Annotated in this window: 100 protein-coding genes and 2 tRNA genes; 50 read left to right on the top strand and 52 right to left on the bottom strand. The window is 54.6% G+C overall.

Annotation, left to right across the window (positions count from 1 at the left end; translation table 11 throughout):
- From WBP50_RS07910 to WBP50_RS07890, 5 genes are all read left to right on the top strand, one after another.
- On the top strand, positions 1 to 425 hold a 425-nt coding region (locus WBP50_RS07910; protein ID WP_423933102.1), incomplete at its 5' end, for a helix-turn-helix domain-containing protein.
- Positions 426 to 651: 226 nt separating this feature from the next.
- Positions 652 to 1,353 (top strand): hypothetical protein, encoded by a 702-nt coding sequence (locus WBP50_RS07905; RefSeq protein ID WP_423933101.1) that lies wholly within the window; start codon positions 652 to 654, stop codon positions 1,351 to 1,353.
- Positions 1,354 to 1,399: 46 nt separating this feature from the next.
- Entirely contained in the window at positions 1,400 to 2,071 is a 672-nt protein-coding gene (locus WBP50_RS07900; protein ID WP_423933098.1) for a hypothetical protein, read from the top strand.
- Complete coding sequence (locus WBP50_RS07895) at positions 2,037 to 2,291, top strand: P27 family phage terminase small subunit (RefSeq protein ID WP_423933097.1); 255 nt, start codon at positions 2,037 to 2,039, stop codon at positions 2,289 to 2,291. Before WBP50_RS07900 ends, WBP50_RS07895 begins: the two co-directional genes overlap by 35 nt.
- Before the next feature lie 8 nt (positions 2,292 to 2,299).
- Positions 2,300 to 2,725 (top strand): hypothetical protein, encoded by a 426-nt coding sequence (locus WBP50_RS07890; protein WP_423933095.1) that lies wholly within the window; start codon positions 2,300 to 2,302, stop codon positions 2,723 to 2,725.
- Between the two features lie 87 nt (positions 2,726 to 2,812).
- Here the strand turns inward: WBP50_RS07890 and WBP50_RS07885 are convergent, their stop codons facing one another.
- The 9 genes from WBP50_RS07885 to WBP50_RS07845 form a co-directional block, all read right to left on the bottom strand.
- Positions 2,813 to 3,127: a DUF4156 domain-containing protein gene (locus tag WBP50_RS07885; RefSeq protein WP_423933092.1), complete on the bottom strand. Its 315-nt coding sequence runs from the start codon at positions 3,125 to 3,127 to the stop codon at positions 2,813 to 2,815.
- A 25-nt stretch (positions 3,128 to 3,152) separates the two neighbouring features.
- Positions 3,153 to 4,463, bottom strand: coding sequence for a tyrosine-type recombinase/integrase (locus WBP50_RS07880; RefSeq protein WP_423933090.1), 1,311 nt, complete (start codon positions 4,461 to 4,463; stop codon positions 3,153 to 3,155).
- A gap of 175 nt (positions 4,464 to 4,638) precedes the next feature.
- A tRNA-Ala gene (locus WBP50_RS07875) sits at positions 4,639 to 4,711 on the bottom strand.
- 130 nt (positions 4,712 to 4,841) lie between these two features.
- The gene (atpH, locus tag WBP50_RS07870) at positions 4,842 to 5,387 is read right to left on the bottom strand and encodes an ATP synthase F1 subunit delta (RefSeq protein ID WP_423933087.1); all 546 of its coding nucleotides are present in this window, start codon (positions 5,385 to 5,387) and stop codon (positions 4,842 to 4,844) included.
- A gap of 14 nt (positions 5,388 to 5,401) precedes the next feature.
- Positions 5,402 to 5,929: a F0F1 ATP synthase subunit B gene (locus WBP50_RS07865; protein ID WP_423933085.1), complete on the bottom strand. Its 528-nt coding sequence runs from the start codon at positions 5,927 to 5,929 to the stop codon at positions 5,402 to 5,404.
- A gap of 111 nt (positions 5,930 to 6,040) precedes the next feature.
- Complete coding sequence (gene atpE / locus WBP50_RS07860; protein ID WP_423933083.1) at positions 6,041 to 6,262, bottom strand: ATP synthase F0 subunit C; 222 nt, start codon at positions 6,260 to 6,262, stop codon at positions 6,041 to 6,043.
- A 117-nt stretch (positions 6,263 to 6,379) separates the two neighbouring features.
- Positions 6,380 to 7,414: a F0F1 ATP synthase subunit A gene (locus WBP50_RS07855; protein ID WP_423933082.1), complete on the bottom strand. Its 1,035-nt coding sequence runs from the start codon at positions 7,412 to 7,414 to the stop codon at positions 6,380 to 6,382.
- Complete coding sequence (locus tag WBP50_RS07850) at positions 7,411 to 7,797, bottom strand: hypothetical protein (RefSeq protein WP_423933080.1); 387 nt, start codon at positions 7,795 to 7,797, stop codon at positions 7,411 to 7,413. The genes WBP50_RS07855 and WBP50_RS07850 overlap by 4 nt, the downstream gene beginning before the upstream one ends.
- Before the next feature lie 38 nt (positions 7,798 to 7,835).
- Positions 7,836 to 8,090: an AtpZ/AtpI family protein gene (locus WBP50_RS07845; RefSeq protein ID WP_423933079.1), complete on the bottom strand. Its 255-nt coding sequence runs from the start codon at positions 8,088 to 8,090 to the stop codon at positions 7,836 to 7,838.
- 173 nt (positions 8,091 to 8,263) lie between these two features.
- Between WBP50_RS07845 and pgeF the strand changes: the two genes are divergently transcribed.
- Positions 8,264 to 9,019, top strand: a complete 756-nt coding sequence (pgeF, locus tag WBP50_RS07840) for a peptidoglycan editing factor PgeF (RefSeq protein WP_423933076.1) — start codon at positions 8,264 to 8,266, stop codon at positions 9,017 to 9,019.
- On the opposite strand, the gene WBP50_RS07835 is transcribed toward pgeF, so the two are convergent.
- Positions 9,006 to 9,218 (bottom strand): hypothetical protein, encoded by a 213-nt coding sequence (locus WBP50_RS07835; RefSeq protein ID WP_423933073.1) that lies wholly within the window; start codon positions 9,216 to 9,218, stop codon positions 9,006 to 9,008. The genes pgeF and WBP50_RS07835 overlap by 14 nt on opposite strands.
- Positions 9,219 to 9,409: 191 nt before the next feature.
- On the opposite strand from WBP50_RS07835, the gene bchU reads away from it, so the two are divergent.
- The gene (gene bchU, locus WBP50_RS07830; RefSeq protein ID WP_423933071.1) at positions 9,410 to 10,429 is read left to right on the top strand and encodes a bacteriochlorophyllide d C-20 methyltransferase BchU; all 1,020 of its coding nucleotides are present in this window, start codon (positions 9,410 to 9,412) and stop codon (positions 10,427 to 10,429) included.
- A 110-nt stretch (positions 10,430 to 10,539) separates the two neighbouring features.
- Here the strand turns inward: bchU and WBP50_RS07825 are convergent, their stop codons facing one another.
- From WBP50_RS07825 to mraZ, 15 genes are all read right to left on the bottom strand, one after another.
- A complete protein-coding gene (locus WBP50_RS07825; RefSeq protein ID WP_423933070.1) occupies positions 10,540 to 11,826 on the bottom strand; it encodes an acetyl-CoA hydrolase/transferase family protein in 1,287 nt (428 codons plus the stop codon).
- A 42-nt stretch (positions 11,827 to 11,868) separates the two neighbouring features.
- A complete protein-coding gene (gene ftsZ / locus WBP50_RS07820; protein WP_423933069.1) occupies positions 11,869 to 13,164 on the bottom strand; it encodes a cell division protein FtsZ in 1,296 nt (431 codons plus the stop codon).
- A gap of 44 nt (positions 13,165 to 13,208) precedes the next feature.
- Complete coding sequence (ftsA, locus tag WBP50_RS07815) at positions 13,209 to 14,528, bottom strand: cell division protein FtsA (RefSeq protein ID WP_423933068.1); 1,320 nt, start codon at positions 14,526 to 14,528, stop codon at positions 13,209 to 13,211.
- A 23-nt stretch (positions 14,529 to 14,551) separates the two neighbouring features.
- Entirely contained in the window at positions 14,552 to 15,418 is an 867-nt protein-coding gene (locus tag WBP50_RS07810; RefSeq protein WP_423933066.1) for a cell division protein FtsQ/DivIB, read from the bottom strand.
- A 93-nt stretch (positions 15,419 to 15,511) separates the two neighbouring features.
- Positions 15,512 to 16,900 (bottom strand): UDP-N-acetylmuramate--L-alanine ligase, encoded by a 1,389-nt coding sequence (gene murC, locus WBP50_RS07805; RefSeq protein WP_423933065.1) that lies wholly within the window; start codon positions 16,898 to 16,900, stop codon positions 15,512 to 15,514.
- 11 nt (positions 16,901 to 16,911) lie between these two features.
- Positions 16,912 to 18,006, bottom strand: a complete 1,095-nt coding sequence (gene murG / locus WBP50_RS07800; protein WP_423933063.1) for an undecaprenyldiphospho-muramoylpentapeptide beta-N-acetylglucosaminyltransferase — start codon at positions 18,004 to 18,006, stop codon at positions 16,912 to 16,914.
- Entirely contained in the window at positions 18,003 to 19,208 is a 1,206-nt protein-coding gene (locus WBP50_RS07795) for an FtsW/RodA/SpoVE family cell cycle protein (protein ID WP_423933061.1), read from the bottom strand. The genes murG and WBP50_RS07795 overlap by 4 nt, the downstream gene beginning before the upstream one ends.
- Positions 19,205 to 20,599 carry a UDP-N-acetylmuramoyl-L-alanine--D-glutamate ligase gene (gene murD, locus WBP50_RS07790; RefSeq protein ID WP_423933058.1) on the bottom strand — a complete coding sequence of 465 codons (1,395 nt, stop codon included), beginning with the start codon at positions 20,597 to 20,599 and terminating at the stop codon, positions 19,205 to 19,207. The genes WBP50_RS07795 and murD overlap by 4 nt, the downstream gene beginning before the upstream one ends.
- A 12-nt stretch (positions 20,600 to 20,611) precedes the next feature.
- Positions 20,612 to 21,718: a phospho-N-acetylmuramoyl-pentapeptide-transferase gene (mraY, locus tag WBP50_RS07785; protein WP_423933056.1), complete on the bottom strand. Its 1,107-nt coding sequence runs from the start codon at positions 21,716 to 21,718 to the stop codon at positions 20,612 to 20,614.
- Between the two features lie 11 nt (positions 21,719 to 21,729).
- Positions 21,730 to 23,160: a UDP-N-acetylmuramoyl-tripeptide--D-alanyl-D-alanine ligase gene (locus WBP50_RS07780; protein WP_423933055.1), complete on the bottom strand. Its 1,431-nt coding sequence runs from the start codon at positions 23,158 to 23,160 to the stop codon at positions 21,730 to 21,732.
- Complete coding sequence (locus WBP50_RS07775; protein ID WP_423933053.1) at positions 23,157 to 24,719, bottom strand: UDP-N-acetylmuramoyl-L-alanyl-D-glutamate--2,6-diaminopimelate ligase; 1,563 nt, start codon at positions 24,717 to 24,719, stop codon at positions 23,157 to 23,159. Before WBP50_RS07775 ends, WBP50_RS07780 begins: the two co-directional genes overlap by 4 nt.
- Positions 24,716 to 26,737, bottom strand: a complete 2,022-nt coding sequence (locus tag WBP50_RS07770) for a penicillin-binding protein (protein WP_423933052.1) — start codon at positions 26,735 to 26,737, stop codon at positions 24,716 to 24,718. The genes WBP50_RS07775 and WBP50_RS07770 overlap by 4 nt, the downstream gene beginning before the upstream one ends.
- Before the next feature lie 31 nt (positions 26,738 to 26,768).
- Positions 26,769 to 27,263 carry a hypothetical protein gene (locus WBP50_RS07765; RefSeq protein WP_423933051.1) on the bottom strand — a complete coding sequence of 165 codons (495 nt, stop codon included), beginning with the start codon at positions 27,261 to 27,263 and terminating at the stop codon, positions 26,769 to 26,771.
- Positions 27,250 to 28,239, bottom strand: a complete 990-nt coding sequence (gene rsmH / locus WBP50_RS07760; RefSeq protein ID WP_423933116.1) for a 16S rRNA (cytosine(1402)-N(4))-methyltransferase RsmH — start codon at positions 28,237 to 28,239, stop codon at positions 27,250 to 27,252. Before rsmH ends, WBP50_RS07765 begins: the two co-directional genes overlap by 14 nt.
- Positions 28,240 to 28,247: 8 nt before the next feature.
- Complete coding sequence (gene mraZ / locus WBP50_RS07755; protein WP_423933114.1) at positions 28,248 to 28,745, bottom strand: division/cell wall cluster transcriptional repressor MraZ; 498 nt, start codon at positions 28,743 to 28,745, stop codon at positions 28,248 to 28,250.
- A 244-nt stretch (positions 28,746 to 28,989) separates the two neighbouring features.
- Here mraZ and WBP50_RS07750 point away from each other — a divergent pair, with 244 nt between their 5' ends.
- From WBP50_RS07750 to WBP50_RS07725, 6 genes are all read left to right on the top strand, one after another.
- Positions 28,990 to 29,481, top strand: a complete 492-nt coding sequence (locus tag WBP50_RS07750; protein WP_423933050.1) for an NYN domain-containing protein — start codon at positions 28,990 to 28,992, stop codon at positions 29,479 to 29,481.
- 88 nt (positions 29,482 to 29,569) lie between these two features.
- On the top strand, positions 29,570 to 29,893 hold the full coding sequence (locus tag WBP50_RS07745; RefSeq protein ID WP_423933047.1) for a chorismate mutase: 324 nt from the start codon (positions 29,570 to 29,572) through the stop codon (positions 29,891 to 29,893).
- A 17-nt stretch (positions 29,894 to 29,910) separates the two neighbouring features.
- Positions 29,911 to 30,918, top strand: coding sequence for an endolytic transglycosylase MltG (gene mltG, locus WBP50_RS07740; protein ID WP_423933046.1), 1,008 nt, complete (start codon positions 29,911 to 29,913; stop codon positions 30,916 to 30,918).
- 100 nt (positions 30,919 to 31,018) lie between these two features.
- Positions 31,019 to 32,212 (top strand): phosphoglycerate kinase, encoded by a 1,194-nt coding sequence (locus tag WBP50_RS07735; RefSeq protein ID WP_423933044.1) that lies wholly within the window; start codon positions 31,019 to 31,021, stop codon positions 32,210 to 32,212.
- A gap of 89 nt (positions 32,213 to 32,301) precedes the next feature.
- Positions 32,302 to 33,150: a rhomboid family intramembrane serine protease gene (locus WBP50_RS07730; RefSeq protein WP_423933042.1), complete on the top strand. Its 849-nt coding sequence runs from the start codon at positions 32,302 to 32,304 to the stop codon at positions 33,148 to 33,150.
- Positions 33,151 to 33,152: 2 nt separating this feature from the next.
- The gene (locus WBP50_RS07725; protein ID WP_423933039.1) at positions 33,153 to 33,605 is read left to right on the top strand and encodes a YkvA family protein; all 453 of its coding nucleotides are present in this window, start codon (positions 33,153 to 33,155) and stop codon (positions 33,603 to 33,605) included.
- On the opposite strand, the gene rlmD is transcribed toward WBP50_RS07725, so the two are convergent.
- From rlmD to rpmH, 7 genes are all read right to left on the bottom strand, one after another.
- Positions 33,596 to 35,020: a 23S rRNA (uracil(1939)-C(5))-methyltransferase RlmD gene (gene rlmD / locus WBP50_RS07720; protein ID WP_423933038.1), complete on the bottom strand. Its 1,425-nt coding sequence runs from the start codon at positions 35,018 to 35,020 to the stop codon at positions 33,596 to 33,598. The genes WBP50_RS07725 and rlmD overlap by 10 nt on opposite strands.
- Positions 35,021 to 35,047: 27 nt before the next feature.
- Complete coding sequence (locus WBP50_RS07715) at positions 35,048 to 35,962, bottom strand: ROK family protein (protein WP_423933035.1); 915 nt, start codon at positions 35,960 to 35,962, stop codon at positions 35,048 to 35,050.
- On the bottom strand, positions 35,959 to 36,561 hold the full coding sequence (locus WBP50_RS07710) for a phosphatase PAP2 family protein (RefSeq protein ID WP_423933034.1): 603 nt from the start codon (positions 36,559 to 36,561) through the stop codon (positions 35,959 to 35,961). Before WBP50_RS07710 ends, WBP50_RS07715 begins: the two co-directional genes overlap by 4 nt.
- A 6-nt stretch (positions 36,562 to 36,567) precedes the next feature.
- Positions 36,568 to 38,328 carry a membrane protein insertase YidC gene (gene yidC, locus WBP50_RS07705; RefSeq protein WP_423933033.1) on the bottom strand — a complete coding sequence of 587 codons (1,761 nt, stop codon included), beginning with the start codon at positions 38,326 to 38,328 and terminating at the stop codon, positions 36,568 to 36,570.
- Positions 38,321 to 38,605 (bottom strand): membrane protein insertion efficiency factor YidD, encoded by a 285-nt coding sequence (gene yidD, locus WBP50_RS07700; RefSeq protein WP_423933111.1) that lies wholly within the window; start codon positions 38,603 to 38,605, stop codon positions 38,321 to 38,323. The genes yidC and yidD overlap by 8 nt, the downstream gene beginning before the upstream one ends.
- Before the next feature lie 75 nt (positions 38,606 to 38,680).
- On the bottom strand, positions 38,681 to 39,088 hold the full coding sequence (locus tag WBP50_RS07695; protein ID WP_423933108.1) for a ribonuclease P protein component: 408 nt from the start codon (positions 39,086 to 39,088) through the stop codon (positions 38,681 to 38,683).
- A gap of 68 nt (positions 39,089 to 39,156) precedes the next feature.
- Positions 39,157 to 39,318, bottom strand: a complete 162-nt coding sequence (gene rpmH, locus WBP50_RS07690) for a 50S ribosomal protein L34 (RefSeq protein WP_423933031.1) — start codon at positions 39,316 to 39,318, stop codon at positions 39,157 to 39,159.
- 442 nt (positions 39,319 to 39,760) lie between these two features.
- Between rpmH and dnaA the strand changes: the two genes are divergently transcribed.
- The 4 genes from dnaA to WBP50_RS07670 all read left to right on the top strand — a co-directional run bounded on the left by dnaA (position 39,761) and on the right by WBP50_RS07670 (position 44,065).
- The gene (gene dnaA / locus WBP50_RS07685; RefSeq protein WP_423933029.1) at positions 39,761 to 41,236 is read left to right on the top strand and encodes a chromosomal replication initiator protein DnaA; all 1,476 of its coding nucleotides are present in this window, start codon (positions 39,761 to 39,763) and stop codon (positions 41,234 to 41,236) included.
- Between the two features lie 291 nt (positions 41,237 to 41,527).
- Complete coding sequence (gene dnaN, locus WBP50_RS07680; RefSeq protein WP_423933105.1) at positions 41,528 to 42,652, top strand: DNA polymerase III subunit beta; 1,125 nt, start codon at positions 41,528 to 41,530, stop codon at positions 42,650 to 42,652.
- Positions 42,653 to 42,668: 16 nt separating this feature from the next.
- A complete protein-coding gene (gene recF, locus WBP50_RS07675) occupies positions 42,669 to 43,760 on the top strand; it encodes a DNA replication/repair protein RecF (protein ID WP_423933027.1) in 1,092 nt (363 codons plus the stop codon).
- Positions 43,757 to 44,065, top strand: a complete 309-nt coding sequence (locus tag WBP50_RS07670; protein WP_423933025.1) for a DUF721 domain-containing protein — start codon at positions 43,757 to 43,759, stop codon at positions 44,063 to 44,065. The genes recF and WBP50_RS07670 overlap by 4 nt, the downstream gene beginning before the upstream one ends.
- A 42-nt stretch (positions 44,066 to 44,107) precedes the next feature.
- On the opposite strand, the gene WBP50_RS07665 is transcribed toward WBP50_RS07670, so the two are convergent.
- The 3 genes from WBP50_RS07665 to mnmG form a co-directional block, all read right to left on the bottom strand.
- Positions 44,108 to 45,331: an FprA family A-type flavoprotein gene (locus tag WBP50_RS07665; protein WP_423933023.1), complete on the bottom strand. Its 1,224-nt coding sequence runs from the start codon at positions 45,329 to 45,331 to the stop codon at positions 44,108 to 44,110.
- Positions 45,332 to 45,427: 96 nt separating this feature from the next.
- Positions 45,428 to 47,818, bottom strand: a complete 2,391-nt coding sequence (locus tag WBP50_RS07660; protein ID WP_423933021.1) for a DNA polymerase domain-containing protein — start codon at positions 47,816 to 47,818, stop codon at positions 45,428 to 45,430.
- Positions 47,819 to 47,880: 62 nt separating this feature from the next.
- Positions 47,881 to 49,746, bottom strand: a complete 1,866-nt coding sequence (gene mnmG / locus WBP50_RS07655) for a tRNA uridine-5-carboxymethylaminomethyl(34) synthesis enzyme MnmG (RefSeq protein ID WP_423933020.1) — start codon at positions 49,744 to 49,746, stop codon at positions 47,881 to 47,883.
- Positions 49,747 to 50,187: 441 nt separating this feature from the next.
- Between mnmG and WBP50_RS07650 the strand changes: the two genes are divergently transcribed.
- From WBP50_RS07650 to WBP50_RS07620, 7 genes are all read left to right on the top strand, one after another.
- Positions 50,188 to 50,625: a thiosulfate oxidation carrier protein SoxY gene (locus WBP50_RS07650; RefSeq protein ID WP_423933018.1), complete on the top strand. Its 438-nt coding sequence runs from the start codon at positions 50,188 to 50,190 to the stop codon at positions 50,623 to 50,625.
- A gap of 31 nt (positions 50,626 to 50,656) precedes the next feature.
- Positions 50,657 to 50,953, top strand: a complete 297-nt coding sequence (gene soxZ / locus WBP50_RS07645; protein ID WP_423933017.1) for a thiosulfate oxidation carrier complex protein SoxZ — start codon at positions 50,657 to 50,659, stop codon at positions 50,951 to 50,953.
- A gap of 81 nt (positions 50,954 to 51,034) precedes the next feature.
- Positions 51,035 to 51,391, top strand: coding sequence for a c-type cytochrome (locus WBP50_RS07640; RefSeq protein WP_423933015.1), 357 nt, complete (start codon positions 51,035 to 51,037; stop codon positions 51,389 to 51,391).
- Positions 51,392 to 51,406: 15 nt separating this feature from the next.
- Complete coding sequence (locus WBP50_RS07635; RefSeq protein ID WP_423933014.1) at positions 51,407 to 52,699, top strand: FCSD flavin-binding domain-containing protein; 1,293 nt, start codon at positions 51,407 to 51,409, stop codon at positions 52,697 to 52,699.
- Between the two features lie 166 nt (positions 52,700 to 52,865).
- A complete protein-coding gene (secD, locus tag WBP50_RS07630; protein WP_423933012.1) occupies positions 52,866 to 54,710 on the top strand; it encodes a protein translocase subunit SecD in 1,845 nt (614 codons plus the stop codon).
- Between the two features lie 21 nt (positions 54,711 to 54,731).
- Positions 54,732 to 55,667: a protein translocase subunit SecF gene (secF, locus tag WBP50_RS07625; protein ID WP_423933010.1), complete on the top strand. Its 936-nt coding sequence runs from the start codon at positions 54,732 to 54,734 to the stop codon at positions 55,665 to 55,667.
- Between the two features lie 47 nt (positions 55,668 to 55,714).
- Entirely contained in the window at positions 55,715 to 57,040 is a 1,326-nt protein-coding gene (locus tag WBP50_RS07620; protein ID WP_423933008.1) for a peptidylprolyl isomerase, read from the top strand.
- On the opposite strand, the gene gyrB is transcribed toward WBP50_RS07620, so the two are convergent.
- The 3 genes from gyrB to WBP50_RS07605 all read right to left on the bottom strand — a co-directional run bounded on the left by gyrB (position 57,029) and on the right by WBP50_RS07605 (position 60,067).
- On the bottom strand, positions 57,029 to 58,960 hold the full coding sequence (gene gyrB, locus WBP50_RS07615) for a DNA topoisomerase (ATP-hydrolyzing) subunit B (RefSeq protein ID WP_423933007.1): 1,932 nt from the start codon (positions 58,958 to 58,960) through the stop codon (positions 57,029 to 57,031). The two genes, WBP50_RS07620 and gyrB, sit on opposite strands and share 12 nt — an antisense overlap.
- Before the next feature lie 87 nt (positions 58,961 to 59,047).
- Entirely contained in the window at positions 59,048 to 59,437 is a 390-nt protein-coding gene (locus WBP50_RS07610; protein WP_423933006.1) for a YraN family protein, read from the bottom strand.
- 12 nt (positions 59,438 to 59,449) lie between these two features.
- Positions 59,450 to 60,067: a ribonuclease HII gene (locus WBP50_RS07605; protein ID WP_423933003.1), complete on the bottom strand. Its 618-nt coding sequence runs from the start codon at positions 60,065 to 60,067 to the stop codon at positions 59,450 to 59,452.
- Positions 60,068 to 60,505: 438 nt separating this feature from the next.
- Between WBP50_RS07605 and WBP50_RS07600 the strand changes: the two genes are divergently transcribed.
- The 3 genes from WBP50_RS07600 to WBP50_RS07590 all read left to right on the top strand — a co-directional run bounded on the left by WBP50_RS07600 (position 60,506) and on the right by WBP50_RS07590 (position 64,920).
- Positions 60,506 to 62,206 carry an Rne/Rng family ribonuclease gene (locus WBP50_RS07600; protein ID WP_423933001.1) on the top strand — a complete coding sequence of 567 codons (1,701 nt, stop codon included), beginning with the start codon at positions 60,506 to 60,508 and terminating at the stop codon, positions 62,204 to 62,206.
- An 18-nt stretch (positions 62,207 to 62,224) separates the two neighbouring features.
- The gene (locus tag WBP50_RS07595; RefSeq protein WP_423932999.1) at positions 62,225 to 63,091 is read left to right on the top strand and encodes a 2,3,4,5-tetrahydropyridine-2,6-dicarboxylate N-succinyltransferase; all 867 of its coding nucleotides are present in this window, start codon (positions 62,225 to 62,227) and stop codon (positions 63,089 to 63,091) included.
- A gap of 131 nt (positions 63,092 to 63,222) precedes the next feature.
- On the top strand, positions 63,223 to 64,920 hold the full coding sequence (locus WBP50_RS07590) for a S41 family peptidase (RefSeq protein ID WP_423932996.1): 1,698 nt from the start codon (positions 63,223 to 63,225) through the stop codon (positions 64,918 to 64,920).
- Here WBP50_RS07590 and WBP50_RS07585 read toward each other — a convergent pair.
- The 8 genes from WBP50_RS07585 to WBP50_RS07550 form a co-directional block, all read right to left on the bottom strand.
- Positions 64,900 to 65,613 carry a DUF3593 domain-containing protein gene (locus WBP50_RS07585; RefSeq protein WP_423932994.1) on the bottom strand — a complete coding sequence of 238 codons (714 nt, stop codon included), beginning with the start codon at positions 65,611 to 65,613 and terminating at the stop codon, positions 64,900 to 64,902. The genes WBP50_RS07590 and WBP50_RS07585 overlap by 21 nt on opposite strands.
- Before the next feature lie 52 nt (positions 65,614 to 65,665).
- Entirely contained in the window at positions 65,666 to 66,808 is a 1,143-nt protein-coding gene (locus WBP50_RS07580) for a geranylgeranyl diphosphate reductase (protein WP_423932992.1), read from the bottom strand.
- Positions 66,809 to 66,840: 32 nt separating this feature from the next.
- Complete coding sequence (locus WBP50_RS07575; protein WP_423932990.1) at positions 66,841 to 68,310, bottom strand: glycine--tRNA ligase; 1,470 nt, start codon at positions 68,308 to 68,310, stop codon at positions 66,841 to 66,843.
- Positions 68,311 to 68,508: 198 nt separating this feature from the next.
- Positions 68,509 to 68,814 (bottom strand): ATP-dependent Clp protease adaptor ClpS, encoded by a 306-nt coding sequence (locus WBP50_RS07570; RefSeq protein ID WP_423932987.1) that lies wholly within the window; start codon positions 68,812 to 68,814, stop codon positions 68,509 to 68,511.
- Positions 68,815 to 68,830: 16 nt separating this feature from the next.
- Positions 68,831 to 69,778 (bottom strand): S66 peptidase family protein, encoded by a 948-nt coding sequence (locus WBP50_RS07565; protein ID WP_423932984.1) that lies wholly within the window; start codon positions 69,776 to 69,778, stop codon positions 68,831 to 68,833.
- A gap of 60 nt (positions 69,779 to 69,838) precedes the next feature.
- A complete protein-coding gene (gene atpC, locus WBP50_RS07560) occupies positions 69,839 to 70,105 on the bottom strand; it encodes an ATP synthase F1 subunit epsilon (protein ID WP_423932983.1) in 267 nt (88 codons plus the stop codon).
- A 16-nt stretch (positions 70,106 to 70,121) separates the two neighbouring features.
- Entirely contained in the window at positions 70,122 to 71,510 is a 1,389-nt protein-coding gene (gene atpD, locus WBP50_RS07555) for a F0F1 ATP synthase subunit beta (protein ID WP_423932981.1), read from the bottom strand.
- Between the two features lie 121 nt (positions 71,511 to 71,631).
- Positions 71,632 to 71,704 (bottom strand) — tRNA-Thr (locus WBP50_RS07550).
- Between the two features lie 161 nt (positions 71,705 to 71,865).
- Here WBP50_RS07550 and WBP50_RS07545 point away from each other — a divergent pair.
- The 4 genes from WBP50_RS07545 to WBP50_RS07530 all read left to right on the top strand — a co-directional run bounded on the left by WBP50_RS07545 (position 71,866) and on the right by WBP50_RS07530 (position 76,491).
- Positions 71,866 to 72,417: a TlpA family protein disulfide reductase gene (locus tag WBP50_RS07545; protein ID WP_423932980.1), complete on the top strand. Its 552-nt coding sequence runs from the start codon at positions 71,866 to 71,868 to the stop codon at positions 72,415 to 72,417.
- Positions 72,418 to 72,560: 143 nt separating this feature from the next.
- Positions 72,561 to 74,426 carry a phosphoenolpyruvate carboxykinase (GTP) gene (locus tag WBP50_RS07540; protein WP_423932977.1) on the top strand — a complete coding sequence of 622 codons (1,866 nt, stop codon included), beginning with the start codon at positions 72,561 to 72,563 and terminating at the stop codon, positions 74,424 to 74,426.
- A gap of 364 nt (positions 74,427 to 74,790) precedes the next feature.
- Positions 74,791 to 76,218, top strand: coding sequence for an OmpP1/FadL family transporter (locus tag WBP50_RS07535; RefSeq protein ID WP_423932975.1), 1,428 nt, complete (start codon positions 74,791 to 74,793; stop codon positions 76,216 to 76,218).
- A gap of 66 nt (positions 76,219 to 76,284) precedes the next feature.
- Positions 76,285 to 76,491, top strand: coding sequence for a DUF6485 family protein (locus WBP50_RS07530; RefSeq protein ID WP_423932972.1), 207 nt, complete (start codon positions 76,285 to 76,287; stop codon positions 76,489 to 76,491).
- Between the two features lie 39 nt (positions 76,492 to 76,530).
- Here the strand turns inward: WBP50_RS07530 and WBP50_RS07525 are convergent, their stop codons facing one another.
- Entirely contained in the window at positions 76,531 to 76,743 is a 213-nt protein-coding gene (locus WBP50_RS07525) for a dodecin (RefSeq protein WP_423933103.1), read from the bottom strand.
- Positions 76,744 to 77,407: 664 nt separating this feature from the next.
- Here WBP50_RS07525 and WBP50_RS07520 point away from each other — a divergent pair.
- The 15 genes from WBP50_RS07520 to WBP50_RS07450 all read left to right on the top strand — a co-directional run bounded on the left by WBP50_RS07520 (position 77,408) and on the right by WBP50_RS07450 (position 93,251).
- Entirely contained in the window at positions 77,408 to 78,961 is a 1,554-nt protein-coding gene (locus WBP50_RS07520) for a 4Fe-4S dicluster domain-containing protein (protein ID WP_423932970.1), read from the top strand.
- Between the two features lie 19 nt (positions 78,962 to 78,980).
- On the top strand, positions 78,981 to 81,842 hold the full coding sequence (locus WBP50_RS07515) for a molybdopterin-dependent oxidoreductase (protein ID WP_423932967.1): 2,862 nt from the start codon (positions 78,981 to 78,983) through the stop codon (positions 81,840 to 81,842).
- A 99-nt stretch (positions 81,843 to 81,941) separates the two neighbouring features.
- Positions 81,942 to 82,904 (top strand): sulfite exporter TauE/SafE family protein, encoded by a 963-nt coding sequence (locus tag WBP50_RS07510; protein ID WP_423932965.1) that lies wholly within the window; start codon positions 81,942 to 81,944, stop codon positions 82,902 to 82,904.
- Positions 82,901 to 83,320 (top strand): DUF1634 domain-containing protein, encoded by a 420-nt coding sequence (locus WBP50_RS07505; RefSeq protein ID WP_423932963.1) that lies wholly within the window; start codon positions 82,901 to 82,903, stop codon positions 83,318 to 83,320. Before WBP50_RS07510 ends, WBP50_RS07505 begins: the two co-directional genes overlap by 4 nt.
- A gap of 163 nt (positions 83,321 to 83,483) precedes the next feature.
- Complete coding sequence (locus WBP50_RS07500) at positions 83,484 to 83,720, top strand: sulfurtransferase TusA family protein (RefSeq protein WP_423932962.1); 237 nt, start codon at positions 83,484 to 83,486, stop codon at positions 83,718 to 83,720.
- A gap of 16 nt (positions 83,721 to 83,736) precedes the next feature.
- Complete coding sequence (gene dsrE2, locus WBP50_RS07495; RefSeq protein ID WP_423932960.1) at positions 83,737 to 84,246, top strand: sulfur carrier protein DsrE2; 510 nt, start codon at positions 83,737 to 83,739, stop codon at positions 84,244 to 84,246.
- A gap of 97 nt (positions 84,247 to 84,343) precedes the next feature.
- Positions 84,344 to 85,114 (top strand): AAA family ATPase, encoded by a 771-nt coding sequence (locus WBP50_RS07490; RefSeq protein ID WP_423932957.1) that lies wholly within the window; start codon positions 84,344 to 84,346, stop codon positions 85,112 to 85,114.
- 421 nt (positions 85,115 to 85,535) lie between these two features.
- Positions 85,536 to 86,771 carry an ABC transporter substrate-binding protein gene (locus WBP50_RS07485; protein ID WP_423932956.1) on the top strand — a complete coding sequence of 412 codons (1,236 nt, stop codon included), beginning with the start codon at positions 85,536 to 85,538 and terminating at the stop codon, positions 86,769 to 86,771.
- Between the two features lie 150 nt (positions 86,772 to 86,921).
- Positions 86,922 to 87,722, top strand: a complete 801-nt coding sequence (locus tag WBP50_RS07480) for an ABC transporter permease (protein WP_423932953.1) — start codon at positions 86,922 to 86,924, stop codon at positions 87,720 to 87,722.
- Between the two features lie 17 nt (positions 87,723 to 87,739).
- On the top strand, positions 87,740 to 88,552 hold the full coding sequence (locus WBP50_RS07475) for an ABC transporter ATP-binding protein (protein WP_423932951.1): 813 nt from the start codon (positions 87,740 to 87,742) through the stop codon (positions 88,550 to 88,552).
- A gap of 32 nt (positions 88,553 to 88,584) precedes the next feature.
- Positions 88,585 to 89,394 (top strand): ABC transporter ATP-binding protein, encoded by an 810-nt coding sequence (locus WBP50_RS07470; protein WP_423932949.1) that lies wholly within the window; start codon positions 88,585 to 88,587, stop codon positions 89,392 to 89,394.
- A 22-nt stretch (positions 89,395 to 89,416) separates the two neighbouring features.
- Positions 89,417 to 90,163: a c-type cytochrome gene (locus tag WBP50_RS07465; protein WP_423932947.1), complete on the top strand. Its 747-nt coding sequence runs from the start codon at positions 89,417 to 89,419 to the stop codon at positions 90,161 to 90,163.
- Positions 90,164 to 90,219: 56 nt separating this feature from the next.
- A complete protein-coding gene (locus tag WBP50_RS07460; RefSeq protein WP_423932944.1) occupies positions 90,220 to 92,337 on the top strand; it encodes a carbon monoxide dehydrogenase in 2,118 nt (705 codons plus the stop codon).
- Between the two features lie 81 nt (positions 92,338 to 92,418).
- Complete coding sequence (locus WBP50_RS07455) at positions 92,419 to 92,610, top strand: hypothetical protein (protein WP_423932942.1); 192 nt, start codon at positions 92,419 to 92,421, stop codon at positions 92,608 to 92,610.
- Positions 92,610 to 93,251, top strand: coding sequence for a class I SAM-dependent methyltransferase (locus tag WBP50_RS07450; protein ID WP_423932940.1), 642 nt, complete (start codon positions 92,610 to 92,612; stop codon positions 93,249 to 93,251). Before WBP50_RS07455 ends, WBP50_RS07450 begins: the two co-directional genes overlap by 1 nt.
- Positions 93,252 to 93,632: 381 nt before the next feature.
- Here the strand turns inward: WBP50_RS07450 and WBP50_RS07445 are convergent, their stop codons facing one another.
- Positions 93,633 to 94,178, bottom strand: coding sequence for a hypothetical protein (locus WBP50_RS07445; protein WP_423932938.1), 546 nt, complete (start codon positions 94,176 to 94,178; stop codon positions 93,633 to 93,635).
- Positions 94,179 to 94,286: 108 nt separating this feature from the next.
- Entirely contained in the window at positions 94,287 to 95,084 is a 798-nt protein-coding gene (locus WBP50_RS07440; RefSeq protein ID WP_423932936.1) for a class I SAM-dependent methyltransferase, read from the bottom strand.
- Between the two features lie 333 nt (positions 95,085 to 95,417).
- Between WBP50_RS07440 and WBP50_RS07435 the strand changes: the two genes are divergently transcribed.
- Complete coding sequence (locus WBP50_RS07435) at positions 95,418 to 95,903, top strand: DUF4405 domain-containing protein (protein WP_423932934.1); 486 nt, start codon at positions 95,418 to 95,420, stop codon at positions 95,901 to 95,903.
- A 108-nt stretch (positions 95,904 to 96,011) separates the two neighbouring features.
- Here WBP50_RS07435 and WBP50_RS07430 read toward each other — a convergent pair whose 3' ends face one another.
- Genes WBP50_RS07430 through WBP50_RS07420 form a run of 3 tightly spaced genes read right to left on the bottom strand, consistent with a single transcriptional unit; the run spans position 96,012 to position 97,051 of the window.
- On the bottom strand, positions 96,012 to 96,284 hold the full coding sequence (locus tag WBP50_RS07430) for a hypothetical protein (RefSeq protein ID WP_423932932.1): 273 nt from the start codon (positions 96,282 to 96,284) through the stop codon (positions 96,012 to 96,014).
- Between the two features lie 60 nt (positions 96,285 to 96,344).
- A complete protein-coding gene (locus tag WBP50_RS07425) occupies positions 96,345 to 96,563 on the bottom strand; it encodes a hypothetical protein (RefSeq protein ID WP_423932930.1) in 219 nt (72 codons plus the stop codon).
- Between the two features lie 14 nt (positions 96,564 to 96,577).
- Entirely contained in the window at positions 96,578 to 97,051 is a 474-nt protein-coding gene (locus tag WBP50_RS07420; RefSeq protein ID WP_423932929.1) for a hypothetical protein, read from the bottom strand.
- A 281-nt stretch (positions 97,052 to 97,332) separates the two neighbouring features.
- Between WBP50_RS07420 and WBP50_RS07415 the strand changes: the two genes are divergently transcribed.
- The 3 genes from WBP50_RS07415 to WBP50_RS07405 all read left to right on the top strand — a co-directional run.
- Positions 97,333 to 97,695, top strand: a complete 363-nt coding sequence (locus WBP50_RS07415; protein WP_423932927.1) for a hypothetical protein — start codon at positions 97,333 to 97,335, stop codon at positions 97,693 to 97,695.
- A gap of 2 nt (positions 97,696 to 97,697) precedes the next feature.
- Entirely contained in the window at positions 97,698 to 99,224 is a 1,527-nt protein-coding gene (locus WBP50_RS07410; protein ID WP_423932925.1) for a DNA cytosine methyltransferase, read from the top strand.
- Between the two features lie 190 nt (positions 99,225 to 99,414).
- Positions 99,415 to 99,874 (top strand): ATP-binding protein (locus tag WBP50_RS07405; protein WP_423932922.1); only part of this gene is annotated, 460 nt, incomplete at its 3' end.

Here is a 99,874-nt window from a genome sequence, read left to right as displayed (position 1 = left end):
GGCATGATTCGTGTTTATCTTGCTTCTGGACTATTTATTTTGTCGTCTTGTATCATATTACAACAACCTGTAACATTTTCCAAATAATTGAAACAATAAAAATGGACGATGCTGAAAAAATTATAGGGAGGATGTGCCTGATTGCCGGAGTTAAGTCGTTGCCGGAATTGGCGAAAGCGTGGGAAATATCACAAAGCAAGCTGTACTATTGGCAGGAAAAAAATATCGTGAAGCTGGAGGATGTTTCCGAAAAATTGGAAGGTATAAACCTGAATTGGTTGATGCGCGGAGCTGGGCCTATGTATTCGGAGGCTGAAAATGTGCTTAGGGAAGCATCACCGCCGGGATATGAGCCGGATAATATCGCCACGGAAATCGGGCGCCTTGTAATCCGCATCTACAAGTTATTGACCGGGAAAAAATAACCTTCATTTCCCCCAAATCAAGAAAAAGAAAAAGCCCGGCAGTTAGCCGGGCCTTGCATCGAATTGCTGAAGTCGGGAAAACGATCAGCACTCACCAATAAAAAACTTTCTCCTGATTATTTCCTGAAAATGTTTGGAAAATAAAAACCAATTCCGTAAATTAATCTTAGAGGGTAAGGGAAAAGCCCTCCACTCAACGCTAAAAACCACAAACCAGGAGACCGCAATGACACAGGAAATAAAAAAATCGGCAAAACTTTCAAGGGAAGAACGTGCAGCGATTACCCTGCAGGACAACTGGCGCAAAACCGAATTGCGCACATCTCAGTCATCATGGGCTGGCGGATATAACAGTTTCGCCGTCAAGTACAAAAAAGACACAAGCCGGCCAGCGATTATCGCTGAAGCGGCAAAAGTGTGGAGCTCAAACGGAAAATGGAGCGGCAATAACATGCGAGTGGCGCTTTCGGTTCCCTCGCACTACTGGACGACAAAAGTGATCGGCGGAATTTTAACTATTGCTCCTCGCACCAGGTTCGATGAACGCGAATACAAAGCCTTCTGGGTTGAGCAAGGTCGCGGTTTTTCCGTGAAGCTCATCGAGGGCTTTGTCATAAGAGGACACCATATTGCCGGTAACGACATGGAAAAAGCCCGTACAAAAGTCGCAAAAATCAGATCAGATGCAGCCAGACTCTTGCTCAAAAAACGCCACAGCCTTGTCGAGGCCGGGCAAAAATGGGTAACTATAGACGACTCGCTGAAAGCCGGAAATTGCCGCGTAGGCACTGACGCCTTCGTAAAAAAACTTGAAAAAAAGCTCAACGCCCAAGGCCCTATCGGAGCTGTTCGTGGCGATATAATCATCGCATTACAGGACGACTATTACACCCGCAGAGCCATAGCTGTCGCGGAGCACAGCAGATAACCACCAAACCCCGCCCCTCTCCGGAGGGGCAAACCATATTGCAACCATGGCAACAAGCCCAAAAGCTTTCACCAAAAGCAACACCGACAAAAAACTACGGGTCTGCAAAAAAGGCACCGCAGCCCAAGCCATCGGCACAATCAAAAAAAATACCGACACATTCTGCCTCACATACGGGCAGTTCAGCCTGATCGACGCACTACTCGCAATCCTCGACCAAACTGGCCCCGCACACGTCGCAGTCAGCACCTGGACGGCCGCACACGCCGACCTAACGCGCTCCGCAATGTCGCTCGAAACCGGCGAATTCCTCTCCTTCCGGATGATCGTCGACCGGAGCTTCGAAACCCGGCAGCCCGACTACCACCAGCACATGATCCGGCTGTTCGGAGCCGAAAGCATCCGCGCAATCAACACCCACGCAAAATTCCTCATTGTCCGAAACGACAACTGGAACATCGTCGTCAGGACCTCCATGAACCTCAACGGAAACCCCCGCCTCGAAAATATCGAGGTCAGCGACAACGCCGAATTTGCAGACTTTTTCCAGAAAATCGTTGACGGCGTCTTCTCCGAAGTCAACCCCGGAGAAAAAAAAGAAGACGTCCCCGAACTTCCCGGAATCCAGGAAACCATCAATTTCCCGCTAATCTCAGCCAAAACAATAAAAAGAGAGGCCTTAAATGAAGCGAGCTACACCCACACCATCGACAACTGATCTGGTGCGCGAGCAAGTCCGCATGCGCACACCAGAAACCATTATCGAAGCAATCGCCACGATAATCGACCGTCGCAATGAATGCAAGCGGCGGATCGACACCGAAGGCATTGTCGTCCGCGACATGAAAGGCTCCGTAATCGCCCACCCGGCAATCAAAATCGAGCAGGACTCAATAAAAATGCTTGACGACCTCATGGCAAAACACAAAAAAGCATAAGCACCACCATGGCAAAAACACAAAAAACCCTCGGCCCCCGCGTCGAAGAAAAAACCGCCGACTGGCTCAACCGAACCTTCGGCAGCACCAACGCCGGCGCGGAATACATCCTCGCCGCCATCCCGGCGCTCTACGCCCGGACCATGAGCGATATAAAAAAGCGATTTTCAGCCTCAGAACTCTATCTCATCATCGACGTCCATAACGGGATGATGCTCAGCCCCGGATTGGCTGGCCAGCACATCATCCCCAGCTGCATCGACAGCATGGAGCTCGACGGAACAGGGGAAAAATGGGGCGTAGGAAGGCGCTTCAGCGACAAACTTGTAAAACTCTCCCTTTTCGAGCGCGCCTGCCTCGAAATCTGGGCCGCCGCATTCTGGGAGCAGCACGACCAGCCCGAAGCTCTCAGCCTCGAAACCTACGTCGCATAACAAAAAAAAGCCGGGGAACCTCTCAGCTCCCCGGCTCATCCTCAACGCTAATCAAGGAGCGCGACAACCGCACAGATCAAATATAAGCTACTTTTTCCGGTAAACCTCAGCCGTAACCGTCACGCCTGACACGTTATTTCCGGCTTCCGAGACAATATATGCCGTATCGCCGCCCATCTCAGCAGCCTTATTTCGCAGTTTGGTATACGCCCGCTCACTGCTGTTCACAACTCCCGCCATTCCGCCTGCCATTGCGCCCTGGTGGACTGTACCGATATACTCCATACCACGCACGACTTCAGGATTATTCGTCACCCGGACGGCCGATCCTGTAGCTGTCAAGCTTGCAGCGCATCCGCTGAACACCAGCATCGCGCCGACTATCAATAATCTTGCTTTCATCGCTTTCCTCCTTTGTTGTTGATCCTCAAGAAATTCCAGTCATTTCCCATTGCGAAGCGGCAACTTCTTTACCGGCAAGCTTCTCCAGATAGTCGGCCCACGCCTGCATCATGCGGGTTCGTTCGTCGAGGTGCTTGGTGCGGTTGTAGGCTGAGCCGAGACGGTCGGGAACGGCGTGCCCGAGCTGCGCCTCGATGGCATCCGGGGAGAACCCCAAGGTTTCATGCAGCATAGTTCTGGCCGTGGCACGGAACCCGTGGCCGGTTACGGTTTCAGGCCCCCATCCCATCGTCCGGAGAGCATTGTTTACCGTATTTCCGCTCATAACCCTCGACGCCGTTCTCCCTGGGAAAACGTATCGACCCGATCCGGTGAACCGGTGCAGCAGGGTGAGCACGCCTACTGTCTGCCGGGCCAGCGGTACGGTATGAACCTGGCCTTTTCGTCGGGCTTTCTCCTTCAGGGTAAACTTCATTTGCTCGATCGGGATCTGCCAAACGGCCGCGCCGAGGTCGATATCCTGCCACATGGCATGCCGGAGTTCTCCGGGCCGCACAAAAAGCAGTGGAGCCAGCTGCAGGGCGCAGCGGACGATAAAGGATCCGGTATACCGATCGATATCTACCAGCAGGCGCGCCAGCGTCTCGGAGTCCAGAATTGCCGCCATGCTTTTAACCTGCGGCTGCTTCAGGACACGGGAAAGTCCGGAAACGGGATTATTCACCACCCCGGGCGTGTCGGAAATGATGGCGAAGGTAAACACCTGACTGATGATCGTTTTGATCCTGTGGGCGCTTTCGTATGCCTGGCGCGCCTCCACAAGCCGCAGGGCGCCGAGAACGTCCTTTGTGGTGATTTCCGATATCCGCATCTGGCCGAGCACCGGCAGGATATCGCGGTTCATCCTTGAGCGGACCGTCCTGGCATGGCCTTCCGTCCACTCCGTCGATGCCACGTCAAGCCACTGGCGCGCGACCTTTTCGAACGTGTTCTCATCGATCTGCCGGGCAACGGCAACCGCACGAGCTTCGCGCCTGCGTTCCGAACTCGGGTTTATGCCCTGGGCAAGCAGTGCACGAGCATCCGCACGTTTTGCGCGGGCTGCTTCCAGGCTGACAGCCGGATAGGCCCCAAGCGACAGAAGTCCGGTTTTCCCGCTATGGCGAAACTTGAACCTCCACAGCTTTGAAGCCGGCAGAGGCTTGCCCTGCGGCGTGAACTTCAGGGGCGGAACGAACAGAAAAAGCCCGTCGCCGTCGAACAGCGTGATGGCTTTCTCGCCGGCCTTCGCCGTCTCTATTTTCCGCGCCGAAAGCGGCGGCACCTTCTTGGGCATGGGTATATCCTGAAACTCGATTTACTGCAAAAATCGAAATGTCACTATAAAATATACCAAAACCCTCCGCACTTTACAATACCTTAACGCACCTCTTCGCACTCCAAAACAAAAGAAGCCCCTTAAAAATAAGGAGCTTATGACCCGTAAAGATACTTATAGGACGTCTATTTTGTGGAGCTTAGGGGAGTCGAACCCCTGACCTTCTCATTGCGAACGAGACGCTCTACCAACTGAGCTAAAGCCCCTTTCCGGCAGCATGAGATGAAACTCACCGCTGCTGAAGGGAATATCAAAAAAAAATACGGACAAAAAAATAGCCTGCAGTGCATACAGGCTATTTTCCATTTATTGGTGCAGTCACACTTTCCGGAGGACTTACAGTTTGCCCGCCAGGAGTGATTTCTTCATCATCAGAAGCTGATGGCTTACACTGCCGTCTACAATAGTGTCTCCGATCTTTACCGTAACGCCTCCGAGCAGGTTTTCCTGAAGCGACATTTTCGCCCGGACTTTTTTGCCGGTATAGGACGCCAGCTTGTTGACCAGATCTTTTGCCTGTTCGTCGCTCAGCTTGACGGCGCTTTTGACGTCGACGTTGATGACCCCGTTGCGCTCGTCAAGCAGCTTGTGAAACTCGTTGACGATCTCGGGAATCTGACCGGCTCTTTTCTTGTGAGCAAGCAGCTTGAGAAAAATCATCACTTTGTCGCCGACGCTTTCGCTGAAAACCGCCTCGAGAATATGGGTTTTCTTGTCGCCGTTGATCAGTGGGCTTCGGAGGGCATGAGCCAGATCACGGGAGTGATCGAGTGTTTCCTTTATGGAGTTGAGCGCCTCGGCTGCCTCATCAAGAAACTGACCCTCTTCTGCTGCGGAAAGGAGCGCTGATGCATACCGCCTGCTTGCAATTACACTTGACATTTCGTGCGGAATTTTCAGTTACGTTTTGAGGAAAGATCCTGAATCATGCTGTCAACAATTTTTTTCTGCGTATCGGCATCGAGGCTGGATTTGATGATTTTCTCCGCGCCCATGACCGCAAGATCGGCGACCTCGTTTCTCAGGACATCGAGAGCACGATGCTTCTCCTGCTCGATCTCCTCTTTGGCTGCCGCAATCATCTTTTTGGCTTCCTCCTGAGCTTTCTCAGTCATTTCGGAACGAAGCTTTTCTCCGTATTCCTTGCCTTCACGAATGATCCGCTCGGATTCCGCATCGGCTTTGGCCAGCGTCTCCCGATTTTTGCGAAGTATCGATTCAGCTTCATCCTTTGCGCTGTGCGCCCGGTCGATAGCAGACTGAATTCCTTTTTCCCTCTCTTCCAGGGCAGTGATAATGGGTCCCCATGCAAGCTTTTTCAGAATAAGCAGGACGATGACGAAGGTTACCGCAGTCCAGAAAATAAGTCCCGGGTTAGGGCTTAAAAGACCGCCGCTGAGAAGTATGATTCCCGACGTAAGCATGAACACTGTTCCTTTAACGGGTTGAATTAAATATCCGATTGCGGCCAGCCCGTTAAGAAGCAGCCGCAATCGGGATATGTTCTGATTAAAGCCTAAGACATTAAGTCCTGATTACTTGAGAGCAAGCAGAACACAGATAACCTCACCGAACAGAGCAACACCTTCGATAAGCGCTGCTGCGATAATCATTGTTGTACGGATATCTGAAGTTGCTTCAGGCTGACGGGCAGTACCCTCGGCAGCTGAAGCGGCAATGTTACCGATACCAAGACCGGCACCGATGACAGCAAGACCTGCGCCGAGACCGGCACCTAAGAATCCCAAACCTTCCATCTTGTAATTACCTCCGTTTATTTGTTGTATGTTTTGCAAGTAAATTATGAGCAGTGTAAAAACTTTATTACGAGCCGGAGCATACCCTGCGAACAGTACGCCCGACGACGTTACCGGTCAGTGATGCGCAACTTCGGCCTCGTGCTCGTCATGCCCCTCGTGAGCCGTGGCAAGACCGATGAACAGTGCTGAAAGCATGGTAAAAATGAACGCCTGAAGAAATGCGACAAAGATTTCCAGCAGGTAAATGAATATAGAAAACGGAACCGATACGGCAACAGCCACAATATAGCTTTTCAGGATGAAGCTGATGAAAATGAGGCTGAGGATGACGATATGGCCTGCTGTCATGTTTGCGAACAGTCGGACGGTAAGCGCAAACGGCTTGGTGAAGAGCCCGATGATTTCGATGGGTATCATGATAATCCAGAGCGACCAGTGGGTCCCTGCGGTAAGATGGGCTGCGTAGCCCTTTATGCCGTGGGCCTTGAGTGAGGCCACCTGGGTAATAAAGAAGGTGAATACCGCGAGCGTGAGCGTTACGTTGACATTGCCTGTCGCCGTAGCGCCGTAAGGCACCAGACCGAGAACGTTACAGAGCAGGATGAAGAAAAATACGGTAAGCAGATACGGCAGATGTTTTTCGTAGCCGGGGCCGATGTTCGACTTCGCAACATCGAGACGGATGAAATCAACCAGCGCTTCCATCGCATTGGCCAGCCCTTTCGGTGCATCCTTAGGGGTCATCTTTGCATACCGGCTTCCGACGGCACCGAAGACGATCAGAACTATGGCGGCCGCCAGCCACATCATGACGACATGCTTGGTGATCGAGATATCAAAACCTCCGACAACGATTTTCGGCAGCTCAACCTCTCCGAAAGGCTCGAAAGCAAAAACGTTGCTGTCGAGGATATGATGCATGATCACATCTCCGGGCTTTTCACTGTGTCCGGACTCGGCGCCTGGAGCGGCGGCGGCTTCGGCATGCGCACCGGAAGCTTCAGCGGTCACTGTCGCACTGTCGTGCGCAACGGCACCGGCATCTTCGGGCGTGGCTGAAGCGGGTGCACCTGCGCTCAGGATGAGCGGCACGGCAAGTGCAAGAACTTTAAGAAACGCTTTGGTCTGTTTAACGATTACCGGTTTCATGCAACGTTCTTTTTCTGTTTGTTTTTCTTTTGATAGCCGAGAATTTCAACAATGACATAGATGCAGTAAAAAGCAAAAAACGAAAGCACAAAATCATAGACCGCAACAAAATCCCTCGCTATGATCAGTGCAACCAGAGCCATGAGCAGGAGAAGCCGAAGTGCCAGTCCACCGAAAACGACCTTGGTGAATACTATCGATTCCCTGTCAAACGCATACTCGAAAAGCATATAACCGGCAAGGGCATTGACAACGACCATGATCCAGGCAAGAAAGACCGCATGCAGATCAATGCTCCCCGGAGCGATGCCCCAGTAGATAACCGCCCATAAAATGACGGACAAGATACATAACTTTATAAGAAAATCAAATAATGGTTTCATCCTCTTCTATCACTTCATTGGTTTTAAAAAATTACCCTCTACTCCTTTTTTTTCCGGTTCGCTATCCGAAGCGTTTTCATGAGAACGAGCACCATGCCGACCATCCCCATAAGGACCCCGGCAAGCAGCAGCAGGGGAGAGGTTCCCAGCTTTTCATCGGCCCAGTATCCGGCAAGCACAAAAATGACGAAACTTGCGGCAATCTGAACCCCCAGACCCATATATTCGGAGAGCGCCCTGAGCGATCGTCCCAGGGAGTCCTGGATGCGCTCATCCTCCGGCAGTTGTTTCATAGCCACCTCTTTCCGTTATGTTCTCACATGCAAAAACGCACTGAAGCGGTTCAGGAAAAAACGCTTCCCGTAAGTCCTCCTTCAGGAAAAGCTGTATTTTGCCTTTAGCCGGAAGCCGACGGACACCACGAACATAATAACGCTTTATCGACATTCCTGAAAAATAACCGGATATGCAACCCGAATACATCGTTCCCGGAATATTCAGCGGCATCGACGACCTCGTCGCCCTGCAGACGACAAGAAGGGGGGGCCTCAGCCCTGCCCCTTTCGAAAGCCTCAATCTCGGCAGAAACACCGGAGACAGCACGGAGAATGTACGGGCAAACACCGATGTGCTCTGCAGGGCAGTGCAGATTGCGCCCGAACGGATCGTCTGTTCCGATCAGGTCCACGGCACCAGCGTGCTTCACGCCAGGCAACCCGGCTTCTACCCCGGTTACGACGCACTCGTCACCGCAAACAGCAATATCTTCCTCTGCATTTTCACCGCCGACTGCTACCCGGTACTGCTCTTCGATCCGGAAAACCTGGCGGTGGCGGCTGTCCATGCCGGCTGGAAAGGCACTGCGGGAGGAATTGTCGCGAAAACCATCGACCTCATGCAGCTGCAGTTCCATTCAAATCCAGGAGATCTCCTTGCCTGGATAGGCACCGGAATTTCACAGCCCGCCTACGAGGTAGATATGTCCGTAGCCGAACAATTCCCTTCCGCTCACCGGATGCCGTCAGACCCGGAGAAAAAAAAGGCGCTTCTCGATCTCTGCGGAGCCAACAGAACCCAGCTGCTCGATGCAGGAGTGCCTGCCCGGCAGATAGAATCATCGCCCTTCTGCGCCGCAGGCGACAGTGATCTGTTTTATTCTTACCGCCGCGATGCCGGCCGGACAGGGCGCATGGGCAGCATTATCGGCCTCAGGCCCCGCTGACGGATATCGGATCGAGAGCGATCAGCACCGTTCCGATTTTTTTCTCGAGTTCGCGCACGAGGGAAAGCTCCTGTTCGGAGAGGTTTCCGGCAATAACGTCGTAACGGGAAAAAGAGAGCAGCGTTTTGCCCAGCTCAGCTTCAAGCTTGCGTACTTCCGCGATCTGGGCATCCGTGAGTTTTGAAAGACTTGAAAGCATCCGAAGCCTCCTTTGTTTACGGTAACAGCAGGGCCTTGCCTGAAACACATCACCTTTCAATTATAACATAATGAGATGATTCCTTTCAGTTGTTTCGTAAGCCTATTTGGGGTAAATTAAAGTTTAAGGTAAAATAATACCTGCCTTTCCGTGCCTATCAATTTCTTAAACTCTTTAGCCTCACCTGTACCATGAACGACAATGAGTTACTGAAGCAAAACCACAGGGCAAACGAACTTATTTTCAAAGGTCTTGTGGAATTCGGCTGTTTCAAGGCAGCTCTTGAACTCGACCTCTTTACGCAACTAGGCGATGAGGCAAAAGATACCGGGACTCTTGCCGCTGCTACAGGCGCCGTTCCTCCGAGGCTGGGCATGCTGCTCGAAGCTCTCCGCCAGATGGGCGTGACAAATGAGGAAAACGGCAAATGGAGCCTCACGGAGTTCGCCCGGGCCATGTTTGTTCCCGATGCGGCTCTGCCGAACATGTATATGATTCCTGTGGCAAAAGCGATGGCCCACCTCTCGGACAACTTCTATCTGAAACTGGCCGATGCGATCAAGGGTCAGCTCAACTTCAAGGGCGAAGTGCCCTACCCGCCGGTAACCCGCGAAGACAACTGGTATTTCGAAGAGATCCACCGCAGCAACGCCCACTTCGCCATCAAGCTGCTGCTTGAAGAGGCCGATCTGTCGGGAGCAAAAACCCTGGTCGATGTAGGCGGCGGTATCGGAGACATTTCCGCTGCACTGCTGAAAAAATTCACCCAGCTGCAGTCGACGATTCTCAACCTGCCGGGCGCCATTGATCTGGTCAATGAAAATGCTGCCGAAAAAGGTGTAGAAGGCCGCCTCAGAGGCTCCGCCGTCGATATCTACAAGGATGCCTATCCGGAGGCCGATGCGGTCATGTTCTGCAGGATCCTCTATTCGGCCAACGAGCAGCTGACCGACATGATGTGCAGAAAAGCCTATGCGGCACTTCCTGCCGGCGGCAAACTGCTTATTCTCGACATGATTATCGACGACCAGGAAAACCCGAACTTCGATTATCTGAGCCACTACATCCTCGGTGCGGGCATGCCGTTCTCCGTTCTCGGCTTCAAACCTCAGGACGCCTACAGGGAGATCCTTGAAAACATCGGCTTCAGCGGCGTAAAAATCGTCAGAAGGTACGACCACCTGTTCTGCGAAGCGGTAAAGCCTGCCTGAAGAACCACCGGCCGGAGGCAATAGTGAAAAAGGCGTCGCCCTCTCCCGAGTGCGACGCCTTTTCTGTTTTCCGGTTCCGGAAGGCCCCCTTCAACGGCGGCAGGAATCTTTCAGCAGAGGCTTTTCGGACCGTAAAGATCCCGCGCACTGCGGCATATATCCTCGCGGAAATCCGGATGCGCGATACTTGCCAGCGCTTCCGCCCTCTGGCGAAGATTCTTCCCGTGGAGGTTGACAATGCCGAACTCGGTCACCACATAGTGTACGTGCGCCCTCGTGGTGACGACTCCGGCCCCCGGCTTGAGATGCGCGACAATCCGGGAACTGCCGTTTCTGGTGGTCGAAGGAATTGCGATAATCGGCTTTCCCCCTTCCGAAAGAGCCGCGCCCCTGATAAAATCCATCTGTCCGCCAACCCCTGAAAAGTACTTGTGCCCGATAGAGTCGGCGCAGACCTGCCCGCTCATGTCGATTTCGATGGCGCTGTTGATAGCCGTCACCTTGGGATTCTTGCGGATTTCCCTGGTATCGTTGACAAAGTCGGAAGGCAGCATCTCCACAAGAGGATTGTCATCGACAAAATCGAACAGACGGCGTGTACCCACAAGAAAGCTGGCTACGACAATCTCCTTGTGCGTTCGCTTTTCCTTTCCGGTAATGACCCCTTTTTCTATGAGATCGACAACGCCGTCCGAGAACATTTCGGTATGAATTCCAAGATCGCGGTGGGAACCCAGAGCGGCAAGCGTCGCATCAGGAATAGCGCCTATACCCATCTGAAGGGTTGCCCCGTCCTCCACAATGGAGGCCACATTGCGCCCGATGCACTGCTCGACGACCGTCAGCTCGTGCCTCGGCGTTTCGGGAAGCGGGTCGTCGACAGCGACCATGGCGTGGATCTTGCTGACATGCAGCATCCCCTCTCCATGCGTCCGCGGCATGGCGGGATTGACCTGGGCTATGACCTGACGGGCAGTATGAACCGCGGCAAGCGAAGCGTCGACGGAAACGCCGAGCGAACAGTAACCGTGCCGGTCGGGAGGAGAGACATGAACCAGGGCAACATCGAGGGGAAGAATCCGGTTATGAAACATCGAAGGGACGTCACTGAGGAAAATCGGCATGGCATCGCCGAGCCCCTCCTGCACGGCATGACGCACATTTTTTCCCACGAAAAAGGCATTGAGCCTGAAACTTTCCTGATACTCCTCTCTTGCGTAAATGGCATCGCCCTCGGTGTGAAGGCTCACGATCTCGACGGCCCTCAACTCATCTGCCCGCGCCACCATGGCCTCTATAAGCCGCTGCGGGGTTGCAGCAGCCGTATGAAGAAAAACCCTGTCTCCTGAACGTATAATTGCAACCGCATCTTCCGCTGAAAGCATCCGACAACCCATCTTGCTCCTTTTTTTAATAATGTAATACGGGCCTGATGAACCTCAGGACCCGTTGTTTTTGCGGCGCAGATAGGCTGGCAGATCGGAAAGCCCTTTCTGAATCTGATCCTCCGCTTCATCCGTCACGCCCTGGGCATGGTTGCCGCTCTCCGCATCAGGCGCCTGGCGGTTTTTAATGCCGATCTCAAGAGGATCATGTATGGAAATCTGGCGTCGGATGTAGGTGGGAATTCTCATATCCTCCTCCTGCCGGTCAGGAAGCCCTGTGACAACTGAACGAAGCGCCGGGGAAAGCGGCCCCTGGCGAGGGTCCCTGATTCTCGATACCGGGGGCTGGCCCTTTCCGGGGTCCCCGGCTCCGATGGCATCCTTGCGTTTGAACCCGGTGACAATGACCGTCACCCGTATCTCACCCGAAATCTGGGGCTCATCGACATAACCGTTGATGATTTTCGCTTCACTGCCGACCTGCTCCTCGATGTAGTTCATGGCGTCGGTCATATCCCGCATGGTGACTTCCCCGGTAATATTGACCAGCACCCCTTTGGCACCCCTTACCGAAACCCCGTCGAGCAGCGGGCTGTTGAGCGCATCGGAAGCGGCCTTCAGGGCCCTCCGCTCGCCGGCGGCAGCCGCAGAACCCATGACGGCGTCTCCGGCCCCCGACATGATGCTCTTGACATCGGCAAAATCCACATTGACGTGACCGTGACGGGTAATGATATCGGCAATCCCCTTCGCCGCCCGGTAGAGCACGTCGTTGGCCATATTGAAGGCTTCCGTCGCGCTTACCCCCTCTTCGGCAATACTGAGAATGGTTTCGTTTTCGACGACAATAAGGGTATCGATGAATTTGCGAAGCTCGTTGATTCCACCATCGGCGATGCGCGCCTTGACCTGCCCCTCGAAATTGAACGGTCTGGTCACGACGCCAATGGTGAGAATGCCCATGTTCCTTGCGATGGATGCGATAACCGGAGCGGCTCCCGTTCCCGTGCCTTTTCCCATGCCGGCGGCAATGAAGACCAGATCGGCGCCCTTCAGCTGGGCGGCAATGATGTCCCGGTCGTCTTCGGCGGCCTGGCGCCCTTTCGAAGGATCGGCGCCCGCCCCGAGCCCGTTGGTGGCTTTCTTGCCGATCTGCACCCGTATCGGCGCCTGTGAATTCAGGAGCGCCTGCCTGTCGGTATTGAAAACGATATATTCAGCCCCGCTGATCTTGCGGTCGATCATGTTGTTCACGGCATTGCCGCCGCAACCGCCAACACCGACAATCCTGATGGTAACCCCTTTCCCCTGATCGCTGTCGAAGAGTCCCGGATCCAGTTCAAATGCCATTGTTTTCTTCCCAAAAGTTTAATCCGGCGCCAGAATGGGCGCCATTACAATTGTTCCCAGAATTTTTTCAACCGGTCGACGATCTTGTTTCCTTCAGGAGTGACGGGAGCCTTGCCTTTTTCAGCAGGCTTTTCCTTTTCGCGCGGCAGCTCGCCCTCAAGCGATACCGCGGGCTCCATGACGATAGGGGTGATCTGCCGCTCCTCGAACATGCTGTTCTGCAGTGAGTGCGCCACAAGTCCCATGACGGTGGCATACATGGGATTGTTTACCGACCCCTTGATGCCGCCGGAAACCCCTTCGGGGTAACCGATTCGGACGTCGAGCCCGAGGACGTCCCGGGCAAGATCCTCGGTGCCGGGCAGCAGCGCCCCCCCTCCGGTTATGATGGCTCCCGCATTCAGATACTCGTAATAGCCCGAGCGCTTGATCGAATCCCGGACCAGTTCGAAGATCTCCATCATGCGGGCCTCAATAATCATGGTCAGGGAGCTTTTCGGAAACGACTTCTGCGGACGGCCTTCAATGCCGGGAATCAGAATGGTCTCATCGTCTCCAAGCATTTTGCTGCAGGCATATCCATGCCTTATCTTCAGCTCCTCGGCAACTTCATGCAGCGCCTTTACTCCGTGCGCGACATCCTGTGTGACATCGTTGGCGGCAACCTTGATGACCTCCGAATAGCGTATGGCCCCGTCGATGTAGATCGCCACCTCCGTGGTTCCCCCTCCGATATCGACAACGACCACACCGCTCTTCTTCTCGCTCTCCTTCATGACGGCTATGCCGGAGGCGACCGGTTCGAAGGTAAGGGCGCTTGCCTCAAGACCGGCTTTTTCGATGCACTGCTTGATATTCCTGATTTTGGTGCGGAGGCCGACTACGATATAGGCGCTGCCGGTCATGGTTGTTCCCGCCATTCCTATCGGATCGAGCACGCCGTCCTGGTCGTCGACAATGAACTCCTGGGGAATGACGTGGATGATCTCCTGGTCGATATCCAGATACTTGATGTTTGTCTTGGCCTTGTCGAGAAAACGCCGGACATCGGACTCGTTTACAATGCCCGTCTGATTAACGCTGATTTCGGACTTGCTGTGAATGCAGTTGACATGAGCGCCCGAAATACCTACGTTGACCCCTTTTATACGGATCGACGACTCCCGTTCGGCATCGGCCACGGCCGTCTTGATGGCATCGACCGTCTTGTTGATATTGACGACCGTGGCCCTCTGCAGCCCGTCGGAGTTTGAACGGCCTTTACCGAGAACGTTGAGTTTTCCGATCTCGTCCTTTTCGGCGACTACAACACAAACCTTGGTTGTACCGATATCGAGCCCTACTGCTATATTCCTTGTGAGCATTGTCAATTAAACTTGCATGATTATCACAGGGGAGCTTCCTGCTGAACTTCAGGAGATACAGAATCCCTGGTAAATATTCTGTCCCTGAACCTCAGATCAACAGTATCAAAATTATCCAGCCCTTTTTTCGAGACAACCTTTTGCCAGAATATCTCGAATTTTTTCAACTTTTCCTTAAAGTTCCCGTCACTGCCGACGATAAACCTTGCCGGCGAGGCAGCCGCGCGGCAAAAGGTCATCGGGCGGTTTTCGAGATGAATTTGACGTATGAGCAATCCGGCATAATCCGACTCGCTCAGGGCCTCGGTCAAATCCATGAGCAGCGTGCTGTCACCGGGAGTCAGTTTCCTCAGTCCGGCGCCGGCATCCCTGGTCCGGGATATGCCGAAAACCGTGATCATGCCGGGAATCCGGGCGACTGCGGCAGGCGTTGCAGGAAGAAGAACTCCTTCGCGGTCTATGACCATCCTCGCATTTCGGAATACCGTCCTGGCAAGCGGCACCCTTTCGACAACCCTGACCCTGATGATGCCGTTCAGTTCGCGACTGACCGAAACATCCCGTACATAGGCAATGCGCAGCAGCCTGCTGCGGATCGCTTCGGCATCGACCTTCTGGAGATTTCTGCCGACAAAACCGTTGAGTACCAGTGAGACCTCCCTGGCGGGGACGATCCGCGCACCTTCGATAACAACCTCGCGAACCACGATCTCCTTTTTCCAGCGCGACGCGTAGTAAGCCAGACCGGCCAGACCGGCAAAAACCGCAAGAAGGACAACCAGAACGGCTTTCCAGTTTCCGCCCGCCTCACCGGGGTTCCGCCCTGCGACACCCTTTGTATCGGGTCCGCTGCTGCCGGAAGAATCCGGGGTATGTTCCAACTCAGACATCGGCATAGTTGTTGTTTCTGTAACCCGCCCCCTGCAGGAGGTTCCGGGCCTCCGGCCGCAAGGTTCGCGGTATCGTTCCTGGCATCGCCTCCATCAGCCGCGAAGCTCCCCTGCAAGAGCGGTCGCCATGTGCGTAATATCACCGGCTCCCATGAAAAGCAGCATGCCGCCATCTCGGCATATCTCCCGGAGGGCATCGAAGAGCTCGCTTCGGGAGGGAATGAACTCCGCATGCTTTCCGCCGGCTTTGCGCACCGCTTCGGCAACAAGCTCGCCGGTGATACCGGGAAAATCTTCCATCTTTTCACGCGAAGGATAGATATCGGCGATATAAATGGTATCCGCATGGGAGAGCGCCCAGCCGTACTCCCCGGAAAACTCCTGCGTTCTTGAAAACAGATGCGGCTGAAAAACCGCGATGATCCGTGAATCCGGCCAGCCGCTCCTTGCCGCCCTGACCGCAGCTTTCACTTCCGAAGGATGATGGGCATAATCATCAACAACCATCAGGCCCTTTCCGTTGTCGTACTTCATCTGGAACCGCCGTCTCATGCCGCTGTACCTGCCCAGGCCGGTAATGAGCTTTTCCGGCTGGATACCCAGTTCCAAGCCTGTCGAGAATGCCGCAAGCGCATTGAGCACGTTGTGCCTGCCGGGCACCTGCAGTTCGACGCCCTCGTAACGGCTGCCGAAAGCATTGACGGCAAAGACGGTGCGGTTCCTGTCCATGACGATATCCGTCGCCATGACGTCGGCCGGCTCCTCGATGCCGAAGGTGATATAGCGGCGGTTGAGACGGGGAATGATCCTTCTTATTTCCGGCCAGTCCGCACAGCAGATCACCCTCCCGTAAAACGGGACCTTGTCGGCAAAGGCCACAAAGGCGTTTTTCAGTTCATCGAGTGATCCGTAGGTGTCCATGTGCTCCGACTCCAGGCTGTTGACGACGGCAATGGTCGGCGTAAGCTTCAGAAATGCCCGGTCGTACTCGTCGGCCTCGATAACCATGAACTTGCCGTCCCCGACAACCGTACTGCCTTTCAGATAGTCGGAAACACCGCCGATCATGACGGTGGGTGACTCTCCCGCCTCGATGAGCATGGTTGCGATCATCGCGGTCGTCGTGGTTTTGCCGTGCGTCCCGGAAATGCATACGCCGTACTTGTACCGCATCAGCTCCCCAAGCATCTCGTCCCGCTTGATAACCGGAATGCCTGCCTTTTCGGCGGCGGCTATTTCCACATTCTCCTCTTTCCTTACGGCTGAAGAGTACACGACGACATCGCAGCTCGAAACGTGCTCCGCACTGTGGCCGCGATAGACAACCGCGCCGTGCTCGGAAAGCTTCTCGGTCACCTCTCCGCTCTGGAGATCCGAGCCGGTAACGCTGAAACCGGACTTGAGCAGCAGCTCCGCTATGGCGCTCATGCCTGCTCCTCCGATACCGACAATATGTACTTTTTTCGTGTTTCCGAGCTCCATGACCATAGGGCTTACTGGTTTGCAAGTTGAATGATACGCCGTGCAAGCTGAATGGCTGCATCGGGGTGGGCAAGACGGCCGCAGGAGAGTGACATTGCGGAGAGACGCTCCGTGTCATGCAGGAGGTCGAGTACGATCTGCCGGGCCTCCGGCGTATCGAGATGACTGTCGTCGATCAGCATGGCCGCTCCGCTGCCGACAAGCGCTTTGGCATTGAAGCGCTGATGGTCGCCCGTCGCATAGGGATAGGGAACAAGCACCGATGGCCTGGCCATATTGGAAAGTTCCGCTATGGTTGATGCCCCGGAACGGCAGACCACGAGATCCGCCGCCGAATAGGCGTCGCCCATATGCTCGATGTAGGGACCTATCCACACTCTCCCGGAAGGCTTCACCTGTGCGCTCACCCGTTCATAATCGAGCGCGCCGGTCTGCCAGACAAGATTCGCCCGGGAGGTAATCCCGTCCAGCCATTTCAGCACCGCATTGTTGATGGAGCGGGCTCCGCGGCTGCCGCCGAAAACCAGCAGGGTCGGCAGCGGCTCCCTCAGGCCGAAACGGCCCCGGGCAGACTCCCTGTCGGAAGCGGGAAACGAGCGTGCCGGATTTCCGGATACGAAAACCCCTTTGCGGCGCCGGATATACTGCCTGGCCTCACTGAACGACAGATGCACCTCCCCTGCAAGCAGGGAGAGCAGCTTGGTGGTTACCCCAGGAAAGGCGTTCTGTTCCTGGATAAGCGTCCTGCAGCCCATAAGCTCTGCGGCAAGCAGCAGGGGCGCGCTCACAAACCCTCCCGTACCGACAACAACGTCGGGCCGCTCCTTTCTGATCAGCGATGAGGCGTTGAGCAAGGCTCCGGCAAAGTCGGCAAGCACCTTTATGTTGCCCCATATCGCCTGCAATGAGCCCCCGCGCTTCAACCCGCTGACCGGCAGGAGATGCAGCCGGTAGCCAAGCCGGGGAATCTCGGTGGCCTCGATGCCGTTTTTCGTGCCGGCGAACGACACGTCGGCTCCCGGCACCAGTTTCAGCAGTTCTCCTGCCATGGCAACCCCGGGGTAGAGATGGCCGCCCGTACCTCCTCCTGCAAACAGGACTTTCATAGGCCCTCTCCTTCGGAAAGCTCCGGAGCGGACTCATGCTCCAGCTGCTGCTTCCTGTACCTCGATATGCTGATCAATATTCCCACTCCGAGCGAGTTGAAAATCAGGGCCGTACCGCCATAGCTGATGAAGGGAAGGGCGACTCCTGTCGTCGGAAGGAGATGGGAGGCGACGGCAATGTTGATGAACGCGAACAGGACAATGGCAATGGTAATGCCGCTGGCCACGAATTTCCCGAAATTATCCGGCGCATGCTTGGCGATGATAAGGCCGCACACAAAAAAAGCCACGAAGAGCAGAAGCACCACCAGAGCGCCGATAAAACCGTACTCCTCGCCGATCACCACGAAAACGAAGTCGTTGTAGGAGAGCGGCAGGTAGAGCTCCCGCTGCTTGCTCGCTCCGATTCCAAGGCCGAACAGGCCGCCGTTGCCCAGCCCGATAAGCGCCTGGAGCACCTGATAGCTCATATGTTTTTCATCGCCGCTGAAAAACGAAACCAGCCTTGCCACCCTGTACGGCGCCAGCAGCGCAAAAACGGCGGCGATCGGCGCCAGCAGGGAAACGGTCGCAAGCAGGTAACGGATTCGCACCCCGCCGATAAACATCATGAAAAAGCCGATAATCGCGATGAGCGACGCCGTGCTGAAGTTCGGTTCGAGGGCAATCAGGGCGACAACGGTCATGAGAATGATGAGCAGCGGCAGATAGGTGTTGTGCAGATCCCTGATATACGTCTGCTTTTCGCTGATGAGCCTCGAAAAATGGAAAATCAGGGCGTATTTGGCCAGATCCGAAACCTGGAACTTCAACGGCCCGTAGCCGATCCAGCGTGCGGCTCCGGAATAGACGCCCACAACCTTCAGTACCAGGAGAAGCGCAAGCAGGGCAATGCTGCCGAAAAGAAAAATTTTGCTGACCTTGTGGAAAATATGGTAGTCGAGCCGGGCGAAAAACGCGATGGTCACCACGCCGATGCACGAAAAGAAGAGCTGCCGCCAGAGAAAGTATTCCGAACTCGAATATTTGTTCTCGGCCCAGCCGGCTCCGCTGCTGTAGACGACCACAATACCGATACAGATCAGGAGGGCAACAACCAGCAGCATCAGCTTTCCTGCAATAATCTCCCCCCGCGGCGCATCGCTGCCTGCCTCCGCAGTACCGGGCAGTGCGGAACTTCCCGTTTGCATAGTCGTCATCATGATCCCAGTAAGCCTGTATAGTGCTTGAAAAGTCTTCCCCGTTCCTCGAAATTCTCGAACATGTCGAAACTCGCGCAGCCGGGCGAGAAGAGCACGGTTTCTCCACGCGCAGCCGTTTTCCTGGCAAGATCGACAGCCGCCTCGAGGCTTTCGGCCTGAACCGTCGGGGTTATGCCAGCAAATGCCCGGATTATTTTCTCTCTCGACTCGCCGATGGCGATTACCGCCGCAACCTTCCGGCCTACCACAGGGTCAAGAACCGAGTAATCGTTTCCCTTGTCGCGGCCTCCGGCTATCAGTACGATCCTGCCCGGAACGGCGTTGAGCGCCTGAAGCAGCGCATTGATATTGGTGGCTTTCGAGTCGTTGATCCAGTCCACTCCATCCAGACAACGCACGAATTCCTGCCGGTGCTCGACACCGCGGAACTCAGCGATCGCCGTGCGAAGGGCATCCCGGCTGATGCCGAGCGCGTCGGACGCGGCGACTGCGGCAAGGGTGTTGTAGATATTATGCTGACCGCGGAAACTGCCTTTCAGGAACTCCGTGCCTGCAATGACCTGATCCGCCGTTCCCCGATTCCAGCGGGAAATCACTCCGTCCCCGAAAAAGAAGGCTTCGGATGCCCCGCTCCGGATGACATCCTCTCCCACGCCGAACGGCACGATCCGGAATGGGAAAGCGCCCCGCCCTGGATGGAAGTGTTCCCTGAGCAGCGGGTCGTCATAATTGTAAACCAGCGTATCGGAGGGTCCCTGTGCGGCATAGATGCGGTATTTCGCAGCGGCATAGGCTCCCATGTCGCCGTCGTAACGGTCCAGATGATCCGGAGTGATATTGGTGATGACGGCAACATCCGGCCTGAAGCTCACGCACCCTTCAAGCTGGTAGCTGCTCAATTCGACAACGGCAAGATCGCCCGACGCCATCCCGGCGGCAAGCGAGGAAAACGGCACCCCGATGTTTCCCGCACTGAAAGCCCTGTAGCCCTTTGCGGCCCCGTCTGCTTCGGCTATGCTGTGCAGAAGCGTGGCGGTTGTGGTCTTGCCGTCCGTTCCTGTAATACCGGCGACTCTGGCGCTGCAGAACCAGCTCGCTGCCTCGATTTCACTGAAAAGAGGTATACCCTCCCGGAGAACCTGCCGGACAACCCCTGCAGTTCGGGGAATTCCCGGGCTTACCACACAGAAATCGGCATCACAGACCCGTCCCGAATGCCCCTCAGCTTCCCATGCGATCCCGCGGGCGGCAAGACGGTCCGCCTCGACGGGCGATATCCGGCCGAGTTCGCTCACAAACACCGTCGCTCCTGCCTCGGCAAGCAGTTCCGCCGCGGCAAGGCCGCTGCGCCTGGCGCCGATTACCGATACTTTTTTGCCTTTTACATCCATGCCGCAATGTGTTTACCTGAGTTTCAAGGTCATCAGACTGGCCAGAAAAAACAGTATGGTGACAATCCAGAACCTGATGACGATTTTCTGTTCGGGCCACCCTTTCAACTGAAAATGATGGTGAAGGGGCGCCATGAGAAAAATCCTCCGGCCCTGACCGAAGCGCATCCTGGTATACTTGAACCAGAGTACCTGAACCGAGACCGAAAGCGTTTCAAGAAAGAATATTCCTGCCAGAACCGGAAGCAGAAGCTCCTGCTTGATGAGCAGCGCAATAACGGCAATGGCGCTCCCGAGGGCCAGCGAACCGGTATCGCCCATGAACACCTCTGCAGGGTTGGAGTTGAACCAGAGAAAACCCACGCAGGCCATCACGATAGCCATACTGACCACGGCAATTTCGCCACCGCCGGGAATGAAGGGGATTTTGAGATAGGAGGCATAGACCGCATTGCCTGCAAGGTAGGCGAAGCCGCCGAGAGCGAAAACCACGATAGCGGAACTTCCGGATGCAAGTCCGTCAAGTCCGTCGGTAAGGTTCACGGCATTGGAGACCGCCGTAATGATGAAGATCACGACAGGAATATAGAAGATTCCGTAATCGATCGTGAGATTTTTGAAGAACGGCACCGTCGTGGTGGAGCGCAGCACCGAAAACGCCGGATCGAACCATGTGTACAGGCCGATGACGAGCCCGAGCGTTATCTGGCCGATGAGTTTGTACTTCGGAGACAGACCGCTCTTTACCTTCAGCACGACTTTCATGTAATCGTCAAGAAAGCCGATGGCGCCCATCCAGAAAACCGCGAGCATGATCAGCCATACATGGGGGTCGTCGAAACGCGCCCACAAAAAAACCGATATCTCGATGGCGATGATGATGAGCAGTCCGCCCATGGTTGGAATATCCTTTTTCTTCCGGTGCTCCGGAGGAGCCTCCTCCTTTACCGGTTCAATAATCCGGCCCTTGAGATGGCGGATGAATCCCGGACCTGCGACCAGACAGATCAGCAGCGCCGTTACCGCCGCCGCGCTCGCCCTGAAGGTCAGAAATTCGATAACCCCGAGACCTGGCGGGTCAAACGTATCGTTGAGATATTTCAGCAGATAATACAGCATTATGGGTAACGCTACAGTTTTGTTGATTGAGATGCCCGGTCGCGACAGAGGGCGTCGGCAACCTCTTCAAGGCGCATGCCGCGCGAACCCTTGAAAAGCACGGCATCCCCGGAAGCCACAACGCCGGCAAGCGCCCTGTAGAGCTCGTCGCGGTTCCTGAAATGACCGCAGAGACGAGAGCGGTTTTCAGCCCCGAACAATCTCGAGAGATCCCCGAAGGTGAAAAGCATGTCGATCGCGCTCTGCTGAATATACCTGCCTGTCTTTTCATGTTCAAGCTCCGCCGAACTTCCGAGTTCCAGCATATCGCCGAGAACCGCTATTTTTCTTCCGGTGCACTGCAGTTCTCCGAGCAGATCGAGAGCCAGACGCACCGAATCGGGATTTGCATTATAGGTATCATTGACGATCATGACCCCTCCGGCCTCCTGAAACTCCATCCGCTTCCATCCTGAAGCCGGCTGCAGTTTTTCAAGCCCCTCTCTGATGCTGTCGAGGGAAAGCCCGAAATAGCTGCCTGCGACGGCGGCGGCAAGCGCATTGATGACATTATGCCTTCCGGTCAGCTTCAGGGCGACAAGCACGGAGTCGGAACCCGAACAAAGCCTGAAGGAGGGGCGACCGAATGCGTCGAGCGTGACGTCGCGGACACAGAGCCCTCTTTCCGGGCACTCCTCCAAACCGTACGGCACGGTTCGGGCCAGACCGGCGGCGGCACGCTTCAGCCGGGGGTCCTCGGTATTGATAAAACAGGTGCCTCCGTGCAGATCGAGGTATTCGTAGAGTTTTGTCTCGGCGGCGGCAACGCCGTCGAGATCGTGGAGAAACTCCAGATGTTCATGGCCTATGTTGGTCAGGAGACCGTGAGTCGGCATGGCGATGGATGTCAGAAGCTCCATCTCCCCCGGATGGTTGATGCCCATCTCGACAACGGCCAGCCCGGTATCGCGCGGCATCTGCAGGAGCGTCAGGGGAACGCCGAGGTGATTGTTCAGATTGCCGCGGCTCATATGCACCCTGAATCCGGTGCCGAGAACCGAAGCGATCAGCTCCTTGGTGGTGGTTTTTCCGTTGCTTCCCCCCACCGCAAAAACCGGAATGGAAAAGGTACGGCGATAGGCCGAAGCCATCTGCTGCAGACCCGAAGTCGTATCCCCGACAACAAGATAGCGGCGCCCGGCCTCTTCGGAACCGGCGGGACGCGAAGCGAACCACTCCTCCGATACAACCGCCCATGACGCCCCCCGGGAAAACACCTCATCGACATACCGGTGACCATCGGTTTGCTCGCCACGGAGAGCGACAAAAACCTCCCCTCCCTCAACCCGGCGGGAGTCGATGACGACCCTGGGCTCTTCGATCCGGCACTCCCGGTTTAGCGGGTCGCCGGCAACGACCCTGCCGATCCGCTGCAGATCAGCCATGCCGAGAACTCCTTTCATGAGGGCTCCTTTTGGGTTGTCAGGGGGGCAGTGTCCCGAAGGGACTCCCCGAGAATTTCCTGATCGGAGAAAAAATGCTTCATGCCGGCAATCTCCTGGTAGGTTTCGTGACCTTTGCCGGCGACCAGCAGCACATCCCCCGGCCGGAGCATGGCTGCAGCCTCCCGGATGGCCTCACCCCTTCCGGCGACTCTCCTGTAGCGCGTTCCCTGCATCCCGCGCTCTATCTCATCGAGAATGATCTCCGGGTCCTCATCCCTTGGATTATCCGATGTCAGAAAAACGAAATCCGCGTTTTCAGAGGCTATCCTCCCCATCTCCGGCCGCTTCATCCGGTCGCGGTTCCCTCCGCACCCGAACACCACGACAAGCCTGGCGTCCGAGGCCATGAGTCCCCTGAGAGCGGAAATCGCCTTTTCAAGCGCGTCGGGGGTATGCGCATAATCCACAAAGGCCGAGCGCGAGCCGAAAGGGTCCCCGACGCGCTCCATCCTTCCGGAAACCCTGAAAGGCCGCTGGAGCGCAAGGGCAATTGCGTCAGGCGTCAATCCCAACCCCCGGCCGACAGCCGCAGCTTCGAGCAGGTTCATGACATTGTAGCTTCCGGGAAGTTCCGTCCGGACGCTCTTCACCGCATCGGGAAAACGGATCTCCACCAGGGAGGAATCGACACTGCCGGCCTTCACCAGAGCCGAAAACCTTGCGGAAGAGGAGATGAACGGCTCCTCGTCAGGGTGCAGGGAACAGCAGAACCGCATGCTCTCAGGAACACCCGACGCCATCAGGGCGGCATGCGGATCGTCACAGTTCAGCACCGCAAAGCCTTCAGGGGCGAGCTGATCGAAAAGAAGCCTTTTTGCCGAGGCATACTCCTGCATGGTATGATGAAAATCGAGATGTTCGCTGCTCAGATTGGTGAACACCGCAACCCTGAACCTGAGTGCGTGTACCCTCTGGAGCACAAGTGCGTGAGAGGAAACCTCCATGACCGCGGCGCGGCACCCCTCCCCGACCATCTGCCGGAAGAGCGCCTGCAGCTCATGGGCTTCGGGCGTGGTGCGCTCGAGCGGTATATCGCGTCCTCCTATACGGCACAGACCGGTGCCGATATAGCCCGCCGGAATGCCGCATGAGCCGAGCAGATCCGCGATCAGCCTTGCCGTTGTGGTCTTTCCGTTGGTGCCGGTCACACCGATGAGCATAAGGCTGTCGGAGGCATGCGCGTAAAACGCGCGGGCGGCTTCGGCAAGCGCTCTTCTCGAATCGGCCACCCTGATAAAGAGCGCCTCCGAAGCCGGCCGCTCGGGAAATGTTTCGCAGATAACGGCGATTGCCCCGTTCCGGACTGCCGTATCGATATAACGATGGCCGTCGGAAGCGAAACCCCGGACAGCGACGAAAAGCGATCCCGGAACGACATCCCGCGAATCAGCGGTCAGCGAGACGACACCAACCGTTCCGGACTGCTTTCCTGCAAGCTCCAGGAAGTCGATTTCACGGATCATTCCGCTCAGAAGAACCGGTTCCGCCGGTTTCGGAAAGTGCGATTCCGGCATCATAAAAACGAGCGTTTCCGGGCAGTGGAGGTGAGTTTCACCCTGATGATCCTTGATTTTTCAACTTTCGAACCGGGAGCGACATTCTGCGCCTTAACCACGCCGTCAAACCCGCCGTTCGAGTCCATCTCCAGTCCGAGCCATTTCAGAAGACGCTCGGCATCTCGCGGCTTCATCCCTTTGATATCCGGAACCGCCACCGTTTTCGTGGAGTCGATCACCCTCTGCTCCGGAGACCTGAATGCAAGATTTTTCTGCAGTTCTTCGGAACAGGCAAGAATTCTCGACGAGATTCTGGAAAAAACAGGCGCCGCCACGGTTGCCGCATAATAGGCCTTGCGCGGCTCTTCGACAAGCACGATAAGCGCATATCGCGGGGATTCGGCCGGAAAATACCCCACAAAAGAGGATACGTAGACAGGATTGGCGTAGGAACCGCCCGATGCGCGCCTTGCCGTTCCGGTCTTGCCGGCGACGCTCATGCCGGGAATTGCAGCGCTCCTTGCCGTTCCGCTGTCGACCACCGCCTTGAAATACTCCATGCCCATATATTTCGCCGTTGCCGGGGAAACCACTTTTCTGACCTCCTCAGGCTGGTTCTCCCTCACCGCCCGCCCTTCGCCGTCGACAACCCGGCTTATGATACGAGGCTTCATGAGCACGCCTCCATTTGCAACGGCAGCGTATGCCTGCAGAATCTGCAGGGGAGTCACCATAACCTGGTAACCATAGCCCATCCATGGCAGCGTGGTCCGATCCCAGTTTTTCAGCGATCTGACTCTGCCCGACGACTCCCCGAGCAGCCCTACGCCGGTCTTCGAACCGAAACCGAAACTCTTCGTATAGGCGTAAAATTTCTCACGGCCGGTTTCCATGGCGGTTTTAGCCGCTACGACGTTGCTCGAGTGCATGATTGCCTCACGAAAGGAGATATTTCCGTACGGCTCATGGTCCCTGATTCTGAGGCCGTAGAGCGGCAGCACGCCGTTGTTGGCGAAAACCCTGTCCTCGGCCTTCCTGTTGAGCACTTCGGTCGCCGTTGCCGCCATAACGATCTTGAAGGTCGAGCCGGGCTCGAAACTGTCCGTAACGGCGCGGTTGCGTGAGCGCTCCGGCGACCAGGTAACCCTGTGGTTGAGATCGAACGTCGGATTGTTGGCCATGGCAAGAATCTCTCCGGTACGCACATCCATGACGATGCCTGTGGCGGCATTCGCAAGGAAAGCTCCTACCGCCGCCGAAAGTTCATCCTCGACGATGCTCTGGATATCGGCGTCCAGTGTCAGCTGTACCGTATGGCCTTTTATGGGATCCTGCTGCAGGGCGTCAGGAGCGGGATAACGCCTTCCCGTTGCCGAGCGCTGGAACACCCTCGAACCGTCCCGGCCTTTCAGATCGCGGTCGAACTGCAGTTCAAGACCGCTGATCCCGTTGTTCTTGCTGTCGGTCACCCCGATAACCTGCGCGGCAACGTTGAGATAGTAGCGCTGTTGCTCGCGATCGAACCAGACCCCCGGAATTTTTTTCTGCATGATCGGCAGCGCCTGCGCTGCCGGAACCTTGCGGCCAAGCACGACAAGCCGTTTTTCCCTCCTGAGTTTTTTCAGATATTCACGGCGGCTTTTTCCGAGGTGGCGGGAAAAGAGTTTCGCTATTTCCCGGGAATTATCGAAGGTCTTCTGGTTTCCGGTTTTGCGATCGTTGACCGGCTTGCCCTTTTCATCAAAAAGCGGCGTGTGCCTGACAATTTCCGGATCGGCATAAAAAGAGATCGTTTCAACCGTTTCGGCAAGCATCCTCCCGTGACGGTCGAGAATAACCCCCCGCTGTGCCTTTTCCGTCACAAGCCGGACATACTGTTTTTCCGCCTTTTCCTTGTATTTCCGGACATTGACGATCTGGATGTTCAGCAGCATGGCAACGATGCCTGCAAAAAACACAAGGAAAAACAGCACTACCAGCCCGAGACGCTTTCCGAAATCGGAATCCGAAGGCTTTTCCGGAATATCACGTCCACTCATCGCTCTGCATTGGTCATTGAAGATCAGTCGGTTACGGAACAATTTCAACCGCAGGCACGCCAGATGCCTGAAGGCCCAGACGCTCGGCGTGCAGGGCAATATTATGGATCCCCTGCAGTTCGTTCACCTTGAGTTCCTGGGAGGTAATCACGCTCGAGCTCATTGCTATGCGCTCCCGGAGCGTTTCATTTGCAAGGGCAAGTTTTTTTATCGCTATGGTATTGTACGTCTGAAAAAGAAGAATCCCGGTAACCGGCAAAAGGTACAAAAAAGTCCTTAAACGCAGGAGATCCGAAAATCTGAATTCAAAGGCCCTTGCAAACAGGTCGCGTATGCCTCCCCCCTCCTGCGCCGAAGATAACGGCGCACTCCCGGAAAACGGACCGTTCCCGCTCTCCGCTGACAGGTTTTTTTCACCGGCGTCGCCCTCCTCGCCCCGCTCCTTCTCTCCGGCAGAACGGATGTTCATGGCAGCGGCCCACTCAGGCCCTGGCGTCTGCATGGGGTTTTCGCTATGCAGGCTCACATCGGACTCCTTCATCAAGTTTTTCAAGAACGCGAAGCCTGGCGCTTCTCGATCTCGGATTCATTGACACTTCCTGCGCTCCGGCAGAAACGGCTTTTCGGGTTACAACCCTGTATCCTGCCTTAACAAGAGGTTCTCTGAGCCCCACACTCTTGGGACCCCAGTCGCTGCGGGATTTATCCGCAAAAAAAACCTTCACCATCCGGTCTTCGAGCGAATGATAACTGATTACCGCAAGCCTGCCTTCCGGGCAGAGCAGGGAAGCTCCCTCATCCAGCGCCTCGCCAAGCACATCGAGCTCACGATTCACCTCGATTCTCAATGCCTGAAACACACGGGAAAGCGTTTTAATCGCCAGGTCCGGGCGGCGCTGCCCCTGCCTGATGATGCCGGCCAGCTCTTCCGTCCGGGAAAGCGCTCCGTACTTCTCCCGATAATCGACAATATCGCGGGCAATGCTACTGCTTCGCGGCTCCTCTCCGTAACGGAAAAACAGCGAGGCGAGCTCGCGCTGGCTCATGGCATTGACAATATCTGCCGCACTTGTCGGGGAACCGGAGTCCATACGCATATCGAGAGGGCCGTGGTGCATATAGCTGAACCCCCTTTCGGGAGTATCGATCTGGGCCGATGAAACGCCCAGATCGAGCAGAATGCCGACCGCCGATGCATCGAAGCCCCTTTCACCGCAGACCCTGCCTGCGATTTCCGCTATCTGGCTGAAATTGCCTTTCACCGCCACCGCGTTCTCTCCGAAAGGCGCGAGTTTTTCTCTGGCGGCAGAGAGCGCACATGCATCCTGATCGATTCCGATCACCAGCGATCCGGCGTCGAAGCCTTTTCGCTGCAGCTCCTGAAGCATGGCAAGCGAATGACCGCCGCCCCCCAGGGTACCGTCAATATAAAGCCCCGGCCTCCGCACCAGCAGCTCGATAATTTCGCCGGCAAGCACCGGCTCATGATAACCTTTCGTCATCACGGCGCTCAGAAAAATCTGCCGGCGAGCGAGGAAAATCTTCCCGCGTGTTCACGAAGCAGTACCTCGAGGCGGCCAGGCTCCCAGATAACCATTTTTGAATCGGCTCCTATGATGACAACATCTTTTGTAATTCCGGCATGATCGAGAAACTCCCGCGAAAGGGAGACCCTTCCCTGCCGGTCAAGCGAAACAATATCGAGACTTTCATAAATCAGGGTCTTCAGCAGCCGCTCGTCAGGATTGAAATCAGAAAGCCTGTCAAGAGCGTGCTTCATCTTCTGCCAGACATCCGGCTCGTACAGTTCAAGAGAACCGTCTGGCGCTTTCATGAGATAGAGGTATATTCCGGCTGTTCCGGAGGCCGGATTCAGCGGAGCAAACGCCGACTCGCCATCCCTGATGACCGGATTTCCGGAAAAAAGATCTCTGCGGAACCTGACCGGAATCATCAGCCGGCCCTTTTCATCAAGGGCATGCAGTTCCTTGCCGATAAATCCAGCCATGATAGGGGTATCCACTGAAACAGGTTATGCAGATTCGGATGTCCGGAACCGGTACCGATCTACCCGAAAACCTCTGAAATAGTGAAGAACGCACAAAGGGAGAAAAAAGCTCCCACTTTTTACCATTTTTCACCACATAAAAATGTATGAAAAAGGTTACACTAAAAAAATATTTATCTCTTTTACACTGCACGGCAAATCCGGTGGCCATAACGGTTTCTGAGCATCACCGGACCCCGGTTTCATGAATATTCCCGAAATAGTAATCGACGGCTATAACCTGCTGCACAAACTCTTCCCTTCTCCCGAAGGCTCTCGCCTCGAAAGCCTTCGACAAAGGATGGAAGCGCTGCTGCTGGAGTATCAGCGAAAGAGGAAATGCCACATGAACATTGTCTATGACGGCGGAGGATTGCGGGAATCCTCTGCCGGCGGGACTCTGAGTGTGATCTATACGGCATCGTCAAAAAGCGCCGACACGTGGATCATTGATTACGTAAAATCATTGAACACAAACAGAAAAATGGTTACTATTGTAAGTTCAGACCATGAAGTATGCCTTTACGGAAAAGCCTATGGCGCAAAAATCCTCTCCTCCGAGGAGTTCGCCGCCGTGCTTGAAAACAGAAAAAAAACCGGAGCGGGGGGCCGTCCGGTAACGGACCGGAAATACGGCACGGGGTTTCTCGACTCCGGCGAGGTGGCCGCATGGAAACGCCTGTTCGAAGGCGACTGACCCTGAATCCGGAACCGGCATATTCGATCGTATGGGCGATGCCGGGACAAGGCATGCATACTACTATTTCAAACCGTACCCTATCATAATGTCCGAAAGTACTCTCAGCAACACCGGCAATTGGCGGGAACTCGAAGAATGGAGAAAAAAAATTGACGGCATAGACCGCCAGCTTGCCTCACTCCTGTGCGAAAGACTGCACTGCGCCAGAAACATCAGCATTCTGAAAGCCAGAATCGGAGAAGAGGTACTGCAGCCCGAACGGGAAAAAGAGGTACTCAGCAATGTAATAAGCCAGGCCGACTCGATCGGAAAAGTCAATGCCCTGGAAAGAATCTACCGCTGCATCCTTGAGGAATCCCGGCTGTTTCAGCATGAACAGAACAGCTCCACCCAGGAAGCCGGACACTGAATCCGGCTGATGAACTCATGGCATCAACCTATTCCTATCTCCGAAAATCCCTGTCTGCCCTCATGATCCTTGCTGCGGCAGCGCTCGGTTGCATAGTTTTCATTCCAGGGCTCAATACCGCGGAAAAGAGTACCGGACTGACGGTGCACAGGGGAATGGGTTTCATGGAGATCGTCGGCGAAATGGAGCGCGGCGGCGCCGTCAAAAACCGATGGCAGACCATCCTTGCAGGGAGGATTATCCCCGGATTTCACAATATCAGGCCGGGACGCTACACCATACCGCCGGGCATGTCGAATTTCAGTCTGCTCCTCTATCTTCGCACCCATCCCCAGGATGAAGTGCGGATCACCATCCCCGAAGGGCTCGAACAGCGGGAAATCGCCCGTCTCTTCGCATCGAAACTCGACATGGACTCCTCCGCCTTCATGACTGCCGCAAGAGCGCGCGACTTTCTCGACCGGAACGGCATAAAGGGGAGAAGCGCAGAAGGATACCTTTTTCCCGGAACCTATCATTTCGCATGGGCGGACACCCCTGAAGAGGCGGCGGAATTTCTCGTCAGGCAGTTCAGATCGTTCTATGACGACAGCCTGAAAGCCGTTGCGGCATCGAAAGGACTCAGTGAAACCTCCCTGCTGACTCTTGCCTCGATCGTCGAGGCAGAAACGCCTCTTGACAGCGAAAAACCTCTGGTTGCAAGCGTTTATCTGAACCGCCTGAAAAAAAACATGCGTCTCCAGGCTGATCCCACCGTCCAGTATGCGCTCGGGGAAGAGGCCCGACTGCTCTACTACAAGGATCTTTCAGTCGATTCCCCTTACAACACCTACCGCCATGCGGGCCTTCCCCCCGGACCGATCTGCAATCCCGGCTCCGCGTCCATTCTGGCGGTGCTCAACCCTGCCGATACCCCGTATCTCTACTTCGTGGCGACGGGAAAAGGCGGACATTATTTTGCCGAAACACTTGCAGGACACGCGGCAAATATCGGAAAATACCATGCCTCACGCAGCAGCAGATAAGCGTACGGGGAGTGTTCGTGCTATCCTGTTGCACGGAAAGAAATAAATTATATTGTATTCTGAGAGCATAGCGCTTTTCATAACCAACCGTTCAAAAACAATGCAGAAAAAGACCTTGTCCGACATAGCGATCCAAGGTAAACGGGTGTTGATGCGTGTCGACTTCAACGTCCCCCTCGACGAAGACAAAAACATTACCGACGACAAGAGAATTGTTGAAGCACTCCCCTCGATCAGAAAGGTCCTCGACAACGGCGGACGCCTGATCCTCATGTCGCACCTCGGACGTCCGAAAGGGAAGCCGAATCCGGACTTCTCTCTTGCCCCCGCAGCGGCAAGACTTTCCAGCCTGCTCGAATGCCCGGTCGCGATGGCCGGAGACTGCATCGGAACAGAAGTGATGCAGGAGGTGCTCGCCCTGCAGGACGGAGAAGTGATCATGCTTGAAAACCTGCGCTTCCACCCTGAAGAGGAAGCGAACGATCCCGATTTCGCCCGCGAGCTGGCGTCTCTTGGAGAAATTTACGTAAACGACGCGTTCGGAACCGCACACCGCGCTCATGCGTCAACCGAAGGCATCACCCGGTATGTCCAGACCGCCGTAGCGGGGTTCCTTATCGAGAAAGAGCTGAAATATCTCGGCAAAGCCCTTCAGGAGCCCGAACGGCCTTTTGTGGCGATTCTGGGGGGATCGAAAATATCGGGCAAGATCGATGTTCTCGAAAATCTCTTCAACAAAGTCGATACCGTGCTTATCGGCGGCGCCATGATCTTCACTTTTTTCAAGGCGCAGGGGCTCGATACGGGAAACTCGCTGGTCGAAGACAACAAGCTTGAACTGGCTCTCAGCCTGATCAGCCAGGCAAGGGAGAAAAACATCAAGCTGCTGCTTCCCATGGATGTCATCGTAGCACCGAAGATCTCCGCAGATGCCGACAGCCGACCGGTATCGGTCGATGCCATACCCGAGGGGATGATCGGCGTGGATATCGGCCCTGAAACAAGAGAGGCCTTCCGCCGCGAAATTCTCGGAGCCCGCACGGTACTCTGGAACGGCCCGATGGGGGTATTCGAGATCGACCGGTTCGCAGAGGGGACCTTCGCCATTGCCGAAGCCATGTCGCAGGCCACCGCCGCCGGCGCGACCACGATTATCGGAGGTGGGGATTCCGCCGCCGCCGTTGCAAAAGCTGGGCTTTCGGACCTGATGACCCATATCTCCACCGGAGGAGGGGCAAGTCTCGAATTTCTTGAAGGAAAAGAACTTCCCGGAATCGCCGCGCTGAACGATTAGCCGCAGGCGCCCATTACATCACGATGAGATCAGCCAGGAAAAACCTGGCTGAACGGAAGAGAACCGGACCGGAAGAAGAATCGAATGCCATGAGCTATCAAAATCAGCCCTACAGCCCCGGGGGCTTCCAGGTTATGCCCCCGGCCATTAAAACCATCATTCTTGCCAATGTCGCGGTTTTTCTGCTGCAGACGCTGTTGCAGAACTCCCCCTTCGGAGGGCTGATTACCGCTGCGGGAGCACTGTGGCCCGTAGCATCGGCAAATCAGGACGGGCTCTCGTTCCAGATATGGCAGCCGGTAACCTATATGTTTCTGCACGGAAGCTTCGGGCATCTCTTTTTCAACATGTTCGCACTCTGGATTTTCGGCACCGAACTTGAAAATTACTGGGGCACCAGGCAGTTCAACATCTACTACTTCGTCTGCGGCATCGGAGCCGCATTCATCAACCTGCTGACCACCATCGGAGACCCCTATCCTACCGTGGGGGCGTCGGGAGCGATCTACGGGGTGCTCCTTGCCTTCGGCATGATGTTCCCCGACCGTTACATCTTCCTGTATTTTCTGTTTCCCATCAAGGCAAAATATTTTGTTGCCGGGTATGCCTTTATCGAGTTTCTCTCCGGACTCGGCAGCAGAGCGATGGGAAGCGGCAGCAACATCGCTCACTTCGCCCATCTCGGAGGCATGCTGGTGGGGTTTCTGTATATCACCATCAGAAGACAGGGATGGTCGTTGCCGAAATGGCCCGGGCGGCGGTCAAATACTTCCCGTAAACAGGGCGGACAGGCCACCATGCACCATATAGGCAAAAGCGGAACGGGCATGACGCAAGAGGAGGAGATCGATGCCATTCTCGACAAGATCTCCAGGCAGGGCTATGAATCGCTGACCGTGGAAGAAAAAAGGAAGCTGCTGAAAGCGGGAGGAAAATAACCATGAAAGAAGGAAACCGACTGTTCGCTTCGGCTAAACGGAAAGCCGGAACCCTCCTGAAAGACCCCGACAGAACAAAAAAACTGCTCGATGCGGCCTTCAGCCGCACCTACTCGGCAAAAAACGCTTCGCCACTCTTCTCGCTGGGCGAGAAAATTCAGGCGGCCGTCCGCATGATCCGCTGCTACATCCAGAAAGAGTATGTCGATATCCCCTGGCAGACTATCGTTGCCCTGACTGCAGGCCTGATCTACTTCGTATCCCCCTTCGACGCCCTGGCCGACTTCATACCGCTCCTGGGCTTTGCCGATGATGCCGCCGTCCTTACGGCCGTTCTGGCCTCGATCAACCAGGACCTCGAACGGTTCCTCGCCTGGGAGCGCTCAAAACGCGACGGTGCAGAATCCACCCCCTACGAAATCATCGAGACAGAAGAGAGCGCATCTCAGAACTGAGCGGTTTTCTGAAAGCAGGCTACGCTTTCAATATGCACGGTATGCGGGAACATATCGACCGGCTGAACCGAAACGAGCCTGTAGCCGCTGCGGCATATCTCCCGGCCGTCTCTTGCAAGATTCGATGGATTGCAGCTGACGTAGACAATCGTGCGGGCTCCGAGCTTCAGCATGGTTTCAAGCGCTTTCGGGTGCATGCCGGCTCGCGGCGGGTCGGTGACGATCACTCCGGGAGAGTCGTAGCTTTCGAGTTTCTGCAGCATGGTGTGAAAATCCTTGAGATCAGCCTGGAAAAACACGGCATTGCCGATGCCGTTGAGCGAAGCGTTGAGAGCGGCATCCGTGAGCGAGCTTTCGACAACCTCGATGCCTATCGCCTGTCGGCAGTGCCGGGCAAGATAGAGCGTAATGGTCCCTGTTCCGCAGTAGAGATCGTACACGGTATCCTCCGGCTCGATTCCTGCCACCTTGAGAATCTCGCTGTACAGCACCGCCGCCTGCGAGGAGTTGGTCTGAAAAAACGAATTCGCCGAAACCCTGAAATCCAGATCCCCGAGCCGTTCAGACAGAGAACCCTCACCCGACACCATGAACTCCTGCTCTCCTACGGCAACAGTGTTCTTTTTCGAGGTGACATTGTTCACAATGGTCATATCCTGGCCGGGAAGAGCGGCTTCAAGGAAATCCGCATAACGCCGCATCAGTTCCCGGTCATGCCATGAGGTAACCAGATTGACCATAAGCCTGCCGTTATGCTCGCTCGAGCGCAGTACCAGATTCCTCAGAAAGCCACTGTGCGCCTTGACGGCATAAGGAGTCATTCCCTGTTCGAGTGCAAAGGTCCGGGTCAGGCGGAGCACCTGGTTCATCGGCTCGTTGGCCAGGTAGCAGTAGTCGATATCGAGCACTTTCTCGTAGTTTCCTGGGGCATGAAATCCCAGGGCAAAGTCCCTGGAACGTTCGAGACGTTCCTGCGAAAGTTCTTCAGGCATGAGATAGCGGATGCTCGAACAGGAAAATTCGACCTTGTTCCGGTAATGAAACGATGACCGGGCAGGAAGAACCGGCAGGACAGGGAGATCGGCAAACCCTCCGATATGCACAAGGTCGTCGGTGACTTTCTTCTTCTTGTAACGCAACTGGGCCTCGTAGGATATATGCATGAGTTTGCATCCCCCGCAGACCCCGAAATACGGACATGGGGGCTCCTCCCTGTCGGGAGAACGAGCGATAACCTCCATGGCCTGCGCATCGATGTACCGCTGTTTCACCTTTCTGACAAGCGCCCTGACCCGGTCTCCGGGAGCAAGCATGCCGGTGACCATGACACTGAGACCGCTCTGAAGACGCCCGAAACACTGATCCTTGTCGGCAAAATCGGTAACCGTCAGTTCTATGATATCGCCTTTTTTCATGGAGGAGCTGTCCATACATTTCAACAATTAATGCTTCACGGTCAGCAGCGCTGCACCGAATACCCCCGCGCTGTCTCCCAGCTGCGGTTTTAATAATGGAATCATGAGGCGGGCGCTGAAAAGATACCGCTCGATCAGCGCAACGGTCTCCTGCGAATAGAGCCTGCCGATGGCGCCCACCCCGCCGCCTATAATGCAGCAGTCCGGATCGAGAATATTGAGCACCGGACCAAGAGCCCTGGAAAACTGGACGGTCAGGCGCCCGAGTGTCGCTTCTGCCGCCTCATCGCGATCGGCCATTCCGGCAATCTCCCGCAGCGTCCTTGAACTTCCGGTAAGCGAGCAATAGTAGCGTTCGAGCGCCGGACCTGAAATAACCGTCTCGACACACCCTCTCTTTCCGCAGTAGCACGGCTCTCCGTCCGGAAGAAGCTCGTTATGCCCCCATTCGCCTGCAATGCCGTGCGCGCCGTGCAGCATCCTGCCGCCGCACACGATGCCGCCACCCACACCGGTGCCGAGAATCATGCCGAAAGCCGTCCCGCCCCTCTCCCTGACGATCTCCCTGCCGGCGCCAAGCATCGATTCAGCCAGAGCGAAGCAGTTTGCGTCATTCTCGATCACCACGTCACGTCCGAGAAGCTTCTCGAGATCGCATTTCAGATCACGACCGTTCAGACTGAGCGTATTGGAGTTCCTGATCCGGCCAGAAACCGGTTCATACCTGCCGGGGGTGCCAATGCCGATCACCCGGGGAAGCGGAACCCCTGACTCCTTTGACATCATCGAAACCAGGCCCGCGATCCTCCCTGCAATGTGTTCGTACCCCCCCTCCGCCTCGGTAGGTATGCGTCTGCGGAGCAGCGGCCTCATCATGCTGTCGGTCAGAACAGCCTCCATCTTGGTGCCGCCGAGATCGATGCCCAGATAAGCGTCACTCATGGCTTCAAAGGCCTCCGGCCGGATAAAAAACGTGGCTGAATCACATTCTTGAACAGCCAGGAAAGAGCCAGATAGACCAGCCCGGCGCTCGCGCAGCCGATCATCATGCCTGCAAGCACATCGCCCGGATAATGCACGCCAACATAAATTCTCGAATAGCCGATCAGAAAAGCATAGAGAATCATCACCGCGCTGAACAGCCGCTCGACAGGTTCTCCGCGACGAAAAAAAATCCAGATCATCGAAGCAACGGCCGCCGAATTTGCGGCATGTGACGATGCGAACGAATAGGAATGAGACTGGTCGATCAGGAGACGGCACCCCTGCAGGGCAAAACAGGGCCGGATGCGCTGAAAAAGCGGCTTGAGGATACCGGAGGCGGTGTAGTCGGCAAGGCCGACGGCAAGCAGCGTGAAAAGCAGCACAACGAAGGCGCCACGCTGTTTTCTGATGATGATAAACAGCGCGGCCAACAGAAAAATGTGCGAGGAGAGCCTGAAGGTGGTAAGAAACACCATCAGATCATCGAGAGCCGGATGCACCATGATCTGGTTTATCCAGCGGAAAATCCCGGCATCGATCTCTCCGCCCAGCTCCATAATGCCTTACTTTTTAGCGCTCCCTTTCCTCTTTTTCGGAGCGACGGCTGCAGCGGCTGCCGCAAGGGCTGCCTGAGGCACATCATCGGACGATGTAGTGGAATTGATGTAGAACTGCTGGACGACGCTGAAAATATTGAACATCAGGTAATACAGACCGAGACCTGCCGGAAGGTTATTGAAAAACAGAAGCATCATGACCGGAAAAACATAGAGCATAACCTTCATCTGCTCATTGCTCTGGGTGGTCGGCGTGATTTTCTGCTGTATGAATACCGTTATACCCATAAGAATCGGAAAAATCGCGATATGGTCTCCGTAGACCGGAATGCTGAACCCGAAGTCAAGAATGGAATCGGGAACCGAAAGATCCTTCGCCCAGAGAAATCCATGGTGGCGAAGCTGAATCGAGGAGCGGAACACATAGAACATCGCAAACAGAAGCGGCATCTGAAGCACCACCGGCAGACATCCTCCGAGCGGGTTGACCCCCGCCTCCTTGTAGATACGGCCAAGCTCGCTCTGCAGCTTCGCGGGATTATCCTTGTATTTATCCTGGAGCTCCTTGAGGAGAGGCTGCAGGGCGGCCATTTTTTTCATGGACTTCGTCGATGCCATCGACAGCGGATAGGTAACCAGCTTGATGAGCAGGGCGAAGATAATGATGATCAGGCCATAGTTGCTCACAAAACCGTTCATCCAGGTAAACACCGGCAGAATGACATACTCCGCAACCGGCCTGGTAAGCCAGTCCCAGCCAAAATCCATGATTTTTTCAAGACCGGCCCCAAGAGTTTTGACGGTATTGTAATCGAGAGGCCCGATATACAGGGTATAGTGGTCGCGGGCCACACTCCCGGTTGACGGAACACCCATCTTGAGCGATGCGAGATAGTTCTCGAAATGTCCTGAACCCCTTTTTCCTTCGAGGTAAATGCCGTCGGTTTTGCTTCCGGGAATCAGTGCCGCTGCAAAATACTTGTTGCGCACGGCAACCCAGCCTGCCTCGCCTGACTGCTCCTCGCGATAGGACTGGTTCTCCTTGGAGGCATCGATCTTCACCAGGCTGCCTCCGAGATAGGCGCTGGCGAGCGCGTTGTGCGATTCATCCTCCCTGTTTTTTTCCGAATAGGTCAGTCCTCCGTCCCACTGAAGCTGATACTCATTGCCTGCAAGGGCATTATTGAAACCGGTAAGCTTTACATCGTAGTCAACCTTGTAGCTGTTTCCGGAAAAGCGGTAGGTGATATCGATTGCCTGTTTCGGGCCGACATCGAGCCGGTATGCTATTACCGCACTCTGGGCGCCGCTCAGCGAAGTGCGTTTTTCGGTGAACAGTGGCCTGAAATACAGATCCCTGGTATCGATTTTTATGCCCTCGTTACTGAGGAAGAGAAGAGAGAGCGCCCCTTTGTCCTCGTCACTGACAAGATTGAAGGGCTGCAGCTTGCCGTCGAGATGTTTCTTGAGTACCACCGACTTGATGGTGGCTCCTTTCGAGGAGAGCGTGACCGTAAAGAGATCGTTGTCAACCTTCACCAGCTCTTCGCGGCCGCTGGAAACCGAAGCGAACGCGCCGAACGCATCGGAGGCCGGCTTCAGCACTGCCGGCGCAGCTTTTTCGATACCGGGACCGGCAAGTTCCGTTTGTGAACTGCGCGGCGGCTTATTCTCCTGAAGAGCCTTTTTTTCCGGCGACATAAACTGCAGCCAGACAATCATGATCAAAGCAATCAGCGCAAGACCTGTCACTGAATTTCTATCCATTGTCGCCTTCTTTTAAGTTGTCCGGTTTTCTGCCTGATTGTAACGGCACCGGATCATAACCACCTTTTGAAAAAGGATTACAGCGAAGTATCCTCCATATGGTCAGCCATGATGCATAAAAAAAATTGTGCGCATCGTACGCCTCAAGGGCGTACTGCGAACAGGTAGGGTAATATCTGCAGGAGGGGCCGAGCAGGGGTGAAAGGTAGGCGCGGTAAAACCTGATCAATGCCATTGGCACCAGATTTACTATCCTCCTCAGTGACATGCTCTCCATGATTAAATGCTCCATGACAAAACAGCTCGACAGCCTTCGAAACCGGAAATCCTGCGTCGGCAGCCTTACTATAATTCAGCTGCTTCTGATAGTACGTAATAATCTTCTGATTTCCCCTTGCAAAACGGCGAAGTCCGGAAACCTTTCACCGGGTCCCGTATAGATAACCGCAACACAGAACCTCCCTCTGCAGCGCTCTTCGCCATCAGTCCGTATACTTGTCTGCAGGACACCTTTTTCCTGTCGGTATGCCTCTCTCATCAGCCGCTTTATCCTGTTCCGTCTTGCCGCATCGGGCACGATTTTACGGCTCACGGCAAACAGAACGCCAAGCGGAGCCTCACCGGAAGAGCTTCCGTTTCCGACATACGAGTAAACAACCCTGACATACTCCCCCTTCAGTTTTTTCCGGCTCCTGAAAAGTTCGGCTATCTGCTGCTTTTTTCTCAGTATCTCATGCTTTCGCAGTGAATTGACATGCACTATGCTCAAGGCGTAAAAAAGCGGAGTTGAGTAAACCGGGACCCCTCTACAGGCTTCTTATGAGAAAATTATTTTACCGCCGTGCCCATTTCGCAGCTTACGGAAAGACGATGACGGCCTTTCGCCCTTCTTGAAGCAAGAACCCTGCGGCCGTTTTTCGTGGCCATCCTCTGTCTGAATCCGTGCTTGTTCCTTCTTTTTCTATTGCTAGGCTGAAATGTTCTTTTCATCGCTCGTTACTCCGGACGTTTTGAGATAAAGTAAAAAATCTGGGCTCCCAATGTAGCATATTATACGCTTATTCGCAAATGGCCGAACAACCACCCCAAGGCGGCCGCCATGCTGAAAAAAAATCGCAGAATCAATTTCCGCCACAAGTTACCAACAGTGTTGATAACTTGTGGATAAAAAAATCTCATACCCCCGAAACCCAGATAACGCACAGAGCCGCATTCATCAACAGGTGTGGATAAAAAATATGCCCGTATCTTATAAGTAAACAAATAAAAACAAGATAACCTGTTGATAACTCTCACTTCACATCCGGGAATCTCTCGGCGATTTTTCCACATGCAAATTGTTTTTTATCCACCGAAAACACTAACTTGTACACATTCAATGTTGATAGATTTGTTCTTTTCCCTGTTTCCCCCCCTACAAATTTAGCTCTGTATGCCCGAAACAATCACGAAAGTACAAACCGGAGTCCCCATCAATAAGCACCTGAAAAGCGCTTCTTTAGAGCATCAGGTGTGGTCGTCATGCCTCGACACAATAAAGGACAAAATCAATCCCCTCGCGTTCAAAACCTGGTTTCTTCCCATAAAGCCCGTCGGTTTTTCCGGCAATGAGCTGACCATCGAGGTTCCCAGCCAGTTCTTTTACGAATGGATCGAGGAAAACTACTCCTCCTATCTGAAACAGACGCTGAAGGAGGTCATCGGTCCCGAAGCGAAGCTCATGTACTCGATTGTCATGGATAAATCCCAAGGACAGCCGGTTACCATAGAGCTGCCTCACCAGAACAGCCTGTCCGACGAATGTCTTCCTGAAAAACAGGAAAAACCATGCAATGCGGCAAACCAGCAGGATTTCCAGCGCAATCTCATGCGTTTCGAAACGCATCTGAACACGAAATACACCTTTGAAACGCTCATCAGGGGAGACTGCAATTCCCTGGCTTTTGCCGCCTCGAAATCCATCGCACAGAATCCCGGACAGAACGCCTTCAATCCCCTGGTGATATACGGCGGTGTCGGACTCGGCAAAACCCACATGATCCAGGCCATAGGAAACAGTGTTCGGGCCAACTGCCTCTCCGAAAAGGTACTGTATGTTTCAAGCGAAAAATTTGCCATCGATTTCGTCAACGCCATCCAGAACGGCAAAATCCAGGAATTCTCCTCGTTTTACCGCACCATCGACGTTCTGATCATCGACGACATCCAGTTCTTTGCCGGCAAGGAGAAAACCCAGGAAGAAATTTTTCACATCTTCAACACCCTGCATCAGTCCAACAAGCAGATCATCCTCTCTGCGGACCGCCCCATAAAAGAGATCAAGGGCATTGAAGATCGTCTGATATCACGGTTCAACTGGGGACTTTCCGCCGATATTCAGCCGCCGGACTACGAAACGAGAAAAGCCATCATTCTCAGCAAGCTGCATCAGAGCGGCGTCAATCTTGACGATACCGTCATTGAATTCATAGCCACCAATGTTACCGAAAACGTCCGGGAGCTCGAGGGGTGCATCGTCAAACTGCTCGCCGCCCAGTCGCTGGACAATCAGGAAATCGATCTGCAGTTCACCAAATCCACCCTGAAGGACATCATCAGGCATACAACCAAGCAGCTGACGCTCGACACCATTGAAAAAGCGGTCTGCTCGTTCTACAGCATCACCCCGAACGATCTCAAGGGAAAATCAAAGAAGAAAGAGATCGCCGCCGGCCGGCAGATGGCCATGTATCTCGGAAAACTTCTTACGGATTCTTCACTTAAAACCATCGGCCTGCATTTTGGCGGACGCGATCATTCGACGGTCATTCATGCTCTCAATACCATAGAGAAGCGGGTCGAAGGTGTCGGAGACGAAAGAAAAAAAATCGAGGAACTGAAAAAGAGGATCGAGATACTCTCGATGTAAGACAGGAATCCGCCCTGTGCACTACCTGTTGATTCAGTGTGGGTGCGCTGTTGATAACAGGCGGGTTGCCAACAGTGCGGTACGGCGAAAAAAATGAACCAACAATCGGCCAACAGCGCACCCCTCCGGCAACAAACAGGTTATCAACAGTCCGGAAGTGTGTGGAAAATTTTTTAACCTCCTGTATAAGAACGGGTTATTGTGAATTCCGTATGGGTTGTCAAGATTTCCACACTTACAACAATAACAACAATTTTTTTAAACATTATTAAATAGTTAAAGAGTACGATGATGCAATTTTCCTCAACCATAAGGCAGATGCAGGATGCGGTCAGTAAGGTGTCGCAGGCCATTCCGGCAAAAACCATCGATCCGCGCTATGACAACGTTCACCTGACCCTTGAAAACGGTCTGCTTACCCTGTTTGCCACAGACGGTGAACTTGCCATTACCGCAAAGTGCCCCGTAGAGACTTCCGACACCGGAAACATCGGTATCAAGGCTAAAACCCTTCAGGATTTTCTCCGGAGCATGTACGATACCCCGGTCAGTTTTACCATCAACCGTCAGGAAATAAGCGATCACGGTACGGTTTCCATTTCCACTGACAAGGGGCATTATAAAATCCCCTGTCTTTTCGAAAGCAAACCGGAAAAAACCGAAAAAACGTATGCAATAACGCTCGAACTGAAAACCGAGGAGCTCCAGGATCTTATTCAGAAAACCATTTTCGCCTGCAGTGTGGATGGAATGAGGCCGGCCATGATGGGTGTGCTTTTCGAGATCGAAGAGAACAGTATCACCGGAGTTTCAACTGACGGTCACCGGCTTGTCCGGTGCAGAAAGCCCATTACCGCGGAGATAGCGGAAAAGCAGAAAATCGTCGTTCCGGCCCGGGTACTCTCGATTATCCAGAAGCTTGCCCAGAACGACAGCGTTACCATGTCCATCGACGAAGACCGCCGTTCGGTATGCTACAGCTGCGACAACGTCGTGCTTGAAGCCGCTCTTATCGTAGAGCCTTACCCTAACTACGAAGCGGTCATTCCTGTTGAGCACGACAAAAAGCTTGTTGCCCAGAGAACGGACATTTATGATTCGGTCCGGAGAGTCGGGCGTTTTTCAAGTATCGGAGATATCAAGATCGACGTCAACGGTGCGACGCTGAAAATAATGGCTGAAAACACCAACGAAGGAGAATCCGCACAGGAGGAACTGACCTGCAATTATACAGGAGAACCTATTACAATCGGTTTCAACGCGAAATTCATTGAAGCCGCCCTTGCTCATATCGACCAGAGCGAAATCATCATAGAACTGAAAAGTCCAACGACGGCGGTCATTTTCAAGCCCGGTGCAGCAAAGGAGCAGGAAGAGCTTATTATACTGGTGATGCCGGTTCGCATCAATAATTGAGCGAAGAGGCAGGTTATTGAAACTCGAACAGATACAGTTCGTCCATTTCAGGAATCACGGTTCCCTGACTTTTGCTCCTTCCGGAGGTATCAACCTCATTTATGGTCCGAACGGGTCAGGGAAAACCTCGATTCTCGAAGGAATACATTACTGTGCGCTGACGAAGGGTTTCGTCAGCGCTTACGACATCGAGTGTCTGAAAGAGGGCCATCTTTTTTTTCTGCTCAAGGGCAGGTTTGCAAGTGAAAGCGGCACAGAAACAGAGGTAAAAGTCTCCTACAGCCGTCAGGCCGGCAAACAGCTGACGGTCAACACCCTGAATCTCGCGTCTTTTTCATCGCACATAGGTGCGATTCCCTGTATTACCTTTTCACCCTCCGAACTCTCGATTATAACCGGATCCCCTGCGGAGCGAAGGCGTTTTCTCGATAACGCGATCTGTCAGACCAACCGGAGGTATCTTGATGCCCTTCTCAGCTACCGGAGAATCCTGCAACAGCGTAATGCACTTCTGTTCCGGATAAGAGAACATCGGTCGGGTATGGAGATGCTCGACATTCTCACCGAACAGCTGGCAGAGCATGCAGTCTGCATCGTCCGATCGAGAATGCAGTTCATAAGGGAGATTATGCCGGTAGCCGAAGCACATCTCGTAGCGGTTTCAGCCGGAGAAACGCCACGAATTGCCTATCGCTGTTCATTTCTTCCGCATGACTGCACCGAATCGTCCGATCAGCTTTCCAGGCTCTTTGAGGAGAGGATACGGGAAAAACGGCAGGAAGAGATCGCAAGGGCGCAGACGGCAATCGGACCGCACAGGGATGACCTGTTGTTTTTTCTTAATGAAAAAGAGGTTAAGAGATACGCATCGCAGGGTCAGAAAAGAAGTTTTCTCATTACCCTTAAACTTGCTCTCTATCGATATTTTCTTGAAAAACTCGATGAACAGCCTATCTGTCTTTTCGACGATCTGTTCAGTGAACTCGATCGCGAAAGGGTGGACAGCCTTCTCCTGCTGCTTTCCGGTTTCGGCCAAACCATCATTACGACGACGGAAAAAAGGAATACGCCGGGTGTTTCGGCACTCAATATTTGTGAAATAGCATGACAGGCGGTTTCAAAAAGACAAGAAAGGCTCCCAGACGGATTTCACTGATTGTCGAGGAGGTTTTCAGCGGGCTCGGCATGGATGATGCGCGCGAGCAATACCGGGCGCTCCATCTCTGGAGGGAGATCGTCGGTGAAACCATAGCGGCCGAGACGGTAGTAGAAAGGCTCTCGGATGGACAGCTTTTCATACGGGTGAAAAATTCGGTGTGGAGAATGGAGCTGAACTTCCGCAAGAAGGAACTTGCCGGAAAAATCAACAGTTTCCTTGGCAAGGAAGCGGTAAGGGAGATTGTTTTCAGATAAAAAGGGGCCGCACCCCGATAGTGTGCGGCTCCTGAAAGAATGTTACAGATTGCAGCTCAGCTGGTACATGTCGATCATTTTTTCAGCGAATGACCGGCCGAAAGCGATACACTCCTCGAATTCGGGTTCATGAGGCTGGAACTTGATTCTGACATTTTTTTCGAAAACATTGAGCTTGAGCAGCGAAAAGTTCGTTTCAATCATTTTAACGCCCTCACCGCTCCAGCCGTAGGACCCGAATGCGGCAGCGAGCTTCCCCTTGTCGCGAATGGGATTGACGGCGGCAAACAGCTGATAGATCTGCGTGAGGATATTCTGGTTGATGGTTGGAGATCCGACAATGATACCCGAGCAGTGGGCGATTTTATCCTCCAGCTTTGAAAAATGAATGTTTTCCACGTCGCAGATGTCAATGGTGAAGTCACACGACTGCTGCAGCCCTTCGGCTATTTTTCGGGCCAGGATAGTAGTGTTTTCATAAGCCGATACATAGGCGATGAGAATGTTCTTCTCGTTGGGAAGTGCGATGGCGTTCGTGGCGTAGCGGTGTGAAAGATCGACATATTTTTTCCAGTTCGAACGAAGGATCGGTCCATGTCCAGGGCAGATAACCTTTATGTCGAGAGGCTTGATCTTTTCGATGGCCTGAAGCATGTACTTGCTGAACGGCCTGAGAATGGCATCGAAATAGTAGGTGAAGGCATCGTCGAAATCGCCGACAAGGTCATCATACATCGCTTCGTGAGAAAAATGGGATCCGAAGGAGTCGCAGGTGAAGAGCACCCGGTCCTCTTCCAGCCAGGTGTAGATGGTATCTGGCCAGTGAAGGTTCGGTGCGCCTATGAAATGCAGTGTCTTGTTGCCCAGGTCCAGCGTATCGCCGTTTTTGATGACGAGATGCCGGAAATCGTGACCCGTCTGGTCCCGAAGAAATTTTATGGCATTGCCGCTGCCTACGACGGTTGCATTGGGAGCGACGCTCAACAGATTGGATACATTGCCCGAATGGTCGGGCTCGGTGTGGTCGACAATGATGTACTCGATTTCGGAAGGGTCTGTAACTTGTTTTATTTTATCAAGATAAGTCGGCCAGAACTTTACTTTTGAAGTTTCTACAACGGTTTTCCTGTCGGCGTTGATGAAGTATGAATTGTAGGTGGTTCCATACTTTGTCTCCATGACGATATCGAAGGTTATGAGGCCTGGATCAAGTACGCCTATCCAGGTAACGTCATCGGTAACGGGCAGTATTTTTTGGTCAGTCATAGTGGAAGATGAAAAGATGTTAAAAGGTAACGTTAAAAGCTATAATGAAATACAGAAAACGGATACTCATAGTTCCTGAAGCCCGTAAATGGGGATTTAAAAAGCGGTATCGCTGCTGAACGGGTCGGGTGACGTATTTCTCGTTTCACGTATCAGTTCGATTCCTTCGGGAGAAAAGGCGAAAAGGGTATCCGCCGAGAAAATCGTGCTGAAATCCTGCGGTTTGAAAAAGGGAAGGAATTTCTGGCAGTGCTCGTCGAGCCTTTTCAGGTAAAAAGCGGTGTTTTCATCGGGTTTACGAGGGTCCCAGTCAGAAGCAAGTCGGCCTTTATCGAAAAATGAGGATGCATTTCCCGAGCCTGATATATAATAGGTTATACGGTCTCCTTTCGAAAATTCCCCACCGGATTTAATGACCAGTTCGTAGGTAACCGATCTGGAGCGTCTGCCTGAACGTACATCCTCAAGATACTGTTCCGGAGAGGATTTCAGGGTTTCTGTCCTTGAAAAATCCCCAATGTCGAGCTGATGGTCAAGAATCTTCTGGCGGTACTCCATGAAGAGATCGTGGAGTCCGGCAATATCCTCTGACAGCAGCGTTTCAAACCCTTTCCTGACGAAATCACGGCCGAATTTCTCTCCGCTCCTGCTTGACAGTGAAGAGCCTTTGAGGGTCATGACATTGTCGTAACCCATGAGGGCATAGTTTTTTTTCAGGTAGGAGATCATTTTCCTGAACCTGCCGTCAAAGCCGATATTGATGCCTTCCGGCATCCTGGAGGATACTTCGCTCACCAGACGCCGCTCCTCTTCTTCATTCGTTATGTCCGGAGGTGGGATAAAAAGAATTCCGTCGGTATCGACTTCAATGACACGGCATCCCCGAGCTTCGAATTCGGCAATCATCTTTCTGGCAATACTCTGTCCTGTCGATGTTACCCTGTCCGCTTCTGCGAAATCATTGAAAATTCCTCCCTGGAAACCCAGATAGCCGTACATGGCGTTGATGAGGATCTTGAACGATCCCTGCATGGCGTCGAAGTTTCCGGCCAGAGCATTGTTTTTTTTCTCCCTGTTCTCCCTGCTGAGGTCTTTTGCCCTGAAACGGAGATCTCTCAGATCGCGCAGTACGCCGGGAAAAACCTTCAGGGTATCGCTTCCCGGACAGATATCGTAAGAGAGCATGATGGATGGATAGAGAGACTCCACATCCGCATAGACAATGGGTCCGAGTACGCCTTTCAGAAAAACCTCCGTATAGCCTCCCGTAAACTGCTGTCCGGAAGATGGTTTGGGAAGTGAATGCTTCCGGTTGAGGTACTCGCGTACGAACAGTGCTTCTATTTTGGCTGCAGGTCCAAGACGCGAGGTCATGGCATAGGTATAGGGAAGCATCTGCGCGGTGTAGAAGTTGCTGCCGGAGAGCATCTCCGACAATGCTCCGGTTTCGATGACATCGTCAAGCGCATAGGCCAGCAGCTTTTCATGGTCGTTATCCCATGTCGATGCGATATCCTTGTAGTCAATATAGGTACGTTCAGGAGCCGCAAAACCGAAATGTCTGGCGACAGCCTTCAGCCCGTAGCTCTGGAGCGAGCGCTTTGACGTGTCGTAGCTCTGGATAAGGAACAGTGTATCGACGACATGGCGTCCGGGGATGTCGAAGAACGGAAAATCAATGGTTCGTTCCGCGAAGCGGATGCTCGAAGGATATGTTTTAGGCTGCAGCCCGTCCCGGCCTATCGAAAATGCGAGGCCGTGCCGTTCGCAGCGGCGCTGCAGATAGGGCAGATCGAAGCTGAATATGTTATGGCCTTCAATAACATCAGGATCTTTAAGGGTTATCGTTCTGATCGTTCGATCGAGCAGTTCCTTTTCCGAACTGTTTTTTGAGTGCAGCACCTCTTTCCATCCTCGATTGTCGGAAAGCGAAACAATGATTATTTCATCCGAAAATCGGTCGTTCTCCTCACCGCCGCGTTTTTCAGGCCTGTAATACGTTTCAATATCGAGCTGAAGACGATGAAGGTTTTCAAACAGCATTCCCTTGAAAAGGGTTTTTCCGGTTTGCAGAAAATACTGGGTAACGGCGTCGCCTTTACTGTAGGTAAGGGAGCTTCCTTCCTCCGCAGGGCTTTCGGCGCTTCCGGAAAGAAGCGAGAGCTTTTTTGAATTGATGAAATCAAGAGCCGCCCTGAAGGTTTTCCAGCTTCCGAAAATTGCGAGATACTGATAGAAATTGTCGCCCTGCAGATTGACCAGCCAGAATTTCCTCTTGTCCTCCGGAATGAATCCGTCAAGCACGGCGCTTTCGGAAAGAAAAAAGAATGGATAAAAAGGGTCGTCGCGATAAAGAACGGTATTCCCATTACGGAAAAATATTCTGATATGCGTATCGGAAAGCTGATAGGCTCCGACTATGCACTCCTCCTTGTCTTTACCGAAAAGAAGATTGTTGTCGAGAATGTCATGAATGAAATTGTCCATGAACATGCCGGGTGAAAATGAATGAAGCATCCCGATGTTTCACGTGAAACATCGGGAGATGATTACCGTCCAATTTTAATCATAAGAACGGAGATATCCGAAGGGGAAACACCGAGAATTCTCGATGCCTGCCCTATGGATTCGGGTCGGTGTTTCATGAGTTTTTCCCTTCCCTCATTTGAAAGTCCCATCACGTCCGCATACGGGAACGTCTGCGGGATTTGCAGCGATTCAAGACGGGCGATTTTTTCTGACATGAGCAGATCGCGTTTCAGGTACCCTTCGTACTTGATATCGATTTCAACCTGTTCCAGCACAAGCGGATCCGAAGTCAGTGCGTGCACCTGTTCCCTGAAGGCGGGCGAGCTTTCAAAAAGCATCTGAAAACAGACGCCATGTCTTTTCAGGATGTTCGCGGCGGAAAGCGATGCCGGAATGTCCTGAAGCCCCTGTTCAGCGAGAAGAGGATTGATCATTTCCGGCCTGAATCTGAAGTTTTCAGCAAGGGTCCTGACCTGCCGGATCGCTTCGGTTTTCAAGACGCAGGCCGCCATTGAAGCTGCTGAAACAAGCCCTGAGGAGAATCCGTAGCCGCAGAGGCGGATATCGGCATTGTCGTGACGAAGAAGAAGCCGGTGCTCTGCGGAAGAGGTGAACATACGGTAGGGTTCATCGGTGTCCTTGGTGATGAGGTCATCGATGAGCACTCCGATATAGGCATCGGAACGTTTCAGAATGAGGGGTTCCCGTTCCCTGATTTTGAGCGATGCATTGATTCCTGCAATGATTCCCTGCGCGGCAGCCTCTTCATAGCCGGAAGTTCCGTTGATCTGACCTGCGAAATAGAGGTTTTCGATGATTTTCGTTTCCAGCGTGTTTCCGATCTGATAGGGGAAGAAGTAGTCATATTCAATCGCATATCCAGGACGGATCATTTTCACCTGTTCAAGGCCCGGAATCGATTTCAGCCCTTTCATCTGTATGTCTTCGGGAAGCGAAGTCGAAAATCCGTTCACGTACATCTCGTTGGTGTCGAACCCCTCCGGTTCAAGAAAAATGTGGTGACTCTCCTTATGGGAAAAGCGGTTGATCTTGTCTTCGATCGAGGGGCAGTAGCGGGGGCCGGTTCCCTGAACCTTTCCGGTAAAGAGTGGCGAGCGGTCAAAGCCCGTTCTCAGAATGTCATGCGTTTCCGATGTCGTTCTGGTCAGAAAACAGCTCAGCTGGGCTATCGAGCCAAGAGAGCGCGTAGAAAAAGAAAACGGAACAGGATCGTCATCGCCCTTTTGCTCCTCAACCAGGGAATAATCGACACTTCTTTTGTCGATACGCGGCGGGGTGCCTGTTTTCAGTCGTCCGTATCTGAAGCCGTGTGCTGCAAGATTTTCTGTCAAACCGGTAACCGGAGGCTCCGCAATCGTTCTGCCTCCCGGAAAATGGTTGAGGCCGATATGGATCAGCCCGTTCAGGAATGTTCCGCAGGTCAGAATGACTGCTTTTGCCGGTATCAGGGTTCCGGTTGACAGGCGAACGCCTGCAGCTTTTTTCGATTGGACATGGATTTCTGTAACCGTATCCTGCAGCAGATCGATATGCTCCTCTTTTTCGATGACCCGTCTCATGTACATCGAGTAGCGTGTCCGGTCAGCCTGTGCTCTTGGTGAATGCATCGCCGGGCCCTTGCTCAGGTTGAGCATCCGGAACTGAACGCCCGTGGCATCGATAGCCTTCGCCATCTCTCCCCCCAGCGCATCGATCTCGCGTGTTATCTGCCCTTTTGCAACGCCTCCGATAGCCGGATTGCAGGACATTCTGGCAAGCGCCGTAAGGTCTGAGCTGATCAGCAGGCAGGACATGCCGGATCTTGCTGCAGCCAGGGCGGCCTCGCATCCGGCATGTCCTCCGCCGGCAACGATAATATCATACATGAACAATACAATTATGTTTCACGTGGAACATTACGATTCGTTTAATGGTGTAGAGAGTAATTAGAACGTATTATCGGCAGGAGTACTGATTTTTCTCTCTCTCCGTCTCCCTCAGGCATCCGCCAGCGGCAGGAGGGTTGCATTGCTTGCCTATAAGAGCAAATGTATTAAAAAAAAGCTCAACAGGTATTTCCCGGAGCGGGTGTTCAGGGCATTCGGTGAAGGTATCAGACCGGATTCAGGCAGAATAGCGATTGTCAGCCGTTTGTCTCTGCCGGCCTTCTCTTTCATGTGAAAAGAAAGTGCATGGGCGGTAACTGTGAGATGAAAAAATATTTGCATCGGGCTCTGTTTTTTTATATAATTATATAGTTATATAAAAAAACGTTTTCCGCAGCTGAGCAGGCTGATGCGACCCGCTCGTTCATTCCGGCACCAATTATGAAGAGACGAACCTTTCTGGAGCGCAGTTCCGTTGCTGCCGCGCTTGTTCTGTTGCGGCCTTCCTCGCTTATGGCGGCATGGAACGAAAAACATTTTCAGCAGGTTTCCATCGATAAAGCGTTCCTTGACGTTCTCGGTACGAAAGACCTTGTCAAATCCGGCAGCATCACCATTGCGGCCCCTCCGGTTGCGTCCGACAGCTCTGCGGTTCCGGTTGAAATCATCTCCGGAATCAGGGGCGATCAGCTCTATCTCTTCGTGGAAAGGAACGTTACGCCACTTGTCCTCAGCTGTGCCCTTCATGGCGGCGCTATCCCATTTCTTGCTCTTACGGTCAAGATGAGGGAGAGTTCGCTGCTTTACGCCGTTATCAGGGAAGGCGGGAAATACCATATGGCCTCGGTGCATGTCGATGTAGCGGTTCAGGCCTGCTGAAATCACGTCCACAACATATGTCAACGTGTTTATGAGAATACTCGCGAAAGAGGACGGGGGGATTGTCTCGCTCAAAGTCATCATTCCGCATCCGAACGAATCGGGTACGAGAAAGGACGAGTCGGGAAACGTTGTTCCTGCCTATTACATCAGGGAAGGCTCTGTTTTGCTGAACGGTCTGCCGCTTATCGAGCTGCAGCTTGGCCCTTCGGTTTCCAGGGACCCTTTTCTGCAGTTCAGGTTTGCCGGTAAAAAAGGAGACCGGCTCAATTTGCGGTTCATCGACAGCAGGAAGCAGGAATATGCCGCCGAAGCTGCGGTTGTCTGATTCTCCGGCTGGATGACGTCAGGGTTACAAAGGTGTTATGTGCGCTTCTCTTTCTTAACAATCAACCAGGAGAAACATATTATGCAGGTTACTATCAGATCGTTGCTGACGACCTGTTTCGTCTTTTCAGCTCTGCTTGGTGCCGGGGCTGAAGCTACAGCGGCAACAACGCCGGCTCAGAAAGAGGTCGAATCGAACCCCCGGGGGCAGATTCTTTCTCTTTCCTGCTCTTCCTGTCACGGTACTGACGGAAAAAGCGCGGGAGTCATCCCCTCGTTTTACGGGAAGTCGCCCGAGTACCTTGAGACCGCATTGAAGGATTTCAAGACAGGCAAGCGGTATTCAACCGTTATGGGCAGGCATGCCAAAGGGTATACCGACGAAGAGATCCATTTGATTGCGCAGTATTTCGGAACGGTCTGGCAGAACAACAAATAAGGGGGAGATGCAAATATGAGCCATAAAATTTCACGCAGGGATTTCAACAAGCTCCTGGTAACGGGAGTCGCCGGTTCCGCCCTCGGTATTTTCGGTACCATAAAGCCGGCATTTGCCGCACAGAAAAGGGTCGTCATTATCGGTGGCGGTTTTGGCGGTGCTTCGGCTGCCAAATACCTCAGGAAACTGGACCCTTCGATTGCCGTTACGCTTGTCGAGCCGAAAGCGACCTTCTATACCTGCCCGTTCAGCAACTGGGTGCTGGGAGGTCTGAGAACCATGGCCGATATCGGACAGACCTACACTGCCCTGAAAAGCAGGCACGGCGTCAATGTTCTGGTCGATTCCGCTACAGGTATCGATGCCGCCAAAGCTACGGTAACCCTGAAAAGTGGCAAGGTGCTTCATTACGACCGCCTCATCGTTTCACCCGGCATCGACTTCAAATGGAGTGCCATCGAAGGTTATAGCGAGGCTCTTTCGCGCACGAAAATGCCGCATGCCTATGAGGCCGGTTCCCAGACCATTCTCCTGCACAAACAGCTGCTTGCAATGAAAAACGGCGGCAGGGTCATTATCTGTCCTCCGGGCAACCCGTTCAGATGTCCTCCGGGACCCTACGAGAGGGCAAGCCTCATTGCTCATTACCTGAAAGCGAAGAAGCCGAAATCGAAAATTCTCATTCTCGATGCCAAAGAAAAGTTCTCCAAGCAGGGGCTTTTCAAGAAAGGATGGGATACGCTGTATCCCGGCATGATCGAATGGCGTTCAGGCCCGACCGGCGGAAAGGTTACGAAAGTTGACGCTGCTTCCATGAGCGTAACAACCGATTTCGGAGTGGAAAAGGGTGATGTCATCAATGTCATTCCTCCCCAGCAGGCAGGAAAGATCGCCTTCAAAGCCGGTCTGACCGATGCCTCCGGATGGTGTCCGGTCAATCCAAGCACCTTTGAATCGACGATTCATCCCGGTATTCATGTTATTGGCGACGCCTGTATCGCCGGCGCCATGCCGAAATCGGGTTTTGCCGCCAGCAGTCAGGGCAAGGTTGCTGCCGCTTCGATCATCAGGCTGTTCCAGGGCAAGGAGCCTGCACCGCCCTCTCTGGTCAATACCTGCTACAGTCTGATCGGAACCGATTACGGGATTTCCGTTGCCGGAGTTTACAGTCTCAGCCCTGCCGGCATTATCGAGGTTCCCGGATCCGGAGGACTTACACCGATGGATGCCGATGCCGATCATCTCCGCGAGGAGGCGATGTTCGCCGAAGGCTGGTACAGGAACATTGCTCAGGACATCTGGGGATAAACGCCCGCACTCGATTTGCAAAGCCCGGTTTCAGCCGGGCTTTTTTTATGGGAATGCCCCGGAGGATGCACGCGCAATCAGCCGGGACCGGGGTTGATTGTTAATCACTACCCCGTTTTATATATTGGCTGAATTATTTCCATCGCGTGAAAAGCTTTATTACATAATGAAAAATAAACCATTCAACCTTTTTCTGATCGTTCTGGTAACAGCGGTATCTCTCTGGTCACTCTGGCCGACCTGGCGTGATTACTCGTTATCGCAACAGATGGACCGTTTCGCTTCGGCTGAAGACAGCCTGAAATTCAGCATCAGCCATCGTGACGAGATTGAAAATGCCCGCAGAAAAAGCCTTAAGCTCGGCCTCGATCTGAAAGGCGGGATGCATCTTGTCATGGAAGTCGACCAGGTAGATCTGTTCGAGCAGAAAGCATGGAACAAGGATGCCCGTTTCCACGCGATTATGGCGAAAGTAAGGCAGAAAGCCGCGACAAGCGACGCCGGAGTAATCGACCTGCTTGCCGCGGAGTTCAGGAAAGAGAATATCCGCCTGAGCCGTTATTTTTACGATATCCGCAACTCGGACAGGGAGATAACCGGCAAGCTCCAGAAGGAGTCGGAGGATGCGCTCACCAGGGCCAGGGAGATTATCCGTAACCGCATCGATCAGTACGGCGTTGCCGAGCCGGTGATAACCACCCAGGGAACCCGCCGCATCATCATCGAGCTTGCCGGGGTATCCGATGAAAACCGGGTGAGAAATCTCCTCAAGGGAACTGCAAAGCTGGAATTCAAGCTGCTGCGGGAGCCTGAAGTGCTGCTCAGGGTGCTTGACAAGCTGAACACGTCACTTGCATCGCAGGGCTCCGTTGCTTCGCCGGCTGCCGTTCCCGATACGTCGGGCAGGGCCGTTCCTGCAGCCGGAACGCTTCTGACGGCACCGCCCAGAACTGCTGCAGCCGCCCGGCCGCTCAATGATGTGCTCACCGTACTGCAGAACGGAAATGTTTATGTCTCCGAGGAGTCGAGGGAGTTCGTATCACGGCTGTTCCAGCGCGACGACATCAAGGCGCTGGTTCCGCAGGACAGCGAACTGCTTCTTGCCGCGAAACCCGATCAGCTGCCGGATGGACGGAACTACTATTCAGTTTTTCTTGTCAGGAAAACCGCTGAGCTGACAGGAGGCGTCATCACCGAAGCCAAGGCTTCGTTCAGCGCTGAAGGAGCCCAGCCCGAAGTGCTCATGGAGATGAATTCAGAGGGTACGGCCAAGTGGGCCCGTATAACCGGGGCCAATATCGGCAAGCGGGTCGCCATTGTGCTGGACGGAGCGGTTTACAGTGCGCCGGTGGTTCAGTCCAAAATTCCGAACGGGAACTCCGTCATCAACGGGATCGGGAGCGTCGATGAGGCAAAAGATCTTGAGATCGTCCTGAAGGCCGGAGCACTGCCTGCACCGGTGAGGATCATGGAAGAGCGAACCGTGGGGCCGTCGCTGGGAGCCGATTACATCAGGGCAGGCATGCTTTCGATGATGTGGGGCTTCATAGCGGTATCGGTGTTCATGCTGCTCTACTACCGTACCGCAGGTATCGCGGCTGATATGGCTCTTGTCCTGAACATTCTTGTCGTACTTTCCGTGCTTGCCGGATTCAGCGCCTCGCTCTCGCTGCCGGGTATCGCCGGTATCGTGCTGACCATGGGCATGGCCGTTGACGCAAATGTGCTGATCAACGAGCGTATACGGGAGGAACTCGCCGAAGGGAAGTCGATCGTTTCGGCTGTGGCTGCAGGTTACGACAAGGCGTTCTCCTCCATTCTCGATTCGCACGTCACCACCCTCGCTTCGGCATATCTGCTCTACACCTTCGGTATCGGCCCTATCCAGGGGTTTGCCGTTACCCTTATGATCGGTACTGCGGCAAGCCTCTTTACCGCGGTGGTGGTAACAAAGGAGATTTTCACGTTCATGATTTCGAAAAACATACTTACAGACAAGAGCTTCGGTTAATCATTCAATGAGACACAAGCCATGAGGATTTTTCATAAGACCAGTTTTGATTTTATCAAATACCGCAAGATCGCATACGCTATTTCCATTATTCTTCTGCTTTCAGGCATGGTTTCCCTCGCATTCAGGGGGCTGAACTACGGCATCGATTTCAGGGGGGGGTCAGAGGTGGTGATTCGCTTCGAGAAGAACGTGGATGTCGGAAGCGTGCGCGCCGCACTCAAGGATGCCGGGGTTTCCGGAACGCTGAAACAGTACGGTATCGACCGCTCGTTTCTGCTCAGTACGGTGTTCAGCGGCCAGACCAATGAACTGAAATCACTGGTTTCCAATGCTTTCAAAAACCGGTTTCCGGAAAACAGCAACGAAATCGTGCGTATCGATTCTGTAGGTCCGAGCATCGCCTCCGACCTGAAATGGTCCGCGCTCAAGGCATTGCTCGGAGCTCTGGCCGCCATTCTGCTCTATGTCGGCGTCCGTTATGAGCTGAAATTCGCAGCTGCCGGAGTTGTCGCTATTTTTCACGACGTGCTTACGGTGCTTGGTATGTTCAGCATTCTCGGAGGGCTTTTCGCATTCATGCCCCTGGAAATAGACCAGAGCGTCATTGCGGCATTTCTTACCGTTGCCGGGTATTCCATTACCGATACCGTGGTGGTGTACGACCGCATCAGGGAGCGGATACGGGGGAAGAAGCCGTCGGAATACGAAGCCATTTTCAATGAAAGCATGAACCAGACGCTCAGCCGGACCATCATTACCGGAGGAACGACACTGCTCAGTGTGCTGATTCTCTTCATTTTCGCCGGTCCGGCAATCAGGGGTTTCGCTTTTGCCGTTTTCTCAGGCATCCTTATCGGAACCTACTCATCCATTTTTGTTGCCGCACCGCTGGTCTATGACTGGCTGCGGATGACAAAGTCGTCGGTAAAGCTCAGGGGCGGCAGTGCGGCATAGGATGCGGGAGAGTGTAACAAAACAATATCAAGCAAGGAGTTATGAGCATGAAGAGCATGAAAAAAGTCAGGACGGCGGTCTATGCACTCTGTCTGCTGTTTCTGACGGGCAATGCCGGGAGCGCCGAGGCGCAGACCGTTGACAGGATAGTAGCCGTGGTCGGAAACGAGGTCATACTCCGTTCGGAACTCGATGAGCGGGTGATGATGACCAGATTCCAGTATCCCGAACTGAAAGCCGATAAAAACCTTCCGGAGAAGGTTCTGAACTCGCTGATCGACCAGAAGGTCATTCTCGCCAAGGCGAAGATCGACAGTACCGATATCGATGAGGCCTCGCTTGACGGACTTGTGGCCGAGAGGATGAAGGTGCTTGCCTCCCGATTCTCTTCCAGAGAGGAGATGGAATCACGTTTCGGCAAGAGCGCGCTGCTGATCCGTCAGGAACTGCGTCAGGAGGTGAAAAACCAGCAGCTTGTCGAAACCCTGCGCAGAAAGAAGATGGCAGGCGTCTCCGTCAGCAATGAAGAGACCCTGGCATTCTACCAGGCAAATAAAAGCAGGCTCCCGGTTATCCCCGAAGGTGTTTCGGTGTCGCAGATTCTCAGGTATCCCGGTGTTACGGCTGAAAACCGTGCGGCCGCACGGGCCATGATCGAGAAAGTGCAGGCGGAACTCAAGGGCGGCGCCGATTTCGGTGAGCTTGCGAAAAAATATTCACAGGACCAGGGTTCAGCCCCGACCGGAGGGGATCTCGGCTATGTACAGAAAGGCGAACTGATCCAGAGTTTTGAGGACGCGGCTTTCGCGCTCAAGGAAGGCAGGATTTCCGATATCGTTGAAACCCGTTACGGCTTCCATATCATCCAGCTGCTCAACAAGGAGAGCAATACCCTTCATGTGCGCCATATACTTATCGGTTTCGACCGCTCGAAGCACGATGACGAGGGCGCTATGGCGACACTTCGCACCATAAAGGCCGACGTCCTTGCAGGCAAGGCGTCCTTCGCCGATATGGCCCTTAAATATTCCGAGGATCCGGTTTCCGCAAAAACCGGCGGCGCCGTGCTCTCCTCCTCCTCCTCGAAGAGCGTTTTTCCGCTTTCTTCGCTTCGTTCGCCGCTCAAAGAGGTTGTCGGCAAGCTTAAAAGGAACGGTGATATCAGCGATCCGTTGAAAATCGATTCTCCCCAGGGTGGATCGTTCTATGCGATATTCCGGCTGAACGAAAAAATCACCGCCCATCAGCTCGATGCCCGGCAGGATTATGCCCTGCTTGAAGAGCTTGCTCTCGACAACAAGAGGCAGCGGGTTTACGAAGCGTGGCTGCAGCAGCTCCGCAAAGAGGTGACGGTGCGGAAATCAGACATCTAGACGCCGGACATACCGGGCGTTTTTTTCGATGAAATCCCTTCGGGGTTCAACCTTGTCTCCCATAAGCGTGGAAAATACCAGATCGGCTTCCATGGCGTTTTCCACGCTTACCTGCAGAAGAGACCGGTGTGCAGGATCCATGGTGGTGCTCCACAACTGTTCGGGGTTCATTTCGCCGAGACCCTTGTAGCGCTGGATGTGCACCGTCGCCTTGCCTTTCTGCATTTTCTTCATCGACTCGATAATGGTGTTTCGTTCATCATCGTCCCATGCGTACTGCTGGTCCTTGCCTGATTTGACCAGATAGAGCGGAGGCTGTGCGATGAAAACCTTTCCCGCTTCGATGAGGGAGCGCATGTACCTGAAGAAAAATGTCAGCAGCAGGGTTCTGATATGCGCACCATCGACGTCGGCATCGGTCATGATGATGATTTTTCCGTAGCGGAGCTTTTCGGGAGAGAACTCCTCTTCGCCGAAGCTGGTGCCGAGAGCCAGAATAATGGTCTTGATCTCCTCGTTTTCCAGCATCTTGTGCAGTCGGGCTTTCTCGACATTGAGGATTTTGCCCTTTAGAGGAAGGATTGCCTGGAAACTGCGGTCCCTGCCCTGTTTGGCGCTGCCGCCCGCCGAATCACCCTCAACGATGTACAGTTCGCAATGCTCCGGATCGTTGATCGAGCAGTCTGCCAGTTTTCCCGGCAGGCCTGAGCTTTCAAGCACCGATTTCCGGCGGGTCAGTTCCTTGGCCTTTCTTGCCGCTTCCCGCGACATGGCCGCACCTTTTACCTTTTCGATAATCAGTTTGAGCACATTGGGGTTGCTTTCGATAAACTCGGCAAGCTGCTCGTTGACGATACTCTCGACGATGCTCTGCGTTTCGGAGTTTCCGAGTTTCGTCTTGGTCTGCCCTTCAAATTGCGGCTCGGCGACCTTGACGGAAATCACAGCCGTGAGGCCCTCCTTGAAATCGTCTCCGGTCAGGGTTATTTTCAGGTTTTTCAGCAGATCGTTTTTCTGGGCATAGGCATTCAGTGTACGGGTGAGCGCCTTGCGGAAGCCGGTTACGTGCGTTCCGCCCTCATGGGTATTGATATTGTTCACGTAGCTGAAAACGTTCTCCTGATAGGAGTCGTTGTACTGCAGGGCCAGCTCGACAATGGTGGAGTCGCGTTCGCCGTAGATATAGACCGGCTCCTTGAGCAGCTTGATGCGGCTCTGGTCGGTAAACTGGACAAACTCCTTGAGTCCGCCTTCATAATGGAATATCTCATCGTTGCCCTCGCTGTCCTGGACGGTAATGCAGAGCGTTTTGTTCAGGAACGCCAGTTCGCGCATGCGGTCGATAATGATATCCTTGCGGAACTCGGTCGCCTTGAAAATCAGATGATCGGGTTTGAAGGTGGTTTTCGTGCCGCGCTGGTCGGAAGGGCCGATATCCCTTACGTCACCCTGGGGCACTCCGCGTTCATAGCGCTGGAAATAAGCCCGTCCATCGCGGTACACCTCTACCTCGCACCACTCCGAAAGTGCGTTCACAACCGATGCGCCGACACCGTGCAGACCTCCCGATACCTTATAGGCGCCCTTGTCGAACTTGCCGCCGGCCCCGATGAGGGTCATCACCAGCTCGAGAGCCGATTTCTTTTTTTCGGGGTGTATGTCCACGGGAATGCCTCTTCCCCTGTCGATGACGGTAACCGAGCCGTCCGGGTTCAATGCTACAAAGATATAGTCGTTGTAGCCGCCAAGGGTTTCATCGATGGAGTTGTCGACAATCTCGTAAACAAGATGATGGAGTCCTCTGCTGTGGACATCGCCGATATACATTGCAGGCCGCAGGCGCACATGCTCAATGCCGTCGAGGACCTGGATATTGGTTGCTGCGTAGGAAGATGGGGTCTGGGTACCGGTTTCAGGCATAATCTCTCGTAAAGTGACTGAGTGAAGAAAATAAACCACAAGATAACAAAATTAGCGGATTAGCGCTATCGGTGCATGCTCAGGGACTTACCGGATTTCATCCCAGAATGCGTCCGTGAAGTGCTCGATGGTGAACGACGCGATTCGGTCGCCGGACATGCTGTCGGCAAGAATTGCAATCACGTCGAACCTGCAGTCGGGTTCACGGTTTTCAAGGGTGAGCAGGTAGGCTCTGGCCGCCTTGATGATCTCCTTCTGTTTCTGCGGGGTGACCGATTCCACCGGGTGCCCCTTTTCGAGGGAGCCTCTGGTTTTCACCTCGATAAAACAGAGCGTGCGGCCGTCGAGGGCTATAAGGTCGATCTCGTTGCGGCGATACCGGAAATTCCGGACGACAACCCGGTATCCTTTTGATGCGAGATACTCCGCTGCAAGCTGTTCCCCCTGCCTGCCAAGCGAATGCGGGTCGTGATCCATGCGCTCTCTCCTCTACTTTTCTCCGAGCTGTTTGAGCCGGAAGCTGTTCCGGTGAATGGGGCATCTGCCGTATCGGGCAATCGCCCGGATGTGCTCCCCGGTCGGGTAACCGAAATGACGCTCGAAACCGTATCGGGGATACGTTCCGGCATAAGCCTTCATGACGGAGTCCCTTGATGTTTTGGCAAGCACCGAGGCGGCTGCAATCGAGAATACCTTCGAGTCGCCCTTCACGATGGTTTCATAGGGTACGGGCAGGAGCGGTCTGAACCGGTTGCCGTCGACAAGCAGCAGTTCGGGAGGCTCGGGCAGCGCCGCCACGGCGTTGTTCATGGCCAGCATTGTTGCCTGGAAGATGTTCAGGCGGTCGATCGTGTCAGGCTCAACTGCGGCGACCGCCCAGAAGAGTGCGGCTTCCTTTACGGCAGGAGCAAGTTTTTCGCGGAGTTCCGGAGAGAGCTTTTTTGAGTCGTTGATCGCCGCAAGCGGCCCGTTATCAGGACTGAACCAGCGGGGAAAGACCACGGCTGCAGCCACAACCGGTCCGGCAAGCGGCCCTCTTCCTGCCTCATCGATACCACAGACGAGTGACGTGTCTTGCCAGATCGGATATTCGTAATCGGTGTTCATGTTCTTCTTTTTTCCAGGGGGGCCTGCGTCATTATCCCGTAATATAGCCGAATCTCCGGTAATAAAGCGGGAGGCGGCTTCCTTTCCGTCCGGCCGCAGGGCATGTTGCTGTTTCCTGTTATAATTTCTTATCTTGACCGTTGGCCTGCAAGCCGGTTATCCTGCCTGTGCGGCTTTCGGTTCGCATGCCTGAAGCCGCAGCCGACAGTGACCGGCCCTTCCGTTTCCGTACTCCGGATTGCATCAATCGCCTTTTGTTTCGATAGAGAACGGAACGCGCCATCCGGAACCTTTGTCCTTACCGGGCGAGTTGTGACAGGGGGGGTTCCGTCAGGCAACGAACATCGATGCAGCCTTCGGTTTCCGGGGCTGCAATGGAATGGGAACAATTATAAAAGGGGGTTTCCCCGGTTACTACCATTATAAAAGAGTTTTCAGATGAAGAAGAGTATGAACAAACAGCTCCTCATGAACAAGATCGGCGATGAGATACAGGTTGCGCTTGTCGAAGAGGGCCGCCTTGCAGAGTTGACGATCGAGCGTCCCGAAAGTCGCCGGAGTATCGGCGATATCTATCTCGGACGGGTGCACAAGGTTGTTGAAGGCCTGAAGGCCGCATTTGTCGATATCGGCCAGAAATCCGACGGGTTTCTGCATTTTTCCGATGTAGGCACCACCAGCGAGGATTACCGCGCGCTCATTGAAGATGACGACGACGATGAAGCCGGTGTGGGAGAGGACGGTGAAGGCGAAGGTGGCGAAATGCCCGAAATCGCCGACGCTCCGGAACCCTCCGTGGTATCGGCGCCGGTAAGGCCACAGCAGCGTAATGGCGGGCGGAAGGTGCAGGCAACCGAAGAGGAAAAGGCTGAAAAACGGCAGTCCTATACCCAGATGATAGCAGGCAAGCTCAAGCCAAACGACTCGATTCTTGTTCAGGTTATCAAGGAGCCGATCAGCAGCAAGGGCTCCCGTCTTACCTCCGATATCACCATAGCCGGACGCTTTATGGTGCTTCTGCCGTTCGGCGGAGGCCAGGTTGCCGTTTCTCGCCGGGTTGTGGTCCGCAAGGAGCGGGCCCGCCTGAAAAAGCTTGTGCGCTCGATGCTTCCCGAAGGTTTCGGCGCCATCATCCGCACCGTGGCCGAGCATCAGGAGGAGTCGCTTCTCAAGCAGGATCTGGAGAAGCTGCTCGCCAAATGGGTGCAGATCGAGGAGAAACTCAAGGATGCCGCTCCGCCGCAGCTGATTTTCAAGGAAGATACCATTATCTCCAGCGTACTGCGCGACTCGCTCACCTCCGACGTGACCGAAATCGTTGCCAACTCCCCTGTCATCTACAAGGAGACCCTCAACTATATCCAGTGGGCGGCTCCGGAAATGGAAAAGAATGTCTCCCTCTATCAGGGCAAACTGCCTCTTTTCGAGGGCTACAACATTGCCAAGGATGTCGAATCCATCTTTTCACGCAAAGTCTGGCTGAAATCCGGAGGATACATCATCATCGAGCATACCGAAGCCATGGTTGTGGTCGACGTCAACAGCGGGCGATATGCCGCCAAGCGCGAGCAGGAGGAGAACTCCCTGAAAACCAACCTCGAAGCTGCGCGCGAGATTGTCCGCCAGCTCAGGCTGCGTGACATAGGCGGAATCATCGTGGTCGATTTCATCGACATGCTCGACCCGAAAAACTCCAAAAAAGTTTACGATGCCATGAAGACGGAGCTTCGCAACGACCGGGCGAAATCGAACATCCTTCCGATGTCCGATTTCGGCATCATGCAGATCACCCGGGAGCGCATCCGTCCGAGCCTCATGCAGCGCATGGGCGACCAGTGTCCGGCATGCGGCGGCACAGGGGTCGTGCAGGCGCGTTTCACCACCATCAACCAGGTCGAACGGTGGCTGCGCAAATACGCCCTGCAGCAGTCCATGAAATTCCAGCAGCTCGATCTTTACGTAAGCCCCACTGTTGCCGAACCGCTGAAGAATACCGAGATGAAAACCGAACTGAAATGGTTTCTCCAGCACATGGTTTTTGTCCGGGTCAAACAGGACGAAAGCCTGCGCAGTGACGATTTCCGGTTCTACAGCCGAAAGAACAATAAAGATATTACCGCCGAATACGGCGATCTCTAACTTACCGTACCCGTTGCCATGTCATCATCACACGAATCGTTGAAGAAGGATATTCTCTCACTCTCATCCGCAGGTTCTGCAGAGCTTGCAGCGAACTCCGACGCCCGGCGGATTTTCATGGAATTCAAGCAACTGCTCAATGACGGCGCCGTCAGGGCAGCCGAAAAAACAGACGGAGTATGGGTTGTGAACTCGTGGGTCAAACAGGGGATTCTGATCGGTATGCGTCTCGGCAGGCTGATCGAAGCCACGGTGGCTCCAGACGGCAACCTCGGCGATTTTTCCTTTATCGACAAGGATACCTGGCCTCTGAAAACGATTACCCTCGAGCATAACGTGCGTATTGTCCCCGGCGGTTCGTCCGTTCGTGACGGCGCCTATCTGGCACCCTCGGTCGTGATGATGCCCCCCGCTTACGTCAATGTCGGCGCCTATGTCGATGCCGGCACCATGATCGACTCCCACGCTCTTGTCGGCAGCTGCGCACAGGTCGGCAGAAACGTGCATCTCTCGGCCGGCGTTCAGGTCGGGGGTGTGCTTGAGCCGGTAGGCGCCATGCCGGTCATCATCGAGGATGATGTCATGGTTGGAGGCAACTGCGGCATCTACGAAGGCACCATTGTGCAGGATCGGGCCGTTATCGGTACCGGAGTGATCCTGAACGGATCGACTCCGGTTTACGATCTTGTCAACGGAACCATCCACCGCAAAAGCGCGGAAGGTCCGCTGGTGATCCCCGCGGGAGCGGTCGTTGTGGCGGGATCGAGAAAGATCAGGGGCGAATTCGCAGCGGAACACGGCCTTTCGCTCTACACGCCGGTTATCGTAAAATACCGCGACGAAAGGACCGACAGCGCCACTGCGCTCGAACAGGCGCTGCGTTAGCAGGTATCGGAGGAAGAACAGTTCCGGCATATCCCGTGCCGGGCTGCTCCCGGGAGTCCTTCAGGCGGAAGCGGGGCAGGCAGGCTGTGAGGACTGAAGGAGAAAAGGTCGATCAATAAAGATACCGGTTCATGAAAACTCCATCACTCTGTAAACGGGCCTTCGCCGGACTGGCGACGGTACTCCTTTTCAGCTTTGTTCCGGCAGCTCCCCTTTCGGGGGGTTCCCGGATAGAGCCGGACAGCGAGTTCCGGGAAATAGCCAGAGGAATCGATCTTTTCGGCGACATCTACCGTGAGCTTTCTGCGAACTATGTCGAGCCTCTCGACGTCAGCGCCCTGATGTATGCCGCTATCGACGGCATGCTGGCGGCTCTCGACCCCTACACGGTTTTTCTCGATGAGAGTCAGTCGGAGGAGCTTGGCGAACTTACCAGCGGCCAGTATACCGGCATCGGAATCAGCATGGCCCGGTTCAGCGGTAAAATCTATGTGACCTCGGTGCTCGACGGCTACCCCGCCGGAAAAGCCGGTATCAGGACCGGCGACAGGATAGTGCAGATCAACAGCCGTCCGGTGCGGGGAAAAACCCTCGATGAGATCAGGGAGATGATCAAGGGAACCTCGGGAACCAGCCTTACCATGAAGATCGAACGGGAGGGAGGGCGTTCGCCGGGCGTCCTGTCGCTTTCCAGAGAGGAGGTCCGTGTCAGCACGGTCTCCTATGCGGGCATTATCGGCAGAACAGGTTATATCGAGCTTGGAAGTTTTACCAGCCACTCCACCGAAGACATTCGTCAGGCCGTGGAAAAACTGCTGCGTCAGGCCTCCGGCGACCGGCAGCCGATGAACGGGCTTGTTTTCGATCTGCGGGGCAATCCAGGCGGCCTGCTCACCGCAGCCGTCGAAATCTCTTCGCTGTTCGTGGAGAAAGGAAGTACCGTCGTCACCATTCGGGGCCGGACGCCCGAATCGGAAAAAATCTATAAAACGGAACAGCTTCCGCTTGCCGCCGGGCTTCCGCTCGCCGTGCTTATCAACCGGGAGAGCGCTTCCGCCGCCGAAATCGTGTCGGGAGCCATACAGGACCTCGACAGGGGCGTTGTGCTCGGGGAGCGCTCCTACGGCAAGGGACTGGTGCAGTCGGTGGTCAGGCTGCCGTACGACAATACCCTCAAGCTGACTACCGCAAAATACTATACGCCCTCGGGTCGTCTGATCCAGAAGTCACGCAGCGACAGCGCTTCGGTACGCGACGTTCTCAGGAAAAACCACGACCCTAAAGCGTTGCCGGTCTATTACACCACAGGAAAACGCAAGGTCTACGGCGGGGGGGGGATAGCTCCCGATGTCACGGTGCAGGGCGTCGAGCGCTCCGAATATGAACAGGAACTCCGCAGCAAAGGCCTGATCTTTCTGTTTGCCGCACACTACCGGGCACAGCACCCCGCAGCGCCCGACAAGCCGATCGGGCAGGCGGCGCTCATGGAGGCTTTTGCCGGGTTTCTCCGGCAGGAGAAGTTTTCCTTCACTTCCGCTCCCGAACGCAGGCTCGGTGAGCTGGAAGAGAGTATCCGCACCGAACAGGCTGGAAGCGGTATCGGCGCTCCGAAAAGCATCGAAGGGCTGAAACTCGAACTTGCGGATCTGAAGCGGAAAAAAATCGAAGGGGAATCAGGGCGGGTGGCCCGGCTGCTCGAACTTGAAATCATGCGCCACTACAACGAAACCGAATCCCGCAAGGCCGAACTTTCGGATGATCCTGTTTTTCAGAGAGCGCTCACCCTGCTTGCCGATCCGAAAGCGTATTCACGAATGCTCAGGCCCTGAAAGGGTTCTCATCCGCGCCTCGTACCATCTGGTCTGCCGGTGGATGCCGAGCACGATCATGAGGTTGCTGACGGTGAGCAGGCTCTCAGCCGAGCCGTGCAGCAGGTCGTCATGCGAAAGCGAATGGAATCCCCGCACCTCGGTGGCAAGGAACATGAAGAAGACGGTTACGGCAATAAACACGAGAACGAACCAGAACCCGGCTATCGTCAGTCCTGAAAATACCGAAGGGTCCTTCCTGCGAACCATGATCATCGCGACGAGAAAGGAGATGTAGACCACACTTGAAATCTGCAGAATCGCGTCGAAAATATCGTCGCCCATATAGGACTGGGGTTTGCCTGCAATCATGACGGCGCCAATGCAGCCAACGATGCCAGATGCCCGTGATGGCACGCTCCGTTTGAGAATCCGCAGCGTCGCCCAGAGCATCGAGATGCTGCCCAGCAGGTTGATGGTTTCCGAAAGATCCAGCAGCAGCGGGATGCTGTCCGTGGTGATGTGGTAGGCGAGCACGAAAAAGCTTCCGAACCAGTGAGGCAGCATCGACAGTCCGAAAAACCGGATATCCGCACGGCCGGTGATCCGTCCGTACCGGTACATCATGAGTGCCGCCATGCCCCATTCCAGTGAGGATGAAAGATGGATGAACCAGTTCGGCAGCGAGAGCAGCCCCAGCCAGGCATGGCCCATAGGCGTGATCGGTTAAGGTCTATAATGATGATGCAGGCGGCTTTCCCGAAGGTCAGCTTCCCTTTATCAGGTGATAGATGTTTTTGGAAAAGATTTTCATCTGTGTCGACCAGGGAGCAGGGACCATTTTTTTATAGAGATAGGAATCGAAGGTGATCTGCTGTACGTCGTCGTCGGCGCATATGGCAACAAAGCTCTCCCTCAGGCGGTCATTTCGGTAATAGACGGCCTGCAGCACCTCCAGACCGAAAAAAATCGGGGCATAGAGCCTGCGGAACCCTGTCTCGTAGTTCGAGAGCGGAGCGCCCTGTTTGATGTGCCCGATCATGGCCTCTGCCCCAAGCTTCCCGGAACGCATGGCAAAAAAAATCCCCTCGCCGTTTGCCGGCGTGACGAGCCCTGCAGCATCCCCGACAAGAATGGCTTTCTCTCCCGAAAACGATTTGCGGGGCTTCATGGGTATTTTCGCCGCCTCATCAAGATAGGGCTGGTCGGCGATTCCGATCTTTTCGACGAACCGTTTCTGCAGCGCCTTGATGTTGTGCCGGTTATCCTCCGTTCCGGTTCCGATGGCCAGGTGGTCGGCCTTGGGAAAAATCCATCCGTAAAAATCGGGAGAAACCTCCCCGTCGAACCAGATTTCCACGATATCGCTGAACTGCTCGATGGCAGGCGTGTATCTGAAGCGCTGCTGCATGGCGATCACCTTGAGCTCGTTTGGCGGAAAGCCCAGCTCATCTGCGGTTTTCGAGTTCGCTCCGTCCGCCCCGATGATATAGCGGGCCTCCACAGGAGCAGCCTTGTCGTTGAGGGTGGAGATGAGAAATCCGTCTCCCGAGGGCCTGATCGATTTCATCAGGGCTTCGACGACGGTGGCTCCGGCACGGGCGGCTTCGGCCCGCAGATGGCGATCGAATCTCTCCCGGCGCACCATGCCGACATAGCCGTTCGGCATATTCATTTCGATGATCCGTCCTTTCGGAGATCGGGCCCGCATATGGGAGAGCTTTTTTTCAACCAGTTCGGGGGGAATGGCGAACTCTTCGATAAGTCCCAGCGGAATGGCGCCGCCGCAGGGTTTCACATTCTCCAGATTCCGTTCGAAGAGAACCGTCGAAATTCCGGCTCTGGCAAGCTCGGCGGCAGCAACGGCGCCTGAGGGTCCTCCTCCTATGACAGCAACATCGTAACGCATGATTTCGGAACGGGATTGGTTGACAGGGTTTTTTACATGAGTTTTTCGGCCAGAAACAGCTTCGCGCCGGCCATGGCGATCCGCTCCTGGGTTGCGGTGTCGCGATAGCGCACGGTCACGGTCTGGTCTTCCAGCGTCTGATGATCGACGGTGAAGCAGAACGGGGTGCCGATCTCATCCTGGCGGCGATAGCGCTTGCCGATGGATGCCGCATCGTCATACTGCACCAGGAACGATGCCGAGAGCTCGCTGCGGAGCTGTTCAGCTTTTTCTCCCATCTCTCCTTTTTTCACGAGCGGCAGTACTGCAGCCTTTACCGGCGCCACCTTCGGCGACAGCCTGAGCATGACGCGCTGTTCCCCGTCGACGACATCTTCGTTGTAGGCATCCGAGAGCAGCGCGAGGAAGAGCCGGTCGCATCCGGCGGAAGTTTCAACCACGTAGGGTAAATAGCGCTCGCCGGTTACCTGGTCGATATATTCCATGTTCTTGCCCGAATACTGCTGGTGCTGGCTCAGGTCGAAATCGGTCCGCGAATGGATTCCCTCGATCTCCTCGATGCCGAAGGGGAACTCGAACTTGATGTCGTAGGCAAGGTCTGCGTAATGCGCCAGTTTGTCGTGTTTGTACCAGTGCAGTTTTTCGGGACTGATGCCGAGATCGCTGACGTACCAGGCAAACCGCCGCTCTCTCCATGCCTCGAAAGCTTCGAGCTGCGTGCCGGGTTTGACGAAATACTGCATCTCCATCTGCTCGAACTCCACCATGCGAAAGATGAAATTGCCCTTCACGATCTCGTTTCGAAAGGCCTTGCCGATCTGCGCGATGCCGAACGGCACCTTCATGCGCGACGATTCGCGCACGTTGTGGAAGTTCACGAAAATGCCCTGTGCGGTCTCGGGGCGCAGGTAGACGACGCCCGACGTGTCGGCTACGGCGCCCATGCTGCACTGGAACATCAGGTTGAACTGGCGCACCTCGGTCCAGTCGCCCGATCCGGTATCCGGCGCCTTGATCGCCTCGCCGATAATCAGCTCGTAAAGCGCCCTGTTCGCATCCGGAGCAGCGGAAACAGCTTCGTAGGCGGCCTGTACCCTGTCGGCCTGTTCCGTTTTGCCGTCTCGGCGCAGTTTTTCGATATGGTTCTCGATCAGATGATCCGCCCTGTAGCGCCGCTTGGTGGTGCGGTCGTCGATCATTGGATCGTTGAAGCTCGCAACATGGCCGGACGCTTCCCACACGGTGGGGTTCATCATGATCGAGGCGTCTATGCCGACGATGTTTGCCTGGCGGCGGGTCATCGCGTTCCACCACAGATCCTTGATGTTCTTCTTCATCTCGCTGCCGAGCGGGCCGTAATCGAAGCAGGAGGAGAGCCCCCCGTAGATCTCCGACGACGGAAAAATGAACCCGCGGCGCTTGGCCAGCGAAACCAGTTTATGCATGACTTTATCGGGAGCCAGACTCGTGTTCTGCACCCGTTTCTCTTCGGAATTGCTCATCGTTCGTTCGAAAAGTTTTAATAAAAACGCCGGTATGCCTGTTCAACAGGATAAAACATTGAATATAAGAAACCAAGCAGGATAAAACCGAGGTTATCGGAGCGCCGCGACGCAGGAAGATGCGGCGATGGCTCTCCGCCGCCGACCGCAGCGGCGGGGCTGCAGTGACCGTTCGCTTTCCCGGCGGTCGCGTGGCCCTCAGCCGGTCTGGATTTCGGTTTTGAGGGAGATCTCTTCGAGTACGGCGCTGACGTAGATGCAGCGTTCGAGAGGGCCGGCGTAGACCACGGTGCGGCCCTTGAGGTGCACTTCCCAGGTGAGTTTTTCGGCTTTCGAGCGGCTGCAGTTCACAGCCTTGATGATCTGAAAGATCACCTCGTCGAAAGAGTGATCGTCATCATTGAAGAGTACGACGCGGTAAGCGTCCAGTCCGGCGGTACCGGCTGTTTTTTCGCTTTGAAGCGTTTCCGGGTTTTCAGCTGACGCTGTCCACTGTTTCGACATGATATTACAGCTACATCTATTGAAGAACTACCGGTTCGAGAGCCCTGAGGCTGAATGCCGAGGCTGAAACCTCCATGCGGTAGCGGGCTCCTACCGGAATGGTCATGAGGTTGCAGATATGGCCGTACGAAAGCCCGCGCATGACGGGACCTTCCGGGTGGGCATGCTGGCAGTAGTAATCGAAAATTTTCTCAAGCCGTATATTCTCGCCGTTTCTTTCCGGTTCGCCCGTGAACTGGCCGAGCAGGATGCCGCGGCTTTCTGCCAGAAGGCCGGCATTGCCGAGATGCGACAGCATTCTGTCGATACGGTATGCCGGTTCGTTGATGTCCTCGATGAAGAGCAGGGTATCCCTGAACGGAGGAAGATAGGGCGTGCCGATCATCGACGACAGCACGGAAAGGTTTCCTCCGATCAGCCGTCCTTCAGCGCATCCTTCCCTGACGCAGGTTACCGGATGACTCTCATGGTTCAGGAGCGAAAGCGCATAGGCCGGAGAGGTGAGCATGCCCCAGAAATGCTCTTCGGTATAGGCGGTCGGCCCGTGCAGTTCCGTTGCAAGCATCGGTCCGGAAAAACTGATCATCCCTGTTTTTGAAAAGATCGCCAGCGACAGGGCGGTGATGTCTGAATAGCCTACAAGGATTTTGGGATTTGCGGCAATGAGGCCGTAATCTATTTTTTTCAGCAGCCGGTAGGAGCCGGCTCCCCCTCTCAGGCAGATGATCGCTGCGACCGAAGGGTCGCCGAACATGCCGTGCAGATCCTGCAGCTTCTCTTCGTCGGCGATGGCCGGATCGGTATCGATACGGTTGAGATGGATCGAGGGTTTTACCCGGTAGCCGTTTTTTTCGAGATAGGTTACCGCCTGCTGGATTCTGTCGGGGAAGGAGCAGTGTGATGAGGGAGATATGAGCCCGATGGTGTCTCCCCTGCGCAGGGCTTTCGGTACAAGCGTTTTCATACAAGCAAAAAACATCAGCAGGTTTTACGCTGCTGATGTTTTTTTACGATTGAGATGAAATCAGGCAATATTTTCGGTAAGCAGAATAGCCTTGTTGCCGCTCACCTCAAAAAAACCGTCTGCCACGGTAAAGCTTTTTTCGCTCTTGTCGGCCAGCACGATTTTCACCTTGCCGCTTTTCAGGGCGGAAAGCAGAGGCGCATGGTTTTTCATGACCTGAAAGAGGCCGTCCTGTCCTGGCGCCGTAACGCTCGTGACCTCTCCGGAAAAGAAAAGTTTCTGCGGCGTTACAATGTCGATTTCAAACCCTTTGTCGGTAGTCGCCATGATTAATCAGAGGTTATTACAGGGTTTTTGCTTTTTCAACAGCTTCCTCGATGGTGCCGACAAGGTAGAAGGCATTTTCAGGCAGATTGTCGTGTTTGCCTGCAATGATCTCCTTGAAGCCCTTGATGGTCTCTTCGAGTTTGACGTACTTGCCGGCAAGACCGGTGAAGGCCTCCGCGACGAAAAACGGCTGTGAAAGGAAGCGCTGCACTTTTCTTGCCCTTGACACGACAAGCTTGTCCTCGTCGCTGAGCTCGTCCATACCGAGAATGGCGATGATGTCCTGAAGATCCTTGTAGCGCTGCAGGATCTGCTTGACGGCCTGGGCGGTGTTGTAGTGGTCGTCGCCGACGATGTTCGGGTCGAGAATGCGCGATGTCGAGTCGAGAGGATCGACAGCCGGATAGATGCCGAGCTCTGCAATGGAACGCGAAAGCACCGTCGTTGCATCGAGGTGGGCGAACGCGGTTGCAGGAGCCGGATCGGTAAGGTCATCCGCAGGAACATAGATGGCCTGAACAGAGGTGACGGAACCGTTCTTTGTCGAGGTGATCCTGTCCTGGAGTTCGCCCATCTCGGTCGCGAGGGTCGGCTGATAGCCCACGGCGCTCGGCATGCGTCCGAGAAGCGCGGATACCTCGGAACCTGCCTGGGTGAACCGGAAAATGTTGTCGATGAAGAGAAGCACGTCGCGGTTTTCCTCATCACGGAAGTATTCTGCAATGCTCAGGCCGGTCAGTGCAACCCGCTGACGGGCTCCGGGAGGCTCGTTCATCTGGCCGAACACGAGTGCGGTTTTTTCGATAACGCCGGACTCCATCATTTCATGATAGAGATCGTTTCCTTCGCGGGTACGCTCACCGACACCGGCGAATACGCTGAAGCCGGACTGCTGTTTGGCGATGTTGTTGATCAGCTCCATGATGAGCACGGTTTTGCCGACGCCGGCACCACCGAAAAGACCGGTTTTTCCACCCCTTGAGTACGGTTCGAGAAGATCGATGACCTTGATGCCGGTTTCAAACATCTCGGCTTTGGTCGAAAGGTCTTCGAACTTCGGAGCGGAGCGGTGGATCGAGTAGGTTTTTTTTGTTTCGACCGGGCCTTTGCCGTCGATAGGGTCGCCTACGACGTTGAGCATCCGTCCGAGGACTTCGGAGCCGACAGGAACCTGAATGGATTTGCCCGTGTTGACGACGCTGATGCCTCTGACCAGGCCGTCGGTGCTTTCCATGGCAACCGTACGGACGCGTTCTTCTCCGAGATGCTGCTGGGTTTCGAGAACCAGCCTGGAGCCGTCGGGCCGGACAATGTAAAGTGCATCCAGAATCGACGGGAGTTGTCCTTCAGGAAAATCTACGTCAACAACAGGACCGATGATCTGGGAAATCTTACCTTCTTGCATAGTGACAGTGTGGATAGGATTTTATGGTGAAATCAAACGTTAGGATTATCCGGTAACGGCTCTTGAGAAATGCGGTGTATCACGTTTTTTTAAGGCGATTACGCGATATTTTCCGGATGCGAGCCACCTGCGGGACTCGAACCCACGACCTACTATTTACGAAACAGTTGCTCTACCAGCTGAGCTAAGGTGGCGTTGGCCATTTCAAAAATAAAGCCGAAATATAGTTTATTTATCATTGAATAGCAAAGATTAATCAGGCGAAGCAAGCGCCTTTTAAAAAACGCAGGAATTGTATATTAAAAGGAGTCAGAAATGTATATTTGCACTTTTAACGATTGAAAACGATACGATAATGATCGCAGGTACAATGCAGATGGTGAAAAGAGCGCTCTCAGGCCCGGCTGTTTTTGCGGCGGCCCTGATGGTGCTGTTCATGACTTGCTCAGCCGGTGCGGCTCAGGCGCCCCTTGCTCCGGCATTTTCAGCCGTCGGCATGGACGGAAAAACGGTTTCTTCCCGCCAGCTTGCAGGAAAGGCTTATATCGTGAACTTCTTTGCTTCGTGGTGTCCGCCGTGCAGGTCTGAAATTCCTGATATGGTCCAGCTTCAGAATACCTATAAAGCCAAAGGGTTCACCTTTGTCGGCGTGGCGGTAAACGAAAGTGACGAGACCATAAAGAGCTTCATGAAGAGCAACGGCATCAGTTACCCCGTGGTCATGGCAGATCAGAAGCTGGTCGGGGCCTATGGGCGGTATGTCGAAGGCGGCATACGTTCCATTCCAACCAGTTTTGTCGTCAACCGGTCGGGGCGCATTGTCCAGATTGTTTCAGGAGCCCGAAGCAAGGCTGTTTTCGAGAAAATGATTCTCGATGCACTCAGGCCAGTCAAAGCCGTCAAGTAACCGTACCGGTATGATTCCCAGTATTCCGAATCCGGTGTTGCAGGCCGAACGTGTACATCCGGTTCATACAGTTTTATTTGCATGTCCGCAGTCAGGGTGACTGCGGACTTTTTTTTTAAACCCGCCATAAAACAAGGACGATAATGAGTGCTATGCCGATCAATCCCCCGGGTTCTGTGAAAAACCCGAAACTGCTCCAGTGGGTGCAGGAGACCGCCGATCTCTGTCGGCCGGATACCGTCTGCTGGTGCGACGGAAGTCAGGAGGAGTACGATACCCTCTGCCAGCAGATGGTGGAGAGCGGCACCTTCATCAGGCTTTCGGACGAAAAACGCCCGAACAGTTTTCTCTGCCGTTCCGATCCGAGCGACGTCGCCAGGGTTGAGGACCGCACCTATATCTGCAGCATCCGTCGTCAGGACGCCGGTCCCACCAACAACTGGGTGGCTCCCAAAGAGATGAAGGCGACGCTTCGCGGACTTTTCGACGGCTGCATGCAGGGCCGTACCATGTATGTCATTCCCTTCAGCATGGGCCCTCTCGGTTCTCCGATCGCCCATATCGGCGTGGAAATCACCGATTCGCCCTATGTTGTCACCAACATGCGCATCATGACCAGAATGGGCAGCAGGGTGCTCGACGTGCTCGGCGACGACGGTGAGTTCGTTCCCTGCCTGCACTCGGTCGGAGCCCCGCTTCAGCCGGGACAGCAGGATGTGCCGTGGCCGTGCAACGAACAGAAATACATTGTCCATTTTCCTGAAGAGCGTTCCATCATCTCGTTCGGCAGCGGTTACGGCGGCAACGCCCTGCTCGGCAAAAAGTGCTTTGCCCTGCGCATCGCCTCCTCGATGGCCCGCGATGAAGGGTGGCTCGCCGAGCACATGCTCATTCTCGGCGTCGAATCTCCCGACGGCCAGAAGACCTATGTCGCGGCGGCATTCCCGAGCGCCTGCGGTAAAACCAACTTCGCCATGCTGATTCCTCCGGAATCGTATGAAGGATGGAAGGTGACCACCATCGGTGACGATATCGCCTGGATCAAGCCCGCCTCCGACGGACGGCTCTACGCAATCAACCCCGAATACGGCTTTTTCGGCGTCGCTCCCGGCACCTCGAACAAATCGAACCCGAATGCCATGGCGACGCTCGAGAAGAACTGTATTTTCACCAATGTCGCCCTCACCCCCGACGGCGATGTATGGTGGGAAGAGATGACCGACACGGCTCCTCCGGAGCTGATCGACTGGCAGGGAAAACCCTGGACGCCCGGCTGCGGACGTCCGGCGGCACATCCCAATGCCCGTTTCACCTCTCCGGCCAGCCAGTGTCCCGTTCTTGATGCCGACTGGGAGAATCCTGCCGGCGTTCCGGTCAGCGCCTTTATCTTCGGAGGTCGCCGCAGGGATACCGTGCCGCTTGTCTACCAGTCCGCAAACTGGAATTCCGGTGTTTACCTCGCAGCCACCATGGGTTCCGAAAAAACCGCTGCGGCCGCCGGAAAAGTCGGCGAAGTCCGCCGCGATCCCTTCGCCATGCTGCCGTTCTGCGGCTATCACATGGGCGATTATTTCAACCACTGGCTCCATGTAGGCAGGACGCTTTCCGAACTGCCGAGAATATTCGGCGTCAACTGGTTCCGCAAGGACGAGAACGGAAAATTCCTCTGGCCCGGATTCGGAGAGAACATGCGGGTACTGAAGTGGATTGTCGACCGCGTGCACGGACGGGCCGGTGCGGTGGAGAGCCCGCTTGGCTGGATGCCGAAGTACGAAGCGCTCGACTGGGAAGGCCTTGAGGAAATGACCCCGGAAAAGTTTTCAAAGCTCATGTCGGTCGACCGCGAAGCCTGGAAAAAAGAGCTGCTTTCCCATGAGGAGCTTTTCGAAATCATTTATGACCGGCTTCCCAAAGAGTTCTCCCACATCAGGGAACTGATGCTCTCGACGCTCTGGATGTCGCCCGAGCACTGGTATCTGGCTTCAGAGAGCTACTCCGTCGATAATTGACCATCGTTTCTTCCTTCTTGCCGGTGCGCAGGTCTCTCCTGCGCACCTTTTTTTTGTCATTCCCTCTCCTTCCCTTCGGTCGTTCAGCCTCGGGACGCGCCCTCAGGGTTCATCCTCGGATTTCCGTTCCGCTGGCGCCCCTTCTTTTTTTCCTTCCGTAGTTCGGATATTTTTATTATTTATATATAACTATATATTTATATAGTTTATTCTTCCTGTTCGCTCCTTTTCCCGTATACCCCGATGTACCGCGTTTCGTCCCTCCTCTCCGGAGTGCCGTGCATCCGCAATCCTCAGTCAGTTGCGCGGTAGCTGCGGGTTTTTGGCGCCTTTATCTGCATTAACCATGTAACCGCAACAGCGTATGCATCAAAAAACAATTAGCGGGATGACGCTTCTGGCGCTCCTGTCAGCCACATCCACAGCTTTTGCCACGAACGGCATGAACCTCGAAGGGTACGGCGCGAAATCCCATGCGCTCGGCGGGACAAGCACGGCCTACGATACCGGGAATTCAGGGGTCACGAACAACCCTGCAACCCTTGGCCTGAGACAGGAGGGTTCTTCGGAACTCGGAGTCGGGATCCGCGGCCTTCATCCGGACGTAAACCTTCAGACGCCGGGCATGATGGCCGGATCGGACGGGGACGCATATTACATGCCATCGCTCTCCTATATGCGCAAAGACGGAAAAATAACCTGGGGGTTTGCCGTTCTCGCTCAGGGTGGAATGGGTACGGAGTACGGCGAAAATTCCCCGATTTTCAGCAGAGGGAATTCCATGGGGGGCAATCCAGGGGTTCCCCTGAGCGGTCAGGATATCCGCTCCGAGGTGGGAGTGGGACGTCTGATGTTTCCTGTGGCATATAACCTTACGGAAAATACCGTCATCGGAGTATCTCTGGATTTTCTCTGGGCGAGCATGGATCTGCGGATGGATATGGACGGAGCGCATTTCGGAGCCATGGCCATGCAGGGCCGAGGCGGTTCTGTGGGAGGATCGATGTTCAGTACGCTTGGCGGAATGATCGGTTCGGGTATGGTGAGCGATATCGACTATGTCCGCTACGACTTCTCCAACGACAGTCCCTTTCTTGGTGACGCGACAGGTTGCGGCACCGGGTTCAAGGTGGGTTTTACCCACCGGTTCAGCAAACTGCTTACGGTGGGAGGCAGCTATCACTCGCAGACACGGATCTCCGATCTCGAAACCTCGAACGCCGTGCTCTCTTTTTCCGGAACAGGTGATGCGTTCAGCATGGCCAATCCCGTTTCGGTGAAAGGCACCATCAAGGTCCGCAATTTCGAGTGGCCGGCCACGTTCGCCGCGGGCGTAGCCCTCTACCCTGCAGAACGGTGGATGATTTCCGCCGACGTCAAGCACATCGACTGGTCGTCGGTAATGGAGAAATTTTCAACGACCTTTATAGCCGACAACTCCGTTTCCAACGGGCCATTTGCCGGGCAGAAGCTCGATGTGGAGATGCTGCAGAACTGGAAGGATCAGACGGTTTTTTCAGTTGGCGTTCAGTACAGGGCAACAGACAGGCTTGCTCTCAGGGGCGGTGCGAGTTTCGCTTCGAACCCCGTACCCGATGCATGGCTCAATCCACTGTTTCCGGCCATCACCGAAAACCATTATACCGCCGGATTCGGCTACAGGGTTTCCGATCGCGCTTCGGTTTCGGCGGCCCTGGCCTGGGCTCCGGAGGTTACCCGAACAAATGCCGACGGTCTTGAAATCAGTCACGGCCAGCTCAACTGGTCACTGAATTATGCGCATGAGCTGTAGCGGGTCAGGGTGTTTTTCTGTTACCTTTCTTTACAGATACCATCATCAACACCAGCAGCAATAACAATGGACTGCCGACACCCGGAGAACCTCTTCCGATGCAACTGCACCTACGAACCGTGTCCCCGCAAGGGGATCTGCTGCGAGTGCATTGCCTATCACCGCTCGAAAGAGCAGCTTCCGGCATGCTGTTTCAGCCCGGAGGCGGAAAAAACATGGGATCGGAGCATCGTGAAGTTCATTGAAGACAGCCAGCGGAAAGTGCGCCCATGAGGCGCACTTTCCGCTGGTGTGGCTTTTCCGGGGAAGCGCTCAGTTTTCGTCGAGCGTAAAACCGATTTTTACGGTAACCTGCCAGTAGGCGACTTTCTGGTTCTCGACGTGACAGCGGGTTTCGACAATTTCGACCCAGCGGATATTTCTTACCGATTCAGCGGCTTTTGCGACGGCATTTTTCACTGCATCCTCGATGCTGGTTTCCGAAGATCCGACGATTTCAATTTTTTTATAGATATGAGCGCTCATGGCTTGCGTGTTTTTCATGGTTGGTGATCCAGTCGTGCGGCTGCACTGCGTTATGCATTGACCCGCGTCAAGAAAGGAAAATAGGCTTCATCGGCGAAAAAAATCCATTCCTGGGCTTTTTTTTTGAAAAACGGCACCCGAAGCTTCTCCGGAAGCAAGGGTTAAGTCATTGTTTGAAATGGGGGTAGTTGGTATAAGGGTCGTAATAAAAAAAGTTCCTGAAATACAGATTTAATTTGGGAGTATGGGTACTGTGTATTATTATATAACCATTCAGTTATATAATAATACACTTGTCTGGCGCTCGCTCAGGGCGCACATACGGTGCGGTATGCCGGGCCCCCGTTCTCATCGGGATAGAGGAGGTCATGACACCAATGATCCCTCAGGTGAAGGCGGTGAGTTATCCTGTAATGCCGGAAAAAAGTTGACGCATACCGCACTGGCGAATGTCGGCGGTGTGTCATTAGGTCGGGGTGGAATCCTGCCGGAGATGCTTGCGGCATGTGGCCTCCTGCATGACCCTTAAGAGGAGAAGGTTCATGTACGGGAGCGTATGCATGCCTTGCTGCATTACCACCCCGACCCTGATTTTTCAGAAGGCAGGGCTGCCTGCGGATGGGCCTGCCGGGTGGGTTCTCTCTCAATCAGACCAGATCAGTTCATGAACTACGGCTTTGTTATCGATGCCCGGAAATGTATCGGATGCCATGCATGCACGGTTGCCTGCAAGTCCGAAAACGAGGTTCCTCTCGGAGTGAACCGTACCTGGGTGAAATATGTGGAAAAGGGCGCCTTCCCCGATACCCGGCGCTACTTTACCGTTTTGCGCTGCAACCACTGCGCCGAGCCGCCATGTGTGGCTATCTGTCCTGTCGAGGCGCTGCAGAAACGTCCGGACGGCATCGTGGATTTCGACAGCCGCCGCTGCATAGGATGCAAGGCATGCGCCCAGGCCTGCCCTTACAATGCGCTCTATATCGATCCCGATACCCATACCTCGGCAAAGTGCAACTACTGCGCCCATCGCAGGGAGGTTGGCCTCCAGCCGGCCTGCGTGGCGGTCTGTCCGCAGCAGGCAATCGTTTCGGGCGATCTCGATGATCCCTCAAGCAAAATCGCCACGCTGGTTGCCTGCGAACGTACCGTCGTGCGCAAGCCCGAGAAGGGGACTTCGCCCAAGCTGTTCTATATCAATGGCGACGGTGCGTCGCTCGATCCCATGGAGGCTCCCCTGCAGGAGGAATACCACTGGAGTGCCCAGTCAAGAGGCGTGGGTCATTTTGCCGGAAAGGGAAAAAGCGCACCGGGAATCGAAAAACCCGCCCATGCATCCGCCACGGCCGGCCCGAAAGCCCGCCGCGTTTATGATATTCCGTCGAAAGGCGCAGTCTGGGGCTGGGAGGTTCCGGCATATGTGACGGCCAAGGCGGTCTCGTCCGGAGTGTTTCTTGTTTTTGCCGCCCTGCTCGCCGTTTTCCGCATGGAGCTTGCCCCAACCCTGCAGTGGTCGGCCTGGGCGGTTTCGCTGCTTTTTCTGGCCCTTACCGGAGGCTTTCTCATCAAGGATCTCGATCGTCCCGACCGCTTTTCGTCGGTGATGCTGCGTCCGCAGTTCGGCTCATGGCTTGTCAGGGGCGGGCTTACCATTACCGGTTACGGTGCGTTTCTTGCCCTGTGGGGAGTATCGCATCTCCTGCAGATTCCCGCACTTGAAACCGCCGCGCTCTGGGGCGGCGCGCTTTTCGCCCTGGTGACGGCCATCTATACGGCGTTTCTGTTCGGCGCCGCAAAAGGGCGCGATTTCTGGCAGAGCCCCATGCTGCTGCTGCATATGCTTCTGAACTCCCTGCTTGCCGGCGGCTCGGCCATGCTTCTGCTCGGGCTCGGCGCCGGAAGCCCGTCGGAACTTCTCGGGCTGCTCCGTCAGCTGCTGACGGCAGGCTTCGGGCTGCATATCGTCATCATGCTGCTCGAACTGTACGGACAGCACCCTTCCGCAGGGGCTGAGCGCGCGGCGGAAATCATCCGTGAGGGGAGCCTGAAGAACCAGTTCTGGGCAGGCAGTTTTCTTGGCGGCAACCTGCTGCCCCTTCTCGTTACGCTTTTTTCATCCGATCCGCTGATGCTTGCCGCAGCGGCCCTTCTGGGACTGTGCGGTGTGTTCTACACGGAAAAAGTCTGGGTTCAGGCCCCGCAGAGAATTCCCTTAAGTTAACCATGTGCCGGAGTTTACCATGAGCTATACCCATAAACCGACAGTCATAGAGTCCATTGCTGAAAAGCTCCACCTTGTTCCCGATCTGCACCGGGAGGACGATGGCCCCAGGGCGCTTCGGGCCGCAGAAGAGGGCGCCGAGATAAGCTGCCCGCCTCCCGCACAGTGGGACAACTGGGTCGAATACGACTCGAAAAGCTGGCCCGAACGCAAGACGAAAGAGTACATGCTGGTGCCGACCGCCTGTTTCAACTGCGAAGCGGGGTGCGGACTTCTCGCCTATGTCGACAAGGAGACCATGGAGATCCGCAAACTGACCGGCAACCCCTATCATCCGGCCAGCCGCGGCAGGAACTGCGCCAAGGGCCCGGCAACGCTCAACCAGATTCAGGATACCGACAGGGTGCTCTATCCCATGAAACGCGCAGGAAAGCGAGGCGACGGCAAATGGGAACGGGTCAGCTGGGACAGCGTCCTCGACGATATCGCCGGACGGATGCGCAAGGCAATCATGGAGGGCCGCAACAACGAAATCTCCTACCATGTAGGACGTCCGGGACACGACGGGTTCATGGAGTGGGTGCTGCGGGCGTGGAACGTAGACGGCCACAACAGCCATACCAACGTCTGTTCTTCGGGAGCGCGTTTCGGTTACGCCATATGGGAAGGGTTCGACCGTCCCTCTCCCGATCATGCCAACGCGAAATTCATTCTTCTGGTCAGCGCCCATCTTGAATCGGGCCACTATTTCAACCCGCATTCCCAGCGCATCATCGAGGCCCGCATGAAAGGTGCGAAGCTGGCCGTGCTCGACCCCAGGCTTTCCAATACCGCAAGCATGTCCGATTACTGGATGCCGAGCTATCCAGGCAGCGAGCCGGCCATCCTGCTCGCCATGGCGAAGGTGATCATCGACGAAGGGCTCTACAACCGGACCTATCTGGAAAACTGGGTGAACTGGCAGGAGTATCTCCAGGCGGAATATCCCGGAACCCCGGTGACCTTCGAAAATTTCATCGAGGCGCTGAAAAAGGAGTACGCCCACTACACCCCCGAATACGCTTCGAAAGAGAGCGGCGTGGACGCATCCATGATCGTCGAGGTCGCCCGCAGGATCGGCGAGGCGGGCTCGCAGTTCTCCACCCATGTCTGGCGCAGCGCCAGCAGCGGCAATCTCGGCGGCTGGGCCGTGTCGCGCACGCTGCACTTTCTGAACGTGCTGACCGGCAGCGTCGGAACGCCCGGAGGCACCTCTCCGAGCGCATGGAACAAATTCAAGCCTCATGTGCATGCCGAACCCAAACCGCAGACCTTCTGGAATCCGCTCCATCTGCCCGACGAATATCCGCTCGCGCACTTCGAGATGAGTTTCCTGCTCCCCCATTTCCTCAAGGAGGGACGGGGCAAGCTCGATGTTTATTTCACCAGGGTGTTCAACCCGGTATGGACCTATCCCGACGGCTTCTCGTGGATCGAGGCGCTGGAGGACGAATCGAAAATCGGCCTGCACGCCGCGCTCACGCCAACGTGGAGCGAGACCGCCTATTTTGCCGACTATGTGCTGCCGATGGGCCACTCGGCCGAACGGCACGACCTGCTCAGCTACGAAACCCACGCAGGCAAATGGCTCGCTTTCCGCCAGCCGGTGCTGCGCACTGCCCTGAGAAGAATGGGCAAACCGGTGACCCACACCTGGGAGGCCAACCCCGGCGAAGTCTGGGAAGAGGATGAATTCTGGATCGAACTGACCTGGCGCATCGACCCCGACGGCAGCCTCGGCATCCGCCAGTACTGCATGTCTCCCTACAGGCCGGGAGAGAAAATAACCATCGATGAGTATTACCGCTATATCTTCGAGCATACGGCAGGCCTTCCGGAGAAGGCGGCAGCCGAAGGGATCACTCCGTTCGACTACATGCAGAAATACGGTGCGTTCGAGGTCGAAAGCAACGTCTACAACGTGAACGAAAAAGCCGTACCTCAGGCCGATCTCGACGGCGCATCGGTGGAGCCGCAGAGCGGACTGATCGTCAAGAACGGCAAGGCCGTGGGCGTGGAGGTTGCCGGTCGTTCCTGTACCGGGTTTCCCACCCCTTCGAAAAAGCAGGAGTTCTACTCCGGCACCATGGTCGACTGGAAGTGGCCGGAATACCGCCTGCCGGGCTACATCAGGAGCCACATCCATGAGGAGACCATGGACCACAAAAACGGAGAGTTCGTGCTGGTGCCGACCTTCCGCCTGCCGGTACTGATCCACTCCCGCTCGGGCAACGCCAAATGGCTTGCCGAAATCGCCCACCGCAATCCCGTCTGGATCAACGCTACCGACGGAGCGGCGCTCGGCATCGCCAACGGCGACCTGATCAGGGTGAACACCGACATCGGCTTTTTCGTGAACCGCGCCTGGGTGACCGAAGGGATACGTCCGGGAGTGGTCGCCTGTTCCCACCACATCGGACGGTGGCGCCGCGAACAGGACCCCGAAGGCAACCGCTGGGCCGCCAACAAGGTCAACATCTCCAGAGAGGGGGACGGCAAATGGAAGATGCGCGTCGAAGAGAACATCCAGCCATACGAGAGCAGCGATGCAGACTCGTCGAGAATTTTCTGGTCTGACGGCGGCGTTCATCAGAACATCACCTTCCCGGTGCACCCCGACCCGATCAGCGGCATGCACTGCTGGCATCAGAAGGTGCGCATCGAGAAGGCGCACGATGACGACCGGTATGGCGACGTGTTTGTCGATACCGACCGTTCATTCCAGATTTACAGGGAGTGGCTCGCCATGACGAGGCCGGCTCCCGGTCCCGGCGGCCTGCGCCGTCCGCTCTGGCTCAACCGCCCTTTCAGGCCCGACGAGAAAACCTACTATATCGCCTAGTTTCTGAAAAGAACAGACCCCCTTGACGCCTGTCTGCCGGTAATACCCTGCCGGCAGATACGGTCGATATCAATCCATCAATCCTTTGACGCATGGCACATGACAAGAGTGGACGGTAAAAAAATCTGGTGGTTCCTTGCAGCCGTTCTGCTGACAGCCATGCCGCTTGTCCTTGCTCCGGAAGCCGCAGCCGCAGCCGCATCGTTACCGGCAGGCGGCGAAACCTCATGGTGGATCTGGGTACTGCTGCTTTTCATCTTTTCATTTTTTCTCGGCATAGTTTCCGTTCTTGCCGGCGTGGGCGGCGGGGTGCTTTTTGTGCCTATTGTCAGCAGCTTCTTTCCTTTCCATCTCGATTTCGTTCGCGGTGCCGGGCTCCTGGTCGCGCTTTCCGGCGCTCTTTCGGCAGGCCCCTCACTGCTGAGAAAAGGGCTTGCCGATCTGAAGCTCAGCCTTCCGCTCTCCCTTATTGGATCCATCAGCTCCGTTGCAGGAGCGATTGTCGGACTCAGGATGTCCGCCGACAGTGTGCAGCTTTTGCTTGGCATAGCGATCATCGCCATTGCGGTGATCATGATGAAAGCCGGAAAATCCGGTTATCCTGAAGTCGGAGAGTCCGATGTGATCGCCAGGGCACTGGGCATTTCCGGCAGCTATTATGAACCGACTATCGACAAAACCATCAACTGGAAGGTGCATCGGACGCCTCTGGGGCTGGTGCTCTTTTTCTTTATCGGTTTTATCGGGGGCATGTTCGGCATGGGCGCCGGCTGGGCCAACGTGCCGGTGCTCAATCTCCTCATGGGCGCGCCCCTCAAGATTGCCGTTGCGACAAGTGGGCTGGTTCTCTCGATGAACGGCGCGGCAGCTGCATGGATCTATATCTATAAAGGAGCCGTTCTTCCCCTGATCGCAGTTCCCGCAGTCGGCGGCGTGATGCTCGGCTCGAAGATCGGTGCCAGAATTCTCTCGAAAGTCAACACCGGTTCGGTTCGCATCATTGTGATCATCATGATGGTCATTGCCGGTCTTCGTTCAATAACAAAAGGATTGGGATTATGAGCAACACAGACGGTCAGCATAAACCTGAGATCGACAGGGCGCAGCTTGTCTATGCCGCCGTTCTCGACGTCGTTTCGCATACCGGTATGGTGCTGATCGCCGCAGGTTTTCTCTCCTATGTTTTAAGGCTGCTGCCGCTTACGGTTTCCGTCGAAGCGGTCGCCTCCCACTGGCATCTCAGGGCAAGTGAAATGAATCACGTCCTTTCGGTGCCCTCAGGCTGGTCATGGGTGCAGGATCCCCTGCACGGAGATGTACTCAGCTTCATATCAATTATCTTTCTTTCGATGGCGGCCATGATCTGTCTTGTTGCCGTCATTCCTGTTTTTTTCGCCGGGAAGAACAGGAGTTATGCCCTCATTGCCCTGCTTCAGGTTCTTGTGCTTGTCGCTGCCGTTGTCGGCATAGCTTCCTGAGAACATTGAGCGTCGATAGCCGGAAAAAATCGCAGGGAATCCTTGTTTCTTTCCTCGCTATTATTTATAATTATATAATTGTCTGGTTATATAGTTTTATTTGTTGCGGCAATATCGCAACCGCTTACCCCGAAACAACATACTTAACTTCAAGGAGGCATCAATGTCTGAAATAACTGCCAACCGTACGCTCGATTGCTCCGGGATGAACTGCCCGCTGCCGATCCTGAAGACCAAGAAAGAGGTCGATCAGATGCAGAGCGGTGAAATTCTGAAAATGATCTCGACGGATTCCGGTTCGGCAAACGACATGACTTCGTGGGCGAACAGAACGGGACACAAAATCGTCGGCAGCAGCACCGAAGGCGGAACCTATACTTTCTACATCCAGAAATCCTGACCGGGAGAAAACCACTATGGCCGACACAAAAAAACTTGCCATCATCGCCTCCAAAGGCACGCTCGACTGGGCCTATCCTCCATTCATCCTCGCTTCGGCGGCGGCGGCCATGGATATGGAAGCGGTGCTCTTTTTTACCTTTTACGGTCTTCCGCTGCTGAAAAAAGAGATCGATCTCAAGGTCACTCCTGTCGGCAATCCGGCAATGCCGATGAAAATGCCGTTCGGCAGCAAGGAGTTCCAGGGCTTCGACTGGCCCATCCCGAATATCATCTCCGGCAACGTTCCCGGATTCGACACCATGGCCACCATGCTCATGAAGGAAACCTTCAAGAAGAAAGGTGTGGCCACCATCGAGCAGCTTCGCGAGATGTGCCAGGAGAGCGGCGTCCGCTTCATCGCCTGCCAGATGACCATGGATGTTTTCGGTTTCGAACGCAAGGATTTCATTGACGGCGTCGAGTACGGCGGTGCGGCCATGTTCCTTGAATACGCCGCCGATGCGAACATGTCCCTGTTTATCTGAGCTTTTCTGATTCCGGTTTTCACTTCTGCCGGCAGGCTTTTGGCCGATTCCGGCATTTTTATCCGTCATGTAACGTTTTCTGCAGGGAGTTTATCCTATGAAAATAGCGATCAGCGGAAAAGGAGGCGTCGGAAAAACCACCATCAGCTCCATGATAGCTCTTGGTCTTGCCGTGCGGGGAAAAACGGTGCTTGCCATCGATGCAGATCCCAACGGCAGCCTTGCGGAGGCGCTCGGCTGCGACCAGGAAAAAAACGGGAGGATAACGCCGCTTATCGAGCAGAAACAGCTTATCGAAGAGCGCACCGGCTCCAGGCCGGGGGATATGGGCGGATATTTCGTACTCAACCCCAGAGTCGACGATCTCGTCGAAAAATTTTCCATAGAGGTTAACGGCATACGGGTGATCGTGATGGGGGGGCTGAAAGAGGCACTCAGCGGATGCTACTGTTCCGAAAACGCGCTCCTGCGATCCTTTCTCAGGCATCTGATGGTCGAGAGGGATGAATGGGTGATTCTCGATATGGAAGCAGGATTCGAGCATCTGACCAGAGGAACGGCCCAGTCGGTTGACCTGCTGCTCATTGTGGTGGAACCCGGCAGCCGTTCGATCAGCACGGCAAAAAAACTGACCGCTCTTGCCCGTCAGGCCGGTATACCTGACATCGGCTATATCTTCAACAAGCTCTACAGCGGCGACCAGATCCGGGAGATTTCGACCCTGCTTGGCTCCGCGGACATCCGGGCGGCGATTCCCTTCGACGACAAGGCGGTCGAGGCCGATCTTAAGGGTGCGGCCCCCTACGCGGCCTGTCCCGAAACGAAAGCCCATATCGACAGGCTGCTTGATGGTTTCGATCTTCTCTGAGACCGCCTTTTTCCCTCGTTACGGGTATGGTAACAATTGTTATTTTTCTTTTGTTTTTATCATGTATCGTAATTAAATTACATGCGGATTCAGTTATATAGGTAAAGATTTTCGCCTGTTCAGTAGCACCCCCCTGCAGTAAGCCGTTTCAGCCTTGTCAAATACCATACTCCGGATTTTCGCGGCGAGGTAATCCTCACCATCGCCATTCAATAGTTTTCAGCTTTTTTTACCGGCGCTCTTAACGATTGTTATTGCTGCCGGCCCTTTGCAGTTTGCCGGTCGGAAACCGTTCCGTCCCTGCTGTGCCGGATTCATGAGCGCCCCCTCGGGGATGCCTGTGGCATCTTGCGCGCCCGGGAGCCGCATCTCATTTCGATAAAGCCTGTAACCATCCGTAACCGTAATAAAGGAGGACGTCATGAGCAAGGAGAAAAACGTTTCGAACCGCAGGGATTTTCTGAAAACTTCCGCAATCGGTCTTGGCGCCGTGCTTGGCGGATACCCGCTGCTTCAGGGGTGCTCCAGAAGTCCGGAGTCCTCCGGTTCCTCCGGCAAGGCAGCCTCGAAAAAAGTGACCAGCTGCTATCTGCCGATCACCGACGCAACGCCGATCATTCTCGCTCACGAGCTCGGCTACTACAGGGAGCTCGGTCTGGAGTCCGACAAGCCCGTACTGATCCGGGGGTGGGCCCCGATGGCCGAAGCGTTCATGGCTGGTCGGTTCAACCTTACCCATCTTCTGGCTCCGATTCCGATATACATGCGATACAGCAAGAAGTTTCCGGTCAAGGTTGTCGCCTGGGATCACATCAACGGTTCGGCGATAACGGCAGGCAAGGAGAGCGGCATCAACTCCTATGCCGACCTCGGCGGCAAGCAGATCGCCATCCCCTACTGGTACTCCATGCATAACATCATCATACAGATGATCGCCCGCGAGTACGGCATCGAAACGGTCATCCAGAGCAAGACCGCCCCCCTCGGCAAGAAGCAGATGAACCTCTTCGTCATGGCGCCTCCTGATATGCCCACCGCCATGGCCTCGAAGGCTATCGACGGCTACATCGTCGCCGAGCCGTTCAACGCCGCAGGCGAGCTGCTCGCAAACGGTAAAATCGTCCGTTTTACCGGCGACGTATGGAAAAACCACCCCTGCTGCGTGGCCGTCATGAACGAGAAGGACCTCGAAGATCGCGAGTGGTCGCACAAGGTTATACAGGCGCTTGTCAAGGCGGAGCTCTGGGCCCTGAACAACGCCGAGCAGGCTGCGCACATCCTTTCGAAAGACGGAGCCCGGTACCTGCCACTGCCGGAAAAAATCGTCAAGCGGGCCATGATGAAATACGATCTGGAGACCTACGGAGCCAACGGAGGCACCGGGGCTATCCAGCATCCGGAATGGCAGACGAAACGGCTCTCCTACGAACCCTACCAGTTCGAGTCGGCTACCCGCCATATCGTGGAGATGATGAAGCTGACCAAAATGGAAGGCGACGTCGGCTTCCTGCAATCCCTGGATCCGTCCAAAGTGCACAGCGAGCTTATGTATACCGCCGGAGTCGAGGCTGCAGCCGCGGAACTCGGAGGACTCTCGCTGTTTGCCGGTGTCAATGCGAAGATGCCGACCGTCAGGGAAGAGATCATCAAGGTATAGGGGGCGGCTGTTTCCTCCGGGCCGTCGCACTGCCGGACCCGGCAACCATGTTTGCAATCGAACGGATCGTTACCGGCGCACTTCGGCGCGCCGGCAGGATTCCCGTTGCTATTCCACGGCATCTACCCGAAAACCATTTTTTCTGAGGCTATGGCAAAACAAAACGACACCCGTCAAAAAAACAGTTCCGGGTTCATGGCCCTTGTCGCCGACAGGAGCTTTTATGTGCTCGGCGTGATTCTTTTCATGATCGTCTGGCAGATCGCGGCATCGCTCAGGCTGTTCGGCGCCGATTTCAGCGAGGCCTTCTCCCCACTGGCGGCAATACTGGCTCTCATCGAGATGATCAAAAACGGTGAACTCATCCACCACGCCCTGCCAAGTCTTCGCAGGGTACTCCTGGGTCTTTCTCTTGCCGTCGTGGTCGCTCTTCCGATCGGGGTGCTGGTCGGCTATTTCAAGAGAGTCGAGCAGCTGACCTATGTGGTTTTCCAGTTCATGCGCATGATTTCTCCCCTTGCGTGGATGCCGATAGCCATCATCATTTTCGGCGTCGGCGACGTTTCCGTGGTTTTTCTGCTCTGGCTTGTAGCCATCTGGCCGCTTATTCTCAACACCTCCCACGGTGCGGGCAGGGTCAGTCCGCTCTGGGTGAACATGGCCAAAACCATGGGGGCCATGGATATGGGCATTCTCCGCAAGGTCGTCATTCCCGCCGCGGTGCCCGACATGCTGACCGGGCTGCGGCTTGCCGTAGGGGTGAGCTGGATTATTCTCGTTCCTGCAGAAATGCTCGGAGTCCCCGACGGCCTGGGTTATTTCATTCTCGATACCCGCGACCGGTTCCGTTACGATCAGCTCATGGCGACCATCATGGCCATCGGCATGATCGGCTATCTGCTCGATTCGGCCAACAGGTGGCTTATCCACAAGTTTTCATGGAAGAACTAACCGGCAGGGAGGCAATTATGACCACAGAACGCCCAGTGCTCATCAGCGTAAGGCAGGTGACGAAAACCTATAAAAAAAACGGCAGGGAGTTTCATGCCCTCCGGGACTGCTCCTTCGAGGTCATGAAGAACGAGTTTCTCGTTATCGTGGGTCCTACCGGCTGCGGGAAGTCTACCCTTCTGAACCTCATCGCCGGGCTTGATTTTCCGAGCGCGGGAACGATACTGCTCAACGGGGAACCGGTGAGCGGTCCCGGCGCGGACAGGGGTGTGATTTTCCAGGAGTATGCCCTGCTCCCGTGGCGGAGCGTCCTGAAGAACGTCGAGCTTGGTTTCGAGTTCAGAAAGAGCCCCATGAGCCGGAACGAAAAGGAGGCCGAAGCCATGAAGTATCTCGATATGGTCGGGCTTGGCTATGCGGTGAAAAAACATCCCGGAGAACTGTCCGGAGGCATGAAGCGAAGGGCGTCTCTCGCCATGATTCTTGCCATAAAGCCGGTGATCCTGCTCATGGACGGAGCCTTCAATGCGCTGGACTCGAAAACGAAGATGACCATGCACCAGGAGATAACCCGCATCTGGGAAACCGAAAAAAACACGATTGTTTTCGTTACCTCCGATCTCGACGAGGCGGTAAAGCTGGCCGACCGGATCGTCGTGCTCAACCGCGAGGGGTCGATAGAGGCCGTGCTCCAGAACGAACTGCCCCGTCCGCGTCTCGGCAGCGCCTCCCGCGACCTCGATTTCCATCACCGGTTCATCGCGTTCCGCGAAACGGTCATGAATGTCATAAAAAAGGATGCAGGACTGAGAACCTGCGCGATCAGTTAACACTCCAGCACCATCAGGACATGATTACATCGATGAACGGGATTTCTTCGCAAGAGAAGCCGCTGCTTGAGCTTCGGGATGTTTCGAAAACCTTCATGAAGGACGGCGCCGAGTTCCGGGTGCTCGAAAAGGTGAACCTCAGCATCAATGAAGGCGAGTTCGTCTGCATCCTTGGTCCTACCGGGTGCGGCAAGTCGGTAACGCTGCAGATCGTCGCCGGACTGCTCGAACAGTCATCGGGCAGCGTCATTCTCGACGGAAAGGAGGAGCGCGGCCCTGGGCCTCACAAGGGGATGGTCTTTCAGGAGTATGCGCTCCTGCCCTGGCGGAGCGTCGTCGAAAACGTGGAGCTCGGCCTCGAACTGAAAGGAATCGCAAAAAAAGAGCGCCGCAAAATCGCGGAGGAACAGCTTGAGCTTGTGGGCCTCAAGGGCTCCGAGTCGAGAATGGTGCACGAGATATCCGGAGGGATGCGTCAGCGCGCTGCCATCGCAAGGGCATTGGCGAACCGCCCGAAAATCCTTCTGATGGACGAACCGTTCGAGGCGCTCGACGCGCTCACCAAGGAGGAGATGCAGATCCAGATTCTCAAGGCGTGGGAAAAAACCCGCACAACCATCTTTTTTGTAACCCACGACGTCGACGAGGCGATTTTTCTGTCCGACAAACTCTGCGTCATGGATATCAACCCCGGCAGGGTGAAGAAAATCATCACCAATACCCTGCCACGCCCGCGTCATGAACTGGTCTGCCGGACGGACAGTGCGTTCTGCGCGATTCGCGATCAGATCATCCAGCTCTACTCCTCGCTCAAGGACGAAGATCTCGACCTGGTTTTTTAACGGACAAAGTCACCTGACCGCCATGAGAAAACACACTGACAGGAACCGCCGTTTTACGGCCGCCGTCCTCTGCGGCGCGCTCATACTCTCCTCGTTCCTTTCCGGCTGCACCGGAAAAAAAACGGAGGAGCCTTTACGGGAAAACCGCTCCGGGCCTGAGACCTCCGATGCGGCGCATCCGATGGACGGGCTCCGGCTCTATCTCGGCTACTGCTTCATCTGCCACGGGCAGACCGGCAGAGGCGACGGCCCTTACGCCGCGTCCCTCTCGGCGCGTCCGGCGGATCTTACCGACAAGGGGTATTTCGACAAAAAAACCGATCAGGAAATCTACGACTTTATCAGCAGGGGCGGCATCGCCCACGGCAAGTCGATACACATGCGTCCTTTCGGCATGCAGCTTACCCGCCGGCAGATCATGGATCTTGTGGCCTATGTCAGGGTGCTCAACGAGGGGCGTCCGGTCGATCTGGAAAAAGCTTCAGGAAACACCGCAGACGACATCTACGGGATGTCCTGCATCATGTGCCACGGGCGGGACGGAGAGGGTGACGGCGAAATCTCCAGAAAACTCGGCATAACCATACGACCGCTCGGCAGCAGGGCCGTGCAGTCAATGAGCGACCGGGAGCTGGAAACCATCATTTCGGGAGGCATTGCCGGCACGTCGAGGCCCAGCGCACGCTATATGCCCGCCTGGAGCAACAGTCTCACCGACGAACAGATCCTTCAGCTCGTCGCGTATATCCGGGCGCTGGCACAACCCTGACCCGCTCACGGGGAATGGAGTCGCCACTCAATGAATCATTAAAGAGCAATGGACTTATGGCCGACGAAAAAGTGTACTGTTACGACGATGAGCTGACCGGCTCGCGCAATGCACCTCCCTACCAGCCGGGAATGCCGATGAAAGACCGGATCAGGCTTGTGCATCGTCTCAACTACAGCAAGGAAGAGGTTGTAAAGCATACCGCCAACAAAGCCGTTGCGGAAATGGTGGAGCATATGCAGAAGGAGGGGATCAGCAACACCTTCGACCGCTTTCTGCAGCAGCATCCCCAGTGCGGATACGGCCTGACCGGCGCCTGCTGTGCCTTCTGCTCCTACGGACCCTGCCGGGTGACCGAAAAAGCCCCGCTTTCGGTATGTGGCAAGGATGTCGATCTTATCGTCGCAGGCAATGCGCTCCGCCGCCTCGCCTCCGGCATGGCGGCCCACGGCGCTCATGCCCGGGAGGTATTCATCGCCCTGAAAGCCGCCGCTGAAGGCAGTGCCCCCATTCCGTTGAAATGCCCGGAAAAGGGGGTCGCCGTGGCCCGCCTGCTCGGCATCGCAACCGAAGGGAAAAGCATCGAAAAGATATGCGGTGAAATCGCCGACATCTTTATCGACGATCTCCAGCGATCCTTGCCGAAACACCACGCGACGCTGCACGCACTGGCCCCGAAAGAGCGCGCGGAACTATGGGAAAAGCTCGGTATCGTGCCCATCAGCGCCTACCATGAGTGTTTCGAGGTCAACAACCTTACCAGCCACGGCACCGATTCCGATTTTGAAAGCCATATGCAGGCGTTCCTTCGCACGGTGCTGGCCTATGCCATTACCACGGTAGTCTCGACATCCCTGGCTACCGACATCGTCTACGGCCTTCCCCGGCGTTCAAAGCTCAACGTCAATCTCGGCAGTATCGCAACCAGGGGTTGCGTGAACATAGGCATCAACGGGCATGCGCCCATGGTCGCCTTCGCCATCTGCGATATCGTCGGTACGCCAGGGATCATGGAAAAAGTGAAAGCCGTCGGAGCGGAGGATATCAGACTCTACGGCATGTGCTGTACAGGAGGGGAGTTCATCGAGCGTGATCTGGGCATCCCGCTGGTCGCCATGGCCTCGTCGGCCGAAATGGCCGTGGCGACGGGAGCGTTCGAGGCAATCGTCGTCGACCAGCAGGATGTGCTGCCGGGCATGATGCATGTGGCGCGTCAGTTCCACACCAAAGTCATCACCACCTCTCCATCAGGAAGAAAGGAGGGCGCCATCGTGCTGGAACTCGACTACTATCTGAAGAATCTCGACAGAATCTATGAACTGGCCGAAGAGATTCTCGATATCGCCATCGCCAACTACCGGAACCGCGATGCCGCCAGAATCCACGTCCCGAACATCAGGGCGAAGGTCGAACTCGGGTTCAGCGCCGAAGAGGTGATGAAGCTTTTCAACGGGTCGATGCCCGACAAAAAGATACACGGCCTGGCCGCGCTCCTGAAAGCAGGCAACATAAGGGGGATTGTGAACTTCGGTTCATGCGGCAACATCCGGGGAGCCGTGTTCGAACGGAACCAGATCATCATCGCCAAACAACTGATTAAAAACGACGTGCTGGTAACGGCCCACGGATGCTCGGGAATGGGTCTCCTCTTTGCAGGACTTGCGCACCCCGAAGCCTCGGTGCTGTGCGGCGCAGGGCTGAAGGCGGTCGTCGAGGCGAAGGCTATTCCGCCGGTGCTCCATGTCGGGGCGTGTACCGACAGCACGAGGGCAAGCCAGATCATGGCATACACCGCCAATGCCGCCGGAGTTCAGAATCCCGCCATGCCCTTTGCCATGGTCGCCGCCGACCCGGCTGCCGAGAAAACCATGGGGGCTCGTTACGCATTTGTGCTTAACGGCATCGAGACCTACTCCTGCGTACAGGACAACACGCTGGCTTCCGACCGTTTCATCGATTACGTGAGCAACCGCCTGCGCTCGACAGTCGGGGCGGCCATGAACTGGAACCCCGATCCTTACCGAACAGCCGAAGATATCCTGCGTATGCTCGACAGGAAGCGGGAGGCACTCGGCTGGCCTGTTACGGAGTATGTGATTGGCACGAAAGAGGAGATAGAGGACCGCATTCCCGACACGGTAGAGATCGGCAGATCGTTCTGTGCGAACCTCTGAGCGGAAATATGGTCCGCAAAGCAGCGCTGCCGTTTCCGGCAGATTATCTACACAACCAAAGGAGTAAGGGAGGGAAGAGCTATGCTGTTCGACGTTGAAAAACAGGCCGCGCAACGCTGGATTGTGGAGGCGCACCGGGTATGCGAAGGATGTCCCTATTTCGGCATGGTTTCGGATGAACCCCCGTTCTGCATCATGCGCCAGAATCCGCCTGAGTGCACGATTGCCGGAATTGCCGGAAAATCCGGTACTCTGGTTCAGGAGAACTGCTGATGGGGAAGCCGGAAATTCCCGAACGCGATCCCCGCAGCCACTGGGACGCAATCTATTCGAACGCGGAGCCTTCCCGGCTGAGCTGGCACCAGCAGTTTCCCATCGAGTCTCTCGACCTCATCGAGGCTTCATGCGTCGACGCAGGAGCTCCAATCATCGATGTCGGGGGAGGCGCCTCGTCGCTTGCCGACTGCCTGCTGCACCGCGGCTACGGAAACATTACCGTACTCGACTGTTCGGAGGTGGCTCTCGACCAGGCAAGGCAGCGGCTCGGCTCCATGGCCGAAGAGATCCGCTGGCTGACCGGCGACGTCAGGAATTTCCGCACCGGCGAAAAATTCATGCTCTGGCACGACCGGGCGCTCTTCCATTTCATGGTCGATGCGTCGGACCGCAGAAAGTACCTTGAAACGCTCGATGCCTGCCTCGATGCGGAGGGCCATGTGGTGCTCGGCGCCTTTGCGCTCTGCGGACCCGGTACCTGCAGCGGTCTGGAGGTGATGCGCTTTGACGAGTCGCTCATATCCGAACTGTTCGCTCCCCGTTTCAGGATAGTGTCCACCATGTTTTCCCGGCATGAAACCCCGTCGGGTCAGCCGCAGGACTTCATGTTTTTTTATATGCAGAGAGTGAAGGAGTGAAGCCCGGACGTGCTGATGCGGTTCCGGTTCAGCGGAAAATCTTTTTTTGTTTTGTATTTCAATTATATAGTTATATAATACCGCTAAAGAGCGGACGCTTTGCGGTCCGCTCTTGCAGGGAGTGTTTTCGCATCGGCCTTTCCCTGAGGCCGCGTTTCAGGGAAAGGCCGATGCACGTGCTCAGGTGTTTAACCGTTTAGACAGGTGTTCCCGGCATTATGCAGTGGACTGAAACAACAGGGCCCGGTTCGTTTGACGATGCTCTCTCTCCGGATGTTTCCGGAAGGTCGGCTTTGCCGGCTTACAACGTGAAAGAGGCCCCTTATGGCACCTGAAAACCGTTCCGCACTTTTTTTCAGGTGCGCGGTCAAGCAGGCTCGCTCAGAGCCCGAGGGAATGGAAAAGGAGCGGCAAGGCACAGAGCCCAATGGCAATGTTGGTTGCTCCGCAGATTTTTGTGATGATTGCGTTCGGCTTGTACCAGGCAAAGGGAAGCAGAAAAGTCAGCACATTGATGAGCACCAGCACCGTGCCTAGCGGCCAGATTTTTCCGAGGAGGAACGCCTTGTAGCTGAACACAGCGGTCATGAAAAAGATGCCGATGAAGAAGTGCGCATAGACCTTTTTATCGCCGGGGTTGTAGAAATGCAATGCAACGACAACCCAGAAGAGGCCGTAGGTGGCAAAAATGGTTCCGACAAAAATACGTGATTCCGGCGGCATGCCGACATCGAAAAGGTAGAGCGAGAGTGCGGTGAAAATCTGTGCGACACCCCCGAACCAGAGGGCGACGTTGGCGAGATTCTTTCCCAGTTTTGCGTGGTCGGTTTCGCCGTCAATGCCCAGCCCCAGCTGCTCCAGGCCGAATACCCATACGGTAACCATCAGGCCGAAGACGCCGATTGCTTCCGGATTTACTGCATTCATCGGAATTTTTCTCCTTTTCTGTTAATGATTGATAGTATGCTTCATGCCGCATCGGTCACAATTGTTATCGACGCGAACTGCAGAATCTACGTTTTTTAACAGAAAAACTCAGCCGGTTTTTCGCTGCCGTGCCCGTGCGGCTTTCAGCGTGAGCGGCCATGCGACCGTCCTGCGGGAGTTGTCGTTCCAGTACGGAAAAAGCCTTTTTTCCAGGCCGGCCACGGGATCGCATCCGTTTTTGGCGATAAACCGGCTGACGGCGGACCAGGTTCTGATGTAGCCGAGCAGTTCCTCTCTTTTCCACGAAACGCTCATGCTGAAGGCAGGGTGCTTCAGTTCAGTCATCGGCAGTTCGATACCTGCATAGCCCGCATCGACCATCGACCGTTCTTCAGGCCAGTACGGGCCCATCTCGGAGTGATAAAACTCCTCTACAGTGGCGCCCGTTTCCGCACCTTCAACCGTAACCGGTCCGTATGCCCATACGGCAAGCACTCCTCCCGGAACGAGCACCCGCTCCGCTTCCCTGAAAAACCGCCCGATGTCGAACCAGTGCAGGGCCTGCGCAACCGTAACCAGATCGACGCTCCCGGATTCCATTCCTGAATTTTCGGCCGGAGCGGTCCGGTACTCGATACGGGGATGCGGCGCTGCGGCGGCTATCTGCTCATGGCTGGCGTCGGTTGCCGTGACGCGCCCGAAATGCCGGGCAAGACCGAGCGCGGCCTGTCCGGAGCCGGTCGCACAGTCCCATGCATGGCGACCTGACGGTGCGACCGATGCCAGCCACACGAAAAGCGCTTCCGGGTAGGAGGGGCGGAATGCCGCATAGTTTGCCGATACCCCTGAAAAGTGGTCATGGAATCCGGGGTTGTGCTTTCCGGTCGGTGTCGTTGGGGCGTCCACTGTTTCAAACGTGAATGTGGCTGGTAACGGTAACGTATTCTTTGAAAGCAAAATATGAAAACTTCCGAAATGCCGGAACGACCCTCTTCGTCAACGGCACGAAACCGAAACAACCCGCAGCGGTATCCTGCGCAAACTGGACGCTCAGCCTGCGGCATACATGCTGAGAGCGGCTCCGGTTTCTGCGATAGTATTGGTTATTACGGGCATTATGCGGAACCCGCACATGGTTCCGGTTCTTTTTGACGTCATATTGGCAGAGAGGGGCATCCCCAGTAACCACAACAGGTTTAAGAGATATAAATCATCACAAAAAGAGACAGGCAGACAATTATGAGCACATCAATGAGATCATGGGCCACCCCACTGGCCATCGGCAGTTTCATCATTCTGGCCGTTACCGGCATCCTTATGTTTTTCAAGATCGAAGGGGGCTACATCAAGCCGGTACACGAGTGGCTGAGCTGGCTGATGGTGGCTGGCGTCGTGCTGCACACCATCGCCAACTGGAAGGTATTCGTAGCCTACTTTTCGAAAATCCCGGCGGTCTCCATCATTTCGGTCGCGGTTGTCGTAACGGCGCTTGCGGTGTTCATGCCCGCTTCACGCAGCGAGAACCCGAGGGCGAAGATGATGAAATCAATCGAATCGGCCAGGCTCGAGACGGTAGCCGAACTCGCCGGAAAGGAGAGCGGCGAAATCATCGCGACCCTCGCAGGGAATGGCATCAGCGTAAGCGATCCGTCCATGACCATCCGCCAGATCGCCAAGGCGAACCAGAAGAAGGAGATGGATGTGCTCGGGCTGGTGTTCAGATGAGCCGCAGCTATCCAGTACGTTTAAAGCCGGGCATCGTCCCGGCTTTTTTTATTTCGGTTTCTAACGTGATAAAGGAGCGGGCACTCGGATATGTGATTGCGGGTGGAGTTAATCCGGCATGGGAATGAGCCTGTCAAGTCCGGTTTCCACAAGAAAGATTTTCTGCATAAATCCGTAGATGTCCACGCCGCATTTATCGCAGACGCGGAATGCACTTGCCATATCCCGGTTATTAGCCATGGCTTCTTGTTCCGTGTACGTTGGCTGTCCGGTTTCGAGGTTGACATAGTTCCGGAAATCGTCATCAGGATGAAGGCTGACGCCGTTACGGATCACGGTTCCGGCAAATTCCGCAACATCATCAAGGTTCTCGATTCTCATTGTTATCTCCTGTTTCATTGGTTCAGGATAGCTGATGTAACTGTATTGTCATTATCGGGGTTACTTCCTCCTCTGAACAGTCTCAAGAATGGCGTCCTTTCCTTTTTCGGAATACATGATGGTCCGTCCAAAAATCATGTAATGTTCAGGGGTCTTCAGTTTGGGCTGATACTCGTATTTTCCTGATTTTCTTCCTGCTCGCATGTTGAAGAGAGTTTGCCTGCTGAGCCCCGAAAGGCTCATTATTTCTGCTTCCGTATAGTTTTTTTCTTCGCCCATTGATGTTGCAGGTGTCAGTCGGCTGTTTTTCCTGCCGATGGTGGCAGATAGGCGTCATTGAAAAGCGTATAACCTGCTCTTTCAAGCAGCGGGAGTTCATGTTCCCTTGCGCCGATGACCTTGTTGATGAGTACGGCAGGATATGGTTCTTCCTTTTCTATGGTACTGCTGATCAGGGTATAATCCCGGTTGTCCAGGGCTGCTGATGCGTTTCTGTCTTCAATGAGGGTTCTTCCAAATGCAAGTAAGCGCACTGCTTCAATAAAGTCCGCTTCAACAGCATCCATGTCGCCCCGCATTCCGAGATATTCCCGGTCATAACGCTCTTCAATCCGGTATTTGCTGATGGCAAGAGAGAGATCGAGGTCACCTGTTTCAATGGCCAGATCCTCGATACCGTCAACGAGATCTCCTAACGTCGTTTCAGGCTCGTTTTCGTAGTGGTAAAGACGTTCGGCTATCAGCTGCGCAGTTGACGGTTTTTTCATGGCTTTCCTGTTTCGTGTCGCTGATGAAACGGTTTTTTTTTGTACACGCAAGGATTACTTTTATTGTAACGCTTTTGTTTACAATATGCAAACAAAATAATCCCATTTTCAGGGCTCTTGAGGCAAGTGATCTGATTGCCTGTTATTCCCGATCAGCAGCAGCGTCCGGGGATGGTGCGCAGGATCTATAAGCACAATGTGGCGTTGGATTTCTTTCATCATGGAACGCCGATAGAGATTATCTGTATATTGAGTCATTTTATGGGGGTGTTCCGGGATGAATGCCTAAATTCATGAACTGGTTTATGTGTCTGGGTCATGCCCGAGAGGTCATCTGCAAGAAGCAGGAGGATTACAATGTCATCCATCAGCATAACGGATTAGGACGTCTGACGCCTGAAGAATTTATGGTTTCAGCAAACGGATTTTTGCCAACAAGAAGTGGTCTATTAAACGGGAGAACGTCCAAGTATATAGAGGCTCATCACATAAAACCTGCTTCCGAATATCAGGAAAGCTCTGCGTTTGCTGAGGCAGATATGGAGCTGCTTTCCCAAAATTGTCATAGAGCGTTTCATATTTACATGAAGATTACTCCTCTGGAGTATCGTGTTATCAAGGAACGACTAAAAAATCGTTGTTAAGGTTGAATAAATCCATTGCCGTTATTGATCTGTTTGCTGGTCCGGGCGGGCTCGGCGAGGGCTTTTCTGCCTTTACAAGACCTGAGCTGGATCGCCCTTTTCGGATAAGGCTTTCTATAGAGAAAGACTATTTTGCGCACAGAACGCTTCGGTTACGGAGTTTCTTTCGTCAGTTTTCTGCAAAAAAGGCACCAGAAGACTACTACAGATATCTAAGGGGTGAAATTGATTTTACTGCGCTTAGCAAGAGATATCCCTGCGAAATGGAGGCCGCTAATCAGGAGTCCTGGCATGCCGAACTTGGGGTTACTGACCAGAATGCTGTTGATCAGCGAATAGCCACGGCCCTTGGGGGAGCTAATAAGTGGATCTTGATCGGGGGACCGCCCTGCCAGGCATATTCTCTTGTTGGCAGATCCCGCAATGGTGGCACTAATCCGGATGATGCACGGCTTTATCTTTACAGGGAATATCTGAGAATTATTGCCATGCATTCACCGGCAGTCTTTATCATGGAGAATGTCAAAGGCTTGCTTTCGTCTCGAATCAATAATGAGCTTATTTTCGATAAAATTCTCAGCGATCTTCGTTGCCCGACGAGAGCGATCAATAACTCACCAGCAATTCCGTCTGAAAATGAATACAATTTGTTTTCACTGGTGAACAGATCATCAGAAACGGCCAGTGGCTGGAAAGAACTTGACCCTAGAGATTTCATCATCAGATCTGAGGAATACGGTATTCCTCAGACACGTCATAGAGTTATCGTTTTAGGGGTCAGAAAGAACGTATCCACTTCAGGTGTCGGTGTTCTGACGCCATCCGAGTCGCAGGTGACAAGTGAGATTCTTAAGGGTCTGCCTCATTTGAGAAGCGGGCTTTCAAAAGTAAAAGACAACGGGGTTGCATGGAGGGCTGCTCTGGCACAGTATCCAGTACATTCTAAGGATTCAGTATCGAAACTGGTTTGGGGTGTCATTGGAAAAATGCCACATGAGGAATGTGCTCGAGGGGCGGATTTTATTGGCACTCCTGCGGGTCAGATGAGTGCCGATCTTTCATCATGGTTTATTGATGATCGCATATGCGGAGTATGCAATCATAGTTCAAGAGGTCATATGGCTGAAGATTTGCACAGGTACCTGTTTACGGCTTGTTATGCGCAGATTAATGGCCGCTCTCCGACACTTCAGGAGTTTCCTCAGGAATTGCTGCCACGTCATAAAAATGTCAGTAAAGCAATAAACGGAGGATATTTTGAAGACAGGTTTCGAGTTCAGGTCGGGTCACGACCGTCTACGACTATAACAAGTCACATCGCTAAGGACGGTCATTATTATATCCACCCGGATCCATCACAATGCAGAAGTCTGACCGTAAGGGAAGCTGCCAGATTACAGACATTTCCGGATAACTATTTTTTTGAAGGGCCCCGTACGGAGCAGTACAAACAGGTTGGAAATGCTGTTCCGCCCTTACTGGCAAGACAGATTGCCCAAATCGTTTTTGAAGTGCTCCATGCGGGTTAGTGCCTGATCAGAAGATCGTGAGGCTTTATCAGCAATGTCCCGAGATATCGGGTTGAGATGTCGGTGTTTGATCCGAGAGGTCTTCCAAACGCCATCACATAAGCACAATTTTCCGGTAATGCGGTTATTGCTGTCGGGCATTCAGTGATAATCGAGGTTTTCGTTGTATCAGGTTATCAGGATAGTAGATATGAGCAACATGACAAATCAGATTTCAATACCTCCACGGCCGTCAGTATTGCTGGATTCCCTGAGGAATATCGGCTATACGATTGAGACAGCTTTGGCTGATATAATTGATAATAGTATTACGGCTGAAGCGGGCGAAATATCAGTCAGGTTTTTATGGGATGGAAACCACTCATGGATTGCTATTTCCGATGACGGATGCGGCATGACTCAAATTGAACTTCAGGCAGCCATGCGTTTTGGAAGTATGTCACCAAATTTGCCTCGCGAGCGAGATGATCTTGGCAGATTCGGTCTGGGAATGAAGACCGCATCAATATCACAATGCCGTAGGGTTACAGTCTGCTCAAAGTGTAACGGGGAACTTAACGCCTGTGAATGGGACCTGGATCGGATTTTCAGTGATCCTTCCGATAGTTGGTCAATTGGGGTGATGGATGGGGAGGCCGTCGCCTCTGATG

Origin of the sequence: Chlorobium sp., from assembly GCF_049593655.1 — a bacterium.
Taxonomy (GTDB): Bacteria; Bacteroidota; Chlorobiia; order Chlorobiales; family Chlorobiaceae; genus Chlorobium.
The sequence above is the reverse complement of the archived record's forward strand: the minus strand, read 5'-3'. Positions and strand labels throughout refer to the sequence as shown.

Excerpts from the sequence above, each read along its gene's own strand:
- WBP50_RS07905 (WP_423933101.1), top strand. The coding sequence starts at position 652 with ATGACACAGGAAATAAAAAAATCGGCAAAACTTTCAAGGGAAGAACGT.
- WBP50_RS07900 (WP_423933098.1), top strand. The coding sequence starts at position 1,400 with ATGGCAACAAGCCCAAAAGCTTTCACCAAAAGCAACACCGACAAAAAA.
- WBP50_RS07895 (WP_423933097.1), top strand. The coding sequence starts at position 2,037 with ATGAAGCGAGCTACACCCACACCATCGACAACTGATCTGGTGCGCGAG.
- WBP50_RS07890 (WP_423933095.1), top strand. The coding sequence starts at position 2,300 with ATGGCAAAAACACAAAAAACCCTCGGCCCCCGCGTCGAAGAAAAAACC.
- WBP50_RS07885 (WP_423933092.1), bottom strand. The coding sequence starts at position 3,127 with ATGAAAGCAAGATTATTGATAGTCGGCGCGATGCTGGTGTTCAGCGGA.
- WBP50_RS07880 (WP_423933090.1), bottom strand. The coding sequence starts at position 4,463 with ATGCCCAAGAAGGTGCCGCCGCTTTCGGCGCGGAAAATAGAGACGGCG.
- atpH (WP_423933087.1), bottom strand. The coding sequence starts at position 5,387 with ATGTCAAGTGTAATTGCAAGCAGGCGGTATGCATCAGCGCTCCTTTCC.
- WBP50_RS07865 (WP_423933085.1), bottom strand. The coding sequence starts at position 5,929 with ATGCTTACGTCGGGAATCATACTTCTCAGCGGCGGTCTTTTAAGCCCT.
- atpE (WP_423933083.1), bottom strand. The coding sequence starts at position 6,262 with ATGGAAGGTTTGGGATTCTTAGGTGCCGGTCTCGGCGCAGGTCTTGCT.
- WBP50_RS07855 (WP_423933082.1), bottom strand. The coding sequence starts at position 7,414 with ATGAAACCGGTAATCGTTAAACAGACCAAAGCGTTTCTTAAAGTTCTT.
- WBP50_RS07850 (WP_423933080.1), bottom strand. The coding sequence starts at position 7,797 with ATGAAACCATTATTTGATTTTCTTATAAAGTTATGTATCTTGTCCGTC.
- WBP50_RS07845 (WP_423933079.1), bottom strand. The coding sequence starts at position 8,090 with ATGAAACAACTGCCGGAGGATGAGCGCATCCAGGACTCCCTGGGACGA.
- pgeF (WP_423933076.1), top strand. The coding sequence starts at position 8,264 with ATGCAACCCGAATACATCGTTCCCGGAATATTCAGCGGCATCGACGAC.
- WBP50_RS07835 (WP_423933073.1), bottom strand. The coding sequence starts at position 9,218 with ATGCTTTCAAGTCTTTCAAAACTCACGGATGCCCAGATCGCGGAAGTA.
- bchU (WP_423933071.1), top strand. The coding sequence starts at position 9,410 with ATGAACGACAATGAGTTACTGAAGCAAAACCACAGGGCAAACGAACTT.
- WBP50_RS07825 (WP_423933070.1), bottom strand. The coding sequence starts at position 11,826 with ATGGGTTGTCGGATGCTTTCAGCGGAAGATGCGGTTGCAATTATACGT.
- ftsZ (WP_423933069.1), bottom strand. The coding sequence starts at position 13,164 with ATGGCATTTGAACTGGATCCGGGACTCTTCGACAGCGATCAGGGGAAA.
- ftsA (WP_423933068.1), bottom strand. The coding sequence starts at position 14,528 with ATGCTCACAAGGAATATAGCAGTAGGGCTCGATATCGGTACAACCAAG.
- WBP50_RS07810 (WP_423933066.1), bottom strand. The coding sequence starts at position 15,418 with ATGTCTGAGTTGGAACATACCCCGGATTCTTCCGGCAGCAGCGGACCC.
- murC (WP_423933065.1), bottom strand. The coding sequence starts at position 16,900 with ATGGAGCTCGGAAACACGAAAAAAGTACATATTGTCGGTATCGGAGGA.
- murG (WP_423933063.1), bottom strand. The coding sequence starts at position 18,006 with ATGAAAGTCCTGTTTGCAGGAGGAGGTACGGGCGGCCATCTCTACCCC.
- WBP50_RS07795 (WP_423933061.1), bottom strand. The coding sequence starts at position 19,208 with ATGATGACGACTATGCAAACGGGAAGTTCCGCACTGCCCGGTACTGCG.
- murD (WP_423933058.1), bottom strand. The coding sequence starts at position 20,599 with ATGGATGTAAAAGGCAAAAAAGTATCGGTAATCGGCGCCAGGCGCAGC.
- mraY (WP_423933056.1), bottom strand. The coding sequence starts at position 21,718 with ATGCTGTATTATCTGCTGAAATATCTCAACGATACGTTTGACCCGCCA.
- WBP50_RS07780 (WP_423933055.1), bottom strand. The coding sequence starts at position 23,160 with ATGAAAGGAGTTCTCGGCATGGCTGATCTGCAGCGGATCGGCAGGGTC.
- WBP50_RS07775 (WP_423933053.1), bottom strand. The coding sequence starts at position 24,719 with ATGATGCCGGAATCGCACTTTCCGAAACCGGCGGAACCGGTTCTTCTG.
- WBP50_RS07770 (WP_423933052.1), bottom strand. The coding sequence starts at position 26,737 with ATGAGTGGACGTGATATTCCGGAAAAGCCTTCGGATTCCGATTTCGGA.
- rsmH (WP_423933116.1), bottom strand. The coding sequence starts at position 28,239 with ATGACGAAAGGTTATCATGAGCCGGTGCTTGCCGGCGAAATTATCGAG.
- mraZ (WP_423933114.1), bottom strand. The coding sequence starts at position 28,745 with ATGGCTGGATTTATCGGCAAGGAACTGCATGCCCTTGATGAAAAGGGC.
- WBP50_RS07750 (WP_423933050.1), top strand. The coding sequence starts at position 28,990 with ATGAATATTCCCGAAATAGTAATCGACGGCTATAACCTGCTGCACAAA.
- WBP50_RS07745 (WP_423933047.1), top strand. The coding sequence starts at position 29,570 with ATGTCCGAAAGTACTCTCAGCAACACCGGCAATTGGCGGGAACTCGAA.
- mltG (WP_423933046.1), top strand. The coding sequence starts at position 29,911 with ATGGCATCAACCTATTCCTATCTCCGAAAATCCCTGTCTGCCCTCATG.
- WBP50_RS07735 (WP_423933044.1), top strand. The coding sequence starts at position 31,019 with ATGCAGAAAAAGACCTTGTCCGACATAGCGATCCAAGGTAAACGGGTG.
- WBP50_RS07730 (WP_423933042.1), top strand. The coding sequence starts at position 32,302 with ATGAGCTATCAAAATCAGCCCTACAGCCCCGGGGGCTTCCAGGTTATG.
- WBP50_RS07725 (WP_423933039.1), top strand. The coding sequence starts at position 33,153 with ATGAAAGAAGGAAACCGACTGTTCGCTTCGGCTAAACGGAAAGCCGGA.
- rlmD (WP_423933038.1), bottom strand. The coding sequence starts at position 35,020 with ATGAAAAAAGGCGATATCATAGAACTGACGGTTACCGATTTTGCCGAC.
- WBP50_RS07715 (WP_423933035.1), bottom strand. The coding sequence starts at position 35,962 with ATGAGTGACGCTTATCTGGGCATCGATCTCGGCGGCACCAAGATGGAG.
- WBP50_RS07710 (WP_423933034.1), bottom strand. The coding sequence starts at position 36,561 with ATGGAGCTGGGCGGAGAGATCGATGCCGGGATTTTCCGCTGGATAAAC.
- yidC (WP_423933033.1), bottom strand. The coding sequence starts at position 38,328 with ATGGATAGAAATTCAGTGACAGGTCTTGCGCTGATTGCTTTGATCATG.
- yidD (WP_423933111.1), bottom strand. The coding sequence starts at position 38,605 with ATGGAGAGCATGTCACTGAGGAGGATAGTAAATCTGGTGCCAATGGCA.
- rpmH (WP_423933031.1), bottom strand. The coding sequence starts at position 39,318 with ATGAAAAGAACATTTCAGCCTAGCAATAGAAAAAGAAGGAACAAGCAC.
- dnaA (WP_423933029.1), top strand. The coding sequence starts at position 39,761 with ATGCCCGAAACAATCACGAAAGTACAAACCGGAGTCCCCATCAATAAG.
- dnaN (WP_423933105.1), top strand. The coding sequence starts at position 41,528 with ATGCAATTTTCCTCAACCATAAGGCAGATGCAGGATGCGGTCAGTAAG.
- WBP50_RS07670 (WP_423933025.1), top strand. The coding sequence starts at position 43,757 with ATGACAGGCGGTTTCAAAAAGACAAGAAAGGCTCCCAGACGGATTTCA.
- WBP50_RS07665 (WP_423933023.1), bottom strand. The coding sequence starts at position 45,331 with ATGACTGACCAAAAAATACTGCCCGTTACCGATGACGTTACCTGGATA.
- WBP50_RS07660 (WP_423933021.1), bottom strand. The coding sequence starts at position 47,818 with ATGGACAATTTCATTCATGACATTCTCGACAACAATCTTCTTTTCGGT.
- mnmG (WP_423933020.1), bottom strand. The coding sequence starts at position 49,746 with ATGTATGATATTATCGTTGCCGGCGGAGGACATGCCGGATGCGAGGCC.
- WBP50_RS07650 (WP_423933018.1), top strand. The coding sequence starts at position 50,188 with ATGAAGAGACGAACCTTTCTGGAGCGCAGTTCCGTTGCTGCCGCGCTT.
- soxZ (WP_423933017.1), top strand. The coding sequence starts at position 50,657 with ATGAGAATACTCGCGAAAGAGGACGGGGGGATTGTCTCGCTCAAAGTC.
- WBP50_RS07640 (WP_423933015.1), top strand. The coding sequence starts at position 51,035 with ATGCAGGTTACTATCAGATCGTTGCTGACGACCTGTTTCGTCTTTTCA.
- WBP50_RS07635 (WP_423933014.1), top strand. The coding sequence starts at position 51,407 with ATGAGCCATAAAATTTCACGCAGGGATTTCAACAAGCTCCTGGTAACG.
- secD (WP_423933012.1), top strand. The coding sequence starts at position 52,866 with ATGAAAAATAAACCATTCAACCTTTTTCTGATCGTTCTGGTAACAGCG.
- secF (WP_423933010.1), top strand. The coding sequence starts at position 54,732 with ATGAGGATTTTTCATAAGACCAGTTTTGATTTTATCAAATACCGCAAG.
- WBP50_RS07620 (WP_423933008.1), top strand. The coding sequence starts at position 55,715 with ATGAAGAGCATGAAAAAAGTCAGGACGGCGGTCTATGCACTCTGTCTG.
- gyrB (WP_423933007.1), bottom strand. The coding sequence starts at position 58,960 with ATGCCTGAAACCGGTACCCAGACCCCATCTTCCTACGCAGCAACCAAT.
- WBP50_RS07610 (WP_423933006.1), bottom strand. The coding sequence starts at position 59,437 with ATGGATCACGACCCGCATTCGCTTGGCAGGCAGGGGGAACAGCTTGCA.
- WBP50_RS07605 (WP_423933003.1), bottom strand. The coding sequence starts at position 60,067 with ATGAACACCGATTACGAATATCCGATCTGGCAAGACACGTCACTCGTC.
- WBP50_RS07600 (WP_423933001.1), top strand. The coding sequence starts at position 60,506 with ATGAAGAAGAGTATGAACAAACAGCTCCTCATGAACAAGATCGGCGAT.
- WBP50_RS07595 (WP_423932999.1), top strand. The coding sequence starts at position 62,225 with ATGTCATCATCACACGAATCGTTGAAGAAGGATATTCTCTCACTCTCA.
- WBP50_RS07590 (WP_423932996.1), top strand. The coding sequence starts at position 63,223 with ATGAAAACTCCATCACTCTGTAAACGGGCCTTCGCCGGACTGGCGACG.
- WBP50_RS07585 (WP_423932994.1), bottom strand. The coding sequence starts at position 65,613 with ATGGGCCATGCCTGGCTGGGGCTGCTCTCGCTGCCGAACTGGTTCATC.
- WBP50_RS07580 (WP_423932992.1), bottom strand. The coding sequence starts at position 66,808 with ATGCGTTACGATGTTGCTGTCATAGGAGGAGGACCCTCAGGCGCCGTT.
- WBP50_RS07575 (WP_423932990.1), bottom strand. The coding sequence starts at position 68,310 with ATGAGCAATTCCGAAGAGAAACGGGTGCAGAACACGAGTCTGGCTCCC.
- WBP50_RS07570 (WP_423932987.1), bottom strand. The coding sequence starts at position 68,814 with ATGTCGAAACAGTGGACAGCGTCAGCTGAAAACCCGGAAACGCTTCAA.
- WBP50_RS07565 (WP_423932984.1), bottom strand. The coding sequence starts at position 69,778 with ATGAAAACGCTTGTACCGAAAGCCCTGCGCAGGGGAGACACCATCGGG.
- atpC (WP_423932983.1), bottom strand. The coding sequence starts at position 70,105 with ATGGCGACTACCGACAAAGGGTTTGAAATCGACATTGTAACGCCGCAG.
- atpD (WP_423932981.1), bottom strand. The coding sequence starts at position 71,510 with ATGCAAGAAGGTAAGATTTCCCAGATCATCGGTCCTGTTGTTGACGTA.
- WBP50_RS07545 (WP_423932980.1), top strand. The coding sequence starts at position 71,866 with ATGATCGCAGGTACAATGCAGATGGTGAAAAGAGCGCTCTCAGGCCCG.
- WBP50_RS07540 (WP_423932977.1), top strand. The coding sequence starts at position 72,561 with ATGAGTGCTATGCCGATCAATCCCCCGGGTTCTGTGAAAAACCCGAAA.
- WBP50_RS07535 (WP_423932975.1), top strand. The coding sequence starts at position 74,791 with ATGCATCAAAAAACAATTAGCGGGATGACGCTTCTGGCGCTCCTGTCA.
- WBP50_RS07530 (WP_423932972.1), top strand. The coding sequence starts at position 76,285 with ATGGACTGCCGACACCCGGAGAACCTCTTCCGATGCAACTGCACCTAC.
- WBP50_RS07525 (WP_423933103.1), bottom strand. The coding sequence starts at position 76,743 with ATGAGCGCTCATATCTATAAAAAAATTGAAATCGTCGGATCTTCGGAA.
- WBP50_RS07520 (WP_423932970.1), top strand. The coding sequence starts at position 77,408 with ATGAACTACGGCTTTGTTATCGATGCCCGGAAATGTATCGGATGCCAT.
- WBP50_RS07515 (WP_423932967.1), top strand. The coding sequence starts at position 78,981 with ATGAGCTATACCCATAAACCGACAGTCATAGAGTCCATTGCTGAAAAG.
- WBP50_RS07510 (WP_423932965.1), top strand. The coding sequence starts at position 81,942 with ATGACAAGAGTGGACGGTAAAAAAATCTGGTGGTTCCTTGCAGCCGTT.
- WBP50_RS07505 (WP_423932963.1), top strand. The coding sequence starts at position 82,901 with ATGAGCAACACAGACGGTCAGCATAAACCTGAGATCGACAGGGCGCAG.
- WBP50_RS07500 (WP_423932962.1), top strand. The coding sequence starts at position 83,484 with ATGTCTGAAATAACTGCCAACCGTACGCTCGATTGCTCCGGGATGAAC.
- dsrE2 (WP_423932960.1), top strand. The coding sequence starts at position 83,737 with ATGGCCGACACAAAAAAACTTGCCATCATCGCCTCCAAAGGCACGCTC.
- WBP50_RS07490 (WP_423932957.1), top strand. The coding sequence starts at position 84,344 with ATGAAAATAGCGATCAGCGGAAAAGGAGGCGTCGGAAAAACCACCATC.
- WBP50_RS07485 (WP_423932956.1), top strand. The coding sequence starts at position 85,536 with ATGAGCAAGGAGAAAAACGTTTCGAACCGCAGGGATTTTCTGAAAACT.
- WBP50_RS07480 (WP_423932953.1), top strand. The coding sequence starts at position 86,922 with ATGGCAAAACAAAACGACACCCGTCAAAAAAACAGTTCCGGGTTCATG.
- WBP50_RS07475 (WP_423932951.1), top strand. The coding sequence starts at position 87,740 with ATGACCACAGAACGCCCAGTGCTCATCAGCGTAAGGCAGGTGACGAAA.
- WBP50_RS07470 (WP_423932949.1), top strand. The coding sequence starts at position 88,585 with ATGAACGGGATTTCTTCGCAAGAGAAGCCGCTGCTTGAGCTTCGGGAT.
- WBP50_RS07465 (WP_423932947.1), top strand. The coding sequence starts at position 89,417 with ATGAGAAAACACACTGACAGGAACCGCCGTTTTACGGCCGCCGTCCTC.
- WBP50_RS07460 (WP_423932944.1), top strand. The coding sequence starts at position 90,220 with ATGGCCGACGAAAAAGTGTACTGTTACGACGATGAGCTGACCGGCTCG.
- WBP50_RS07455 (WP_423932942.1), top strand. The coding sequence starts at position 92,419 with ATGCTGTTCGACGTTGAAAAACAGGCCGCGCAACGCTGGATTGTGGAG.
- WBP50_RS07450 (WP_423932940.1), top strand. The coding sequence starts at position 92,610 with ATGGGGAAGCCGGAAATTCCCGAACGCGATCCCCGCAGCCACTGGGAC.
- WBP50_RS07445 (WP_423932938.1), bottom strand. The coding sequence starts at position 94,178 with ATGAATGCAGTAAATCCGGAAGCAATCGGCGTCTTCGGCCTGATGGTT.
- WBP50_RS07435 (WP_423932934.1), top strand. The coding sequence starts at position 95,418 with ATGAGCACATCAATGAGATCATGGGCCACCCCACTGGCCATCGGCAGT.
- WBP50_RS07430 (WP_423932932.1), bottom strand. The coding sequence starts at position 96,284 with ATGAGAATCGAGAACCTTGATGATGTTGCGGAATTTGCCGGAACCGTG.
- WBP50_RS07425 (WP_423932930.1), bottom strand. The coding sequence starts at position 96,563 with ATGGGCGAAGAAAAAAACTATACGGAAGCAGAAATAATGAGCCTTTCG.
- WBP50_RS07420 (WP_423932929.1), bottom strand. The coding sequence starts at position 97,051 with ATGAAAAAACCGTCAACTGCGCAGCTGATAGCCGAACGTCTTTACCAC.
- WBP50_RS07415 (WP_423932927.1), top strand. The coding sequence starts at position 97,333 with ATGCCTAAATTCATGAACTGGTTTATGTGTCTGGGTCATGCCCGAGAG.